Source organism: Pseudomonas sp. LBUM1678 (assembly GCF_059695575.1).
In genome coordinates this window covers 4,293,497-4,407,820 of record NZ_CP166775.1, presented here as the reverse complement: position 1 = coordinate 4,407,820, position 114,324 = coordinate 4,293,497, and the positions used below count along the sequence as shown (strand labels likewise).

Genomic DNA, 114,324 nt, shown 5'->3' with positions numbered 1-114,324 from the left:
TGTGGCGAAGACCAGCGCCTGATGCCGGAACCGAAGCTGCGTTATCACCTCAAGCAATTCCCGATTGAAAGCCTCGCACAATGGTTGCCGAAAGATTTCGCCTGGAAGGGCAAACTCAACGCCGACCTGCAACTGGACCTGCCGGCCAGTGGTCCGAACGGCCAGGTCAGCGTCGATGCCAGCGGCGGCACGTTGCGCATGAAGGAAAAGGATCAGTGGCTGGACTTCCCGTACCAGACCCTGAAACTCACCAGCAAACTCACGCCCAAGCGCATCGACACCGACCTTAACTTCGTCGGCGGCAAGCTCGGCGAACTGATGGTGCAGGCGCAGATCAATCCGCTGCCGAAAAACAAACCGCTCACCGGGTCGTTCCGTCTCAGTGGCCTGGATTTGTCGGTGGCGCGGCCGTTTGTGCCGATGGTCGAGAAACTCAACGGGCGTTTGAACGGCAGTGGCACGCTCTCCGGCGATCTGCTGGCGCCGCAGGTGAACGGCAATTTGCTGCTCAGCGATGGCGAAGTGTCCGGACCTGAATTGCCGATGGAGTTGCAGGGCTTGCAGCTTCAAGCGCTGATCGCCGGCGAAACAGTGCAATTGAACGGTGGCTGGAAAAGCGGCAAGAGCGGGCAGGGCAGTCTCAACGGCAGCATCGCCTGGGGTCAGGCGCTGGTGGTGGACCTGACGCTCAAGGGCTCACAGTTGCCCGTCACCGTCGAGCCGTATGCCAAGCTCGAAGTGGCACCGGACCTGAAGATCTCGATGAAGGACGACAAACTGGCGATCACCGGCAAAGTATTGGTGCCCAAGGGCGAGATCACCGTTCGCGAGTTGCCGCCGTCGACGGTCAAGGTTTCCGATGACACGGTGATCGTCGGCCAGCAGACCGAAGAGGGCAAGTCGCCGCTGGCCATGAAGATGGACATCGACGTGGTGGTGGGTGAGAACAAACTCAGTTTTGCCGGGTTTGGCCTGACCGCCAATCTGCAAGGTCATGTGCACATCGGCGACAACATGGACACCCGGGGTGAGCTCTGGCTGAACGATGGGCGTTATCGGGCGTACGGTCAGCGGCTGACGGTGCGCCGTGCGCGGCTGTTGTTTGCCGGTCCGATTGACCAACCGTATCTGGACATCGAGGCCATTCGCCAGACTGACGACGTGATCGCCGGCATTCGCCTCAGCGGCAGCGCCGAACAGCCGACTACGCAGATTTTCTCCGAGCCGGCGATGAGCCAGGAGCAGGCCTTGTCTTATCTGGTGCTGGGGCGTCCGCTGAGCACCAACGGTGAAGACAACAACATGCTGGCCCAGGCAGCACTCGGGTTGGGCTTGATGGGCAGTTCGGGGGTGACCGGCAAACTGGCCAACGACCTGGGGATTCAGGATTTCCAGCTCGACACCCAAGGCAGCGGCAATACCACCAGCGTCGTGGCCAGCGGCAATATCTCCGAGAAGCTCAGTCTGCGTTATGGCGTTGGCGTGTTCGAGCCGGCCAACACCATTGCCTTGCGCTACAAACTAAGCAAAAAGGTCTACCTCGAAGCCGCCGGCGGCGTGGCCAGTTCGCTGGACATCTTCTACAAGCGGGATTTCTAAACCCACCTGTCCGGGCACGGTCCCCTGTGGCGAGGGGGCTTGCCCCCGTTGGGCCGCGCAGCGGCCCCAAAACCTGCAACATCATTCCTACTGAAACTCTGAAACTCTGAAACTCTGAATATCGAGAAGCGTCGACTGCTGCGCAGCCGAACGGGGGCAAGCCCCCTCGCCACAGGGGATTTGTGGGGTGCCATTTATCACCCGAATAGGAAGCAGCCTAACTATTACGTTGACATTCTCTGCCTAGGCAGTAACATCTCGTCATACATTCACTGCCTAGGCAGCTAATTGGTGGTCAGATGAAACATTTCACCCCAGACGCATTCCACACTTGCCATCTCGGCCTTCTGCTCGGGCGCGCTGCGCTGCTCAAGGACCGGATCATCGACACGCACATGGAACCCCACGGCATCACTGCCGCGCAGTTCAAAGTGCTGATCATCATGGCCCAGTTCGGCGTCGATACCCCGGCCGAGCTGTGCCGTCACCTGTCGCTGGACAGCGGTTCGATGACCCGCATGCTCGATCGCCTGGAACAGAAAGGTTTCCTCGCCCGCCAGCGTTCCGAGGCGGATCGCCGTCAGGTTCAACTGGTACTGACTGAACAAGGCCAGCAACTGACTGACCGTCTCCCGGAGATCGGCGCCGATGCGATGAATGAACTGGCCGGCGCAATCACCCCGGATGAGCTGAAAACCCTGGAACAGATCCTCAAGAAAATCCTGGTAGCAGCCGGTGACTCGATCACCTTGCTGCGGGTAGGTGACCAATGAGCAGTAAAACCCTGCGGGCCGGCCTGAGCCTGGTGCTGGCGGCCATGACCCTGGCCGGCTGCGCCAGTTACAGCGGCCTGACCACCGAAGGCGTCAGCCTCGAAGCGAAAAACCTCAAGGCCGGGCAATCCCTCAGCGGTGTGACCCTGTCGCCAGCGGCCTGGCCGAAAAGTGATTGGTGGAAAAGCCTCGGCGACCCGCAACTCGACGGCCTGATCCGCGAAGCCCTGCACGACAGCCCCGACATGCAAATCGCCGACGCTCGCGCCCACCAGGCCAGCGCCGCCGCGTCTGCCGCCGACGCCGCACGCATGCCGACCCTCGATGCCAGCGCCGGTGTCAGCCGTTCGCGTCTGGCCCGTGATCAGGACCCGAGCGGGCAGGGCGGCACGTATTCCACCGTGCGTAACATCGGCGCCAGTTTCAATTACAACTTCGACCTCTGGGGCGGTCAGCGTGACGCCTGGGAAGCCGCGTTGGGCGAGGCCCGTGCTGCCGAAGTCGATCAGCAGGCTGCGCAACTGACCTTGTCCGCCGACGTCGCCCGCGCGTACAGCGACCTGGGTCAGGCGCACATCGTCTATGACTTGGCCAATGAAGACCTCAAACGCACCAGGCAGATGCTCGACCTGAGCCAGCGCCGCTTGAGCTCGGGGATCGACAGCCAGTATCAGTTCCAGCAAACCGAAAGCCTGGAAGCCAGCTCCGAAGCGAGCCTGATCGACGCCGAAAAACGTCTGCAAAGCGCGAAAATCGCGTTGGCCGTGCTGCTCGGCAAAGGCCCGGATCGCGGCAACGAAATAGCCCGGCCGAAAATCCTGCAAGCCAGCGCCGTGGCGTTGCCATCGGTATTGCCGGCGGAGTTGCTCGGTCGTCGTCCAGACCTGGTGGCTGCACGCTGGCGGGTCGAAGCCGCGAGCAAGAACATCGCCGCCGGCAAAACCCATTTCTACCCCAACCTAAACCTGAGCGCCGCGGCCGGTGCCGAGTCGTTGCTAGGTGACGCGATGTTTGGTTCGGCCAGCCGTTTCTTTAACGTTGCGCCGACCATCTCTGTGCCGATTTTCGACGGTGGCCGCCTGCGTGCCGACCTCGATTCCCGCGATGCCGATTACGACCTCGCGGTGGCGCAGTACAACAAAAGCCTGGTGAAAGCGCTGGGTGATGTCAGCGACACCATCAATCAGTTGCGCGACATCGGCCGGCAAATCGGGGCGCAGCAACACGCCACCGACATTGCCCAGGATTCTTACAACACCGTGGTCCAGCGGTACGGTTCCGGCATCGGTAACTACCTGGACGTGCTCAGCATCGAGCAGCAATTGCTCCAGGCCCAGCGTCAACTGGCCAACCTGAATGCCGAGCAGATCGACCTGTCGATCCAACTAATGCAGGCGCTGGGCGGCGGCTTCCAGGGCGAAACCCTGACCGCAGCCAACGCACTCCCAGCCACGCAGCACAACTAATTCAAGGTATTTGTCATGGCCACTGCCGGAACGACAACACAAACCCCTGACAACGCTCCAGACACCAGCAACCCGCGCAAACGCAAAATCATGCTGGTCGCGCTCGCGATCGTGGTGATCCTCGCCGGTATCGGCGTCTGGGGTTATCACGAGCTCTACGGTCGCTGGAATGAAAGCACCGACGACGCCTATGTGAACGGTAACGTGGTGGAAATCACTCCGCTGGTCACCGGCACCGTGGTCAGCATCGGCGCCGACGATGGCGACCTGGTCCATGAAGGCCAGGTGCTGATCAACTTCGACCCGAATGACGCCCAGGTCGGTCTGCAAAGTGCCCAGGCCAACCTGGCCCGCACCGTGCGTCAGGTGCGCGGTTTGTACAGCAACGTCGACGGCATGAAAGCCCAGGTCAACGCCCAGCAAGCTGAAGTACAAAAGGCTCAGGACAACTTCAATCGCCGGAAGAACCTCGCCGCTGGCGGGGCAATTTCCCAGGAAGAACTGTCCCACGCCCGCGACGACTTGACCTCGGCGCAAAACGCCCTGGCCAACGCCAAACAGCAACTGAAAACCACCAGCGCCTTGGTGGATGACACCGTGGTCTCGTCGCATCCGGACGTGATGTCGGCGGCCGCGCAATTGCGTCAGGCCTACTTGAACAACTCCCGCAGCACCTTGATCGCGCCGGTCACCGGTTATGTCGCCAAACGTTCCGTGCAATTGGGCCAGCGTGTCCAGCCGGGCACAGCGCTGATGGCGGTGATTCCGCTGGATCAGCTGTGGATCGACGCCAACTTCAAGGAAACCCAGCTGCGTGACATGCGCATCGGTCAGCCGGTGGACATCGAGGCCGACCTCTACGGCAGCGACGTGAAATTCAGCGGCACCATCGACAGCCTCGGCGCCGGTACCGGCAGCGCGTTTGCCCTGCTGCCGGCGCAGAACGCCACCGGCAACTGGATCAAGATCGTGCAGCGGGTACCGGTGCGGATTCACATCAATGCCGAAGAACTGGCCAAACACCCGTTGCGCGTAGGCCTGTCGACTCAGGTCGACGTGAACCTGCACGACCAGAGCGGCCCGGTGCTGGCGCAACAGCCGCCGCAAAAGGCCTCGTTCAGCACCAACGTCTACGACCGGCAGTTGGCTGAAGCTGACGCGATGATTACTCAGTTGATCCACGACAACAGCGCTGCGGTCAGCAAAACCGCTCAGCGCTGATTTGCCATCACACCGACCCTCTGGGAGCGAGCCTTTGTGGCGAGGGAGCTTGCTCCCGCTGGGTCGCGAAGCGACCCCAAAAGCTCTGCGACTGCTTCGCAGCCGAGCGGGAGCAAGCTCCCTCGCCACAAAAGCGCCCTCACCACAAAGGCTCACTCCTACAAGGTCAGCTGCGTCTGTAACAGGCGCCGCTCCAATCAGGTTTCAAAGGATTTGCGATGAGCGATAACGCTTCTTTCACGCCGCCCAGCCTGCGGCTCAGCACCATCGGCCTGTCGCTGGCGACCTTCATGCAAGTGCTCGACACCACCATCGCCAACGTCGCACTGCCGACGATTTCCGGCAACCTGGGCGTGAGTTCGGAGCAGGGCACTTGGGTGATCACTTCGTTCGCGGTGAGCAATGCGATTGCGCTGCCGCTGACCGGCTGGCTCAGCCGGCGCTTTGGTGAAGTGAAGCTGTTTCTCTGGGCGACCGTTCTGTTTGTACTGGCCTCGTTTCTCTGCGGCATCTCGACCTCGATGCCCGAGCTGATTGGCTTCCGGGTGCTGCAAGGCCTGGTGGCGGGTCCGTTGTACCCGATGACCCAAACGCTGCTGATTGCGGTCTATCCGCCGGCCAGGCGCGGCATGGCCCTGGCGTTGCTGGCGATGGTCACGGTGGTCGCGCCGATTGCCGGCCCGATCCTCGGCGGCTGGATTACCGACAGTTATAGCTGGCCGTGGATCTTCTTTATCAACGTGCCGATCGGCGTCTTCGCGGTGATGGTGGTGCGCCAGCAACTCAAGGCGCGTCCGGTGGAAACCAGCCGTCAGCCGATGGATTACGTGGGCTTGATCACGCTGATCATTGGTGTCGGCGCGTTGCAGGTCATTCTCGACAAGGGCAATGACCTTGACTGGTTCGAATCGAACTTCATCCTCATTGGCGCGGCGATTTCAGTGATCGCGCTGGCGGTGTTCGTGATTTGGGAAATGACCGACGAGCATCCGGTGGTCAACCTGCGGCTGTTCGCTTACCGCAACTTCCGCATCGGCACCATTGTGCTGGTGTTGGGTTACGCCGGTTTCTTCGGCATCAACCTTATCCTGCCGCAATGGCTGCAAACCCAGATGGGTTATACGGCGACATGGGCGGGGCTGGCGGTCGCGCCGATCGGGATTCTGCCGGTGCTGATGTCGCCGTTTGTCGGCAAGTACGCGCACAAATTCGACCTGCGGTTGCTGGCCGGGCTGGCGTTCCTGGCGATTGGCCTGAGCTGCTTCATGCGCGCCGGGTTCACCAACGAAGTGGACTTTCAGCACATCGCGTTGGTGCAACTGTTCATGGGCATTGGCGTGGCGCTGTTCTTCATGCCGACCCTGAGCATTCTGATGTCGGACCTGCCACCGAGCCAGATTGCCGACGGCGCAGGCCTGGCGACGTTCCTGCGGACCTTGGGCGGTAGTTTTGCGGCGTCGTTGACCACGTGGATCTGGATCCGCCGCGCGGATCAGCACCACGCCTATATGAGCGAAAGCATCAGCACGTATGAACCCGCGACCCGCGAGGCACTGAATGCGCTGGGCGGTGCGAGCAACCCGGCGTATGCGCAGCTGGATCATGTGCTGACTAGCCAGGCGTACATGCTCTCTACCGTGGATTACTTCACGCTGCTGGGGTGGGCGTTCATCGGCTTGATCGTGATTGTGTGGCTGGCGAAACCGCCGTTTGCCGCAAAGGCCGGGCCTGCTGCCTCCGGGCATTAAGCGCAACACAGTGGATAGGTGTTTGACTTAAATCTTGAAACAATCACAGAACCCCTGTGGGAGCGAGCCTGCTCGCGATGGCGGTGGGTCAGTCGACATTGATGTTGGATGACCCACCGCCATCGCGAGCAGGCTCGCTCCCACAATGGGATTTGTGGTTGGCTGTCAGTTCGTGGGGGCAGCCAGTTGCGGCGGCGGGGCGAAGTCGAAGGGAGCCAGCGCAAACCCATTCTCATCCACCTGCAACGCCCACCCCTGACGATCCCAATCCCCCAGCACTATCCGCTTTGCGGCCTGTTCGCCAATCTGCAACTTGTGAATGGCCGGGCGATGGGTGTGGCCATGGATCAAGGTTTTCACGCCATAGGCCTGCATGACCCGCGGCACTTCTTCCGGCGTGACATCGACAATGTCATTGGCCTTCATCCGCGTTTGCGCCCGGCTTTCGCTGCGCAGCTTGCGCGCCAGTTTATGGCGAGTTCGCAAGGGCAGGTGCCGGAGGATGAACAGGGTGATCGGGTTTCGCAGGTAGCGACGCAGCTTCATATAAGCCTCGTCGCGGGTGCAGAGGCTGTCGCCGTGCATCAATAGCACCGGCTCGCCGTTGAACTGCACGACACTCGGATCCTTCAACAACGTGCAGCCGGCCTGTTTGCAAAAGGCCTGGCCGAGCATGAAGTCGCGATTGCCGTGCATCAGAAAAATCGCCGTGCCGCTGTCGCTAAGGGTGCGCAGGGCCTGGCAGATGGAACGCTGGAACGGCGTCATGGCATCGTCGCCAATCCACGCCTCGAAAAAGTCGCCCAGGATGTACAGCGCACTCGCCGAGCGGGCGCGTCCGGCGAGCAAATCCAGAAACGCCCGGGTAATGTCCGGGCGCTCCTCTTCCAGATGCAAGTCTGAAATCAGCAGTATCACGCTTCGATGATCTCGGCTTTCTCGATGATCACGTCTTCTGCTGGTACGTCCTGGTGGCCGGACTTCATGGTGGTGGAAACACCTTTGATCTTGTCGACGACTTCAGTGCCGGCAACGACTTTGGCGAATACGGCGTAGCCCCAGCCCTGAGTGGTCTTGGCGCTGTGGTTCAGAAAGCTGTTGTCAGCGACGTTGATGAAGAACTGGGCGGAAGCCGAATGCGGTTCCATGGTGCGAGCCATGGCCACGGTGTACTTCTCGTTCGGCAGGCCGTTGTCGGCTTCGTTCTGGATGCTTGGGCGCTTGTCTTTCTTTTCTTTCATGCCTGGCTCGAAACCGCCGCCCTGGATCATGAAGTTACCGATGACGCGGTGGAAAACAGTGTTTTCGTAGTGACCGGCGTTGACGTATTCGATGAAGTTGGCAACGGTCAGCGGTGCCTTTTCAGCGTTCAGTTCCAGGACGATGTCGCCATGGTTGGTGGTCAGTTTGACTTGGGTCATGATCGGTACTCTTTATATGAATTCGTGGGTTTCAGGGCGTTACAGCCCCCAACCGGTCTGGCCAGCAACAGCCAAGGTGCGCAGTTTAGCGTGCCGGGCGTGAATTTCGAGGCTGTTTTTCATTTGCATCCGATTAAATGCAGCCGTTTTCGGGCCTGTACTGTCAGCGACTTGACGGCATCGGCTATGATAAGCCCCTTTGTTTTAACAGCCGCTTTGATTTGGCCAACTGGCCGCGCACTTGTACGTTCAAGGATCCTATGAGCAAGCCCACTGTCGACCCTACCTCGAATTCCAAGACCGGCCCTGCCGTGCCGGTCAATTTCCTGCGCCCGATCATCCAGGCGGACCTGGACTCGGGTAAGCACACGCAGATCGTCACCCGTTTCCCGCCTGAGCCCAACGGCTACCTGCACATCGGTCACGCCAAGTCGATTTGCGTGAACTTCGGCCTGGCCCAGGAATTTGGCGGCGTCACGCACCTGCGTTTCGACGACACCAACCCGGCCAAGGAAGACCAGGAATACATCGACGCGATCGAAAGCGACGTCAAATGGCTGGGCTTCGAATGGTCCGGTGAAGTGCGCTACGCCTCGCAGTATTTCGACCAGTTGCACGACTGGGCCGTCGAGCTGATCAAGGCCGGCAAGGCCTACGTCGACGACCTGAGCCCTGAACAGGCCAAGGAATACCGTGGCAGCCTCACCGAGCCGGGCAAGAACAGCCCGTTCCGTGATCGTTCCGTGGAAGAAAACCTCGATTGGTTCGCCCGCATGCGTGCCGGCGAATTCCCGGACGGCGCACGCGTGCTGCGGGCCAAGATCGATATGGCCTCGCCGAACATGAACCTGCGCGACCCGATCATGTACCGCATCCGTCACGCCCACCACCACCAGACCGGTGACAAGTGGTGCATCTACCCGAACTACGACTTCACCCACGGTCAGTCTGACGCCATCGAAGGCATCACCCACTCGATCTGCACCCTGGAGTTCGAAAGCCACCGTCCGCTGTACGAGTGGTTCCTCGAGAACCTTCCCGTGCCGGCGCAACCGCGTCAGTACGAGTTCAGCCGTCTGAACCTGAACTACACCATCACCAGCAAGCGCAAGCTCAAGCAACTGGTCGATGAAAAGCACGTTTTCGGCTGGGACGATCCGCGCATGTCCACGCTGTCGGGCTTCCGCCGCCGTGGCTACACGCCGAAATCGATCCGCAACTTCTGCGACATGGTCGGCACCAACCGTTCCGACGGCGTGGTCGACTTCGGCATGCTGGAATTCAGCATCCGCGACGACCTCGACCACAGCGCCCCGCGTGCCATGTGCGTGCTGCGTCCGCTGAAAGTCGTGATCACCAACTACCCGGAAGGCCAGGTCGAGAACCTCGAATTGGCGTGCCACCCGAAAGAAGACATGGGCGTGCGTATTCTGCCGTTCGCCCGTGAGCTTTACATCGACCGTGAAGACTTCATGGAAGAGCCGCCAAAAGGCTACAAGCGGCTTGAGCCTGCTGGCGAAGTGCGTCTGCGCGGCAGCTACGTGATCCGCGCCGACGAAGCGATCAAGGACGCCGATGGCAACATCGTCGAACTGCGTTGCTCCTACGACCCGGAAACCCTGGGCAAGAACCCTGAAGGCCGCAAGGTCAAAGGCGTGGTGCACTGGGTACCGGCCGCGGCCAGCGTCGAGTGTGAAGTGCGTCTGTACGATCGCCTGTTCCGCTCGCCGAACCCTGAGAAGGCCGAAGACAGCGCCAGTTTCCTGGACAACATCAACCCTGACTCGCTGCAAGTACTCACTGGTTGTCGTGCCGAGCCTTCGCTGGGCAATGCACAGCCGGAAGACCGTTTCCAGTTCGAGCGCGAAGGTTACTTCTGCGCGGATATCAAGGACTCGAAACCAGGTGCTCCGGTGTTCAACCGTACCGTGACCTTGCGTGATTCGTGGGGCCAGTGATTACAGGCCTGACCGGCTTTGATGAATAGGCAAACTAAAGTGCTTACGATCTACAACACGCTCACCAAGAGCAAAGAAGTGTTCAAGCCGCTGGATGGCAACAATGTGCGCATGTACGTCTGCGGGATGACCGTGTACGACTACTGCCACATTGGCCACGGCCGCAGCATGGTCGCGTTTGACCTGGTGACCCGCTGGTTGCGGTTCAGCGGTTACAACCTGACCTACGTGCGCAACATCACCGACATTGAAGACAAGATCATCAATCGGGCCAAGGAGAACGGCGAGCCGTTCGACGTGCTGACCGAGCGCATGATCACCGCGATGCACGAGGATGAGGCGCGCCTCAATATCCTCAAGCCGGACATGGAACCGCGGGCCACCGATCACATCGCTGGCATGCAGACCATGATCCAGACGCTGATCGACAAGGGTTATGCCTACGCCCCGGGCAATGGCGACGTGTACTACCGCGTCGCCAAGTTCATGGGCTACGGCAAGCTGTCGCGCAAGAAGATCGAAGACCTGCGCATCGGCGCCCGCATCGAAGTCGACGAGTCGAAACAGGACCCGCTGGACTTCGTATTGTGGAAAGGCGCCAAGCCGGGCGAGCCGAGCTGGGCTTCGCCATGGGGCGACGGTCGTCCGGGCTGGCACATCGAGTGCTCGGTAATGTCGACCTGCTGCCTGGGCGAGACCTTCGATATTCATGGCGGCGGCAGCGACCTCGAGTTCCCGCACCACGAAAACGAAATCGCCCAGAGCGAAGCGGCCACCGGCAAGACCTACGCCAACGCGTGGATGCATTGCGGCATGATTCGCATCAATGGCGAGAAGATGTCCAAGTCCTTGAACAACTTCTTCACCATTCGCGACGTGCTGGAAAAGTACCACCCGGAAGTCGTGCGTTACCTGCTGGTGTCGAGCCACTACCGCAGCGCGATCAACTATTCGGAAGACAACCTCAAGGACGCCAAAGGCGCACTCGAGCGTTTCTACCACGCGTTGAAAGGCCTGCCGAACGTGGCGCCGGCTGGCGGCGAAGCCTTTGTCGAGCGTTTCACTCAGGTGATGAACGACGACTTCGGCACGCCGGAAGCCTGCGCGGTGCTGTTCGAGATGGTTCGCGAGATCAACCGTTTGCGTGAGAGCGATCTCGATGCAGCGGCGGGTCTGGCGGCGCGCTTGAAGGAATTGGCGAGTGTGCTGGGCGTGTTGCAGCTTGAGGCGGATGACTTCCTGCAGGCCGGCGCCGAAGGGCGAGTGGATGCGGCTGAGGTTGATGCGCTGATTGCTGCGCGTCTGGCAGCTCGTGCTGGTAAGGACTGGGCTGAGTCCGACCGTATCCGCGACCAGTTGACCGCGATGGGCGTGGTGCTGGAAGACGGGAAGGGTGGTACGACCTGGCGATTGGCTGACTGATTGCTGCACGTTTGATGCAAAACAGAACCCGCCTTGTGCGGGTTTTTGTTTTTGGGGAGGGCTTAAATGCAGCGGTGCCTCGGCTGACGCTTTCGCGGGCAAGCCTCGCTCCTACAGGGACCGCGTCGTTCACGGTTTGGCGAACGGCGCGGTCCCTGTAGGAGCGAGGCTTGCCCGCGAATGGTCTCAAGCCGAACACCGCCACTGCGGTTTAATCATCACTCAGCCTGGCGCAACCGCTTGTAAAGGGTATTGCGGCTAACCCCGAGCCGTCGGGCCAAATGGGAGATATTCCCCCCAGCCGCCTGCAACTGCCGATTCAAATCCTCCACATCATTCAAATCCACCGCCATCGGCTCCGGTGAATCCACCGGTTCCATCTCCAGATCGACAAAAAAATCATCCGGCAAATGCTCCGGCCGCACCGGTTGTTCCTCGGCCATGGCCAGTGCCACCTGCATCACGCTGCTGACCTGCCTTAAATTCCCCGGCCACGGATGCCGACCGAACAACTCCATCACCTCCCGGCTCAACCCCGCCCATTGCGATGGCTCGCGATGCTGCTCCCACAAGCGCTTGAACAGCGCCTGCTTGTCGCTGCGTTCCCTGAGTGGCGGCAATTCCAGGGTCAAACCGCCGATCCGGTAATAAAGATCCTCGCGAAACCGCCCGAGCTGCACCTGCTCGCGCAACGAGCGGTTGGTGGCGGAAATGATGCGAATGTCCACCGGGAACAACTCGCTGCTGCCCACCGGCTGCACGCAACGCTCCTGCAAAACCCTTAAAAGTCGGGCCTGGGTCGGCAACGGCATGTCACCGATTTCATCAAGGAACAGGGTGCCTTTGTCCGCCTTGCGGATCAGCCCGATGCTGCCTTTCTGATTGGCGCCGGTGAACGCGCCTTTTTCGTAGCCAAACAGCTCGGATTCCACCAGTTCGGCGGGGATCGCTGCACAGTTGACGGCGATGAACGACTGTTTGCTCCGGGAGCTGGCCTGATGCAAGGCTTTGACGAAGACTTCCTTGCCGACCCCGGTTTCCCCGTGGATCAACAGCGGAATGTCTTTTTCCAGCAAACGTTCGGCCTGGCGCACGGCTTTTTCCACGCGACTGTCGCCGAAATGCAAGGTGTTGAGGCTGATTGCAGCGGGCACGGCAACAGCAGGTTCTACGAAGACGCGAGCCTGAATCGGCACCTGTTTCGGCCGTTTCAACAGGCATTGAAAGCGGTTGCGCCCGGAGGCTTGCAGCGCAAAGGGCAGGTCATCGGGCTGATTCAGCAGTTCCAGCAACGACACCTTGAACAGGCTCTCGACGCTGACCCGCGACAGGCTGATGCCCAACAGATTGTCGGCCCGCCGGTTAGCCGACAGCACCTGACCGGTTTCATCGAAGATCAGCAAACCGGCCCATTGGCTGTCGAGGTTGTTCAGTCCGGTGTTGAAGGTCAGTTGGAAATGCTGTCCGTGAAAGAGGTTGAGGATCAGCCGGTTTTCCACCGTTTGACTCATCATCTTGACCATGCCGAGGGTATGAGACGGCGGCAGGTAGCTGTCGCTGGACACGTCCAACACCGCGATCACCTTGCGCTCGGCATCGAAAATCGGCGCGGCGGAACCGGTCATGAAGCGGTTGGCCTTGAGGAAATGTTCATCGTGCTCGATGTGCACCGCCTGCTCGCAGGCCAGCGCGGTACCGATCGCATTGGTGCCGCTGCAACGCTCCATCCAGCTGGCGCCGGCGCTGAAACCGCGGGTCAGGCCCGGCTCGATAAAACGCTGGGTGCCCCAGGACGTCAGCACCTGGCCCTGATTGTCGGCGAGCATGATCAGGCAGTTGGAATTGCTCAGGATGTTCTCGTAGTACGGCAGAACTTCTTGATGCGTGGTCTGCACCAAAGAATGCTGGCTCTCCAGCAACTGGGCGATGCCCTCGGCCGGCAACTGGTCGAACGCCGGTGCGCTTTGATGATTGAGGCCGAACGCACGGCATCGGGACCAGGAGTCCTGGATGATGGCGTCGTGGGAGAGCGGCGAGGCAGGTACGGCCATGGCAGTCGATCTCTGAGCATTATTATTTTTGTTATGAGTAAACGCGTTGTTTGTTTTTACCTGACGCCAGTGTCTGACGCGATCTTTGTAGCAGCTGGCGAAGCCTGCGTTCGGCGACGCAGTCGTCGTGAAATCAGGCTCCGCGGTGTATCAGGATCACCGCGTATACAGGTTTTACGACGACTGCGTCGCCGAACGCAGGCTGCGCCAGCTGCTACACGACCGCGGGGGATCAGAATAATCGTGTCGCAAAACCCTCCGTAGAGTGTTGTTCACTATTGTTCATTGTCAACGGGTGGATTGTTCAATTGTTCAGTCGCGGTTGTTCATTTCTGTTCAGCAACGAACGCGGTTTTTCCTCCGATTGAAGGATTTTCAAACCAGATCAACAGCTTGCAATTTCTGGCATGAAGCTCGCTCTACTGCTCCGGTCGCTTGACTCCAAATAATAAAAAGGCCGAGCCATGTCATTAACCCTGGAGCACGTCAGCCGTACCGTCGAGGGCCAGACCTGGATCGACGATGCGTGCCTTAGTTTTGAACCCGGATCCTTCAACGTTTTGCTCGGGCGCACGCTGTCCGGCAAAACCAGTCTCATGCGCCTGATGGCCGGCCTGGACAAGCCCGACAGCGGCCGCATCCTGATGAACGGCGTCGATGTCACGCAACGCCCGGTGCGCTTGCGCAATGTGTCGATGGTCTATCAGCAGTTCATCAATTACCCGACCATGACCGTGTTCGAGAACATCGCCTCGCCCTTGCGCCAGGGCGGTGTCTCCAATGAGCTGATCCAGAGCAAAGTGCTGGAAACCGCCAAAATGCTGCGCATCGAGAAATTCCTCCAGCGTTATCCGCTGGAACTCTCCGGCGGCCAGCAACAGCGCACCGCGATGGCCCGGGCGTTGGTCAAGGATGCCGAGCTGATCCTGTTCGACGAGCCGCTGGTCAACCTCGACTACAAGTTGCGCGAAGAACTGCGTCAGGAAATGCGTGAGCTGTTCAAGGCTCGGCACACCATTGCCATCTACGCCACCACCGAACCCAACGAAGCCTTGGCCCTGGGCGGCACCACCACCATTCTTCACGAAGGCCGGGTGATCCAGAGCGGCAAATCCTCCGAGGTCTATCACCAGCCACAAACGGTGCTGGCCGCCGAATTGTTTTCCGAACCGCCGATCAACCTGATGCCGGGCCGCATCGCCGGCAACGAAGTGAGCTTCGCCAATTTCGTGCACTTTCCGTTGAACGTTGATTTGCGCCCGGTCGGCGAGGGCGAGTTCCGCTTTGGCGTGCGTCCGAGCCATATCTCGCTGGTGCCGAGCAACGACGATGACCTCGAACTCGCGGTGACCGTCGAGGTGGCCGAGATCAGCGGTTCGGAAACCTTCCTGCACGTGCGCAACGAGCATTTCCTGTTGGTGCTGCACCTGCCCGGCGTCCACGAATACGACGTCGATGCGCCGATCCGGATCTATATCCCGACCCATAAATTGTTTGTGTTCGATGCGCAGGGGCGGCTTGTCCAGGCGCCCGGTCGCCGCATCGCGAGGGTTGCCTGATGGCCGAAATCCGTTTGCAGAACCTCGCCCACAGCTACACCAGCACGCCGGCCGGTCCCGAGGATTACGCGATCCGCGAGATGGACCACGTCTGGGAGCAGGGCGGGGCTTATGCCTTGCTCGGGCCTTCGGGCTGTGGCAAGTCGACGTTGCTCAACATCATTTCCGGGTTGCTCAGTCCGTCCCAGGGCCAGGTGCTGTTCGACAGCAAAGTGGTCAACGACCTGACCCCCGAGAAGCGCAACATCGCCCAGGTTTTCCAGTTTCCGGTGGTCTACGACACCATGACGGTGTTCGACAACCTGGCCTTCCCGCTGCGTAATCAGGGCATGGCCGAGGCGAAAATTCACAGCAAGGTGCAGGAAATCGCCGAAGTCCTCGACCTTCAGGCGTTGCTGAGCAAAAAGGCGCGCAACCTCACCGCCGATGAAAAACAGAAAGTCTCCATGGGTCGAGGGCTGGTACGCGACGATGTCTCGGCGATCCTGTTTGATGAACCTCTGACCGTGATCGACCCACACCTGAAGTGGAAGCTGCGACGCAAGCTCAAGCAGATCCACGAGCAGTTCAACATCACCATGGTCTACGTCACCCACGATCAGCTGGAGGCTTCGACTTTCGCCGACAAGATTGCGGTGATGTACGGCGGGCAGATCGTGCAATTCGGCACCCCGCGCGAGTTGTTCGAGCGGCCGAGCCACACGTTTGTCGGCTATTTCATCGGCAGTCCGGGGATGAACCTGATCGAGGTGCAGCCGCAACCGGGCGGAGTCGGGTTTGCGTCGACGCATCTGCCGTTGTCCGACGCGCAACAGAAACGCATCGCCGAGTCGGAATGGAAAAACCTGAAGGTCGGCATCCGTCCCGAGTTCGTCCATGTGTGGGACGAGCCGTTCGATGACGCGATGCAGGCAAAGGTCATACACGTCGAAGACCTCGGCACCTACAAGATCATGACGCTGAACCTCGACGGCGCGCCGTTGAAAGTGCGACTGGCCGAAGACAAACCGGTGCCGGAAGGCACGGCCTGGATCAGCTTCCCGGCACAGTGGTTGATGGTCTATGCCGACGATTATCTGCTGGAAGCGCAAGCCAATAATGGGGTGCAGCCATGAACAAGGTGCAGAACAACAAGGCCTGGTGGCTGGTCCTGCCGGTGTTTCTGCTGGTGGCGTTCAGTGCGGTGATCCCGATGATGACCGTGGTCAACTACTCGGTGCAGGACATCTTTGACCAGTCCAGCCGCTACTTCGTCGGCGCCGACTGGTACAAGCAGGTTCTGCTTGATCCACGCCTGCACGACTCGCTGCTGCGGCAATTCATCTATTCCGCCTGCGTATTGCTGATCGAAATCCCGCTGGGCATCGGCATCGCCCTGACCATGCCGACCAAGGGCCGCTGGTCGTCGCTGGTGCTGATTATCCTGGCGATTCCGCTGCTGATCCCGTGGAACGTGGTCGGGACGATCTGGCAGATTTTCGGTCGGGCCGACATCGGTCTGCTCGGTGCCAGCCTCAAGGCCATGGGCATCAACTACAACTACGCGGCCAACACCATGGACGCCTGGGTCACGGTGTTGGTAATGGATGTCTGGCACTGGACGTCGCTGGTGGCGCTGTTGTGCTTCTCCGGGTTGCGGGCGATTCCGGACGTGTACTACCAGGCAGCGCGGATTGATCGGGCATCGGCCTGGGCGGTTTTCCGACATATCCAGCTGCCCAAGCTCAAGAGCGTGCTGCTGATCGCGGTGATGCTGCGGTTCATGGACAGTTTCATGATCTACACCGAGCCGTTCGTACTCACGGGCGGTGGACCGGGGAATGCCACGACTTTCCTCAGCCAGACCCTGACGCAAATGGCCATCGGGCAGTTCGACCTCGGCCCCGCGGCGGCTTTCTCGCTGGTGTACTTCCTGATCATCCTGTTGGTGTCCTGGCTGTTCTACACCGCCATGACTCACTCTGACGCCAACCGCTGAGGCCCATCATGAGCAAGAGAAAGCTGATTCCACTGCTGATCTACATCCTGTTCCTGCTGGTGCCGATCTACTGGCTGCTGAACATGTCCTTCAAAAGTAACACCGAAATCCTCAGCGGCCTGACGTTGTTCCCGCAAGATTTCACCTTCGCCAATTACAAAGTGATCTTCACCGATCCGGCCTGGTACACCGGTTACCTCAACTCGCTGTACTACGTGAGCCTGAACACGATCATTTCCCTGAGCGTGGCGTTGCCGGCGGCGTACGCGTTTTCGCGCTACCGCTTTCTCGGTGACAAGCACCTGTTTTTCTGGCTGCTGACCAACCGCATGGCGCCGCCGGCGGTGTTCCTGCTGCCGTTCTTCCAGCTGTACTCCTCGATCGGTCTGTTCGACACGCACATCGCCGTGGCCCTGGCCCATTGCCTGTTTAACGTGCCGCTGGCGGTTTGGATTCTGGAAGGCTTCATGTCTGGGGTTCCGAAGGAAATCGACGAAACCGCCTACATTGACGGCTACAGTTTCCCCAAGTTCTTCGTGAAGATTTTTGTCCCGCTGATCGGCTCCGGGATCGGCGTCACGGCGTTCTTCTGCTTCATGTTTTCCTGGGTCGAGCTGCTACTGGCGCGAACGTTGACGTCGGTAAACGCCAAACCGATTGCGGCAGTGATGACGCGCACGGTCTCGGCGTCGGGCATCGACTGGGGTGTGCTGGCGGCGGCGGGGGTGTTGACCATCCTGCCCGGCATGCTGGTGATCTGGTTTGTTCGCAACCACGTGGCCAAGGGCTTTGCCCTGGGCCGGGTCTGAGGAGCTGATGATGGAATGGATGAGCTGGACTGTCCCCACTGCGGCGTTCTTCATCGCCATTGGCCTGATCCTGGCGGGCATGACGACTTGGGAATTACGTTCGCCGAGTGTCCCTCGGCGTGGTTTTCTGCCGATTGCCACCACCCGTGGCGATCGGTTGTTTATCGGTCTTCTCGGCAGCGCCTACCTGCATTTGCTGGTAATCGGCGTCACCGACTGGAGCATCTGGGTTGCGTTCGCGTTGTCCCTGGTGTGGCTGTTGGCTGTGATGCGTTGGGGCTAGTCGAAATCGATCGGCAATGTTGCTCCGAAACTCAAACAGGAGGTCTCTATGTTCGACAAAAACAATAAGCTGCGACATAGCATTTCATTGGCAGCCATGCTGGCACTCAGCGGTCTGAGCGCTTCGGCCTGGGCCGATGCCTATGAAGACGCTGCCAAGAAATGGATTGGCAGCGAGTTCAAACCGTCCACCCTCACGCCAGAGCAGCAGCTTGAGGAGTTGAAGTGGTTCATCAAGGCCGCCGAGCCGTTTCGCGGGATGAGCATCAAGGTGGTTTCGGAAACCATTGCGACCCACGAATATGAATCCAAAACGCTGGCCAAGGCTTTCACCGAGATCACCGGGATCAAGCTGACCCACGACCTGCTGCAGGAAGGCGACGTGGTGGAAAAGCTGCAGACTCAAATGCAGTCGGACAAAAACATCTATGACGGCTGGGTCAACGACTCGGACCTGATCGGTACGCACTTTCGCTACGGCAAGACCGAATCGATCACCGACCTGATGGCCAACGAAGGCAAGAACTTCACCTCGCCGACCCTGGACCTCAAGGACTTTATCGGCATCTCGTTCACCACTGCGCCGGACGGCAAGATCTATCAATTGCCTGACCAGCAGTTCGCCAACCTGTACTGGTTCCGCGCCGACTGGTTCGAACGGCCAGAGCTCAAAGCCAAGTTCAAGGAAAAATACGGCTACGAATTGGGCGTGCCGGTGAACTGGTCGGCCTATGAAGACATCGCCAAGTTCTTCAGCGAAGACGTCAAGGAAATCGACGGCAAGCGTGTCTACGGGCACATGGACTACGGCAAAAAAGACCCGTCACTCGGCTGGCGCTTTACCGATGCCTGGTTCTCCATGGCCGGTGCCGGCGACAAAGGCATCCCCAATGGTTTGCCGGTGGACGAGTGGGGCATTCGTGTCGAGAATTGCCACCCGGTCGGTTCCAGCGTGACCCGTGGCGGCGACACCAACGGCCCGGCGGCGGTCTATGCGACGCAGAAATACGTGGACTGGCTCAAAGCCTACGCACCACCGGAAGCGGCGGGCATGACCTTCTCCGAATCCGGCCCGGTGCCGTCCCAGGGCAACATCGCCCAGCAGATTTTTTGGTACACCGCATTCACCGCCGACATGACCAAACCGGGCCTGCCGGTAATGAACGCCGACGGCACGCCGAAATGGCGCATGGCGCCATCACCCCGCGGACCGTATTGGGAGGAGGGCATGAAGCTGGGGTATCAGGACGTGGGTTCCTGGACGTTCATGAAATCCACGCCTGAGAAGCAGAAACTGGCGGCTTGGCTCTATGCGCAATTCGTGACGTCGAAAACCGTCTCGCTGAAGAAAACCATCGTCGGCCTGACGCCGATTCGTGAGTCGGACATCAACTCGCAAGCCATGACCGACCTGGCGCCGAAACTCGGTGGTCTGGTCGAGTTCTATCGCAGCCCGGCCCGCGTGCAATGGACCCCGACCGGGACCAACGTGCCGGACTATCCACGGTTGGCACAACTGTGGTGGAGCCACATCGCGGAAGCGGCCAGCGGCGAGAAGACTCCGCAACAGGCGCTGGATGGCCTGGCCAAGGATCAGGACGCGATCATGGCGCGTCTGGAACGCTCGAAGGCGCAAGCCACCTGTGCACCGAAAATGAACCCGGAGCGCGATGCTCAGTACTGGTTTGATCAGCCGGGTGCACCGAAGCCGAAACTGGCGAACGAGAAGCCCAAGGGTGAAACCGTGAACTACAACGAGCTGTTGAAGTCGTGGGCGGACGCACGCAAGTAAGCTTCTGTACCGAGAAAGGCGAACGGCACCGAAAGGTGCCGTTTTTGTTTGTGCCGGATAGTCCGTCATCGCGGGCAAGTCGGATCGCGATGGGGCATTCCAGGTATCAAATTTATCCAGCCGAACCAGCATCGTTGGAACCTCGACGGTTCAGGTCAAGGCTGCGAGTTGTTCAATCGTCTGCGGAAAACGCTCAACCAGACGGATCAGTGTCGTGGCCTGGGCATTGGGTATTGCCCGTCCCTGTTCCCAGTTCTCGAGGGTTCGGGTGTTGGTGCGCAGATACATCGCAAATACTGACCGGGAGAGGTTGAGCTGTTGGCGGATGGCTACCACTTCCTCGGCAGTGATGGGCACCAGTTTTGGCAACTGAACCTTGTGGGTTCGCAAAGTGATTTTGCCTTGGCGCTCATCCGCCAGGGCTTCGAGGCCATCCATCAGTTCGGAAAAAATGTCACGTTTCATCGCTCGTTCTCGCTTTGATTTCTCGATAAAGCATTTCTTTAAGCAGTTTTTTCTGTTGTGTCGTCAGATTGTCCTGCTCGTGTTTGCCGTACAGGGTAAAAAGCCAGAACTGGTCGAAGCCGGACCACCAGTAATAAATCACCCTCAGTCCGCCGGGCTTGCCTTTGTTTCGCCGCTCATCCACCACTCGAATCTTGCGCAGACCTCCGGTGCCTTCGACGACATCCCCCGCTTCCGGGTTTTGCAGCAGCTCCTGTTGGAACCGGTGAAACAGTTCATCTTCCAGGTAGTCGCTTCGATGTTTTTGAAATACGGGTAATTCGATAAAAAGAGCGTCCATATTCTGTACGTTACCTGCGTATATTTCTATCACAAGAGTCGAATAGGTCAAGGCTTTCAGTGCCTGCCAATTCGGTCAAGTCATTACGTTAAAGTCGAAGGCAGGATCGGGATGTAGGACGCGGCTGATTCAACCGCGAGGCAATTCTGGATATCGGGGAGGAGAGGGGAGAGACGGGAGGGTTAAACCAGAATTGCCAGGTCTGTGTACTTGGCAACCAATGGGTCTGCGGTAAGTAGCTTCATCGGTTCCGTCATGGCGATTGCAACGATAAGACGGTCGAATGGGTCGCGGTGGTGATGTTCGAGGTCTTTCCTCATTCCATAGAGGCTTCAAAACTATCGAATATATCGTCAGGCAGAGGCTCGTCGAACTCTTCTGGGACAACCAATTTGGCTTTCATCACGCCAATACGGTCTCGGAAAGGCTTCCCCACATGAACAAATCGCGTAGAGGTTCGACTTTGTTTGGCAACATCACTGCCCGGATCCGATGCTTCTCTCTTCATTGTTTGCTCCTGATTAACTCTCCCCACGCTAACGTTCAGCAGCGGCAACCGGATGTCAGCCGATGCCGATGTGTTTGAAGTCCCTTTCCGAGAAAGGGGAGAGCAATCCCCCAAAACGCAAAAACGGCACCCGAAGGTGCCGTTTCTGTTTTCTACCGAGTATCGCTACGCGATCAGCCCGTCAGACCTGCCTGCTGAACCAGAGTCAGCAGCGGTTGTGGGTACACGCCGAGGAAGAATGCCACCAGCGCGATGGCCAGCAGCATCACGCCGCCTGCCTTTTGTTCCCAGTGCAGTTGCGCATCGTGGCGACGCAGGTTCGGCTCGATCAGGTACAGGGTGACCATAACGCGCAGGTAGTAGAAGACGCCGATGGCGCTGCCCAGTACCAGGGAACCGACCAGCCACCATTGGTGCGACTCGACACCGGTGGCGATGATGTAGAACTTGCCGATGAAGCCCGCGGTCAGCGGGATACCGGCCAGGGACAGCATCATCACAGTCAGGACGGCGGTCAGGTACGGACGGCGCCAGAACAGGCCGCGGTATTCGTACAGGGCGTCCGCGTCACGGCCGTTGTACGGCGAGGACATCAGCGTGATCACGCCGAACGCGCCGAGGCTGGTGATCACGTAGGTGACCAGGTACACGCCGATGGCTTCCACGGCCAGACCCTTGCTCGCCACCAGGGCGATCAGCAGGTAACCGAAGTGAGCGATGGACGAGTAACCCAGCAGACGCTTGAGGTTGCTCTGGGTCAGGGCCAGCAGGTTACCGAACAGGATCGACGCGATGGCGATGATGGTCAGCACGTCGCTCAGCACACCGCTGCTCGCCGCTGGCGAGATCTGGAACAGACGCACCATCACTGCAAACACAGCCACTTTCGAAGCGGTGGCCAGGAACGCGGCCACCGGTGCCGGAGCACCTTCGTAAACGTCCGGGGTCCAGAGGTGGAACGGTACCAGCGACAGCTTGAACGCCAGACCGATCAGCATCATGCCCAGGCCCAGTTGCGCCAGGGAGCTTGGCAGACCCGTAGCCGCCAGTGCCTGGCCGATACCGACGAAGCTCAGGCTGCCGGAGTCAGCGTACAGCAGGGCCATACCGAACAGCAGGAACGCGGAACCGGCGGCCGACAGCACCATGTACTTGATACCGGCTTCCAGCGAGCGCTTGTTGAAGAAGGCGTAAGCCACCAGACCGTAGACCGGTACCGAGAGCAGTTCCAGACCGATGAACAACCCGGCCAGGTGCTGCGCGCTGACCAGCACGAGGCCACCGGCGGCGGCCATCAGGATCAGCAGGTAAAGTTCTTCACGGTTGCCCGGGTAACCCGAACCGCCATCGCCGAGGTAGGCGTGGGCGAGGGTGACACAAGCGAGGGTGGCGACCAGGATCAGCGCCATGTACAGGCAGGCGAAGGTGTCGATCTGCAGCAACGGGGTCACGGCCAGAGGCGCGACCTTCAAGGCTGGCAGGATCGACAGCAACGCCAGGTTCAGACCCGCCACGGAAATCAGGAAGGTCTGCGAGTGGTTGCGGCGCCAGGCAATCGCCAGCATCACCACGATGATCGTGGCGCTGGTGATCAACAACGGCGCAAGCGCGATAAAGTGTTGAGTCGTGAATTCCATAGCGCTCTTACCGGGCCGAAGCGAGTTGAGTGAAGGCGGTGCCGAGCCATTGCTGCACGCCATGCATCGTCGCAGCAGAGGTATCGAGGAACGGTTGCGGGTACACGCCGATGTAAATCAGCAATGCCGCCAGACCGACCACCATGATCAGTTCGCGACCATCCATGCCATGCAACACCGCGTCCGATTTGGCCGGACCGAAGTACGCACGGTGGATCATGATCAGCGAGTAGACCGAACCGAACACCAGGCCGGACGTCGCGATGATGGTGATCCATGGGGCACCAGGGAACGAGCCGATCAGGATCAGGAACTCACCGACGAAGTTACCGGTACCCGGCAAGCCCAGGGACGCGGCTGCGAAGAACAGGCTGATGGCCGGCAGGTAAGCAATCTTCGACCACAGGCCACCCATTTCACGCATGTCGCGGGTGTGGGTGCGCTCGTACAGCTGACCGCTGAGGATAAAGAGTGCCGCCGCCGACAGACCGTGCGCCAGCATCTGCATCACCGCACCCTGCAGCGCCAGTTGGCTGCCGGAGTAGATGCCGATCAACACGAAGCCCATGTGGGAAACGGAAGAGTAGGCAATCAGACGCTTGATGTCGGTTTGTGCAAAGGCCAGGAACGCACCGTAGAAGATCCCGATCAGACCGAGGGTCATGGCGATCGGCGCAAACTCGGCCGAGGCATTCGGGAACAGCGGCAGGGCGAAACGCAGCAGACCGTAAGCAGCCGTCTTCAACAAGATACCGGCCAGGTCGACCGAACCTGCTGTTGGCGCCTGGGCGTGAGCGTCAGGCAACCAGGAGTGGAACGGTACGACCGGCAGCTTCACCGCGAAGGCGATGAAGAAGCCGAGCATCAGGATGTACTCGGTAGTGAGCGACATCTTGGTTTTCAACAGGTCGGCGTAGTTGAACGTGATCACGCCCGTGCTGTTGAAGTTGACCAGTACCAGACCCAGGATCGCCACCAGCATGATCAGGCCGGAAGCCTGAGTGAAGATGAAGAACTTGGTCGCCGCGTAGATCCGGGTTTTCTTGCCGTCCGAAGAACTGTGACCCCAGAGCGCGATGAGGAAGTACATCGGCACCAGCATCATTTCCCAGAAGAAGAAGAACATGAACAGGTCGAGGGCGAGGAACACGCCGACGACACCGCCCAGGATCCACATCAGGTTCAAGTGGAAGAAACCAACGTGACGCTGGATCTCTTTCCACGAGCAGAGTACCGAGAGGATACCCAGCAGACCGGTCAGCAGGATCATCAGCAGCGACAGGCCGTCGAGGGCCAGGTGCACGCTGATGCCGAAGCGCTCGATCCAGATGTGCTTGAACTCAAGCGCCCAGGTCGGATCGGCGCCAGGCGCCGGAGCAAATGAATAGTCACCGTGGGCCCACAGCCAGAGGCCGAGCGCGAGTTCCAGGGTCATGGTCAACAGCGCAATCCAGCGGGGGAGGGTAGCGCCGAAGCGCTCACCCATCCAGCACAGCATGCCGCCGATGAAGGGGATCAGGATTAGCCAAGGCAGAATCATGACGGGCTCAATTCCTTTCGCAAGTTCGCAAGGTTCATATTCAGACCGCTACCAGCACGATGGCGCCGATGACCAGCACGGAGCCGGCTGCCATCGATGCCGCGTACCAACGCAGTTGACCGGTTTCGGTACGGCTCAGGGCGGTGTGGCCGCCTTTTGCCATACGCGGGATCAGACCGATGGTCTGGTCGAGCGGGTCTCTGCGCAGTGCGTGGCTGATCGCAAGGTATGGCTTGACGAACAGTTTGTCGTAGATCCAGTCGAAGCCCCAGGCAGCGAACCACCAGGCCGAAAGGAAGCGGCCGATGCCGCTGTTGGCGATTGCAGTGACGAAACGACGCTTGCCGAGGAACAGCAGCGCGGCCAGCAGGATACCGGCCAGGGCGATGGCGCCCGAAGCGATTTCCAGACTGTGCTTGGCTTCGCCGCCGGCATGGCCGACGCTTTGTGGCAGTACACCGTGCAGCGGTGGAACGATCATTGCGCCGACGAAGGTCGACAGCACGATCAGCACCGACAGTGGCAACCAGTGAGCGATGCCGTGACCGGCGTGTGCTTCGGTCTTCGCTTCACCATGGAACGCGATGAAGATCAGGCGGAAGGTGTACAGCGAAGTCATGAACGCGCCGACCAGACCTGCGTAAAGCAGACCGTGGTTGCCGCTGGCAAACGCTTCCCAGAGGATTTCGTCCTTGGAGTAGAAGCCTGCTGTCACCAGTGGCAGGGCAGACAAGGCCGCGCCGCCGACGATGAAGCTGGCGTAGGCCAGTGGCAGTTTCTTCCACAGGCCGCCCATCTTGAAGATGTTCTGCTCGTGGTGGCAGGCAACGATAACCGCACCGGACGCAAGGAACAGCAGCGCCTTGAAGAAGGCGTGGGTCATCAGGTGGAAGATCGCGCCATCCCATGCGCCAACGCCCAGCGCCAGGAACATGTAGCCGATCTGGCTCATGGTCGAGTAGGCGAGGATACGTTTGATGTCGGTCTGTACCAGTGCGGCAAAACCTGCGAGCACCAGGGTCACGCCGCCAACGATGCCGACGAGGTGCAGGATGTCCGGCGCCAACGCAAACAGGCCGTGGGTACGGGCGATCAGGTAGACACCGGCGGTTACCATGGTCGCGGCGTGGATCAGTGCCGAAACCGGAGTAGGACCGGCCATCGCATCCGCCAGCCACGTTTGCAGCGGCAGTTGCGCGGATTTACCGACAGCGCCGCCCAGCAGCATCAGGGTGGCCATGACCATCCAGAAGTCGCCGGCCTGGAATTTCTGCGGTGCCAGCACCAGCAGTTCCTGGATATTCAGCGTGCCCAGTTGTGCAAACAGGATGAACAGGCCGATGGCCATGAACACGTCGCCGATACGGGTCACAATGAAGGCTTTGAGTGCGGCGTTACCGTTGTTGCGGTTGCTGTAGTAGAAACCGATCAACAGGTACGAGCACAGGCCCACGCCTTCCCAGCCGAAGTACAGGAATAACAGGTTATCGCCCAGGACCAGGAACAGCATGCTGGCGATAAACAGGTTGGTATAGGCGAAGAAGCGCGAGTAACCGGCTTCACCGCGCATGTACCACGACGCGAACAGGTGGATCAGGAAGCCGACGCCAACCACTACACCGAGCATGGTCAGGGACAGACCATCCAGGTACAGCGCGAAGTTCGGCGCGAAGCCTTCCACCGCCATCCACTGCCACAGCACCTGGGTGTAGTGACCGCCTTCAGGTGGCGCGACGTTGAATTGCCAGATCACATAAGCCGTGACGATGGCAGACAAGCCGATGGAACCGACGCCAATCAGCGCCGACAGGTTTTCCGAAAAGCGGCCGCGTGAGAACGACAGCAGCAGGAAACCTATAAGAGGGAATACGAAAGTCAGATAGAGAAGATTCATCCGCGCATCTCGCTGGCAGCGTCGATATCGAGAGTGTGGAAGCGGCGATACAGCTGCAACAGAATCGCCAGGCCAATACTGGCCTCGGCGGCTGCCAGGCTGATCACCAGGATGAACATGATCTGTCCATCCGGCTGACCCCAGCGGCTACCGGCGACGATGAAGGCCAAAGCGGAGGCATTCATCATGATCTCCAGGCTCATCAGCACGAAGAGAATGTTGCGGCGGACCATCAGGCCGACCAGACCGAGGCAGAACAGGATGCCGGCGACCGCCAGACCATGCTCCAAAGGGATAGCAGGCATCGTCATTGCTCCTTGGCTTCGTTACGGCCCAAGTGGAACGCCGTGACGGCCGCGGCAAGCAGCAGCATCGAGGCGAGTTCGACCACCAGCAGATAAGGACCGAACAGGCTGATGCCTACGGCCTTTGCGTCTACGGTGGTGTGGCCGATGGCCTGACCGCTGGAGTGGCTGAACAGCACGTACAGCAGTTCAACCAGCAGCAGGGCGCCGAGGGCGACCGGGCCGAGCCAGATGCCGGGCTTGAGCCAGACGCGCTCTTGCTGAACCGAGGCGGGGCCAAGGTTGAGCATCATCACCACGAACACGAACAGCACCATGATGGCGCCAGCGTAGGCGATCACTTCCAGAACACCGGCAAACGGTGCGCCGAGGGCGAAGAACGTCATGGCCACGGCGATCAGCGAAATGATCAGGTAGAGCAGGGCGTGCACAGGGTTGGTGTTGGTGATCACGCGAAGCGTGGACACAACAGCGATACCCGATGCGAAATAGAAAGCGAATTCCATCTTTCTTCCTTAAGGCAGCAAGCTCTTCACGTTGATCGGCTGGGCTTCATTCTGCGCGGAGCCTTTCGGCTTCCCGGCAATCGCCATACCTGCAACACGATAGAAGTTGTAATCAGGGTTTTTGCCGGGGCCGGAGATCAGCAGATCTTCTTTCTCGTAAACCAGGTCCTGACGTTTGAACTCGGCCATCTCGAAATCCGGTGTCAGCTGGATCGCGGTGGTCGGGCAGGCTTCCTCGCAGAGGCCGCAGAAAATGCAGCGCGAGAAGTTGATGCGGAAGAAGTCCGGGTACCAGCGACCGTCTTCGGTTTCAGCTTTCTGCAGCGAGATGCAGCCGACCGGGCACGCCACGGCGCACAGGTTGCAGGCTACACAACGCTCTTCGCCATCAGGGTCGCGGGTCAGGACGATACGCCCACGAAAGCGCGGCGGCAGGTACACGGCTTCTTCCGGGTACTGCAGCGTGTCGCGCTTGCGGAAGGCATGGCCGAAGATCATCACCAGGCTGCGAAGCTGGGTGAAGAAGCCATGCACGATGTCAAAAATGTACTTCATGATTCTCTATCCTCACTGAGCCGCGACGGCGGGCGTGTTGAGCAACACGATCGCAGCGGTCACCAGCATGTTGACGAGGGTCAGCGGCAGGCAGAACTTCCAGCTGAAATCCATCACTTGGTCATACCGTGGGCGCGGGATCGAGGCGCGCAGCAGGATGAAGAACATGATGAAGAACGCGGTCTTCAGCGCGAACCAGATGAACGGGATCTGCGGCAGAATGCCGAACGGGCCGTGCCAGCCACCGAAGAACAAGGTCACCAGCAGCGCCGAAATCAACACGATGCCGATGTACTCGCCGACGAAGAACATGCCCCATTTCATGCCGGCGTATTCAATGTGGTAACCGTCGGCCAGTTCCTGCTCCGCTTCCGGCTGGTCGAACGGGTGACGGTGAGTCACGGCGACGCCGGCAATGAAGAAGGTCAGGAAACCGAAGATCTGCGGAATCACGAACCACAGGTTCTGCGCTTGGTATTCAACGATGTCGCGCATGTTGAACGAGCCGACCTGGATCACGATGCCCATCAGCGACAGGCCCATGAACACTTCGTACGACACGGTTTGCGCCGAGGCCCGCAAGCTGCCCAGCAGGGCGAACTTGTTGTTACTCGACCAGCCGGCGAACAGCACCGCGTAGACCGACAGGCCGGCCATGGCGAAGAAGAACAGGATGCCGATGTTGATGTCCGCCACACCCCAGGTCGGGGTGATCGGGATGATCGCGAAGGCAATCAGCAATGCGCTCATGGCCACGACCGGTGCCAGGGTGAAGATCACCTTGTCGGCAAACGGCGGGGTCCAGTCTTCCTTGAAGAACATCTTGATCATGTCGGCCGCGATCTGGAACGCGCCGAACGGGCCGACGCGGTTCGGACCGTAACGGTCCTGCCAGAGGGCGAGCAGACGACGCTCGACCCAGCTCAGCAGCGCGCCGCACACCACCACGGCGAGCAGAATCACGATGGCCTTGAGGACCGCGATGATCACGTCAATCACTTCAGGCGTGAACCAGGTCATTGAGCTGCCTCCTGCAGACCGTCAACGGATTTGCCAAAGATCGCCGGCGGAATGCCAGCAATACCGGCCGGCAATGCGACCAGACCGGCACCCAGCTCTTCGTTGATGCGCAGCGGCAGACGCAAGGTCTGGCCAGCGACGTTCAAGCTGAGCAGGGCACCTTCATTGACACCCAGGCGATCGGCTTCGGATTTGGCCAAAGCGACGTAAGCGGCCGGGATGCGTTCCTGAACCGGTGCGGCTTTGGAAGAGTTCTCTTCGCTGCCGAACAGGTGGAAGAACGGCACAACCTGCCAGGTGCCCGGAGCCGGGTTGAACGCGCGAGGAACACTGGCGAACCAGTTCAGCGAGTCACCGGTGCTTTCGATCAGGCGGGTGCCCGGGTCGCCAGCGCGGATGTGACCACCGACTTCGTCCTGGAACTTGTTCCAGGCTTGCGGCGAGTTCCAGCCCGGAGACCAGGCGAATGGCACTTGCTGACGCGGTTCGACGGAGCCCGAGTAACCTTCCATGGAGAACGAGAACGCCGTGTCGTTATCCTGGGAAGTACGCGGTTCGTGCACGCTGATGTCGGCGCGCATGGCGGTGCGACCGGAGTAACGCAGCGGTTCGCGCGCCAGTTTCAGGCCTTTGATACGGAACGCGGCGGACGGTGCGGCGCTGACGATGCCGGCCAGCTGCTCAGTGCTTGCAGCACAGGCAGCGGTGACGTGGTCCAGTTGGGTCCAGTCGATCGGCTGGTTCAACAGGGTTGCGCGCAGGGCATGCAGCCAGCGCCAGCCTTCGTGAACCAGGATGCTCGCGTCGAGGTAAGTCGGATCGAAGACCTGGAAGAAACGCTGGGCGCGGCCTTCCTGGCTGACCAAGGTACCGTCGCCTTCAGCGAAGCTGGCGGCTGGCAGAACCAGGTGCGCGCGATCGCTAGTGGCGGTTTTCTGATGGTCCGCCACGATCACCACTTTCGCGGCGTTCAGGGCAGCATCGACACGGGCTTTGTCGGTACGGGTGTACAGATCGTTTTCCAGCACGACGATGGCATCGGCCTTGCCGTCGATCACGGCTTGCAGCGCGGCGTCGACCGAGTCACCACCGAGCATGGCCAGGCCAAGGCTGTTGGCCTCTGGCACGATCAGGCTGATGGAACCGTTCTTCTCGCGCAGCTTCAAGGCTTTGGCGATGTTGGCGGCGGCTTCGATCAGGGCTTTGGAACCCAACGAGGTACCGGCAATGATCAACGGACGTTTGGCGGCGAGCAGGGCGTCGGCAATGCGCTTGGCCAGCTCCAGCGCTTCAGCGTCCAGGCCTTCAACGGCAGGCGCGCTGGCGTCGAGGGCGTGAGCCACGGCGAAACCGATGCGCGCCAGATCGTCTGGAGCGGCGTGAACGCATTCTTCAGCGATGTCGTCGAGCTTGGTTTCAGCCAGGCTGGCGATGAACAGTGGGTTCAGAGCGTCCTGACCGATGTTCTTCACTGCAGCGTCAAGCCAAGGCTGAACGCGCATGGCGTCGGCCATGTCTTCGGCCTTGCCCTTGACCGATTGACGCAGGGACAGTGCCATACGGGCGGCGGTCTGGGTTAGGTCTTCGCCGAGGACGAAGATCGCATCGTGGTCTTCGATGTCGCGCATGTTCGGGATCGGTAGCGGGCTGTCTTTCAGCACCTGCATGACCAGACGAATGCGTTCCAGCTCAGCGGCTTCGATACCGGAGTAGAAGTGCTCGGCGCCGACCAGTTCGCGCAACGCGTAGTTGCTTTCGAGGCTGGCGCGGGGCGAACCGATACCGACGATGTTGCGACCGCGCAGCAGGTCAGCCGCTTTATCCAGTGCTTCGTCGAGGGTCAGCTTGGCGCCGTTGGCCAGCTTTGGCTGACGCGGGCGGTCTTCGCGGTTGACATAGCCGTAGCCGAAACGGCCACGGTCGCACAGGAAGTACTGGTTTACCGAACCGTTGAAGCGGTTTTCGATACGACGCAGTTCACCGTAGCGTTCGCCCGGGGAGATGTTGCAACCGCTGGAGCAGCCATGGCAGATGCTCGGCGAGAACTGCATGTCCCACTTGCGGTTGTAGCGCTCGGAGTGAGTCTTGTCGGTGAACACACCGGTCGGGCAGACCTCGGTGAGGTTGCCGGAGAACTCGCTTTCCAGGGTGCCGTCTTCAACGCGACCGAAGTACACGTTGTCGTGGGCGCCGAATACACCGAGGTCGGTGCCGCCGGCGTAGTCCTTATAGAAGCGCACGCAGCGGTAGCAAGCGATGCAGCGGTTCATTTCGTGGGAAATGAACGGGCCCAGTTGCTGGTTCTGGTGAGTGCGCTTGGTGAAGCGATAACGGCGCTCGTTGTGGCCGGTCATCACCGTCATGTCTTGCAGGTGGCAGTGACCGCCTTCTTCACAGACCGGGCAGTCGTGAGGGTGATTGGTCATCAGCCATTCAACGACGCTGGCGCGAAACACTTTCGCTTCTTCGTCCTCGATGGAGATCCAGCTGCCGTCGGTGGCAGGGGTCATGCAGGACATGACGATCCGACCACGGGTGTCGTTGGCGTCGGTGTACTGCTTGACCGCGCACTGGCGGCAAGCGCCAACGCTGCCCAGGGCTGGGTGCCAGCAGAAATAAGGGATATCGAGGCCTAGCGACAGACATGCCTGTAACAGGTTGTCTGCCCCATCGACTTCGAGCTCTTTGCCGTCTACGTGGATAGTGGCCATGGTTCAAAGTTCTTCGTTGGCCCGGTGTCAGCGGGCGTGGCTAATGGAATCTTGTATTCGTGCGAATCAAAACAGCCCATGAAGGGCGTCATCGAACGGGAAGGCGAAGGGCACGGACCCTTCGCCTTTTTAAGCGTTTACGCGCCGACTACGATCGGCCTTGCCAGAGGCGGGACGGCGGCGCTGGTGGGCGCGATGCCGGCTTCGAACTCTGGACGGAAGTATTTGATTGCGCTGCCCAACGGCTCCACGGCGCCCGGTGCGTGAGCACAGAAGGTCTTGCCCGGGCCGAGGAAACCGACCAGACCCAGCAGGGTCTCGATATCGCCGGCTTGCCCTTCACCGTTCTCGATCGCACGCAGAAGCTTGACGCTCCACGGCAAACCATCACGGCACGGGGTGCAGAAACCGCACGACTCACGGGAGAAGAACTCTTCCATGTTGCGCAGCAGGGAAACCATGTTGACGCTGTCGTCCACCGCCATGGCCAGGCCGGTACCCATACGGGTGCCCACTTTGGCGATGCCGCCGGCGTACATTTGTGCGTCGAGGTGTTCCGGCAACAGGAAACCGGTACCGGCGCCGCCTGGCTGCCAGCACTTGAGCGTGTAACCGTCGCGCATGCCGCCGGCGTAGTCTTCGAACAACTCGCGACCGGTGACGCCGAACGGCAGTTCCCACAGGCCCGGGTTCTTGACCTTGCCGGAGAAGCCCATGAGCTTGGTGCCCATGTCTTCACTGCCTTCGCGCGCCAACGATTTGTACCAGTCCACGCCGTCGGCAATGATTGCCGGCACGTTGCACAGGGTTTCAACGTTGTTCACGCACGTCGGCTTGCCCCACACGCCAACGGCGGCAGGGAAGGGCGGCTTGGAGCGCGGGTTGGCGCGGCGGCCTTCGAGGGAGTTGATCAGTGCGGTCTCTTCACCGCAGATGTAACGCCCGGCGCCGGTGTGGACGAACAGCTCGAAATCGAAGCCGCTGCCCAGGATGTTTTTACCCAGCAGGCCTGCTGCCTTGGCTTCTTCCACGGCACGGTTGAGGTGCTTGGCGGCGGTGGTGTATTCGCCACGCAGGAAGATGTAGCCACGGTAGGTTTTCAGCGCGCGAGCACTGATCAGCATGCCTTCGATCAGCAGATGGGGCAGTTGCTCCATCAGCATGCGGTCTTTCCAGGTGTTCGGTTCCATCTCGTCCGCGTTGCACAGCAGGTAGCGGATGTTGATAGATTCGTCTTTGGGCATCAGGCCCCACTTAACGCCCGTGGGGAAGCCTGCACCGCCGCGACCTTTAAGGCCAGCGTCTTTCACGGTCTGGACGATGTCGTCTTGCGCCATGTCGGCGAAGGCTTTGCGCGCTGCGGCGTAACCGTTCTTGGCCTGGTACTCGTCGAGCCACACGGCTTCGCCGTCGTCACGCAGACGCCAGGTGAGCGGGTGAGTCTCAGCCGACCGCTTGATGCGGTTGGCAGGACCGAAGGAGGTCAGGGTCATACGTAGCCCTCGAGCAATTTGGCAACGCCGGCAGGCTGCACATCACCGAAAGTGTCGTCGTCGATCATCAACGCCGGCGCCTTGTCACAGTTGCCGAGGCAGCAGACCGGCAGCAGGGTGAAACGACCGTCGGCGGTGGTCTGACCCAGGCCGATGCCCAGATTGCTCTGGATTTCGCTGACAACGGATTCGTGGCCGCCGATGTAGCAGACCATGCTGTCGCAGACGCGAATGATGTGGCGACCGACTGGCTGACGGAAGATCTGGCTATAAAACGTCGCCACGCCTTCAACGTCACTGGCCGGGATGCCGAGGATCTCGCCGATGGCGTAGAGCGCGCCGTCAGGCACCCAGCCACGTTCCTTCTGAACGATTTTCAGGGCTTCGATCGACGCCGCGCGCGGGTCTTCGTAGTGATGCAGCTCGTGCTCGATGGCCGAGCGCTCGGTTTCACTCAAGGTGAAACGGTCTGTCTGGATAAGCGTGCTGTTCATGCTTAGCGGTCCACGTCGGCCATAACGAAATCGATACTACCCAGGTACGCGATCAAGTCCGCGACCATGCTGCCTTTGATCACCGAAGGGATCTGCTGCAGGTGCGGGAAGCTTGGGGTGCGAATCCGGGTGCGGTAGCTCATGGTGCCGCCATCGCTCGTCAGGTAATAACTGTTGATGCCCTTGGTCGCTTCGATCATCTGGAAGGATTCGTTGGCCGGCATGACCGGGCCCCACGAAACTTGCAGGAAGTGCGTGATCAGGGTCTCGATGTGTTGCAGCGTGCGTTCTTTCGGTGGCGGCGTGGTCAGCGGGTGATCCGCCTTGTACGGGCCTTCCGGCATGTTGCGCATGCACTGCTCGATGATCTTGATGCTCTGGCGCATTTCTTCGACGCGCACGATGCAACGATCGTAGGCATCGCCATTGACGGCCAGCGGCACTTCGAACTCGAAGTTTTCGTAACCGGAGTACGGTCGCGCTTTACGCAGGTCGAAGTCGCAACCGGTCGAACGCAGGCCTGCACCGGTGACGCCCCATTCGAAGGCTTCTTTGGTGTTGTAGGCGGCGACGCCGATGGTCCGGCCTTTGAGAATGCTGTTGTCCAGAGCGGCTTTCTGGTATTCGTCCAGACGCTTTGGCATCCACTCGACGAAGTCTTTCACCAGTTTTTCCCAGCCGCGTGGCAGGTCGTGGGCGACGCCACCGATGCGGTACCAGGCCGGGTGCAGACGGAAACCGGTAATGGCTTCGATTACCGTGTACGCCTTCTGACGGTCGGTGAACGTGAAGAACACCGGGGTCATGGCGCCGACGTCCTGGATGTATGTCCCCAGGAACAGCAGGTGGCTGGTGATCCGGAAGAACTCGGCCATCATGATGCGGATGACGTCGACCTTCTCGGGCACCTTGATGCCGGCCAGTTTCTCGACCGAGAGCACGTACGGCAGGTTGTTCATCACGCCGCCGAGGTAGTCGATACGGTCGGTGTACGGAATGAAACTGTGCCAGGACTGACGCTCGGCCATCTTCTCGGCACCACGGTGGTGGTAACCGACGTCAGGTACGCAATCAACGATCTCTTCACCGTCCAGCTGCAGGATGATGCGGAACGCACCGTGCGCGGAAGGGTGGTTAGGGCCGAGGTTGAGGAACATGTAGTCCTCGTTCGCACCGGAACGCTTCATGCCCCAGTCTTCAGGCTTGAAGCGCGCGGCTTCTTCCTCAAGCTGTTGCTTGGCCAGCGTCAGGCTGAACGGATCGAACTCGGTGGCACGGGCCGGGAAGTCCTTGCGCAGCGGGTGACCTTCCCAGGTCGGCGGCATCATGATGCGGGTCAGGTGCGGGTGGCCGGCAAAGTTGATGCCGTACATGTCCCACACTTCACGCTCGTACCAGTTGGCGTTCGGCCAGATACCGGTCACGGTCGGCACGTTCAGGTCGCTCTCGGACAAGGCGACCTTGATCATTACGTCACTATTACGTTCGATCGACATCAAGTGATAGAACACAGTGAAGTCGGCGCCGCTTGGCAGCCCTTGACGCTTGGTGCGCAGACGCTCGTCCACGCCGTGCAGGTCATAAAGCATGACGTACGGCTTGGGCAGGTTGCGCAGGAAAGTCAGGACTTCGACGAGTTTGGCACGCGCAACCCAAAGCACCGGCATGCCGGTGCGGGTAGGCTGGGCGGTGAACGCCTCGGGGCCAAAACGGTTGTTCAGTTCGACGACCACATCCTGGTCGTCTGCCTTATAAGGCGGGATGTACAGAGCACTGCCTGTAGTCATGGTTATTTATCGCTTTCGGTCAACGTAAAGAATGAAGCCAGTGTCTCGTTCTATAAAAGAAGCAGATCTGGATCAGACTTCGTCGGGGCTGCGCAGGTTGGTGACTGCGATTCGCTGTTCGCGGCGCTGTTCCTTTTGCGAAGGCATCTCGGCGCGGTACACGCCTTGATCGCCGACGACCCAGGAAAGCGGACGACGCTCCTGTCCAATCGACTCTTGCAAGAGCATCAAGCCTTGCAGAAAAGCTTCAGGACGGGGCGGGCAGCCAGGCACGTAGACGTCCACGGGCAGGAACTTGTCCACCCCTTGAACGACGGAGTAGATGTCGTACATGCCACCGGAGTTGGCGCACGAACCCATGGAGATAACCCATTTAGGTTCGAGCATTTGCTCGTAGAGACGCTGAATGATCGGCGCCATCTTGATGAAGCAGGTACCGGCGATAACCATGAAATCCGCCTGGCGCGGCGATGCCCGGATAACCTCGGCGCCAAAGCGCGCGATGTCGTGGGGCGCCGTGAAGGCGGTGGTCATTTCCACGTAGCAGCACGAAAGACCGAAGTTATACGGCCACAGGGAGTTCTTGCGCCCCCAGTTGACGGTGCCGTTAAGCACGTCTTCGAGCTTGCCCATGAAAATGTTTTTGTGAACTTGATCTTCTAACGGATCGGAAACGGTTTCCCGCTCGCCAATCGGATACTGCTCGTTAGGAGCATCGGGGTCGATCCTGGTGAGATTGTATTGCATTGCCAAAGCCTCATTGTTTCAGCTTCGCCTGCCGCTTGCGACGAGCTTCCGGAGCCCAGTCAAGGGCGCCCACTCGGAACAGGTAGACAAGACCTGCCAACAGAATTGCTATGAAAACGAGAGCTTCGACGAATCCGGTCCAGCCGCTTTCGCGGACGGACACAGACCAGGCAAAGAGAAAAAGGGCTTCGATATCGAAGATCACGAAGAGCATCGCGACCAGATAGAATTTGGCTGAGAGCCGCAAGCGGGCGCCACCTGTAGGTAGCATGCCGGACTCGAACGGTTCGTTTTTGCTGCGGCCCCAGGCTTTTGACCCGAGGAGGCTGGAGACGCCGAGCATGAAGGCGCAAAGGCCGACGACGCCCAGAAGGAAAATGGCAAAGCCCCAGTTGTGGGCCATGAGTCCTGTCGCTTCGGGCATGCTGGAAATCCTTAACAGAGAGCAAAGGTCTCTGAGCTTGAAAAAGAAACAACGCAGTGACGATATGTCGCAGCAATCAATCCCGCTGATTTTATGGCACAACACGGTGCAAGTAAAATTCAGATAGCGAAATTATTTAATGGAATAAGGACATAGCGTGCCTCCAAAGCCCCGCGGCCCATGCGTTGCGGGCATTAGCCGGGTTTTCATCAATATTGTTTTGTAGGGAATGTAACGAACATTGTTGTGGCTAAATGATAATCAATATTGTTTGAGGTTGTTTTTAAACTGTTTAACGGGTGGGTGAGTGGGAAGTTGTCTTATATAGCTGTTATTGCAAGTAGCGGCGACGCACGTTTTACCGCTTTTTTCTGATCGTGATGCCGCTCTGGATCAATGTTTTTTGAGTGCGCAGCCCACCCCGTAGGAGCGAGGCTTGCCCGCGAAGAACGATGACGCGGTATCCCTGTGGCACCGCGGCGCATTCTTCGCGGGCAAGCCTCGCTCCTACGGGGTAGTGGTGGGCGTTAAATCGCGGGCAAAAAAACGCCCCGAACCAGTCGGGGCGTCAGATTTGCGGCGTTGCGGTTAGCTTTTTATTCGGTCCGCAACGGCCGTTAGCTCAGGCGAAGCAGATCAGTGGAACTGTTCTTCTTCAGTCGAACCGGTCAGTGCGGTTACCGATGACGAGCCACCTTGAATCACAGTGGTCATGTCGTCGAAGTAGCCGGTGCCCACTTCCTGCTGGTGAGCCACGAAGGTGTAACCCTTGGCAGCGTCAGCGAACTCTTGCTCTTGCAGCTTCACGTATGCAGTCATGTCGTTACGGGCGTAGTCGTGCGCCAGGTTGAACATGCTGTGCCACATGTTGTGAATGCCGGCCAGGGTGATGAACTGGTGCTTGTAACCCATGGCGGACAGTTCGCGCTGGAACTTGGCGATGGTCGCGTCGTCCAGGTTTTTCTTCCAGTTGAAGGAAGGCGAGCAGTTGTACGACAGCAGTTGGTCCGGGTATTCCTTTTTGATCGCTTCGGCGAAGCGACGAGCCTCGTCCAGATCCGGCTTGGCGGTTTCGCACCAGATCAGGTCGGCGTACGGCGCGTAGGCCAGGCCGCGGGAGATGGCCTGGTCGAGACCAGCGCGCACTTTGTAGAAACCTTCCTGAGTACGTTCGCCAGTCACGAACTCTTTGTCGTACGGGTCGCAATCGGAAGTCAGCAGGTCAGCCGCGTTAGCATCGGTACGCGCCAGAATGATGGTCGGCGTACCGGCAACGTCAGCCGCCAGGCGAGCAGCGGTCAGCTTCTGTACCGCTTCCTGGGTAGGAACCAGTACCTTGCCGCCCATGTGGCCGCATTTTTTCACGGAAGCCAGTTGGTCTTCGAAGTGAACGCCGGCGGCGCCTGCTTCGATCATGCTCTTCATCAGCTCGTAAGCGTTCAGTACGCCGCCGAAACCGGCTTCAGCGTCAGCCACGATCGGAGCGAAATAGTCGATGTAACCTTCGTCGCCCGGGCCTTTGCCGGCTTTCCACTGGATCTGGTCAGCACGACGGAACGAGTTGTTGATGCGCTTGACCACGGTTGGAACCGAGTCCACCGGGTACAGCGACTGGTCCGGGTACATCGATTCGGCGGAGTTGTTGTCCGCAGCAACCTGCCAGCCCGACAGGTAGATCGCCTGGATACCGGCTTTGACTTGTTGCACAGCCTGGCCGCCGGTCAGGGCGCCCATGCAGTTGACGAAATCTTTATCAGGACGGAAGGATGGCTTGGCGCCCTGGGTGACCAGGTTCCACAGCTTCTCGGCGCCCAGTTTTGCAAAGGTGTGCTCAGGTTGAACCGAGCCGCGCAGGCGGACGACGTCAGCAGCGGAGTAAGCGCGTGTCACGCCTTTCCAGCGTGGGTTTTCAGCCCAATCTTTTTCGAGGGCTGCAATTTGCTGTTCGCGTGTCAGTGCCATGGAGATAAACCTCGTCGCGTCTTTAATCGAAAGTGGTTCCGGGTGGACAATTCCTGCGTGCCAGATACGCGTAAAGGGGCGTAAAAGGCTGCTCGCTGACCAGAAGCTTAGGTGGTCAAGTCGGATTCGGCGGGGGTGGCGACGGGATGAACGATGGGCTCGAGGGGAAGTGAGCAGGTAAGGGCGAACTGGCGAGCGGATTCGGGCGTCGTGGGCCTTTATACGAACTTCAGTGTGGAGCCGGGTTACCTAATTACGCTTCCGTCCCTCGGGACAACTTCGTTCCAGTCGGCAACCTCGTCAAACACACCTTGTGGGCGGTACAGACACGAAACGGTTCGCGGGGTAGATGCGAGCAGCGTCTCGAAGGCCCTTGCCAGGGCCCCTGATTAGCGGGAGCGAGGCCATCATGCCTTTGCTTTTTTATATCGTCAAACGTTTTGTAGTGCTTTTTTTTAGGCACTACATCTTTGGTCTAACAAGACTAATCAGTCAGTTTTCGGTGGTTTAGTCCAAAGTATCGACTTTCACCCGCAGGGTCATGTCATCCCGGCCCTGAGTCGAGTAGCTGCGGGTCAGGCCCTGTTTGTCGGCCTGAGTCTGGCGGTTTACGCCGGCCAGAGTGATCCACTCGCCCAGCCGTCCCGTGACAGTTGTGTCGGTACTTTGCACATTCACTACATCGGGACGTTCCTGGCTCACCCGGTCACGGTTGGTACTGATCGACAGGTGAACGATGTCGCCGGTGACGCTGGCGGTGACGTAGAAGCCTTGGGTGACATTGCGGTATTCCGTCTGGCTGCGCAGATCGCCGTAGGAGTCGGTCTGGCTGCTGGTGAGCGGCACGCTTTGGCCGACCTGAATCAGTGCCGGTGCTCCCTCGCTGGCCTGAATCTGCTGGATGCCGCCATCGCGGCTGTCGGTGCTGCGATTGATGATGCGTGTCTGGCTCGGCTTGGCGCCGTTCACCGAATAACCCTGGTCGCCCTGGAAGTTGTTTTCGTTGGTATCGACGGTGATCAGCAGGCGCTTGGCGGCAACATCGAGTTGCGTAACAAGGGCCTTAAGTTCGTCGATCTTGCGCTGATCGGCATTGACGATCAGCTGATTGCCGTAGGCGCTGACCTGGCCGTCCTTGCCGATGAAATCCTGTGCCATCGGCAGCATATCGGCGCTGGTGCGGTAGTTCAGGGGCACGATCTCGGTGGCTGCGATGACTGAAAAACTGCAGGTCAGCAGCAGCGTGGTGAGCAGGGTGCGTAGGGACATATCCGTTATCTCCGACATCTTGAAGTGTTGATATTGCCAGTTTGTCGGCCCGGCGTGGGGCAAGTTGAATCGCAGACAGCAAAACGCCCCGGCATCCTGCGATGGCGGGGCGTTTTGTTGTGTTCTTCCGGGCCTTGTGGCGAGGGGGCTTGCCCCCGTTGGGTCGCGCAGCGGCCCCAAGATTTTAGGGCAGCTACGCAGCCCAACGGGGGCGAGCCCCCTCGCCACAGGGTATCAAGCGGAGTGCCGCACCATGTCCACATGCGGAATCCCGGCTTCCAGGAATTCCTCACTGACCAGGCTGAAACCCAGGCGCTCATAGAACGCCGTGGCCTGGACCTGTGCGCTCAGCATCTGCTGCTTCAGCCCGCGCGTCTCGGCTTCACCGATCACCGCGTCCATCAGCGCATCCCCAACCTTCAAGCCGCGCCAGTCTTTCAGTACCGACACCCGACCGATGTGACCATCGGGCAGCAAGCGAGCGGTGCCAATCGGAAAGTCGCCCTCAAAGGCCAGGAAATGCACCGCCGTAGCGTCATCGGCATCCCATTCCAGCTCGGGTGGAACGCATTGCTCGGCAATGAACACCGTCTCACGAATGCGCCGGATCTCGGCGATGTCCTTCTGCCAGTCTGCGACACGTACGTGAATTTTATTCATCGGCAAACCCCAGGCTGCCTTGCTTGATCAGTTCGCACAGCAGGCCGCGACCGTCTTCATCGCTCAGCCAGTCGCCCAGATTGTCGGTGTGCAGCGAGTCTGCAGCGCAGATCAGTTTCAGCAGCTCACGCAGCTTGCCCGGCAGGTAACGGCTCTGGCCGCTGGCGAACAGCAGCAGGTCGTCATCGACTTCGGACCACGCCAGGCGAGCACTCGGGTTGCGGATCAGTATCGCGCCTTGTTCCAGGCTGGCGAGCAAGTCGTCTTCTTCGATCTCTTCCGGGCCCGCCACCAGTTCCGGGTAGCGCGGTTCAGTCATGTACTGGCCGAACCAGGTCAGCAACAGGCGCTCGTCGCTCATGTGCTCGGCCAGCAGGCTTTTCAAGCGATCAAGGGCGTCGTGCTGGATCTGATGCGGATCGACCGCCGGCAGCGCGTCGGCGTCGGTGTAGCGCTCTTCGTCGGTCAGGAACTGGCTGAGGAAGTCGGTGAAGTGGGTCAGCACTTCAGCGGCGCTCGGTGCGCGGAAACCGACCGAGTACGTCAGGCAGTCATCGACGGCGACACCGCAGTGGGCCAGGCGCGGCGGCAGGTAAAGCATGTCGCCCGGTTCCAGTACCCACTCATCGGTAGCTTCGAAATCAGCGAGAATGCGCAGGTCGGCATGTGGCAGCAGCGGGCTCTCGGAGTCGCACATCTGGCCGATTTTCCAGTTGCGCTTGCCATGGCCCTGCAGCAGGAACACGTCGTAGTTGTCGAAGTGCGGACCGACGCTGCCGCCCGGGGCGGCAAAGCTGATCATCACGTCGTCGACGCGCCAGCTCGGCAGAAAGCGGAAGTTCTCCAGCAGTTCAGCGACTTCCGGTACGAACTGGTCAACGGCTTGAACCAGCAGGGTCCAGTCGCGTTCCGGCAGTTTGCTGAATTCGTCTTCGGCGAACGGGCCGCGGCGCAATTCCCAAGGACGCTCGCCGTTCTCGATCACCAGGCGCGACTCGACTTCTTCTTCCAGCGCCAGGCCGGCCAGTTCGTCGGCGTCGATCGGGCTTTCGAATTCAGGAATCGCCTGACGGATCAGCAGGGGTTTTTTCTGCCAGTAGTCGCGCAGGAACTCGCGCGCCGTGATGCCGCCCAGAAGTTGAAGAGGAATGTCAGGATTCATGTGTAACCTATTGAAAAAATGCACTTTTCAGACGGGAATAAAAACGCCCGGCGCTGCCGGGCGTCTCAAACGGGTAAAGCGGTCGATCAGATGCGTTTGGCTTGTGCCACGGCATTGCCGATGTAGTTCGCCGGGGTGAGCAATTTCAGCTCGGCCTTGGCGGCGGCTGGCATGTCCAGGCCGTCGATGAAAGTTTGCAGTGCTTCAGGGCTGATGCCCTTGCCACGGGTCAACTCTTTCAGCTTTTCGTACGGGTTTTCGATGTTGTAGCGACGCATCACGGTCTGGATCGGCTCGGCCAATACTTCCCAGCACGCGTCCAGGTCAGCAGCGATCTTCTGAGCATTGAGCTCCAGTTTGCTGATGCCTTTGAGGCTGGCTTCGTACGCGATCACGCTGTGGGCGAAGCCGACACCGAGGTTGCGCAACACGGTGGAGTCGGTCAGGTCGCGCTGCCAGCGGGAGATTGGCAGCTTGCTCGCCAAATGCTGGAACAGTGCGTTGGCGATACCCAGGTTGCCTTCGGAGTTTTCGAAGTCGATCGGGTTGACCTTGTGCGGCATGGTCGACGAGCCGATTTCACCAGCGATGGTGCGCTGCTTGAAATAACCCAGGGAGATGTAGCCCCAGATGTCGCGGTCGAAGTCGATCAGGATGGTGTTGAAACGTGCAATCGCGTCGAACAGCTCGGCAATGTAGTCGTGCGGTTCGATCTGCGTGGTGTACGGGTTGAAGCCAAGACCCAGCTCGTCTTCGATGAAGGCGCGGGCGTTTTCTTCCCAATCGATCTCAGGGTAGGCCGACAGGTGAGCGTTGTAGTTGCCGACAGCGCCGTTGATTTTGCCCAGCAGCGGAACAGCGGCGACCTGAGCGATTTGACGCTCCAGACGGTAAACCACGTTCGCCAGTTCTTTGCCCAGGGTGGTCGGCGAGGCCGGTTGACCGTGGGTGCGCGACAGCATTGGCACGTCAGCGAAACGGATGGCCAGTTCGCGGATGGCTTCGGCAGTCTGGCGCATCAGCGGCAGCATCACGTCATCACGGCCTTCGCGCAGCATCAGGGCGTGGGACAGGTTGTTGATGTCCTCGCTGGTGCAGGCAAAGTGGATGAATTCGCTGACCTTGGCCAGTTCCGGCAGCTTGGCTGCTTGCTCTTTGAGCAGGTATTCGATGGCTTTTACGTCGTGGTTGGTGGTGCGCTCGATCTCTTTGACACGCTCGGCGTGCTCCAGAGCGAAATTGTCCGCCAGGGTGTTCAGCACCGCGTTGGCTTCGGCGGAGAACGCCGGCACTTCGCTGATGCCAGGGTGAGCGGCCAAGCGCTGGAGCCAGCGCACTTCAACCAGTACGCGAGCACGGATCAGGCCGTATTCGCTGAAAATTGGGCGCAGGGCCTGGGTTTTGCCGGCGTAGCGGCCGTCAACAGGGGAAACCGCAGTGAGCGAAGAAAGCTGCATGGGGTGTTCTCGGACAGTCGGGCAACGAAATGGGGCGCGTATCATACATGAAAAAATCCGCCGGTCCGTTGCCAACTGACCAGCGTATTACGCGTTACTGACTACAAAGCGGTGTGGCGGGCGCGGTTCAGCTGCTGCGCATCAGCGGGTAAAGCTCTTTCAATAACTTGCGACGACTGATCACCAGCTGCCAGCGATGACCGCCCAACTGCCGCCACAGGCGCGCGGAACGAATCCCGGCCAGCAACAGGGCACGGATTTTCGACGCGTTGCTCGGTTGCTGCAGATTGCGCATGTCGCCGTGGACCTGAATCCGTTGGCGCAAGGTGCTCAGGGTGTCCTGATACAAGGCACCGCAGGCCGCAATCACGTTTTCGTGGGCCGGGCCGAAGTGTTCGACCTGGGATTGAATCTGCGGCAGGCGCTTGCCGATCTCGTCCAGCATGTCGTTGCGCTTGGCCAGTTGACGCTCGAGACCGAGCATCGCCAGCGCATAGCGCAGCGGTTCGCGCTGCAGGGTGCTCGGGTCGCGCTCCAGGGCGCCGATCAATGCGCGATAGCCTTCGCGCAGATTGATGTCGTCGCCGCCGTACACTTCCAGGGTGTCCTTGGGGTCGCGGATCAGCAAACTGCCGAGCATGCAGGTCAGGCCGGCTTCGGTGGTCTGGCCGGTCTTGGCAATCTTGTCGACGAGGACGGCGGCAAGAAACACGCCGCCCAGCGCCGTCAGTTGCTCCTGAGTGGGGTTCATGCCTTGCTGCTCCATGGCTCTGCGACTTCAATCACGCCGCCGCCCAGGCAGATTTCACCGTCATAGAACACTACGGACTGGCCCGGGGTGACCGCGCGCTGCGGGTCATCGAAGGTCGCTCGATAGCCGGTGGCGGTTTTTTCCAGCGTGCACGGTTGATCGCTTTGGCGATAACGGACTTTGGCGGTCAACTTGCGTGGCTCGGTCAGATCGATCGGGTTGACCCAATAAATGTCCGAAGCGAGCAGGGCGCGGGAGAACAGGTAGGGGTGGTCATTGCCCTGGCCGACGATCAGTTCGTTGTGCTCCAGGTCCTTGATCAGCACGTACCACGGCTCGTCACCGGCGTCTTTCAAGCCGCCGATGCCCAGGCCCTGACGCTGACCGATGGTGTGGTACATCAGGCCGTGGTGGCGGCCGATGACTTCACCTTCGGTAGTCTTGATCTCGCCCGGCTGGGCCGGCAGGTACTGCTTGAGGAAATCGCTGAAGCGGCGTTCGCCGATAAAGCAGATCCCCGTGGAATCCTTTTTCTTCGCGGTGGCCAGATCGTGTTTCTCGGCAATCGCGCGTACTTCGGGTTTTTCCAGCTCACCGACCGGGAACAGAGTCTTGGCGATCTGTTCGCCGCCGACGGCGTGCAGGAAGTAGCTCTGGTCCTTGTTCGGGTCCAGGCCCTTGAGCAGTTCGGTGCGGCCATCGATGTCGCGGCGGCGCACGTAGTGACCGGTGGCGATCAGGTCGGCGCCGAGCATCATGGCGTAGTCGAGGAACGCCTTGAACTTGATCTCGCGGTTGCACAGGATGTCCGGGTTCGGCGTGCGACCGGCCTTGTATTCGGCCAGGAAGTGCTCGAACACGTTGTCCCAGTACTCGGCGGCGAAGTTGGCGGTGTGCAGCTTGATGCCAATCTTGTCGCACACAGCCTGAGCATCCGCCAGGTCGTCCATGGCGGTGCAGTATTCCGTTCCATCGTCTTCTTCCCAGTTCTTCATGAACAGGCCTTCCACCTCATAACCCTGCTCGATCAGCAGGAGAGCGGAAACGGAAGAGTCCACGCCGCCGGACATGCCGACAATGACGCGCTTCTTTTGTGTGTCAGAAGGGGCTGGATCACGCATAGGGATTCAATGAGTGTCTTGAAAAAGGACGCGATTCTAACAGGCCGGAGCCCGCAAGGCTAAAGAGAAGGGCGGATCAGTTCGAGACCGAAGTGAAAGCCTGCCAGATAATCATCGATACAGCGGATGATCAGCTCACTGCGCCAGTTTGCGCGCTGTGCCAGCAGTTCGTCACGGGTTAGCCATTTGGCGCCGACAATGCCGTCGTCCAGTTGATAATCCGGGTGATGCTTGATTGCTTTGGCGATGAAACAAACCCTTTGGTAAGTCACGCCATTGCTCGGGGCGGTATAGAGATAGATGCCCACGACGCCGGTCGGCTCGACGTCCCAGCCGGTTTCCTCGAGGGTTTCGCGCACGGCGGCGTCGATCAGGGTTTCGTCCGGGTCGAGGTGGCCGGCGGGCTGGTTGAGCACCGTTCGTCCGTGCTTGGTTTCTTCGACCATCAGGAAGCGGCCGTTGTCTTCGACGATGGTGGCGACGGTGATGTGGGGTAGCCAATCCATAAAGAGTCCTCGATTTCAGGTGCGCACAAATTCCATTGTGGGAACCGGCCCCTGTGGGAGTGAGCCTGCTCGCGATAGCGGTGGGTCAGGCAAAATCAATGTTGAATGATATACCGCTATCGCGAGCAGGCTCGCTCCCACAGGGTTTTGGGTTCGGCAGGTAGATTTGTGTAGGTGCCACAAACAAAAACCCCGGCACTGGGCCGGGGCTTCTTTGCATCCTTACAACCTTAAACCAGCGCAGCGATCGCGGCGTTGAAGGTGTTGCTCGGGCGCATGGCCTTGCTGATCAGCTCGGCATTGGCGTGGTAGTAACCGCCGATGTCCACTGGCTTGCCCTGAACGGCGTTGAGCTCGGCAACGATGGTTGCTTCGTTCTCGGTCAGGGTCTTGGCCAGCTGGCCGAACTGCGCTTGCAGTGCAGCGTCTTCGGTCTGGGCCGCCAGGGCTTGCGCCCAGTACAGCGCCAGGTAGAAGTGGCTGCCGCGGTTGTCGATGTTGCCGACCTTGCGCGATGGCGACTTGTTGTTGTCCAGGAACTGGCCGGTGGCCTGGTCCAGGGTCTTGGCCAAAACCAGCGCTTTAGGGTTGTTATAAGTAACACCCAGATGCTCAAGGGAAGCGGCCAGGGCCAGGAACTCGCCCAGGGAATCCCAGCGCAGGAAGTTTTCTTCCAGCAACTGCTGAACGTGCTTCGGTGCCGAACCGCCAGCGCCGGTTTCGAACAGGCCACCGCCATTCATCAGCGGCACGATCGACAGCATCTTGGCGCTGGTGCCCAGTTCCATGATCGGGAACAGGTCGGTCAGGTAGTCGCGCAGTACGTTGCCGGTCACCGAAATGGTGTCCTTGCCTTCGCGAGTGCGGTCCAGGGTGAACTTCATCGCGTCGACAGGCGCCATGATCTGGATGTCCAGACCGGCAGTGTCGTGGTCCTTCAGGTAAGCCTGAACTTTCTCGATCACTACGCCGTCGTGGGCGCGCATCGGGTCCAGCCAGAAAATCGCTGGAGTGGCGCTTGCGCGAGCACGGTTGACGGCGAGTTTGACCCAGTCCTGGATCGGTGCGTCTTTGGTCTGGCACATGCGGAAGATGTCGCCGGCTTCAACCGGTTGCTCCAGCAGCAGGCTGCCTTTGCTGTCGGTAACGCGAACAACGCCGTTGGCCTTGATCTGGAAAGTCTTGTCGTGCGAGCCGTACTCTTCGGCCTTCTTCGCCATCAAGCCAACGTTTGGCACGCTGCCCATGGTGGTCGGATCGAAAGCGCCGTGCAGCTTGCAGTCTTCGATCACCGCCTGGTAGATGGTGGCGTAGCAGCGATCCGGGATCACAGCCTTGGTGTCGTGCAACTGACCGTCAGTGCCCCACATTTTGCCGGAGTCACGGATCATCGCCGGCATCGAGGCGTCGACGATAACGTCGCTTGGCACGTGCAGGTTGGTGATGCCTTTGTCGGAGTTGACCATGGCCAACGACGGACGAACGGCGTAGACCGCCTGGAGGTCCGCTTCGATCTGCGCTTGTTGCTCGGCCGGCAAGGCCTTGATGCGAGCGTACAGGTCGCCGATGCCGTTGTTCAGGTTGAAGCCGATCTGAGCCAGCACGTCAGCGTGCTTGGCCAGTGCGTCTTTGTAGAACTCGGCAACGATCTGGCCGAACATGATCGGGTCGGAGACCTTCATCATGGTGGCTTTGAGGTGAACCGACAGCAGCACGCCTTTTTGCTTGGCGTCTTCGATCTCGGCAGCGATGAAGCTGCGCAGAGCGGTTTTGCTCATGACCGCGCAATCGAGGATCTCACCGGCTTGCACGGTGGTTTTTTCTTTCAGGACGGTGGTGGTGCCGTCTTGAGCGATCAGTTCGATTTTGACGGCATCAGCGGCGTCGATCAGGGCAGCTTTTTCGCTGCCGTAGAAATCGCCGGTGCTCATGTGCGCGACGTGGGACTTGGAGTCCGCAGCCCAGGCGCCCATTTTGTGCGGGTGCTTGCGTGCGTAGTTCTTGACCGACAGCGGTGCACGACGATCCGAGTTGCCTTCGCGCAGAACCGGGTTCACGGCGCTGCCCTTGATCTTGTCGTAGCGCGACTTGGCGAGCTTGTCGGCGTCGCTGGTCACGGTTTCCGGGTAGTCCGGCAGAGCGAAGCCCTGGGCTTGCAGCTCTTTGATCGCGGCTTGCAGCTGCGGAACCGAGGCGCTGATGTTCGGCAGCTTGATGATGTTGGCTTCAGGCGTAACGGCCAGGTCGCCCAGTTCGGCGAGGTGGTCGGCTACGGCTTTGTCACCCAATTGCTCGGGGAAGCTGGCCAGGATGCGCCCTGCAAGAGAGATATCGCGGGTTTCCACGGCGATATCAGCGGAGGCGGTGAAAGCCTCTACGATAGGCAACAGTGAATAGGTGGCGAGGGCGGGAGCTTCGTCGGTGAAGGTATAGATGATCTTCGAGCGGGTGGGCATATTCGGATTAACTCTCTCTTCTTTGCTAAAGCGTGCGCAGAAACTCGAGGGGCGCCGGGTAAGCGCGTTCGTTCAAAGTCATCCATGAGCCGAATGTCGAGATTTGTGCGCGGTGATGTTGGGTGCATCAGTCGAGCGTCAAGCGGGTGAACTGCGGTAACAGTCCTGCTTTTTCGGGCTGGAGTCTCGTAATAGAGAGGTCGGCCGTCGTGACTCTGTGGTCAGCGGGCGGCATTATACATAGGTAGCTGGCAATCTGCCGATGGTTCATAAGCAACGAATATCGTCCATTGGTCTAAAGGTCGCAGGGGCGAGCGGGGCGTAGAGTCTTGCACCGTGCTTGAGTTTGGCGCTTTTCCCTTTGCTTTCAGGCTTGTAGGCCGCGAACTGTACAGCTTTGCGGCAGATGGATGGAACATAGGGTTTGCGTGCCGATTTAACTGGGGTACGCTCGAACGAAGCCAGATGTTCAATCCAAACAATGGAGTTCAGCATGGGATACAAGAAGATTCAGGTTCCAGCAGTCGGCGACAAAATCACCGTCAACGCGGACCATTCTCTCAATGTTCCTAACAACCCGATCATCCCCTTCATCGAAGGTGATGGTATTGGCGTTGATATCAGCCCGGTCATGATCAAGGTTGTCGATGCTGCTGTTAAGAAGGCTTACGGCGGCGAGCGCAAAATTTCCTGGATGGAAGTCTACGCCGGGGAGAAAGCGACTCAGGTTTACGATCAGGACACCTGGCTACCTCAGGAAACCCTGGACGCGGTCAAGGATTACGTGGTTTCCATCAAGGGCCCTCTGACCACTCCGGTCGGTGGCGGCATCCGTTCCCTGAACGTGGCCCTGCGTCAGCAACTCGACCTTTATGTGTGCCTGCGCCCGGTGCGCTGGTTCGAAGGCGTGCCTAGCCCGGTCAAGAAGCCAGGCGATGTTGACATGACGATCTTCCGCGAGAACTCGGAAGACATCTACGCCGGTATCGAATGGAAAGCCGGTTCGCCGGAAGCGACCAAGGTCATCAAGTTCCTCAAAGAAGAAATGGGCGTTACCAAGATCCGTTTCGACGAAAACTGCGGTATCGGCGTCAAGCCGGTTTCGTTGCAGGGCACCAAGCGCCTGGCGCGCAAGGCGTTGCAGTATGTGGTCGACAACGACCGCGACTCGCTGACCATCGTGCACAAAGGCAACATCATGAAGTTCACCGAAGGTGCCTTCAAGGAATGGGCCTACGAAGTGGCCGCTGAAGAATTCGGCGCGACCCTGCTCGACGGCGGTCCTTGGATGCAGTTCAAAAACCCGAAAACCGGCAAGAACGTCATCGTCAAGGACGCCATCGCAGACGCCATGCTCCAGCAGATCCTGCTGCGCCCGGCCGAATACGATGTGATCGCGACCCTGAACCTGAACGGCGACTATCTCTCAGACGCCCTGGCGGCGGAAGTGGGCGGTATCGGTATCGCGCCAGGTGCCAACCTGTCCGACACCATTGCCATGTTTGAAGCGACCCACGGCACTGCGCCAAAGTACGCCGGCAAGGACCAGGTCAACCCGGGTTCGCTGATCCTGTCCGCAGAGATGATGCTGCGCCACATGGGCTGGACCGAAGCGGCGGATCTGATCATCAAGGGCACCAATGGCGCGATTTCGGCCAAGACCGTGACCTATGACTTCCACCGTCTGATGGAAGGCGCGAAATTGCTGTCTTCTTCGGCGTTTGGTGATGCGCTGATTTCGCATATGTAAGCGAGTCGGCATAAAAAAAACCGCCTTCGGGCGGTTTTTTTATGACTGGATGATCGGTCGCGTCAGTTCGATACCTTTTCATGATGGTCATGATGGTCATGATGGGAGGGCTTGGCGTGATCATGCTCAACAGGCGCTGCGGTGATCTTCACTGCGTGCAACCCTTTGGGACCCTGAACGATATCGAAGCTTACGAGTTGCCCGGCCTTGAGGGTCTTGTATCCGTCCATATCAATGGCGGAATAGTGGGCAAAGAAATCAATAAGATGACCGTCTTCGTCGCGACCTTCTCTGGCGTCGGTGTTAATGAAACCGAATCCCTTGGCATTGTTGAACCATTTCACCTTACCGACTGACATACCCATATCCCTCTGCAACTGACTCCATCACTGGAGTATCATCCAGTACATCCGCAGTCAGATCTTTAAATAAGATTGACTCCGCGGACCTTTTTTACCCACTGTGGGCTCTATTGGTTGTAACACCGTTTTCCCGATAGTCAAGGTGACCGGGCGGTCGGAGTTGAAATCGTCCATAGCCGCCCCCACCACTGTATTTGCACAACTGACGAACCTTTCTTTCCATGCATGCAATCAGCCAGATTCGACTAACATTCAATCAGGATCGCCCGGTTCTCCAGAAAGATCACCCGGGGACTCAAGACGACGATTCCGCAGGCATTGCTGTTCAGGAGGCAAAGCCTGCATTACAGGCGCCGCCGATGTACAAGGTGGTTTTGTTCAATGATGACTACACACCGATGGATTTCGTCGTCGAAGTGCTCGAGGTGTTTTTTAACCTGAATCGGGAGCTGGCGACCAAGGTCATGCTGGCCGTCCACACAGAAGGACGGGCAGTATGTGGAGTGTTTACCCGCGACATCGCCGAGACTAAGGCCATGCAGGTCAACCAGTACGCCAGGGAAAGCCAGCATCCGCTACTCTGTGAAATCGAGAAGGACGGTTAATCGCCGACCACTTGGGTATGAGGTGAAGCTATGTTAAACCGCGAGCTCGAAGTCACCCTCAATCTTGCCTTCAAGGAGGCTCGTTCGAAGCGTCATGAATTCATGACCGTCGAACACCTCCTGCTGGCCCTATTGGATAATGAGGCTGCCGCCACCGTTTTGCGTGCATGCGGCGCAAACCTCGAAAAACTCAAGCACGATCTGCAGGAGTTCATCGACTCCACCACGCCATTGATCCCCGTTCATGACGAGGATCGCGAAACCCAGCCAACCCTGGGCTTCCAGCGTGTACTGCAACGTGCTGTGTTCCACGTACAGAGCTCGGGCAAACGCGAAGTGACTGGCGCCAACGTGCTGGTCGCAATCTTCAGTGAGCAAGAGAGTCAGGCAGTGTTCCTGCTGAAACAGCAGAGCGTTGCGCGCATTGATGTCGTCAACTACATCGCCCATGGCATTTCCAAAGTGCCGGGGCATGGCGATCACTCTGAAGGTGAGCAAGATATGCAGGACGACGAGGGCGGTGAGTCTTCTTCTTCAGGCAATCCTCTGGATGCTTATGCCAGCAACCTCAACGAACTCGCGCGCCAGGGTCGTATCGATCCGTTGGTAGGCCGTGAGCTGGAAGTCGAGCGTGTCGCGCAGATCCTGGCGCGTCGTCGCAAAAACAATCCGCTGCTGGTGGGCGAGGCGGGCGTGGGTAAAACCGCGATTGCCGAAGGCCTGGCCAAACGTATTGTCGACAACCAGGTGCCGGATTTGCTGGCCAACAGCGTGGTCTATTCCCTCGATCTGGGCGCCTTGCTGGCCGGGACCAAATACCGTGGCGATTTCGAGAAGCGCTTCAAGGCGCTGCTCAATGAGCTGAAAAAACGTCCGCAGGCGATCCTGTTCATCGACGAAATCCACACCATTATTGGTGCGGGTGCCGCATCCGGTGGCGTCATGGATGCCTCGAACCTGCTCAAACCGCTGCTGTCGTCGGGCGATATCCGTTGCATCGGATCGACCACGTTCCAGGAATTCCGCGGGATCTTCGAGAAGGACCGTGCCTTGGCCCGGCGCTTCCAGAAGGTCGATGTGTCGGAGCCTTCGGTGGAAGACACCATCGGCATCCTGCGCGGCCTCAAAGGTCGGTTCGAAGCGCACCACAACATCGAATACAGCGATGAAGCGTTGCGTGCGGCCGCCGAACTGGCTTCACGCTACATCAATGACCGGCACATGCCGGACAAAGCCATCGACGTCATCGACGAGGCCGGCGCTTATCAGCGTCTGCAGCCGATCGAGAAACGCGTGAAGCGCATCGAAGTGCCTCAGGTCGAGGACATCGTCGCGAAAATCGCGCGGATTCCGCCTAAACACGTCACCAGCTCCGACAAAGAGCTGCTGCGTAACCTTGAGCGTGACCTGAAGCTGACAGTATTTGGCCAGGATGCCGCCATCGACTCGCTGTCGACCGCGATCAAACTGTCCCGTGCCGGCCTCAAGTCGCCTGACAAGCCTGTCGGCTCGTTCCTGTTCGCAGGGCCGACCGGTGTCGGTAAAACCGAAGCGGCGCGTCAGCTGGCCAAGGCGTTGGGTATCGAGCTGGTTCGTTTCGACATGTCCGAGTACATGGAGCGTCACACCGTATCGCGTCTGATCGGTGCACCTCCAGGCTATGTCGGGTTCGATCAGGGCGGTCTGCTGACCGAAGCCATCACCAAGCAGCCTCACTGCGTGCTGTTGCTCGATGAGATCGAGAAAGCGCATCCGGAAGTCTTCAACCTGCTGCTGCAGGTCATGGACCACGGTACGCTGACCGATAACAACGGGCGCAAGGCGGATTTCCGTAACGTGATTGTCATCATGACGACCAACGCCGGTGCCGAAACAGCGGCGCGTGCTTCGATCGGTTTCACTCATCAGGACCACTCGTCCGATGCGATGGAAGTGATCAAGAAGAGCTTCACGCCGGAGTTCCGCAACCGTCTGGACACCATTATCCAGTTTGGTCGCCTCAGTCATGAGGTCATCAAAAGCGTGGTGGACAAGTTCCTTACCGAGCTTCAGGCGCAGCTGGAAGACAAGCGCGTGCAGCTGGAAGTGACCGACGCTGCGCGCAGCTGGCTGGCGGCGGGTGGCTACGACTCGGCGATGGGTGCTCGACCAATGGCGCGTTTGATCCAGGACAAGATCAAACGTCCGCTGGCGGAAGAGATCCTGTTCGGAGAACTGGCCGACCATGGTGGCGTGGTGCACATCGATCTCAAGGACGGCGAGCTGACCTTCGAGTTCGAAACCACGGCCGAAATGGCCTGACGTTAACCGCGACAAAGCAAAAGGCGCCGAAAGGCGCCTTTTTGCTGTGTGCCGGATGTACACCGATCTCCTTGTGGGAGCGGGCTTGCTCGCGAATGCGGTGGGTCAGCTGTGATCGTTCCCACGCTCCGCGTCCCTTCTAAAGCCGAACGCAGAGCGTCCGTTGAGGCATTCCCACGCAGAGCGTGGGAACGATCGACAAACAAAAACGCCCGGTATAAACCGGGCGTTTTGTATTGACTTGATTAGCGAGCGCGGTAAGTGATGCGCCCTTTGCTCAAGTCATAGGGCGTCAGCTCGACGCGCACTTTGTCACCGGTAAGAATACGGATGTAGTTCTTGCGCATCTTGCCGGAGATATGCGCGGTTACGACGTGCCCATTTTCCAACTCCACACGAAACATGGTGTTGGGCAGGGTGTCGACGACAGTGCCTTCCATTTCGAAGCTGTCTTCTTTCGACATGCAGTAAAGCCCTCGGTGTCCAATGAATGGCCCGGTGCAACTGCGCCAGGCAAAAGCGGCGTGCATTGTGCCCGAAAAATGGGGTTTAAGCCAAGGGGTTCTAGTTCAGGATGACCCAGCGCTGATTAATCAGCAGTTCGATAGGGCGATATTGCGTCTTGTAGCTCATCTTTTTGCAGTTTTTGATCCAGTAGCCGAGGTAGACCGCTTCCAGCCCAAGACGTCGGGCTTCGCCGATTTGCCAGAGGATCGCGTAGCGACCCAGGCTGCGGCGTTCTTCATCGGGCTCGTAGAAGGTGTAGACCGCCGATAGACCGTTCGGCAGCAAATCGGTCACGGCGACCGCCAACAGCCGACCTTCGAGACGAAATTCGTAAAACCGTGAGAACGGCAAGTCTCGCACCAGGAACGTCGCAAACTGGTCGCGACTCGGCGGGTACATGTCGCCATCGGCGTGACGCTGTTCAATATAACGCTGATAGAGATCGAAATACTCTTCGCTGAACTGCGGCCTGGCCGGGCGCACTTGCAGGTCGGTGTTGCGCTTGAAGATGCGTTTCTGCTGGCGGTTGGGGGTAAATTGCGCCACGGGGATGCGTGCCGGGACGCACGCATTGCAATTCTGGCAATGAGGCCGGTAGAGATGATCGCCGCTGCGACGAAAACCCATTTCAGACAGGTCTGCGTAGACATGCACATCCATGGGCTGACTAGGGTCGAGGAACAGCGTCGTGGCCTGCTCCTCGGGCAGATAACTGCAAGAGTGGGGCTGAGTGGCATAAAACTTCAAACGCGCCAACTCGGTCATGATCGACCCTCGGGATAAGCTTTGGATTAAGTGTAAGCCACGCGCGCAAAAGTCGCTCAGCAAACCCACGTGGCGCGGCTGGGTTGATCCAAGTGCTGCGCGAGGAAATTGGCGAAGTCGCGCCGAGGAATCGCTCGGGCGCCGAGGCTGTGCAGGTGGTCGGTCGGCATCTGGCAGTCGATCAGCACGAAACCTGAGTCTTTCAGATGTTGCACCAGCGTGGCAAAGCCATATTTCGAGGCGTTGTCGGCGCGGCTGAACATCGACTCGCCGAAAAACAGCTGACCCATCGCAAGGCCGTACAGTCCGCCCACCAGCACGCCATCGTCCCAGACCTCGACGGAATGCGCGTAGCCACGCTTGTGCAATTCGAGGTAAGCGGTCTGCATCGCGTCAGTGATCCAGGTCCCGTCGGCATACTCCCGGGGGGCGGCGCAGGCGGCGATTACCGAGGCGAAATCCTGATCGAAGGTCACTTGATAGCGTTGTTGGCGCAACAATTTACTCAGGCTGCGTGAGACATGCAGTTCGTCGGGAAATAGGACGGTGCGCGGATCCGGCGACCACCAAAGAATTGGCTGGCCCTCCGAGAACCATGGAAAGCAGCCGTGGCGATAAGCCTGAATCAGACGATCGGCAGACAGATCACCGCCCGCGGCCAACAGTCCGTTGGGGTCGCGCATGGCTTTTTCCAGCGGCGGGAACGTCAGGGTATTACGTTGTAACCAAGTCAGCATGGCATCCGGGCTTGCAGAAGGGGAGGGCGGTGGCGGGCTGGTGAGCCCGCCGTAAAGTGTGCCGTCAAACGGTGGGAATGTCGTCGAGGTATTTCTCGGCATCCAGCGCGGCCATGCAGCCAGCACCAGCGGAGGTCACGGCCTGGCGGTAAACGTGATCGGCCACATCGCCGGCGGCGAACACGCCCGGGATCTCGGTGGCCGTGGCGTCGCCTTCGCTGCCGCCCCTGACCAAAAGATAGCCGTCACGCATTTTCAGCTGGCCCTCAAACAGGTCGGTATTGGGCTTGTGGCCGATGGCGATGAACACGCCGGCCAGCGTCAATTCACGGGTTTCGCCCGTGTGGCTGTCGCGCAGGCGGGCACCGGTCACGCCGCTGGCATCACCCAACACTTCATCGAGATTCTGGTTCCAGTGCAGGCGGATATTGCCGTTGGCAGCTTTTTCGAAGAGCTTGTCCTGGAGAATCTTCTCCGAGCGCAATTTGTCGCGCCGGTGGATCAGGTGGACTTCCTTGGCGATGTTCGACAGGTACAGGGCTTCTTCCACGGCGGTGTTGCCGCCGCCGACGACGGCGACCACTTGATTGCGATAAAAGAATCCGTCGCAGGTGGCGCAGGCTGAAACTCCTCGGCCGGCAAAGGCTTCTTCCGAAGGCAGCCCCAGGTACTGCGCGGAAGCGCCGGTGGCGATAATCAGCGCGTCGCAGGTGTAAGTGTCGCCATCGCCGATCAACTCGAACGGGCGCTGTTGCAACTTGGCGGTGTGGATATGGTCGTAAACAATCTCTGTGGCGAAGCGCTCGGCGTGTTTTTGCATGCGTTCCATCAGCACCGGGCCGGTGAGGCCTTCGACGTCGCCGGGCCAGTTATCGACTTCGACGGTGGTGGTCAGCTGGCCACCTGCCTGTATGCCGGTGATGACGACGGGTTTGAGGTTGGCGCGTGCGGCATAAACGGCTGCGCTGTATCCGGCAGGGCCGGAACCCAGAATGATCAGGCGGGAATGCTTCGGTTCGCTCATAAAAACACCTCATAAGCCTTTGTCACAAAAGAGAATGCATGCTCAAATTGAACCGCGCGTAGTGCGTTTGGCTATGCTACACCGAAGGGCTTCAAGCATGGCATCGGGCGAACAAACCCGTACAATGCCGTCTGTAACAGTGGTTGTAACAAAATTAGCTGTGCGTGCCGTGTTTATAAAAACCGGGGTGCAGTGTTAAAAGTAGTCCCAGTTACGCGTGTTAACTTTTTTACCTGCCTGGATTGGGCAGTTTTTTATAGTCATTCAACAGATGGACGCGCCTAGGGCGCAGGAAAAGAAGCGTTTTGAAGAAATCCACCGCAGCACCCAAAACAGTCGTCGTTCCGCTCTGGCGCCAACACTTGCACTACCGGCTCAAGGAAGGTGCATTGATCGCCATCGGCGGCCTGTGCCTGTTCCTGATGATGGCCTTGTTGACCTATGGCAAGGACGATCCGGGCTGGAGCCATAACAGCAAGATCGACGACGTGCAGAACTTCGGCGGGCCGGTCGGCTCCTACAGCGCCGACATCCTGTTCATGGTGCTGGGTTACTTCGCCTACATCTTCCCGTTGTTGCTGGCGATCAAGGCGTACCAGATCTTCCGTCAACGCCACGAGCAGTGGCAGTGGAGCGGCTGGCTGTTCTCCTGGCGCCTGATCGGCCTGGTGTTTCTGGTGCTGTCGGGCGCGGCCCTGGCACACATCCATTTCCATGCGGCCACCGGTCTGCCGGCCGGTGCCGGCGGCGCGCTGGGCGAAAGCCTTGGCGACCTGGCCAGGAACGCGCTGAACATCCAGGGCAGCACGCTGTTGTTCATCGCGCTGTTCCTGTTCGGCCTGACGGTGTTCACCGACCTGTCGTGGTTCAAGGTGATGGACCTCACCGGCAAGATCACCCTCGACCTGTTCGAACTGTTCCAGGGCGCGGCCAATCGCTGGTGGGCCGCCCGTGTCGAGCGCAAACAGCTGGTTGCGCAGTTGCGTGAAGTCGACGATCGCGTGCATGACGTGGTCGCTCCGACAGTGACCGACAAGCGCGAGCAAGCCAAGGTCAAGGAACGCCTGATCGAGCGAGAGCAGGCCCTGAGCAAGCACATGTCGGACCGCGAGAAGCAGGTGCCGCCCGTCATCGCGCCAGCACCGCCCAAGCCGGCGGCGCCGAGCAAACGCGTGGAGAAAGAGAAACAGGCGCCGTTGTTCGTCGACAGCGCCGTCGAAGGCACCTTGCCGCCGATCTCGATTCTCGACCCGGCCGAAAAGAAACAACTCAATTATTCCCCGGAGTCGCTGGCAGCCGTCGGCCACTTGCTGGAAATCAAGCTCAAGGAATTCGGCGTCGAAGTCTCGGTGGATTCGATCCACCCGGGCCCGGTCATTACCCGTTACGAAATCCAGCCGGCCGCCGGCGTCAAAGTCAGTCGCATTTCCAACCTGGCGAAAGACCTCGCGCGCTCCCTGGCCGTGACCAGCGTTCGGGTGGTGGAAGTGATTCCGGGCAAGACCACCGTCGGTATCGAGATTCCCAACGAGGACCGCCAGATCGTGCGGTTCTCCGAAGTGCTGTCGACGCCTGAGTACGACAACTTCAAGTCGCCGGTCACCCTGGCCCTGGGCCACGACATCGGCGGCAAGCCGGTCATCACTGACCTGGCGAAAATGCCTCACTTGCTGGTGGCCGGTACGACCGGTTCCGGTAAGTCGGTGGGTGTGAACGCGATGATCCTGTCGATCCTGTTCAAGTCCGGCCCGGAAGACGCCAAGCTGATCATGATCGACCCGAAAATGCTTGAGCTGTCGATCTACGAAGGCATTCCGCACTTGCTGTGCCCGGTCGTGACCGACATGAAGGACGCGGCCAACGCCCTGCGCTGGAGCGTGGCGGAGATGGAGCGTCGCTACAAACTGATGGCGAAGATGGGCGTTCGAAACCTGTCGGGCTTTAACGCCAAGGTCAAGGAAGCCCAGGATGCCGGTACGCCCCTGACCGACCCGTTGTACAAGCGCGAAAGCATTCACGACGAAGCGCCGCTGCTGACCAAGCTGCCGACCATCGTCGTGGTCGTCGACGAATTCGCCGACATGATGATGATCGTCGGCAAGAAGGTCGAAGAACTGATCGCCCGTATCGCCCAGAAGGCCCGTGCCGCCGGTATCCACTTGATTCTCGCGACCCAGCGTCCGTCGGTTGACGTGATCACCGGTCTGATCAAGGCCAACATTCCGACGCGTATGGCGTTCCAGGTGTCGAGCAAGATCGACTCCCGGACGATCATCGACCAGGGCGGCGCCGAACAACTGCTGGGCCACGGTGACATGCTCTACATGCCGCCGGGCACCAGCCTGCCGATCCGGGTCCATGGTGCGTTCGTGTCCGATGACGAGGTTCACCGGGTGGTTGAAGCCTGGAAACTGCGCGGTGCACCGGAATACAACGACGATATCCTGGCCGGTGTTGAAGAGGCTGGTAGCGGTTTCGACGGCGGCAGTGGCGGTGGCGACGAAGACAGTGAATCCGATGCGCTCTACGACGAAGCGGTGCAGTTCGTTCTGGAGAGCCGTCGGGCGTCCATCTCTGCGGTTCAGCGCAAGCTGAAAATCGGCTACAACCGCGCCGCCCGCATGATCGAAGCCATGGAAATGGCCGGGGTCGTGACGTCCATGAATACCAACGGTTCGCGTGAAGTCCTGGCGCCTGGCCCGGTACGCGACTGATTTGATTTTGAAAGGATGGCGCAGTGATGCGCCGCCCGAACTCCCACGAATGTTATGAGGACTCCCATGCGTCTTATCCGCATGCTGTTGCTGCCGGTACTGGCTTTGACCACGCTCTCGGCCCACGCCGATGACAAGGACGTGGCGCGTCTGACCCAACTGCTGGAAAAATCCCAGACCCTGACTGCACGCTTCTCTCAGCTGACGCTGGATGGCAGCGGCACTCAATTGCAGGAAACCGCCGGGCAAATGTCCCTGCAGCGTCCTGGCCTGTTCTATTGGCACACCGACGCACCACAAGAGCAATTGATGGTCTCCGATGGCAAGAAGGTGTCCCTGTGGGACCCGGACCTGGAGCAGGTCACCATCAAGACCCTCGACCAGCGCCTGACCCAGACCCCGGCGCTGCTGCTGTCTGGTGATGTGTCGAAGATCAGCCAGAGCTTCGACATCAGCGCCAAGGAAGCCGGCGGCGTGATCGACTTCACCTTGAAGCCAAAAACCAAGGACACCCTGTTCGACAGCCTGCGTCTGTCGTTCCGCAATGGCCTGGTCAATGACATGCAACTGATCGACAGCGTCGGCCAGCGCACCAACATCCTGTTCACCGGCGTGAAGGCCAACGAGCCGATCCCGGCGTCCAAGTTCAAGTTCGACATCCCCAAGGGTGCCGACGTGATCCAGGAATAATACGCAAACCTGTGGGAACGGGCTTGTGTGGCGAGGGAGCTTGCTCCCGCTGGGGCGCGAAGCACCCCCAAAAATGGGACTGCTGCGCAGTCCAGCGGGAGCAAGCTCCCTCGCCACAGGATTTCGCCAGACTTGAGAGCTGCGTAATAAAGCGAGGTTTCAACCGCACGTGATGGACCTGTTTCGCAGTGCCCCGATCGCTCAACCCTTGGCCGCACGCCTGCGCGCAGCCAATCTGGATGAGTACGTCGGTCAGGAACACCTGCTCGCTCGCGGCAAGCCTTTGCGCGAAGCCCTGGAGCAGGGTGCCCTGCACTCGATGATCTTCTGGGGGCCGCCGGGCGTGGGCAAAACCACCCTGGCGCGGTTGCTGGCGGAAGTCTCGGATGCGCACTTCGAAACGGTCTCGGCGGTATTGGCCGGCGTGAAGGAAATCCGTCAGGCGGTGGAAATCGCCAAGCAGCAGGCCGGGCAGTACGGCAAACGCACCATTCTGTTCGTCGATGAAGTGCACCGTTTCAACAAGTCGCAGCAGGATGCATTCCTGCCCTACGTTGAAGACGGCACGCTGATTTTCATCGGCGCGACCACGGAAAACCCCTCGTTCGAACTCAACAACGCCTTGCTCTCCCGGGCGCGCGTCTACGTGCTCAAAAGCCTCGACGAAGCGGCGTTGCGCAAACTGGTGCATCGCGCGCTGACCGAAGAACGTGGTTTGGGCAAGCGGCAACTGACCCTCAGCGATGAAGGCTTCCAGATGCTGTTGTCCGCCGCCGATGGCGATGGCCGCCGTCTGCTCAACCTGTTGGAAAACGCCTCGGACCTGGCTGAAGACAACAGCGAGATCGGCATCGATCTGCTGCAAAGTCTGCTCGGCGATACCCGTCGGCGTTTCGACAAGGGTGGCGAAGCGTTCTACGACCAGATTTCCGCGCTGCATAAATCGGTGCGCGGCTCCAATCCAGACGGCGCGCTGTACTGGTTCGCGCGAATGATCGACGGCGGTTGCGATCCGCTGTACCTGGCACGGCGCGTGGTGCGCATGGCCAGCGAAGACATCGGCAACGCCGACCCTCGTGCCCTCAGTCTGTGCCTCGCGGCGTGGGAAGTGCAGGAGCGTCTCGGCAGTCCCGAAGGCGAATTGGCGGTGGCCCAAGCCATCACCTACCTGGCCTGCGCGCCGAAAAGCAATGCGGTGTATATGGGTTTCAAAGCCGCCCTGCGCAGCGCCACCGAACATGGTTCGCTAGAGGTGCCGCTGCACCTGCGCAATGCGCCGACCAAGCTGATGAAGCAATTGGGTTACGGCGATGAATACCGTTACGCCCACGATGAGCCGGACGCTTACGCCGCTGGCGAAGACTACTTCCCCGAAGAACTTGAGCCACAACCGTTCTACCAGCCAGTGCCTCGCGGCCTTGAGCTGAAGATCGGCGAAAAACTCAATCACCTCGCACAACTTGACCGTCTAAGCCCCCGGCAGCGGAGAAAATAGTGATTCCTTTGGTCATTGCGGTCTCCGTCGGCGGTGTCGCCGGAACACTGTTGCGCTTTGCTACCGGTAACTGGGTCAACGCTAATTGGCCGCGGCACTTCTATACCGCGACGCTGGCCGTTAATATCGTCGGCTGTTTGCTGATCGGCGTTTTGTACGGTCTGTTTTTGATCCGCCCGGAGGTGCCGATCGAGGTGCGCGCCGGGTTGATGGTCGGCTTCCTAGGGGGGCTGACGACTTTTTCATCCTTTTCACTGGATACGGTGCGCCTGCTCGAAACCGGGCAAATGCCGCTAGCCCTGGGCTATGCTGCCATCAGCGTATTCGGAGGGCTGCTCGCGACCTGGGCTGGCCTGTCCTTGACCAAACTTTGATAACGAGAGACCGACATGCTCGATTCCAAACTGTTACGTAGCAACCTTCAGGACGTAGCGGACCGCCTGGCATCCCGTGGCTACACGCTGGATGTTGCGCGCATCGAAGCGCTGGAAGAACAGCGCAAGGAAGTCCAGACCGAAACTGAAAAGCTACAGGCTGATCGTAACGCGATCTCCAAAAGCATTGGTCAGGCCAAGCAGCGCGGCGAAGATATTGCTCCGCTGATGGCTAATGTCGAGAACATGGGCAGCCAACTGAACAACGGAAAGATCGCTCTCGAAAAAATCCAGACCGATCTGGATTCGATCCTGCTCGGCATCCCGAACCTGCCGCACGAATCCGTGCCACTCGGTGATGACGAAGACGGCAACGTCGAAGTGCGCCGCTGGGGCACCCCGACCGCTTTCGATTTCCCGGTTCAGGACCACGTGGCCCTGGGCGAGAAGTTCGGCTGGCTGGACTTCGAAACCGCCGCCAAGCTGTCCGGCGCCCGCTTTGCCCTGTTGCGCGGCCCGATCGCTCGCATGCACCGCGCCCTGGCGCAGTTCATGATCAACCTGCACACCAGCGAACACGGTTACGAAGAGGCCTACACGCCTTATCTGGTTCAAGCGCCGGCGCTGCAAGGCACGGGTCAGCTGCCGAAGTTCGAAGAAGACCTGTTCAAGATCAGCCGCGAAGGCGAAGCCGATCTGTACTTGATCCCGACCGCTGAAGTGTCGCTGACCAACATTGTTGCCGGCGAAATCGTCGATTCGAAACTGCTGCCGATCAAGTTCGTTGCCCACACCCCGTGCTTCCGCAGTGAAGCCGGTGCTTCGGGCCGTGACACCCGCGGCATGATCCGTCAGCACCAGTTCGACAAAGTCGAGATGGTCCAGATCGTTGAGCCGTCGACCTCGATGGACGCGTTGGAAGGCCTGACCGCCAACGCCGAAAAAGTCCTGCAACTGCTGGAATTGCCTTATCGCACGATTGCGCTGTGCACCGGCGACATGGGCTTCAGCGCGGTCAAGACCTACGACCTGGAAGTGTGGATTCCGAGCCAGGACAAGTACCGCGAGATTTCGTCGTGCTCCAACTGCGGCGACTTCCAGGCCCGTCGTATGCAAGCGCGTTTCCGCAACCCGGAAACCGGCAAGCCTGAACTGGTTCACACCCTGAACGGTTCCGGCCTGGCGGTCGGTCGGACGCTGGTGGCGGTGCTGGAAAACTACCAGCAGGCCGACGGTTCGATCCGCGTGCCTGAAGTGCTGAAACCGTACATGGGTGGCCTTGAGGTCATCGGCTAAATGGACTATCTGCCGCTGTTTCATAATCTTCGCGGCAGTCGTGTGTTGGTCGTCGGCGGCGGGGAAATTGCCTTGCGCAAATCCCGCCTGCTGGCCGAAGCCGGTGCGCTGCTGCGGGTGGTTGCACCTGAAATCGAACCGCAGTTGCGCGAACTGGTTGCCGGCAGCGGTGGCGAGTGCCTGTTACGGGGCTACGTCGCAGCGGACCTGGACGGTTGCGGGCTGATCATTGCCGCCACCGACGACGAACCGCTGAACGCGCAAGTCTCCGCCGATGCCCATCGGCGTTGCGTGCCGGTCAACGTGGTGGACGCGCCAGCCTTGTGCAGCGTGATCTTCCCGGCGATCGTCGACCGATCGCCCTTGATTATTGCGGTGTCCAGCGGCGGCGATGCGCCGGTACTGGCGCGGTTGATCCGCGCCAAGCTGGAAACCTGGATTCCTTCCACCTATGGTCAGCTGGCCGGTCTGGCGGCGCGTTTTCGCAGCCAGGTCAAACGCCTGTTTCCGGATGTGCAGCAGCGCCGGGCGTTCTGGGAAGATGTATTCCAGGGCCCGATTGCCGACCGGCAACTGGCCGGGCAGGGCGCCGAAGCCGAACGCTTGATGCTGGCGAAGATCAATGGCGAAGCGCCGGTTGCTACCGGGGAAGTGTATTTGGTCGGCGCAGGTCCTGGTGATCCGGACTTGCTGACCTTCCGTGCCTTGCGCCTGATGCAGCAAGCCGATGTGGTGCTGTATGACCGTTTGGTCGCCCCCGCGATTCTCGATTTGTGCCGTCGCGATGCCGAGCGGGTTTACGTCGGCAAGCGGCGCGCCGATCACGCCGTGCCTCAGGATCAGATCAACCAGCAATTGGTGGATCTGGCCAAGCAAGGCAAGCGGGTCGTGCGATTGAAGGGCGGTGATCCGTTCATCTTCGGTCGCGGCGGTGAAGAGATTGAAGAACTGGCGGCCCAGGGCATCCCGTTCCAGGTGGTGCCGGGTATCACGGCCGCCAGCGGTTGCGCGGCGTACGCCGGGATTCCGCTGACTCACCGCGATTACGCGCAGTCGGTGCGATTTGTCACCGGGCACTTGAAGGACGGTTCCACCGATTTACCGTGGGCCGACCTGGTCGCGCCGGCGCAAACCCTGGTGTTTTACATGGGGCTGGTGGGCTTGCCGATCATCTGCGAGCAGTTGATCAAGCATGGTCGCGGGGCGGATACCCCGGCGGCATTGATTCAGCAGGGCACCACGGTCAATCAGCGGGTGTTTACCGGCACGCTGGCCGACCTTCCTCGACTGGTGGCGGAGCATGAAGTGCATGCACCGACGCTGGTGATCGTTGGGGAAGTGGTGCAATTGCGCGAGAAACTGGCGTGGTTCGAGGGCGCTCAGGCGCAGGTCTGAGGACCGAGTCGCCCCAATCGCTAGCAGGCTAGCTCCCACAGGGGATTTGTGAACGACACAAATCCCCCGTGGGAGCTAGCCTGCTAGCGATTGGGGTCCTCAAAAACGGTACAAACCTCAGGCCCGGCGCCAAACCCCTTTCCCACTCAACCGCGCCCGATCATGGGTTGCTGTGAAATCCTGCGCCGGCCCTTTCGGCACAACCCCCGTCGGGTTGATGGTCTTGTGGCTGCCGTAGTAGTGATTTTTGATGTGCTGGAAATCCACCGTCTCGGCAATCCCCGGCCACTGGTAAATCTCCCGCAGCCAGTTAGACAGGTTCGGATAATCGGCGATCCGCCGCAGGTTGCACTTGAAGTGGCCGTGATACACCGCGTCAAAACGAATCAGCGTGGTGAACAGCCGAATATCAGCTTCGGTCAGGTATTCGCCAGCCAGGTAACGATTGGCGCCTAACAGCTCTTCCAATCGATCCAGTTCCGCAATCAATCCATCGAACGCTTCTTCATAAGCCGCCTGCGAGGTGGCAAACCCGGCGCGATAAACACCGTTGTTCACCGCCGGATAAATCCGCTCATTCAGCGCATCGATCTCACCGCGCAACGGCGCCGGATAGAAATCCAGGTCGTTGCCGGTCAGGTCATCGAAAGCGCCATTGAACATGCGGATAATCTCCGCCGATTCATTGTTGACGATGCGATTCTGCTGTTTGTCCCAGAGCACCGGCACGGTGACGCGGCCGGTGTAGTTGGCGGTATCGGCGGTGTAGCGCTGGTGCATGAAATCGAAATGACCGAGCTTGTCGCCGGTCGAGCCCAGGTTCTGGTCGAAGGTCCAGCCGTTTTCCAGCATCAGCCAGCTGACCACCGAGACGTCGATCAGGTTGTCGAGGCCTTTGAGTTTGCGCAGGATCAGCGTGCGATGGGCCCACGGACAGGCGAGGGATACGTAGAGATGATAACGACCGGCTTCTGCAGCAAAGCCGCCGACACCCGTCGGGCCGGGCTTGCCGTCGGCGGTCAGCCAGTTACGACGTTGCGCCTGTTCACGCTGGAACGCGCCGTCCTTGCTGCTTTCGTACCACTGGTCATGCCAGCGACCTTCAACTAACAAACCCATGTTCAAGACTCCTCAACCGATAAGCGTTGGAGAGGAGTCTATTCGCATAGGTTCGATAAAAAAGCGCAAAGGTTGGAGGGTTATGATCGGTTAAATCGATCTGTCCCGAGCGTCCCAATACTGCTGGGCGGTTTCGAAGGCGTGTTCGCGCGTGTGACCGAGGCCGCGCAACGCGAGGGCCATGGTCGAGATCAGGGCCATTTGCGGGTAGCTGTCGACCACATCACCGCGCCAGACGGCTTTCAAATGCTCAGGATCGAGCGAGGCGGGTTTGACGTGGCGCTGGGTCGACATCTGCGGCCATTCCTCGTCCCAGCTTTCGCCGCCGGTGGTGCCGTACAGGTGGCTGTCGGCGTCCGGGTTGATCTCTATTTCGCCACCATCGCCCTTGATCACAATCGCGGTGTCGCCGAGCAAGCCGCTGGCATCGCGATGCACCGCCTGATAGCCAGGGTGGAAAATGCTTTGCAGGCCGCAGCGAGCGCCCAGCGGATTGAGGATACGGGTGAGGGAATGGATCGGTGAACGCAGCCCTAAGGTATTGCGCAGGTCGATCATGCGCTGAAGTTGCGGCGCCCAATCCACCAGCGGCATAAACGCCAAGCCACCGTTTTCGAGTGCCGATCCGACCTGCTGCCAGTCGCGGCACAGCGGAATGTTCAACGCGTCCAGCAGTTGCTCGCTGTACAGCCGACCGGCCGTGTGGGCGCCAGCGCCGTGCATGAAGATGCGCACACCGTTCTGCGCCAGGCATTTGGCCGCCAACAGATACCACGGCAGGTGACGCTTCTTGCCGGCATACGTCGGCCAGTCCAGATCCACCGCCAGCGCTGGCGGGTTCAGCCGTTCACGCAGGGCTTCGGTGAAGCCAGCCATTTCCTCGGCGCTTTCTTCCTTGTGCCGCAACAGCATCAGGAACGCGCCGAGCTGGGTGTCCTCGACCTTGTCATCGAGCACCATGCCCATGGCTTCCCGCGCTTCGACCCGGGTCAGGTCGCGGGCGCCACGCTTGCCTTTGCCGAGGATCCGTACGAACTGGGCGAACGGGTGTTCGGCGGGCGTTTCGAGGGTCAGCGCTGGATAGTCGGTCATAAGCAATTCGTCGGTTTGGGCAGGCCCGCCAGTTTTGCGGCGAGTTTGGCAGGGGTGCCTTTGAAAAGTCGGTTCAGGTGCAGGCTGTTGCCTTTTTCCGGGCCAAGTTTCAGCGCGGTGTACTTGATCAGCGGGCGAGTGGCCGGGGACAGCTGGAATTCGGCGTAGAAACTGCGCAGCAATTCGAGGATTTCCCAGTGCTCCGGGCTCAACTCGATGTCTTCGGCAGCGGCGAGGGCGCTGGCCACTTCATTGGACCAGTCGCTGAGTTCGACCAGGAATCCGTCCTTGTCCAACTCGATGGCGCGTGGGCCGACGGTCAGGGAATTCATAGCCAGCTGTTGACCTTGTCGTAGTGAATCGACAGCTCGACGAAGGCCGGGTAATCGATGGCCTTGGCCGCGTCAGGAATCTCAAGCGCGCGAGCCTGGGCGTCTTCGGCCAGTACGAACAGTGTCAGTTGGCGGGCGTTCAGCGCGTTGAACGGCGCGGTGCCCGGCTGCAGCGCATAAACCGCGTCACCGGTCAGCAACAACGCGTCGTTCGTGCCGATCACACGCAGGCAACTGGACAGGCGATCATCGCCGAACGGGGAATGAGACAACACATGCAAAGTCGACATCAGAAGGTGATCACCTGGTCGTAACGGTCAATAAGTGCAGTGATTTCGTGGGCGGCCAGCACCTGGGCTTCTTCAAGCGACCGACCGCTGAGGTCCAGACCCCGTTCGGCAGCGCTGTCGCCACAGACAAACAGGTCTTCAACACCGAACATCGGCAACGCTTGCAGGTTGGCGCTCAGGTCTTTCTGTTGCAGGGCCTTGGCGTTCTGTTTCGCGGCGAGTTGGAGCACGCCGTCATCGAGAAACAGCAGGCCGATCGGCAGGTCGAACGCGCCGCCGGCCAGCACGATGTCCAGCGCTTCCCGGGCGCTCGGCCCGGACCATGGGGCCTGTCGGCTGATGATCAGCAAGGATTTAGGCATCTCAAGCGCCTCCGAAACAGATCAGGCGGTCAGCGTCTTGCACCGCGTCATGCAACTGGCCGAGGCCGGACAATTCCCACGGCGCGCTCACGGAAGCGGCGTCACGCTGATAGCGCCCGGCTTCCTCTTCGTTCAACACGCCACGGCGCAGGGCGGCGGCGATACACACCACGCCGTCCAATTGATGCTCGCTGACAAAAGCGCGCCATTGCTTGGGCAGGTCCAGCTCATCCTGCGGCGTGACCACGCTGCCGGAGGCGTTGTAGACGCCGTCCTGATAGAAAAACAGCCGGACAATCTCATGCCCGCCGGCCAGCGCAGCCTGGGCAAACAGCAAGGCACGGCGCGAGGAGGGCGCATGGGCGGCGGAAAACAGCGCGATGGCGAACTTCATGACGGACTCGATCAGCAAAACTGTGGCCATGATAAAGCTTTATCGCCGGGGCGGCGAAGGGGGTTTACTCGTAGACCGAGTCGCGGCCATCGCGAGCAGGCTCGCTCCTACAAGGGGCTTGTGTCGTGCACAACATTGAAATCCACCACAAAACCCCTGTGGGAGTGAGCCTGCTCGCGATGGCTGCCTGACAGGCACCGCTCAACGCGGCATATACCCCAACTGCCACCGCCGCGGAATCTTCAGCGACAGCAACCCGATCACCCCCGCCAGCAACCCGCTGACAAACAACGCCTTGAGTCCAAGGTGATGTTCCAGCACCGCACCAATCACTGCACCGGCAAACATGCCCGTCCAGGGAACCAACTGAACCCGCCAGCCATTGCGCCGCTCACCGAGCATCCACCGCCCCAGCCCGCGGCCGAAGCGCGACAGGGCGCCGGTGACGTAAGTGAGGCCGACCGGCAGGCCGTTCACTTCTTCCACCGCCGCATTGAGCATGCCCATGGCGATGATGGCTGCCAGCAGCGCCGGCAGTTGTTCGTCGTACGGCCAGGCTGCGGCGCCGCAGAGCAGCATCGCAATGCACAGCAGCAAGGGCAGCGCCCGGCGGCCACCGAGACGGCTGACGACAATGCCCAAGGCGTTGCCGACGATGAAGGTCGCCACGAGAATCGACAGGCGCAAGGTCAGGCCGAAATCACCATCGCTGATGGCCACGGCGAGGCGGGTGGTGTTGCCGCTCATGAAAGAGACAAAATCGCCACTGGCCATGAAGCCGATGGCGTCGGTCATGCCGGCGAGGACCGAGAGCGCGGCCACCAGTGCCATGCCGATGCGTCCGCGCCATTTCTGGATATGCAGATGGCCGGGACTCGCGCGAGAAGTTGAGAGGGATGGCAACATCGGCGCAAGTCGTCCTCAGGCAGCGACCGTGACGGTCACTTGGTCAATCCATATAACTCGCAATACTCCAGCCAGTCCATACCGGCCATCTCGGCCACTTCCTTGTGCACTTCCATGCGTTGGGCCTGATAGTCCTCGGCCGTCGCGGCGGTCAGCTGTAATGTCAGCTCCCAGGCAAACAAACCCAGGCGCTCGGCTTCGGCTTCGAAGGCCTCATGCAAGCGCTCGTCGCGGTACTGCGCCGCGGTCTCGCCCTTGGCCTGAGCCAACAGCGGGTTGAGGTTGTCGAGTTCGACGCGCAGCTCGGGGCGCGCATCGAGAAACGTCTTCAGCGCCTGCTCGTGTTGCTGTTCGGTTGCCGCCATGGTCGCTCCTTGAGGCTGGGGTTACGAAGATTGCTTCTTGGCCTTGGCCGCAGCGGCCAGGCACTCGAGCGCAAACTGCTCGGGGTAGGTCATCTGGATCGGCGTGGTTTCGCCTTTGACGGTGCGTTCGCCGTCGAGGATGTAACGGATTCGTTTGTCGGTGACGCCAATTCGCTTGGCGATCCAGGACGGCGTCTGACCGATCTGGCTGATCAGCTTGTCAGCGTATTCGGCGGTCGGTTTGTAAAACTCGGCGTTGGGGGTCATGACCTTTCCAGAAAAATGGGCCCGGCAAAATGGGCGATGCGACGTTAATGGCGCGACAGGGTGCGCGAATCGTCACTCGGTGTCGCGGTATAAATGAAGTAAAGCAGAACGATACGCCGTGCCACGGTGATACAGTCCGCTTTTTCTTGATGAGCGAACACAATGCGAATTCTGATGGTGGCGCTGGCCGCAACGTTGCTGGCGGGATGCGCCGGCTCGGTGATGAACGATGCCCGCACCAAAGCCCCTTACAAAACCCTGAAATCGGACAAACCGGAAAAAGTCGTCGCCCAGTGCGTGCAGTTTTCCTGGCAGGACGAGGCGGTGTTCGGTGTTGATGCCGGTGCGTATTTGCAGCCGGGTGAGAAGAGTGGGTCCACCGTGTACACGCGTTCGGCTGAGTCCTTTGTCGACGTGACCACCGATGCGTCAGGCACCGTGTTGAGTTACTACGCGCAGCAGGACGACTTTGTGGCCAAGCGCCGCCTCGCGGCGCTCGCGACCTGCCTCTGAATTGAGGCATGACCCACACCGTCCACTGTGGGAGCTAGCCTGCTGGCGATAGCGGTTTGCGATTCAACAGAGATTTCGCCTGACCCAACGCTATCGCCAGCAGGCTAGCTCCCACAGTTGGAGGGTGTGAATCCCATGAGCAGGTTATACGTCGTTGATCAGGCGCTTCTGGAAAAAGAAGCGCTTATGCCCCGGCGGATAGTCGACAATCTGGCCTACCTCGCTGTAGCCCAGCTTCTTGTAGAACCCCGGCGCCTGGAAGTCGAAGGTGTCGAGCCAGACCCCGATGCATGCCTTCTCCCGTGCCAGGTCTTCGGCCATTTGCATCAACCGAGTGCCTAGGCCCTGTCCTCGGCCCTGTTCCGGTACCGACAGCAACTCGATGTACAACCATTGATAAAAAACCCGGCCATGCAGGCCGCCGAGAATCTCGTTGTGTTCGTCGCGGATCAGAAGGGCAATGGGCTCCTGCTTCGAGACCCCGGCCTTTGACGCGTTATACGCGCGCAACGGCAGCAGAATCGCCTGCTCTTCGGCTTCGGTGGGTTTTTGCGACTGTTCGATTCGCAGTTCCATCAGCTCAATCCTTATGGCCATGAGGGGACAACATCCGCAAGCCTAACGTGTACCCCGACGGTAGTTCCAGCCCCTTGAGTGGAACCCTCGCTCGCGCCCGGATGTCTAGCCTAAACAGCGTCATTCCAGAACGCGGCCAATGAGGATCACCCGTGAATATTTTTGAAGCCCTGCGTGAAAGTCACGACCGCCAACGCACCTACGCCAAAGCGCTGATCAAGACCAGCGGCGACACCCCGGAACGGGTCGAGGCATACAAACAGCTCAAGTCCGAACTCCAGGCCCACGAAACCGCCGAGGAGCGCCATTTCTACATCCCGCTGATGGAGTTCGACAACGGTGTCGACCTTAGCCGCCATGCCATCTCCGAGCACCACGAGATGGACGAGATGATGGAAGAGCTGGATGAGACGGAGATGTCCAGCCCGGCCTGGCTGGCGACCGCCAAGAAGCTGTCCGATAAGGTTCATCACCACTTGAAAGAGGAAGAGCAGAAGTTCTTCCAGATGGCCGGCAAACTGCTCGACGAGAAGCAGAAAGAGACCCTGGCCGGCCAGTACGAGAAGGAATACAAGGCACAGCTTTCCTAAGCTGCACGAAGTCCCCGATTGCTGCCTTGCGTTGTAATCCTTTTGCTACACAGGGCGTAGGACTTGGATTAGGATACTGGTTATATATCCAGTATTCGCGGATGGTCTGCCACGGCAGACTCATCCGGGCAAAAAATGGGTCGATGGACAAAAAAAACAGCTCCGTTAGGTTGAAGGCCTCTCCTCAGGAAGGAGAGTTCTTAAATCAACGGAGTGAAAAACATGAACCAGCCACAGACTCAAACACAACTTCGACACGGTCGTGTCACTTCCCCCTCCAGCCGCGGTGCGGTCGCCGTCGAGCTGGGGCTGCTGGGCAACTGGCAAGTCAACGAAATGGAAGGCGGCAAGAACTTCCCGTCGCTGACGGCGGGGCCATTCCCGACGCCGTATCAAACCGACAGCGACAGTGTCACGCCACCCGCTGATGGCAATATCCTCAGCGGTGGCAAGACGGATGCCCGTGACTGCATCAACTTCACCAACGAAGAAATGAGCCTCAAACTCGGCCGCCCGTTCACCTGGCCTTTGCTGAATGTCGATCCGGGCCAGACCTTCAAGGTCACCTGGGAATACACCGCGCCCCACGTCACCCGCGGCTACCGCTGGTTCGTCACCAAGGATGGCTGGAACCCGAAAAAGCGCATCAGCCGGGCGCAACTGGAGCCGACATCGTTCTCCGACGACTTCTACACCCTGGTCCCGTACTACAGCCATTCCACCGAGATGAAGGCCAGGGTCAACCACGAAGTGAAATTGCCGGGCAACAAGAAAGGCCCTCACGTCATCGTGCTGATGTGGATCGTGGCCAACACAGGCAACGCCTTTTACCAAGCGTTCGACGTGGACTTCAAATAAGCCTGCGGTGTTCAAACCCCACACGTTCAAGGAATAGAACATGTCAACGTTCGACTTTACGTTACTGAAATCGCCACTCGCCGATGCGGCGTCGTTGATGCCGAGCATTGCCGGCAAAAAGATCCTCATGGGCTTCTGGCACAACTGGCCCGCCGGCCCGAGCGACGGTTACCAGCGGGGCCAGTTCGGCGACATCGCGCTGCAGGATGTGCCCAAGGAATACAACGTGGTGGCCGTGGCCTTCATGAAGGGCAACGGCATCCCGACCTTCAAGCCGTACAACCTGTCCGACGCCGAGTTCCGTCGCCAGGTCGGCGTGCTGAACAGTCAGGGCAGGGCGGTGCTGATTTCCCTCGGTGGCGCCGACGCGCACATCGAACTGCACAAAGGCAACGAACAGCCGCTGGCCAATGAAATCATCCGTCTGGTGGAAACCTACGGCTTCGATGGGCTGGACATCGATCTTGAACAGAGTGCGATTGATTTCGCCGACAACAAGACCGTCCTGCCTGCCGCGCTGAAACAGGTCAAGGACCATTACGCCGGTGAAGGCAAACACTTCATCATCAGCATGGCCCCGGAGTTTCCGTACCTGACCACCGCCGGCAAATACGTCGGCTACCTCCAGGCCCTGGAAGGCTATTACGACTTCATCGCCCCGCAATATTACAACCAGGGCGGTGACGGCATCTGGGTGCCGGAAACCAACAACGGCAATGGCGCGTGGATTGCCCAGAACAACGACGCGCTGAAAGAGGACTTCCTGTTTTACCTGACCGAAAGCCTGGTGAGTGGCACTCGCGGGTTCACCAGAATTCCTGCGGACAAGTTCGTGATCGGCCTTCCCGCCAACGTCGACGCTGCAGCCACCGGTTACGTGATCAACCCGTCGGCCGTGGTGAATGCCTTCAAGCGTCTCGACGCCAAGGGGCTTTCGATCAAGGGCCTGATGACCTGGTCGGTGAACTGGGACAATGGGATCAATAGGGACCGCGTGCCTTACAACTGGGAGTTCAGCCGTCGTTACGGGCCGTTGATCAATGGCAAGCAGTTCTCTTCCCATGAAGACAGCGCGCTGCCTGAAGTTGCCAGCCAGCCGTAAAAAGAAGCCCGGCAGAGATGCCGGGCTTTTTCGTTTTCGCCTACCATGGGGATCTTCTGACGAAAAAAGGATGCGTTGTGATGGCGAACACAGCCGAACGGGTCAACATCATTGAGTCCCAGGTGTTGTCCCACGACTGGTACCTGCTGAAGAAAATCACTTTCGACTATCTGCGTAACAACGGCGACTGGCAGCGCCAGACCCGCGAGGTGTACGACCGTGGCAATGGCGTGGCGATTCTGCTGTTCAACCGCGAGAAAAGAACTGTCGTGCTGACACGTCAATTTCGGCTTCCGGTGTTCGTCAATGGCCACGATGGTTTGCTGATCGAAGTGGCGGCGGGGCTGCTCGAAGGCGCGGCACCTGAAGAACGCATCCGCGCCGAAGCCGAAGAAGAAACCGGCTATCGCGTTCACCACGTACAAAAGGTGTTCGAGGCCTATATGAGCCCAGGCTCGGTCACCGAAAAACTGCACTTCTTCATCGCAGAATATGACGCCGCGTCGAAGGTCAGCGAGGGCGGTGGGCTGGAAGAAGAGACCGAAGAACTGGAAGTACTGGAGTGGACATTCGACGAGGCGCTCGAGGCGTTTTATCGCGGGGAGATCTGCGATGCCAAGACGATTATGTTGTTGCAGTATGCGGCGATGAAAAATATCTTCATCTGAACGACGCTTGTCCTGTAGCAGCTGTCGAGCTCCGCGAGGCAGCGTTCGGCGGCGAAGCCGTCGTAAAACCTGCGCATGAGGTTTTCCTGAAACAACGCGTTGCCGGATCTCACGACGGCTTCGCCGCCGAACGCTGCCTCGCGGAGCTCGACAGCTGCTACAGGTGTTTTGGACAGTCAGAACAATTCGCCTGTTCGGCTGGCCCCCGACCACTCGCAACCCTCCAGCATCAACAACCGCTCCTTCGCCTCAAGCCCACCCGCAAACCCCGTTAACTTCCCCGATGCCCCAATCACCCGATGACACGGCGCAACAATCGAGATCGGGTTCTTGCCATTCGCCGCGCCCACCGCCCGGACCGCGCTCGGATTGCCAATCTGCTCGGCAATCTCGCTGTAACTGCGCGTCTCGCCAAACGGAATGGTCAACAGCGCCTGCCACACCTTCTTCTGAAAGTCCGTCCCGGCAAAATCCAGTTCCAGCTCGAAGCGATTTCGGGTGCCGGCAAAGTATTCCTGCAGCTGCTGAACGGCGCGCATGAGGATCGGGTTATCCGGTGCCTCGCTCATCGGGCCAAGCCGTACGCGGTTCGGTTTGTCGTTTTCCCAGAGGATGGCAGCCAGTCTTGAATCTTTCGCGACCAGCTTCAGCTCGCCGACCGGAGACGCCAGGGTGGTGAAGGTGTAGGTCATGCCGGCGAACTCCGCAGAAGGGCTGAACAGAGGCCAAGCATACTGCCTCGACGGGGAGGCGCAATACGCAATCCCAGCCATACTGCGTACTGCTATTGAAACGTTTTCTCCGTTTTTAAACAGAGCCTAAAAACAAAAAGAGACCGACTCATGAAGTTCGAACCTTTTGCCAAATCGCTGATTGCGACCTCCTTGGCGCTCAGCTGCCTCAGTGCATACGCAGCCTCCGTGGCCCCGGTCGCGGCCGAAAACGGCATGGTCGTCACGGCCCAGCACCTGGCCTCTCATGTGGGCGTCGATGTGCTCAAGAACGGTGGCAACGCCGTCGATGCCGCCGTCGCGGTAGGTTATGCGCTGGCGGTGGTCTATCCCGCCGCGGGTAACCTGGGTGGCGGTGGTTTCATGACCGTTCAGCTGGCGGACGGGCGCAAGACCTTCCTCGATTTCCGCGAAAAAGCTCCCCTGGCCGCCACCGCAAACATGTACCTCGACAAAGAGGGCAATGTCGTCCCGGACCTGAGTACTCGCGGTCACCTGGCCGTTGGCGTGCCCGGTACTGTGTCCGGCATGGAACTGGCCCTGAAGAAATACGGGACAAAACCCCGCAAGGAAGTGATTGCCCCGGCGATCAAACTCGCCGAAGACGGCTTTGTGTTGGAGCAGGGCGATGTCGATTTGCTGGACTACGCCACCGACGTGTTCAAAAAGGACATCAAGGATTCCGGCGCGATCTTCCTGAGCAACGGCGAGCCGATGCAGGTCGGGCAAAAACTGGTGCAGAAGGATCTGGCGAAAACCCTGCGGGAAATTTCCGAGAAGGGCGAAGACGGTTTCTACAAAGGCTGGGTGGCCGACGCCATCGTCACCTCCAGCCAGGCCAACAAGGGCATCATCACCCAGGCCGACCTCGATAAATACAAGACCCGTGAACTGGCGCCAATCGAGTGCGACTACCGGGGTTATCACGTGGTCTCGGCACCGCCGCCAAGCTCCGGTGGTGTGGTGATCTGCGAGATCATGAACATCCTCGACGGCTACCCGATGAAAGACCTGGGCTACCGCTCTGCCCAAGGCATGCATTACCAGATCGAAGCGATGCGCCACGCGTATGTGGACCGCAACAGCTACCTAGGCGACCCGGATTTCGTGAAAAACCCGATCGCCCACCTGCTGGACAAAAACTACGCGACTAAAATCCGCGCCGCGATTGATCCGAAAAAGGCCGCCGTATCGAGCGAACTCAAACCCGGCGTAGCGCCCCATGAAGGCAGCAACACCACGCATTACTCCATCGTCGATAAATGGGGCAACGCGGTGTCGGTGACCTACACCCTCAACGACTGGTTCGGCGCCGGTGTGATGGCCAGCAAAACCGGAGTCATCCTCAACGACGAAATGGACGACTTCACCTCGAAAATCGGCGTGCCCAACATGTACGGCCTGGTGCAAGGCGAAGCCAATGCCATCGCGCCCGGCAAGGCACCGCTGTCGTCCATGAGCCCGACCATCGTCACCAAGGACGGCAAAGTGGTCATGGTCGTCGGCACCCCTGGCGGCAGTCGCATCATCACTGCCACCTTGCTGACCATCCTCAACGTGATCGACTACGGCATGAACATCCAGGAAGCGGTCGATGCCCCCCGTTTCCACCAGCAATGGCTGCCGGAAGAAACCAACCTGGAGACCTTCACCACCAGTCCGGACACGGTGAAGATGCTCGAAAGCTGGGGGCACAAGTTTGCCGGACCGCAGGATGCCAACCATGTGGCGGCGATCCTGGTGGGCGCGCCTTCGCTGGAAGGCAAACCGGTGGGCAAGAACCGTTTCTACGGGGCGAACGACCCACGTCGTAACACCGGGTTGTCGCTCGGTTATTAAGGGTTGTTTTTCAAAGGGGACAGATCTATTTTCTGTCCCCTGATCCACCGACCTCTCAAGGAAGGACCATGACCACTGCACTGCTGATCATCGACGTACAGCACGCCTTGTGCGCTGGCGAGTACGAATGCTTTGAGATCAAACGCGTCATCGAGAACATCAACGGCCTCAGTGCCAGAGCCCGCGATGCCGGCATACCGGTCATCCTGATTCAACACGAAGAAAAGGGCGACCTGCTGCAACAGGGTTCTGAAGGCTGGCAACTGGCCGAAAGCTTGAAGACTTCACCGGAAGACCTTCGCGTGCGAAAAACCACGAGAGACTCGTTCTACAAAACCCACTTACAAGCCCTACTGCAAGATTTTGGCTCGGACCGCCTGATCATCTGCGGGCTGCAGACCGACTATTGCGTCAACGCCACAGTCCGCCAGGCCCTGAACCTGGGCTATGACGTAGTGCTCGCCGCCGACGCGCATTCCACCGTCGACAACGGCAACCTCGCCGCCGAAGACATCATCGCCGAGCACAATGCAGACCTGGCGCACTTGACGGGGCCCGTGGCACGCATCGACGTCATCCCGACCAGCGAAATACGCGTCTAAGTACTGAAAATATCGATCAGCTCGTTGAGGAACGCACTCACCAAATCACGCTGACGTGCCGAATGCCGAACCGCTGCATGAAAGCCGACCTCATAGCGCAGCAACTCGGGATTCAACGGATGCAGCTGTCCCAGTTCTTCATGCTTGGCCGCATAGTGCTGCGGCAGAAAGCCCAGGTGCTGGCCCGACAGAATGAGCAGCGCCGCACCGTCCATGCTGTCGGTAAGCACGGTCAGGCGTTCGATCGAGGTGGGCGCAGGCATTTCCGGCAAAGGATGGCTGGGCCATACCCAATCGAAATCGCTGACGTCCTCCCGGGTCAGCTCGCCCACTTGCTCAAACAGCGGATGAGCAGGGGCGCAATAGGCGATCTGGGTTTCCTGGAACAAGGGGAAGTAATCGATGTTGGGCAAGCGATGCCAGAAGTAACCGATCGCCAGATCGATATGACTATTGATGATTTTCTCTTCCAGCAGTGACGACGACAGTTCCGTGAAGTGGAAATACAACCCTTCATGGCGAGAACGCAAACGCGCGATGGCCAGGGCGATTTTCTTGTTGGCAACGGGGTCGATCTGACCGAGCAAACCGATGTTGATGTTGCCCGACACCTTGCGATTGATGTGCTGGACTTCAACCCGAAAACCTTCGGCCGCCGCCAGCAATCGCCGGGCCGCCTCGACAAACTGACCGCCCTTGGGCGTCATCGAAAACCCGCCGCGCCCTCGCTCGCACAGACGAAATCCCACCCTCGCTTCCAGCGTCGCCAGTTGCGCACTGATGGTGGGCTGCGTGGTGTTGAGCGCAGTTTGCGCGGCCGAGATGCCGCCTGCCTCAACGACAGTCAGAAAGACCCGGATCAAGCGCAGATCCAGCTCCGATACAGTGCCCAGCATGGGTGTCCCTCAATGTTCACTCACATAGACGCCGATCTATGTAAACAGTGTGCCTGCGATATTTTACAGCCCTGACCCAGGCCCTACATTGCAATGAAACCGGCGCTTTGCCCATAAAAACAACAGTCAACTGCATAGGAACAATCGTATGTCAGGGTCTCCTCATTCTGCGCACGCCCTCGAGGCGAGTGGCGGGTTGGCCATTGAAGGCCACTCGATCGATTACATTCCGGAAAACGAACGTCACGCCAAGCTCAGCAGCCAGGGCCCTTTCTGGTTTTTGGGCAACTTCCACTTCTTCACCATCTCCATCGGCTTTGTCGGCCCGAGCCTCGGATTATCGGCGCTGTGGACGATGGTGGCCGGTGCACTCGGGATCATGTTCGGCACTATCTTCATGGCCTTCCATGGCTCGCAAGGTCCCGAAATGGGGCTTCCGCAAATGATCCAGTCCCGTGCTCAGTTCGGGTATCGCGGCGTGATCCTGGCCTTGATGGCGACGATGTTTGTGTTCGTCGGCTTCAATGTGGTGAACATCTCGCTGATCATGAACGGCCTGGAACATGTCTTCGGTATCGACCCGACCATTGTCGCCATCGCCGTGGTACTGATTGGCGCGCTGCTGTCGATCTACGGCCACGACCTGATGCACAAAGCCTTCAAGTGGGCACTGCTGGCGACATTACCGCTGTATGCGCTGGTCACCATCGCCTTAATGTTCGGCGCCGGCCAGGAGGGCGTCGCACCGGCGACCGATCTGGGGTTCAGCTGGGTGGCGTTCGCTACGCTGTTTGCCATTGGCGCGAGCTACAACATTTCCTATGCGCCGTATGTCTCGGACTATTCCCGATACCTGCCGAAAAACACCAGTCGACCGAAACTGATCGCCGCCGTATTCATCGGCGCATCGTTGTCGGGCGGCTGGATGATAGGCCTCGGCGCCTGGCTCGCGCAGCAGTTGAAAGCGGCGGACGCGCTGGTGGCGCTGAACCAGGTCGGATCGTCGATGATTCCGGGCCTGGGCAATGTGTTGGTCATCGTCTCGGTCGCGGGTTTCCTGCCGATCATCGCGCTCAACACCTACAGCGCCATGCTGACGTTGTTGACCGGCGTCGACTCGATCAAAAAAATCACTCCGACACCTCGCGCCCGGGTGCTGTCCATTTCCGCGATCAGCATCATCCTGTTGTCCTGCGTGCTGTCGATCAAAGGCGACGGCATCGCGCTGTTGAACACCTTCCTCGTGCTGCTGTTGTACTTCCTCGTGCCCTGGACCGCGGTCAATCTGGTCGACTACTTCTTCGTGCGCAAAGGCCGCTACGCGATCCCGCACTTCTTCACACCGAAGGGCATTTATGGCGCCTGGCAATTTCGCGGGATCGTCTCGTACCTGATCGGCTTTGCCGCGATGGTGCCGTTCTTCTACATCTTCGATGCCGCTGCCGGCAAAGAGGTGTTCGTCGGGCCGCTGGCGCGCATGCTCGAAGGGGTGGACATCGCCTGGCTGGTGGGCCTGGTGGTTTCGGGCCTGACGTATTACCTGCTCAGCCGTTCGATCGACCTTGAATCCGAACGCCGGATCATCGACTCAATCACCGAGAGCGACATTGTTTCCATGGCGCATCAACCTGTGGAGGAGGGGCGTTGAACAGCGTGAAAAATACCGTGGTTGCCTGCTGCCAGGTGGCACCGAAAATTGGCGATCTTGCTTACAACCGGACGTTGACTGAGCGTGCGATTCGCTCGGCGGCGTTGCAGGGTGCGCAAGTGGTGGTGCTGCCCGAACTGGTGCAGAGCGGTTATGTGTTCAACGACCGCAGCGAAGCATTGTCCTTGTCAGAAACGGTCGAAGGACCGACCTTGAACCTGTGGGCGGCACTCGCCCGCGAGCTGAATATTGTGGTGATCGGCGGTTTTTGCGAACGGCTGGAGGGCGATGAGCTGGCCAACAGCGCAGCGATGATCGATGCCCAGGGCCTGCGCGCCGTGTATCGCAAGGCTCACCTTTGGGATGCCGAAAGCGAAATATTCATCCCCGGCGACGATGCGCCGCCAGTCGTCGAAACGGTCCATGGACGAATCGGCATGCTGATTTGCTACGACCTGGAGTTTCCCGAATGGGTGCGTCTGCCTGCACTGGCCGGCGCTGACCTTCTTTGCGCGCCGGTCAACTGGCCCGATGGACCACGACCACCGACCGAACGTCCAGCGGAAGTGGTGCGTGTTCAGGCCAATGCGTCGGTGAACCGGATGTTCATCGCCGCGTGTGATCGGCATGGTCACGAACGCGGGGTTGGTTGGGTGCAAGGTTCGGTGATCGTTGATGCTGACGGTTATCCGTTGGCGGGGCCGGCGGAGCAGGGGGGCGAGCAGATTTTGCTGGCGACACTCAACCTCGCCGAGGCGCGGAATAAACGCATCAGTGCGCGCAATGATTTGCATCGGGATCGGCGGCAGGGGTTGTATGGATGCGTCGAGGAGTGACCCGGTAGGGTGGACTGCTTTGTGCAGGCGCGCGGAAATAGCTGGGGTCAACTGATCTTCAAGGACTTGGTCAAGTTCGACTGATGAAAAAACCCGTACAACAGATAACAACGCTAGCCAGGCAGCCGCCCATCTGAGTGATGGACGGCGGAAGGGCCAAGCCAGCCCTTTACTTATTTCAGTACCAGCATCCGGTACACCCCAGCTTCGCTTTCGATCCCATGGGTGTCATGGGTGAAACCGGGGAAGGATCTGTCGAAGCTTTCCAGCGCCTTGAGATAGGCCAGCAACGGCCCGTCCGCCGGTCCCGCGTTCTCGCCCGGCATCAGCAGCGGAATACCCGGTGGATACGGCACGATACCGGTCGCAGCGATGCGTCCGGGCGCTTCTTCCAGAGTAACGAGCTCGATGTCGTTGCGAACCAGTTTTTCGTAGGCCTCAACCGGGCTGAATTCGGCCTGCGGCAGCGTGCCGAATGCCTGGGCCATGTTGGCGGTGGTTTTGTGTTTCTTCATGGCCGCGAAGATTTCGTCGGCCAGGTCTTTGAGTCCCATGCCGGCGTAACGCTCCTGGTTGGCGGCTAGCAGATCCGGTAGGCACAGCTCCAGCTCGACGTTGTCGTCATAGTCGCGCTTGAAGTCGAGCAGTGCGTTGACCAGTGTGCCCCACTTTCCTTTGGTGATACCGATGGAGAACAGGAACAGAATGGTAAAGTCGGTGGTTTTCTCGACGACGATGCCGAGACGCCCCAGGTACGCGGTTAGCACGCAAGCCGGGATACCCGAAGCGAGCAGGTCGCCGTCATCGCCCATGCCGGGGGTGAGCACCGAGACCTTGATTGGGTCCAGCATGCAGTAGCCTTCCTCGATGTCACCAAAACCGTGCCACACCTCATTGGGGTGAAGAACCCAGCAATTGGGCTCGATTTTCAACAGCGCCGGATCCACTTCATGGAATGGCACCGAGGCATTACCGACTTGCACGGTCGGTGGCTGCCAGCAGGTGAAAAACCAGTCGTTCTTGCTTGCCATCTCGTTGTGCATGCGCGAGATGACCTGGCGGAAGGCGATGGCTTCTTCGATGGATTCGCTGGTGAGGATCTGGCCGCTCGGCGCCTCCATCATCGCTGCGCTGACGTCGCAGGAGGCCATGATCGCGTAGTTGGGTGAGGTCGAGGCATGCATCATGAACGACTCGTTGAAGCGTCCGTGATGTATCGGATTGCGGCCATTGCGCACGTGAATCATCGAGGCCTGCGACAGGGCCGCCAGTAACTTGTGGGTCGACTGCGTGGCGAACACCGTTGGCTTGGAATCATCGTGATCGTCCGGGCTGCCATGCATGGCGTGGCGCTCGCGGTACAGCGGGTTGAAACGGGCGTAGCCGTACCAGGCCTCATCGAAATGCAGCCGGTCGACGCTCTGGCCCAGCAGCTCTTCGACACGGGTGACATTGTAGGTCAGGCCGTCGTAGGTAGAGTTGGTGACGATGGCGTGCACAGGCGTCGGGTCGATGCCGGATTTTACCAGTGGGTTGTTGGCGATGGCCGCTTTCACACCTTCGCTGCTCAGTGTTTGCGGCAGGATCGGACCGATGATGCCGTAGCGGTTTCGCGTCGGCACCAGGTAGGTCGGGATGGCCCCGGAAAGGGTCATCGCGTGTTCGGCGGATTTGTGGCAGTTGCGGTCGCACAGGGCAATCTGATTTCGCGTAACGCTGGCCATGAGGATGACGCGGTTAGACATCGAAGAACCGTTGGTCACGTAATAGGTGCGGTGGGCGCCGAAGACCTTGGCGGCATAACGTTCGCCTTGGCCGATGGGGCCGCTGTGGTCGAGCAGCGAGCCGAGTTCGCCGACGGAAATCGACAGGTCGGAGCGCAGCAGGTTTTCACCGAAGAATTCGTAGAACGCGCGCCCTGCGGTGCTCTTCAAAAACGCCGTGCCACCGGCATGCCCTGGGGTGTGCCACGAGTATTCATAGTTGCGGGAGAACTTGACCAGCGCGCCGAACATCGGCGGCAGCGCGGCCTGACGATAGCGCTCGATGGCCGCCAGGATTCGCCCGCTGAGGAAGCGACTGGTGTCTTCAGGCAGCCAGACAAAGTCGTCGGCGTGCTGCATGACCACCAAGGGAATGCTCGAAGCGGTGCTGCGGTCGCTGATCAGGAACACCGGCACCCGTGTGTTGCGCTCGCGCAGGCTGACCAACAGTTTGATGCATTCTTCGTGGCCTTCGCTGTCGTCCATTTCCCAGCTGAGCAGCACGCATTGAACGGCCGGGTCCGAGCGCAGGATTGACGTGGCGTCGCTCAAGGTTTCCGAGGCCAGTACGTGGACCGAGCGTTCCTCCACGTCGTTGATCAGCTGAGTCAGGGCGCGACCGAAGACCGTGCGCTTGTCTGGCGGGCTGCTGACCAGCAGCGTGAGCATATCCAGTGACTGTCTATATTCCGTCATGATTGGACCTCCAGAGCGGCTGATTGCAAGTTGTTGACCGGCACCGGCTGAGCGGTGATGTGCTGAGCGCTGACAGTTTGTGTCGGTACGCTGTTGTTGAGCGCTTCGAGGCGGATCAGGCGGTTATTGACGAAGCCGAAAAGCGTGTAGCCGAGGATGGTTGCCACGCCACCGAGCATCAGCGCTTGCTCGCCGGAACTGTACAGCGCCAGGTAGCTGTAAGCCGCAGCCACCCAAGCAACGATGTTGGTGATCAGCGCCTTGCCTTCGGGCACGTTGGAGACCTTCTGCATGGTCATCAAGGCAGCCATGGAGAGAATGTATGGCACCAGGTTGGTGACCACCGCGAGGTTGACGAGGGTGTCGAACTGTTTGCTGAGGTCAGGGCTGATAGTGAGAAGTGCCAACGCCGTCTGCGCAGCCAGCAATACCAGCATGCCGACAATCGGTGTTCCGGCCTGGTTGGACTTGGCGAAGATGGACAGGAAATAACCCGTATCCGCCGAGCTTTTGTACACCTGGGCAATGGTGAACTGCCAACCCAGCAGCGAACCGATGCAGGCAAGTACCATCGCCGCCATCACGATGTCACCGATCAGCGGTGTGAACATCTTGGCGAAGACCAGACCGAACGGCGCGGTGGAAGCGGCCAGTTCCGGGTTATCAACAATGCCGGCGATGACGTTGGTCGACACGATGTAGATGACAGCCGCGCCGAGGGTGCCACCCAACACCGCAATCGGCACGTTCTTCTCAGGGTTTTCTACGGCATCGGTGTTGGCGCACGCCGACTCCAGACCGAGGAAAGCCCACAAGGTGATAGCCACTGACGCGCCGGCCGCTTCCATCCAACCCATATTGTGCGGGTTCCAGCCAGCGGCGTAGACGCTGCTGTCGAACCAGAACCAGCCAACGGTGGACACCAGCACCACCGGCGCAATCACACCCCAGACCGTGATCGCACCGATCCGGCCGGTAATACGCGCGCCGCCGAAATTGGCAAACGTGGTGACCCACAACAGGGCAATCGTCGCCATACCCACTTGCAACGAATCAAGCTTTATGTGGAACAACTCCTGTATATAGCCGACCGCCGTGATACTGATCGCCACGTTGGCAATCAACAGAGAAAGACCATAGGTGTAGTTCGTGATGTAGTTGCCGGATTTGCCGAAAGTGTATTCGGCATAACCGCCCATGCCCCCGGTCTTGCGACTGAGCATCCCACACCGCGCAAAGGCGTAAGCCAGGGCCAGAGAGCCGGTGGCGGTGATCAGCCAGGAAAGAATGGAAATACCGCCGACTTCAGCGAGCTTGGTCGGCAACAGCACAATGCCTGAGCCCAACATGTTGACGGCTGTCAACATCGTGAGTTGCCCGACCGTCATTTTCTTCGCAACTGACATTCTGGTGCCTCATTCATTGGCGGAGAGAATGTTAGCTATAGCAAAAGTTCGAAATGTCGCAAGAAAGCCCGATCGGTAGGTGGTTGTCAGACTCCAGGCAGCAATGGCTCTAGTTTTACAGTTTCTGTACTTTGCGGGGGATCGCTTTGGTCCAGGTTGTGTGTGCTAAAAAAGGGGACGGATTTATTTTCCCGAAATAAATTTGTCCCCTTTTCGTTCGGAAATAAATCCGCCCCCTTTTCGTTACGTCCCTCCCTCCCAAACTCAGCAGCCACCTGCGAGCATTGCTGCGTCCAGTAATCGCCCTGATGATGCCCGCCGCTCGACAGAAGTCGCCATTCAATCCCGAGCAATCTTGTCATTTGCCAAGGCTTAGGGCAGGGTCGATACCACTGACATCTCTGCCAAAGGAGTCACCCATGTCAAAGCTATATCCCAGTGTCGATCCCGAGGGGTTGGTCGAGTACTCGGTGGTCTACACCGACCGTTCGCTCAACCACATGTCGCAGTCATTTCAAGGCGTGATGAAGAACATTTCCAGAACCCTGAAACAGGTCTACAACGCCCAGGCTGTTGCGGTGGTCCCGGGCAGCGGCACATTTGGCATGGAAGCGGTGGCGCGACAGTTTGCCACCGACCAGCAATGCCTGGTTATACGCAACGGCTGGTTCAGTTATCGCTGGAGCCAGATCCTTGAGATGGGCAACATCCCGGCGGCCACCACGGTGCTGAAAGCCCGACCGGTCGACACGGGTCGCCAGGCTGCCTACGCCCCAGCCCCTCTGGACGAAGTGCTGGCAGCCATTCAGGCGCAGAAGCCGCAGATTGTCTTCGCCCCCCACGTTGAAACCTCATCAGGAATTATCCTGCCCGACGACTACCTGCGGGCCGTCGGCGACGCCGTGCATGCGGTGGGTGGCCTGTTCGTGCTGGACTGCATCGCCTCAGGCACGCTTTGGGTTGATATGCAGAAATGCGCGGTCGACCTGCTGATCAGCGCACCGCAGAAAGGCTGGAGCGCCTCCCCTTGTTGCGCCCTGGTCATGTTCAGTTCTTTGGCCCTCGAGCGCATCGAACAGACGCAAAGCAGCAGCTTCGCCTGCGACCTGAAAAAGTGGCTTCAGATCATGCAGGCCTACGAACAGGGCGGACATGCCTACCATGCGACCATGCCCAGCGATTCCCTCGCGCGATTTAACGAAGTGATGAAAGAGACGCAAGCCTACGGTTTCGACAAGGTCCGCGGCGAACAACAGGCTCTGGGCGATCGGGTGCGCGCAATGTTGACCGGCAAAGGCATCAAAAGCGTGGCCGCAGCCGGCTTTCAGGCCCCTGGCGTAGTGGTGAGCTACACCGATGATGCCGACATCAAAAGCGGTAAGAAATTTGCCAACCACGGCCTGCAGATCGCCGCCGGAGTACCGTTGCAATGCGACGAGCCAGCCGACTTCCAGACCTTCCGTATCGGTCTGTTCGGACTCGAAAAGCTGCACAATATCGAGCGCACGGTCAGCACCCTCGAGCAGGCACTGGACGAGGTGATGGTTAACTAAGCGCTCATCTCGGCGTCATCACTGTCGCATTTAAACGCGATGGTGATGGCGCCAGTCAGGCTTATCAGTTGGAGGCGCAATGACAACAATCGATGTGAAATCCCGATTCGAAGCAAAGCTTCTTCGTCCGGCAAAGCCCGGTAATGATACGTCGTGGGCGTTCGCCGTACTGCCAAGAGACGCGAGTGAACCGCTTCCGAGGCGAGGAAGGACGACAGTTGAAGGCACAATCAATGGGCACCCTTTCCAGGCAACCCTTGAGCCCGATGGTCAACTGAGCCATTGGCTGAAGGTCAGTAGCGAGTTGCTCGACGCCGCAGGTGTGGCCGTTGGGGATGTCGTTTCACTCGAGCTAACCCCTGTGAAGAAGGAACCCGAGCCTGACCTCCCGGCAGATTTTGAGGCAGCACTGGCAGCCAATCCTGAGGCTCGTAAAGTTTGGAATAATACAACGACCCTCGCACGAGTAGACTGGATCCACTGGTTGACTTCAGCCAAGCAACTCAAGACGCGCGAAAAGCGAATTGGTGATGCCTGCGATATGCTTGCAACCGGCAAGAAGCAGGTGTGTTGTTTCGACCAGTCCGGCTATTACAGCAAGGCCTTCCGTGCGCCCGAGGCAGACAATTTTTAAATGGAACATTCCGTTGAATACGCCTGACAACGCGTTCCCTTCGTTACCCGGGACCGGCTAACGAAAAAAGGGACGCCCATTAGCCGGTCTCGAGTCAAGGTTAAAAGCCACCGCGCCGCCGGTGGTCGAAACGGTCCATGGACGGATCGACATGTTGATTTGCTACGATCTGGAGTTTTTCTGAATGGGTGCGACTGCCGGCACTGGCCGGCGCTGACCTTCTTTGCGCGCCGGTCAACTGGCCCGATGGAGCACGGCCACCGACCGAACGTCCGGCGGAATTGGTTCGGGTTCAGGCCAGTGCGTCGGTGAACCGGATGTTCATTGCCGCGTGTGATCGGCATGGGCATGAGCGCGGGTTTGGTTGGGTGCAGGGGGCGGTGATTGTTGATCCGGATGGTTACCCGTTGGCCGGGCCGGCGGAGCAGGGGGGTGAGCAGATTTTGTTGGCGACACTTAACCTTGCTGAGGCGCGGAATAAGCGGATTAGTGCGCGTAATGATTTGCACCGGGATCGGCGGCAGGGGTTGTATGGATGCGTTGAGGAGTGAAGCGGTGGGCTGATTCTTTTTTGGTTGCCAGGTGGCGTGGTACGGAAGGGGTGGCTTCTACTTTTTTGTGTGAGCCATGAGAAGACAAATCTGGTGTCCGCTCGGAGGGGGCAGGCGCTACCTAACTCTACCGGATAGTTTTTGGCAGATTGCTGTCGATTACGAAGGGCGACAATCGGCAAAAAGCGGCCCGTCAGGACGGTCTGTTTTAGAACCATAGTTGCCTATTGCGATGGTTTTTTGAAAGACGTCCCTACTCGCCCGCCCACGCAGTGGGCAAGTGAAATCAGGGGGCTGCTGCCGCATCGGTGGTAACCGGATTAGTTACACAAAACGGAATGCCCAGACGCTTACCATCGACAAACTTATCCTTACCTGACAATCTGACGAGTATCAGCATGAGTGGGCTTGAGCTAAGCAGGCTGAGGGGCATGTCCCACAGGCATATCAGAAATGCTTTTATATTGAGCTCAATAGACTGAGTCAATTGCAGGTTTTTCCTCTCGTTTTTTTGGTGCCTTGTTATTATTTTCTGGAGCATGGATGCATCAGTCCTCTACCTTTAAATCTTCAATCCGTCTCTATGGCTTGACCAGAAAAAACAGAGATGGTCAGTACCAAGAGGTGAGCTGTACAACGACATCCAATGGCATCTCTGTAGTTCGGGTTTTTGTCTCGCGACTTGACGCAGAGCTCGCAGCACAAAATTCTAATCTTGAAGCTCACCCCCTCTCCAATTTTTTTTGCCCTGGCCTTTTGGCGGAGCAGCAAGGCGGTTTAAACCTTCATATTTGCCTTGGTTTTGCCGCAAAAAGCCGTCGGCTTTTAGTTCAAAACAAACAGCTCGTGCCCATGGGGTGGTTTACCCGCATCGATGTGCGTGGTTGGGGCGAGGGGTACTATTTAAATTGGGGTGATGAACTTCCGCGTAAATTGGGAGGGATCTATAACCTATTACAACTTGCCGACTACAACTCATTCCTCAACCTCCTGGATATTACTCGCCCAAAGGAGATGCATTGGCACACGAGTGAAGCCATAGGTGTAATGTCAACCCATGAAGACGAAACAAGCAGTTGGGATCAAGTAGCATTATTCGACCCAGTCGATTGCCGTTGGTGCTTTGGAAGCACGGCCGGCTCTTATCAAAACCACGTCAATTAAGGAGCTTCATATGAGTGGTAAACCTGCAGCGCGGGTGTCTGACCCTACAGCTTGCCCACTACCGGGTCATGGCACGAACCCTATTACCAGCGGTTCGCCAGACGTATTTTTTGATGGCTTGAGCGCAGCCAGACAAACAGACCCCACAGCCTGTGGAAGCCAGATCGCGAACAACGTCATTACCAGCGTACTGATCAACGGCTTGCCGGCGGTTGTTGTTGGAAGTCTTGGTAATCATGGCAACGCAGTAACGGGCGGATCTGGAACCGTCATCATTGGCAACAGCGGTGGTGGTGCGACATTTACGCCGATTGTCCCGATTTCAATTGGATTCGATGAGCAATTCACCTTGCTCGATACAGAAGGTGAACCTGTGGCCGATTTTGCCTACAAGGTAACCACCGCTTCGGGAAAAGTTTTCAGAGGCTTGACGAACGAATTAGGAAAAACTCAGCGCATACCAACCTCGATCATTGAAGAACTGCATCTGGAACCGGATGACCTCGCTTGACGCCAAACTTCTAAATGGACACTGAAGAATGCCAGTACTCACGAATAATCGAACAAGCTCAAATAATCAGCAAGGAAGCAGCCACCAAGTCACTGTCGTTACTAAATACTCGAGGCGACCTGATGATAACGGCTGGTTGAGAATTCGGCTTGAACCAAGTGGCGACGATGCCTATCTCTGTGAATTCACAAAAGTAACTCTGCTTAGAGAAAAAGGCGGCCGCACTTACTTCAAAGTGGCTGACGGCAATAGCTCGCATGTGGGAGAAGAGGCCAGCATGGGCACCCAAAACGCTGAGAAATATCTGTCAAGTGTTGCTCCAAAAGCGCCTGCTGTCGTGAAGGTCAAATACAGTGGAAGTCCTGTGTCGGTGCGTTCCGAAATCAGAGGCGATACGAACAAACAACAATGGGCCATCGCAAGTTTCGATGGTAAAACTGCCAGAGTGACACTAAATAGTGTTTGGGGAGGCCAATATACACCGCTCCCGCCAGGCACTCATCGGATCATGGCTCCCGATCAGTCTCATGCCAATATTTCTACAGCTGGTTACAAGGCCGCCCACCCTGGAAAAGTTCGCTGTAATGACGTCTGGTTCCCTATTGAAGTCGAAGGCACAACCGGCAACAGCAGTCGGTACGTCCACATCGGCCATTTATCTGAAGGCTGCGTTACCTTTTACGAGCTACTGAAGTGGAATGATATTTACGACTACTTGATTGATAAGCGTATGAAAGAAGGTAAAGGAAAGTATATTGGCATCTTGGTCGTGGAGAAGTGAATGAAAAGGCTAATCCTTGGGCTTTTCTTCGTAGTGTTGCCTGTCTTGGCCGGCTGCGCGAAGGCGGAACCGCGCTGCGAGGATTTCCTCGCGAAACTCAGCGATAAGCCTGAGTTTGTAGAGCTTCTAGAATGCATTCAAGACAAAGACACACAGGGAAAACCTTTCGTTGCTCGTTATCGCGTAAAAGGCACAGATGCACTCGAAGCTGAACAGTACATGAGTGAAAGCTTCGGCCTACCAAAACTTCAGCACATCTGTTGCGGCTGGGATTCAACACCTTATTTTTATCGTGATAAAAATACACACCTAGGGTACATGCTGGGTATGGGGTCCGAGGAAACGCCCGTAGATAAACGGGATTCGTGGTCAGAGATAAAGTTCTTCTACATCAATGTCTCCTTCTTTACTGAAGATCCTTGAGTCCGATTTAGAAAAAAGGGGACGTAGAACACCAAAAAACGGGACGGATTTATTTTTCCGGAGATAAATTGCCCCCTTTTCGCTTGTATGGATGCGATCAGGGAGTAAGCGGTAACCCAAACCTGTTTTTGCCTGTTGCATCGACCGGTTGAATCCACAGCCAAAATCGGCCGTTCAGCCTTCTCATTAAAGACCGCGAATAGCGCTAACGATGAAAGTTATGCGCGGCGGTTCGAATATGGACTTTAATGTCCGTGCGTACATGCAGCCACATTAGCTTCGACTCCCTACGAAGAAGGATGCGCCTGACGGCGCGTTCAGTTGCCATGCACTTGTCTAATCAAGGAAGAAACGACATTGAAAATAGCTTTCTGCGCGCTGTTGTTGAGCTGGCTGACGACCATCGCACTCGCTGACGAGAACCCTGTCGGCTTCCAATCGTCCACACTGCCTGACTCGCAGAATGACCGCTCACTGGAGATGGTCGTCTGGTACCCAAGCGCAACTACCGCAGCCACGCAAATGATTGGCGATGATGTGGTGTTCGTCGGGGCGTCTGCCGTTCGTGACGCGCCGCCCGCTGCTGGCAAACATCCATTGTTGGTGCTCTCCCACGGGTACAGGGGTAACTGGAGCAACCAGATCTGGCTTGCCAGTGCTCTGGCTCAAAGGGGTTATATCGTCGCCGCAATCAATCACCTTGGCACCACCACTCATGACCGTAGCCCTCAAGCTGCGGCGCAGTTATGGCAGCGACCCGTTGATGTGCGCCGAGCCATTGATAGCGTCACGACTCAACCCGAAAAATTCGGCTTGGTCGCCAATGGCCGAATTGCCGTGGTAGGCCATTCACTCGGCGGCTGGACCGCCCTGGAAATCGGCGGTGCTCGCTTCGATCCAGACCGCTTCGCCCAAGACTGCAAAGCGCACCCGCAGTTATCAAGTTGCACCGTCTATGCAAAGATAAACCCCGCAAGCACCTCGGAATCAAAGGCCGCGTTGACCGCCGACTTGCGCGATAAACGCGTGACTGCCGTGGTTACATTAGACTTGGGCCTTTCACGGGGCATGACCGATGAAAGCCTGGCCGCGCTTACTGTACCGACGCTGGTGATCGCTGCCGGTGTGCCGTCGCGCGAGCTTCCTGCTGAATTGGAGTCTGCCAACCTGGCCAAACGCCTGCCTCCGGCGACAAGCCGTTACGTCGAAATCAGCGACGCAAGCCATTTCAGCTTCTTGTCGGTGTGCAAACCTGGCGCAGAAGTACTGCTTGAAGAAGACGTACCAGGAGATGGCATCATTTGCCGGGATGGCGACAGCGCCCGCCCGCGTGGGGTGATTCAGCAGCAGGTTGCGTCGCTGATAGCGGAGTTTATTCAGTCGTCTAGCTACAAAGAAGGTCGTTTGTAGAATCGTGGTGGGAGAAGTGCGGCAGCTCAACAAAAAAACTGCTGGAGCAGTTTCAGTGCCCGCGCAATTTGGCAGAACGGTTGGCCAGGGGGAGCGCTCTGGGGTGGAAGCGGTGGGTTGCGAACAGATGCTTTCGGCCAGAAGGAGTCACTGGACACCTCTGCTGTCAGTCGCTAGCCTCAGCCGTCACTGACATTCAGGTGTCTCAAAAACTCTTCACATACAGCCAAAAGTCAGGAGCTAGCACACCTATGGCCTACGAAATTCATATTGTCAGACCGATGGAAATAGCTCTTGAAGAATGGCAATCACTTTGCGCAAGTGATCCATCAATGAAGCTAGTAAACGAGTTTGCTCGAAGAAATCCCGTCACCGGTGAAACCATTGTTTCCAGCGGGAAAAATTCAGCAACTTGGACGTCTCCACTAACACAGCAACAGTATCTCTTTGATTATCGCAGGGGGATGATTTCCTTCGTCTACAGCGATGCGGCAATCATAAAGGCCAAGGAAATTGCGAAAGCACTCGCAGCCAGTGTTGAAGGCGATGAAGGTGAGGCATATTGAAAATAGCTTGATGACGGATGCTCTCTAGCTTCCGATCAGCGGATTTCACCTGCTACCTGCTGACAGGCCGCTATGGGTCCAGGCTGTGTGAAAACGTCAGCATCGATAGGGACGGGGCGACTCTACGTGAAGTCCGTAGATATTCGGAATCATCTTCACTACTCTGGAAGTCAGTTCTTACGACATTGGTTAAAGGATTTCTAGAGTTCATCGGTATCATTACTCTCGCCCCTCTCAAATCAGGTCATGCCATGAACCATAACCCTATGGAATCCTGCCCCCGCTGTGGATCAGTCCAACACGTCAGACCAAAGGGAATTTTGATAGGGGCAGCAAGCCCAAAAAAACGCTTCAATGGGGAAGAAAAAGCAGGCTATCAACGCTTGGATCAGCTAGCAGTTGATGAATGCAAGACTGCCCTTCTGAAAGCAGCGCCACTGGAGCAGCTGGTTGATGGGTTTTATTGCGATCATTGCGGGGTGGGTTTTGTAACAAGCGAGATTGTACAAGGTGTCGACCGATCATCGCTCTAGAGACGATGACGGGGGTTGTTTAGATCGAAACGGCTTTTCATGACAGCCAGCAGTCGACCAGACCCGGTGAAAACTCCCGCAATTGTCTAATCTTCTGATCGTCGAGATCGTAGCGGGGGCGATCATGAAGCGATTTATTGAAGGTGAGGCTCGGACGCAAGTCACCTTGCTGCCGGAGTGTCTGGACGATTACGTAGCCGAAGAAAATCCAGTGCGCGTGGTCGATGTTTTCGTCGATGAACTCGACCTGGGTCCACTTGGGTTTGAAGGTGTTCATCCTGCTGCAACGGGTCGTCCGGCCTATCACCCAGCGGTGTTGCTGAAGATCTATATCTACGGCTATCTCAATCGGATTCAATCCAGCCGCCGACTTGAGCGAGAGGCCGAGCGCAACGTCGAGTTGATGTGGCTAACGGGGCGTTTGGCTCCGGACTTCAAAACCATTGCCGACTTTCGCAAAGACAACGGCAAAGCCATTCGCAGCGTATGCCGCCAGTTCGTAGTTCTTTGTCGCAACCTCAATCTCTTCTCCCAATCGATCATCGCCATCGACGGCAGCAAATTCAAAGCCGTCAATAATCGCGACCGCAACTTCACTCAGGGCAAGGTGAAGGCACGCATGCAGCAGATCGAGCAGAGCATTGATCGATATCTGGCGGCGATGGATTCGGCGGATCGGGCAACGCCCGAAGTGGCCGAGGCAAAAGCAGAGCGGCTTAAAGAAAAGATAGAAACACTGAAAAAGCAGATGCAGAAACTCAAGGACATCGAGGCGCAGCTCCACGAAAGTCCAGACCAGCAAATCTCTCTTACCGATCCAGATGCACGCTCAATGGCCACGAGCGGCCGAGGCACCGGAACGGTTGGCTACAACGTACAAACAGCTGTCGACGACAAACACCATCTGATCATTGCCCATGAGGTGACCAACGTCGGTAATGATCGTGGGCAACTGAGCAATATGGCGAACCAAGCGCGTGAAGAAATGGAGGCTGAATCGCTAACGGTGGTTGCCGACCGAGGCTATTACAAAGGTCTGGAAATCCTTGCTTGCGAGCAAGCCGGCATCACTACTTTCGTACCGAAACCCCTCACATCTGGCAGCAAAGCCGAAGGCAGATTCGGCAAACAGGATTTCATCTATCTTATTGCGTCGGACGAGTATCGATGCCCTGCGGGGCAGTTACTCACCAGGCGGCATTCGTCGATGGAAGACGGCATGTTATTGCATTGTTACTACTTCTCGGGCTGCCAGTCCTGCTCAATGCAAAAGCAATGTACGACGGGTAAGGAGCGCCGTGTGAAGCGCTGGGAACATGAGTCAGTAATCGACGCGATGCAGGTTCGGCTAGAACATGATCCAGCGATGATGAGGGTTCGTCGACAGACCGTTGAACATCCTTTTGGAACGCTCAAGTACTGGATGGGAAGTACCCACTTCCTGACCAAAACCCTGCCGAGGGTGAGCACTGAGATGAGCCTTCATGTACTCGCCTACAACCTCAAACGAATGATGAGCATCTTCGGCATCGCAGGACTGCTTGAGGCGATCAGGGCGTGAATCCAGCCGTTTGGCTCGCCAGTTAGTAGCCGTTTGGGCCGCTGACGCGGCCCAAACGGCATTACGAACTTCTATGTCACTGACTAAGCTAATTCGCGCTTCCGCCAGCTGATTCCATAGGCAACCCTCGCGACTCTCACTTTTCGAGGTATTTAGCGCGTTTTCACACAGCCTGGGTCGGTTGCTGCCCTTCACGAAAGGCAGTAATCGGCCAGAAGCAGTCATGGAGCAGACTCGGAGGGTAAGGTAGAGGTGGGCCCCGCAAAGTGTGGAGACTTTCCGAAATACTCGATCAGGAGTTCGGTAAGAACACGGATCTTTCGCGCGGGATGCTGACCAGGAGGACGGACTAAATATGCTCCAGCGGGAGGCGGTGGATAACTCGTCATAATTGGCACCAGTGCCCCCGAGGCAAGGCTGTCATGGGTGAGGCTGTCAGGCAAGTAAGCGACCCCCAGCCCTGCTACGGCGGCGGCAACTAGCGCGACGCCGTTGTCGGCCTTGAATCGCCCCTGAGGGCGAACCGAAATAACCTTGCCGCCATCCATAAACTGCCAGGCTTCCGTGCTCTGCATCAGGGCTTGATGGGAGGACATTTCCTCCGGCCGTTGTGGTGAGCCATAGGCCTTTATATAGCCAGGACTCGCGACCAGTTGGACTACGATCGGGCCCACACGTCTGCCGATAAGGTTGGAGTCAGGAAGGTATCCAACCCGTATGCCACAGTCGTATCCCTCGGCAATGAGATCTACAAAGCGATCGCTATAGCAGGTCTGGATATTCAGCTGTGGGTGTCGCCGCGCCATCTCTGCCACCACCGGGGCGAAATGCGTCGGTCCGAAAGACAGCGGTGCGGCAACGCGCAGGCGACCACGCAGGGGGCCCGCGGGCAGAATCGCTTCCCGCGCTAACTCAATCTCGGCACACACCTTGGCGGCGTGTTCGCGGAATGTAGCACCGGCTTCTGTCAGCGCCGCGCCACGGGTGGACCGTGTCAGCAGCTGTACTCCAAGCTCCGTTTCCAGGCGCGCCAGCCTGCGGCTGACGATCGACTTGGATACTCCAAGCCGAAGCGCAGCAGGCGAAACGCCACCGGCATCGGCAACCTCTACAAATGTCCGTAGCTCTTCGATATCCAATTCGGCGTTCCCCTTATCGCGACACAGCTAGTCGAGCAATGCTACTACCGGTGCGCTTGAGGGAACAGCAATATGCTGCTCACAGGCAACGACGCCGCTGACGCAAGGCTTGTTAACGGCCCGCCCCTTACTCGCAGCAGTGTCAGGTTCGTGATTGTCGCCTGAGCGCGTGCGATATCCAGCCCAATTGCACGCGTGGATCACATCCATAAAGAGGACCACTTATGACAAGCGAAACGATCCGCAACCCCCACACCGACCAACTCCTGACGCCCGATAACTCGGCTTTTATCATCATCGACTACCAGCCGGTCCAGGTGTCCTCGATCCGCTCGATGTCGCGCGAGGAACTGGTGTTCAACATCACAAACGTCGCCAAGGCGGCGGTTAACTTCAATCTCCCCATCATCCACTCGACCGTCAACGTCGGCACCGGTCGCAACAAGCCGCCTATTCAGCAACTGCAAGACGTGCTTGGCCACTTGCCTACCTACGACCGCACCTCGATCAATAGCTGGGAGGACAGCGAATTCAAGCAGGCAGTCAAAGCGCTGGGCCGCCGCAAGCTGATCATGACCGCGCTCTGGACCGAGGCCTGCCTAACGTTCCCTGCCTTGGACGCGATCCGGGAAGGCTACGAAGTATACGTACCGGTCGATGCGGTCGGCGGCACATCAGTTGCCGCGCACGAGGCAGCGCTGCGCCGCATGGAGCAGGCTGGCGTGAAACTCATTAGCCGTGTGCAAATGTACTGCGAGCTTCAGCGCGACTGGGCACGCGAGACAACTGTCCCTGGGTTCATGGGTGTCTTCGACAACTTCGACGGCTTCAATCCCGAAAAAGTCAATGACCAAGCCGAAAAGTAACTGTCCAGCTATCGTCTGATCATGTCGGCGGTAGCCAGTACTTCCGCCGCAACTCTGAAGGAAAAGATAAGAATGAGTGAATTATTTGTCGTTGTCGGACTTAAAGCCAAGCCAGATAAGGAAGACCAGTTGCGCCGTGATCTTTCAGTTCTTGTGGAGCCCTCGCGAAATGAAGATGGCAATATCAGTTATGAACTTTTTGAAGATCAGAATGAGCCCGGACTGTTTGTCTTTGTCGAGGAGTGGTCGTCAACTGAGGCACGCAAAAAACATCATGAGTACAGTCCACATATTCAGAATTTTCATGCGGGTGGTGTGAGCAACGTCGATACAACCAAGTTCGCGCATATACTCAAGCGTGTAGCGTCGACAGGAACGAGCAGCTAGAAATTGTCATGTTTTGAAGCTGCGTGGGCTCACGCGAAGGGCTATAAATGACACGAGGTGGACAAGCTATCGCACAAGCGGCTTGTCTAAACCGAATTGAATTGCGACTCCCTGCGGCGGGCCACCTTCAAGGCGCCAATTCACGTATTGACATATCGGTAAATCTCGATATTATCCACTCATGGACCTACTCGAAATATTCAAAGCACTCTCAAATCCTGTGCGCCTTCAAATCTTGAAAGGTCTGAAGGATCCCGCAAAGAACTTCCCTCCTCAGGATGAAGGTGACGTTCTCACGGTGGGCGTCTGCGTCAGTAGTATTCAAGAAGGCATCGGACTGTCGCAGTCAACGGTGTCTGGCTACCTTGCGACTCTGCATCGAGTGGGCCTGGTTGAAGTCAGGCGCATCGGTCAGTGGACCTACTACAAGCGCAATGAAGCAACCATCAGTGCGCTGGCGGAGATCATAGGGAAAGATCTCTAAATTTTTTACCACATGATATCGATATTTCTCGATATCCCATTTTGTCGATACGAGGATTTATAATGAAAGCGATGATACTTAAATCATTTGGCGGCCCGGAATCGTTCGAGCTCCGCGACGTGCCCAAGCCAGTACCGGCCACGGGACAAGTCCTGGTCCGGGTACACGCTACCTCCATCAATCCTTTGGATTATCAGGTCCGACGCGGCGACTACTCCGACCTGGTGCCACTTCCGGCGATCACCGGTCACGACGTATCTGGCGTTGTCGAGGAAGTCGGCCCGGGTGTGACGGCTTTCGCTCCCGGCGACGAAGTCTGGTACACCCCGCAAATATTTGACGGCCCGGGAAGTTATGCCGAGTACCACGTTGCAGCCCAAAGCATTGTCGGGAAGAAGCCTGCCGCGCTGAGCCATCTGGAGGCCGCAAGCCTGAGCCTCGTCGGCGGAACGGCGTGGGAAGCACTGACCGTGCGAGCGGCGCTCAAAGTGGGCGAAAGCATTCTGATACACGGCGGCGCGGGAGGCGTAGGTCATGTAGCAATCCAGTTGGCAAAAGCCATTGGAGCGCGGGTCTTCACGACCGTGCGCGAAGCAAACGTTGAGTTCGCACGAAGCATGGGTGCCGATGTGATCATCGACTACGAAAAGGAGGATTACGTCGACGCCATCAATCGGGAAACAGATGGCCGCGGAGTCGATGTGGTGTTCGACACCGTCGGCGGCAACACGTTGTCGCGCAGCCCCGACGTGCTCGCCCAACTAGGCCGGGTGGTCTCGATCGTGGACATTGCCCAGCCACAGAACCTCGTTCAGGCCTGGGGCAAGAACGCGAGTTATCACTTCGTTTTCACCCGACAAAACCGCGGCAAGCTGGATGAGTTGCGCACGTTGGTAGAGCGCGGTCAGCTGCGCCCGCACGTTGGCGCCGTCTATTCACTGGCCGACCTTGCGCTCGCCCATGCGCGGCTGGAAAGCCCCAACAACGGTCTTCGGGGAAAAATCGCGATTGCTGTCGAGCCGTCGCTCATCCCGTAAGTGCGGACTTTTTAACTATTCAAGTCATTGTCGAGGAACAACCATGATTTACGAAATCGCTCAGCTCCCGGTTCACAACGAACGCATTGAAATGTTCAAACGTGCATTTGCCGAGGTCGCTCCGTTGCTCACGCGCGCAAAAGGTTACGGCGGCCACATGCTGGCCCAAGGGATCGAAACCCCGGAGCAATTCAACCTGATCGTGCGCTGGGCTTCACTTGAGGATCACACGCCGGGCTTCGAAGAGAGTGAAGACCATCGGATGTTCATGCTGGGCCTGGAGGAATATTTCTCGGAAGAACCGAAGGTCTACCATATTGAAGGGGCCGCTTTTTAAGTGGGTCGATTTTCAGTAAAAGCGTTCTGTGTGAGATGAAAAATTTATTCGAGGGCGAGTTCTTGGTTGGTTCGCCACATTTTTTGTTTTTTGAATGACCGCTTCTGGCCGAGGCTGTGTAAAAACGTTTTTGAGCGCGACAGGTGCTCAAAACCGGACTGAAAATCGCGCTTCTACGCGAAATCCACATCTGCTGACGTGCCGATAAATTTCAGATTTAACGTAGACGCGCACACTTCAATTTTGGCGCAGCTTTTTTACACACTCTGGGCCGGTAGCTGCCTGTGGCGAAGGGCAGCTACCGACCCATAGCACCCTAATGCGATTGGCAGCCTGCTGGTTGCTACGCGGCGATGAGCCGAAAGTTGACCGTTGTGTTCTGCGGCATCAACAATCGTAACTTCATACTGAATGCGTGAGACTTATGCATTACGACGAACAAGCCTGTCTGACCGAAATTTACCTCGAAGATAGCTACGTGCTCGCGATCGAAGAGGGAGAGTCAACCTTGGTATTTGCAATGGATTTGGTGCTTCTTGAGTCGCACCCGTTTTATAAAAAACCAAGCGCAGGTGAACGCTACTGCTATCGAAGGGCCGAAATTCTGTTCCGTGAAACGGAGTGCGTGAGCTGGCAGAAGAGAAGCGATCTTGTTTCAGTAGATGCAGACGGCGAGGTTGATTTGGGGAACATAGACACGTTCGTGGCGGACGGCCGCAACTACTTGCTTTCCGGAGATTGGGGGACTGTATCGGTGACGTGCGACGCGCTCATGGTGAAATTCCACCATGATTGATGCTTAAGGCTGCTGTCACCAAGGTGAATGAGTGCTTGCGACCCTTAGTCGTCAACCAGTTGCGGACTGACGAGCACTAGTGCTTCGATGCCTGAATGGCTTCTTCGCGCAAAGGTCCCGTAATTCGTCGACCGTTGTAATCATCGACAAAGTAATTGATTCGGTTAGCCAGGTGCTGAATGGACAGCCATCCCAAGCCATGGTAGTCACGCAGTTCCTCGTCGTTGAGCTTGATCAGGCATTCGTAACTCACAAAAGACGCTTCACACTCGACGAGAACATATATTGAGCCATCCTCTGCTTTTAGAAGGTGCCAGTAGCTGTCCGTTGTGTGGTATGCCGCAGGTGCGAGCCGAACCAAATCCATGTTTGATTTCCATGCTTTACTTTTCGATTTCTGACCATAACACGGCTGCGAGCGCACGATTTTCGAATGTCTGCTTCTGGCCCAGAGTGTGTAAAAACGCTTCGTCAAAATTGAAGTTTGCGAGTCTATGCGAAATCTGAAAATTATCGGCTGCTCAGCCGATCTGGATTTTGCGTAGAAACGCGATTTTCAGTCCAACACTGGGCTCCAATCGCGCTGAAAAACGTTTTTACACAGCCTAGGCCGATTGCTGCCTGTCATGAAGGGCTGCAATCGCCCCATTGCGGTTAGTCGCTGAATCGGGTGGACAAAAAATACATTGCCCACCAATCCCATCCAGGCCACCTCGCTAAGGCGCATAGAGTTTCAAGCGCTCACTGACGTGCACTCGATCCAATCCGAGTATCCAGGGCCGTCAATACTTCATGGGCGGCTTTCACCTTCGCAGGGAGGGGATAGTTCTTGTTCGCCAGCGTCACGATGCCCATGCCCTTGGCTGGAACAAAGGCCACGTAAGCGCCGAAACCGTCCGTCATGCCTGGCTTGTTAATGAGCACGTTACCCTGCGGTGGCAGCGGAGGGTTGAGCCGGGTAATTTCATGGGCCTCAAGGATCATTGGGTACGAGTTGCCCGCGAGCAAGCGGTCGAGCTCTATTGGATATGGGTAAAACTCCCATCCCAAGCCTTGCGTCATATCTGCGACCCTGTAGTAGCCTGTATGCGTTGCAGTGATCGCACGTTGCAGTGGCTCATCCAGATCCACCTCCTGCATGTTTGCCTCGACGAAATGAATCATGTCCGCCGAGCTGGATGTCACGCCATAACCCTCGGCATACAGAACACCTGGGACCATCCTGGACGGTACGCCCTCTTTGCTATAGCCGTACGCGTAATGACTCATCTGCGCTTGAGGGACCCTGACGTAACTTTGCTTCAGGCCGAGCATCGGAAACAGCCTCTTTTCCAGTAGATCTTCGAAAGGCTCCCCCATGCTCTCGGCGGTCAGAAAGCCGAGCAGACCGATGCTCGGGTTCGAGTAGAGCCTCATTGTTCCGGCGGCATAGTTCGGTTGCCAGTTTTTGAAATAACCGATCATTGTTTCGCGACTGTCCACATCGCCCGGAAACCGCAGCGGCAGACCGCCGGCCGTGTAGGTTCCAAGATCGAGCAGGCTGATGTTGTCGAGACTGCTGCCACGCAGCGAAGGCAGGTATTGGCTTGCGGGATCAGACAGGGAAAGCTTTCCGATTTCCTGCACGTAGGATGCGAGGGTCGCCGTGAAGATTTTACTAATCGAGCCGATCTCGAAAATTGTCTCCTCGGTGACCTTCGGCCTACCTTCCTCCATGGAGATAACGCCGTAGTTAAAGTAATACTGCTTCCCATGGAGTGTTACGGCCACCGCCATGCCAGGAATGCCATACTCTTGCATAACCGGTCGGATAGCCGCGTCCACGACAGCCCTGAGCCTGTTTTCTACATCATCTCCAGCGACGCAGCTGCCTGCGCTGAGGAAAAATGCGATAACGGAAAAGCCACCCAGCCTGGCCAGAGTCTTTCCGTACATGATTGAAAGATCCTCCATGACTATTGAACACAGTGGAAATTACTTGATCTTCATGATCGACAAAAAACTCTACCAAATATTCTTTTTTGGTGAAGATAAACATACGGAGGCATTAATTACGTCCGCATCAGCGCTCGCATCCAATATATTCATAAAAATATTAGAATCCATTGCCAGCCTCGTCAGCCTACCAACAACGGCTTTGCCTGGAACGATTAATACTTATTTGGGTCGCACTACCATAATGTCTACCGATAAATCAATATCACACGAATATATTCAAATCTTATTTGCTCGTTGGGTTGATATTAGTCCACCAATATCGATACATTAGAATCAATGGAACTATTTGCTATAGTTAATGGCCGTAAGCCAATAAATAGGCGCAAATTTCACGCTGTGCAGGGCCCGAGGCGGTCTATGGATGCCCTGAATTTGCCATAAACCTTCTCATCCTCAGCAGAGCTAACGTCGATCGCACTGGTAGCTTTCCGTAGCCGACGCCTCCCGCTCATAGGGCTATACAAATCGCACGACTGACTGATTTCGGCCGAGGCTGTGTGAAAACGTTTTTGAGCGCCGGCAGTATCTTAAATCGGGCATTATCCGATTGAGTGATGGTTGCATGGTTCTTCCCTGAGTATTGTCGAGAGACCGCTTCTTGCCGATTTCTGCCCGTCGCGATGGGCAGTAATCGACCCTAAGCGGTCATCTCCGCGTTCCAGTATTATTATGCCGATGCTCGGACTGTTTATAGGTAGGTTGATCCATGGCCAGAAGCGTTAGGCTTCAAAAAAAACTTCATACACGGCATCTGATGGAGACAGCTGAGGAGGTGATACTTGATGATAGCCTTGTTGGAAAGCTATGGGCGCTCAAGCAAGGTGACAGATTTGAGTTGAATTCAGCCTCCTTCAGATCTGTAGCTGTTCAAAAGTACCGCTTGGAATACGTGATAACGAGAGGCCCTGTTCCTGGGCATTGGCTGTACAAAAAATTTGACCCAGAGGAACTTGAATTATTTTTTATGGCAAAAGACTTTGACGGCATTTGCCATGGCTGGCTTCTGTTTGACGAGTGACAATCTCAGTTTTAGCTCTCTGAGAGACAGCTTTGGGTCGATTGCCTGTCGCGAAGGGCCGCAATCGACTGTGGATCCAACCGGTCGATGCAACAGAAATGCTACCCGCCACTCCTAAAATCGTGATCGTGGCTCTTTCTGGCCTTGATATGCGAAAAGACCTGGTCTGGGTCTGCCTGGCACCAATATCTGAACAGAAGGCTAGGTACGGTATTTCCGAAATATTGACCTACGATGCTTTCGGGGGGCACGGTTAGTTTAGGTTCTGGCCATTGCTGCGCTAAAATGCCTATTGGTTTGTCAGATGAACAAATAATCCAAGTAGCCTTGCCTCCATTTATATCAGGTAGGTAGCGCATACCTTGTATCACTTCGATTAAGGCACGCAGCGTTGCTGATGGATCGAGTTTGATCGATGTCGCATGGCTTTCCAGATCATCTCCCGCATGAACGCTATCTCGATCAATGGCAACTTCCAAAATCACTGCTCCTTTTAGCGCTGTGCTGTCACTAGATCGACCAGCGTAGAGACATCAGCGGCTACGTGTCTACAGTCTGCTTTTGGCCGATAGCAGGCTGATTCAAGAGACCATGCGGCTGACACAGTTGCGATTCTCATTCTCGTAATCACGTCAGTGGCGTCCTGTATTTTTCGAAGCTTTCAGCCGCTGTAGGAAGTGCGTTTCAGCGTTTTCAACAACCCTTGAGGACGCATGTTTAAACCCCCCTCAAGGTTACGTCCTGAAAGCTACAAAACCTTGCGCCGTTGCCTACGACTGCACCAGAATCCGCCGGCTTGTGCGCTTTGGGGTCGCTCGGTAACTTGATTCGTGTCACTGCCCTTCAGTGATCGGGTTTAGCAGCCCGTCGTGACGAAGCGTATCTGCATCCAGACAGTCGGGTCATTTCATGCCTGCACTTTATGGTAGCTGTGCGCAGGGCGCCCTCGGGCGCGCCGGATTTCGTCTCCGCCGGTCTGCTAACCTGCACACAGCTGCCACCCTACGTTTAGCAGCGTTCGGTGACGGCTCCATATGTTGGAGACAGAAATATGTTTAAGGCCACACCGAATCCACCAGACACTGATCCAGTTTCCCCATACGAACCCGATTCAAAAAAACTCAACGACGCCGCCGAACGCGCCCTCGATTTCCACTTCCCATCAAACGCCGATATCAAAGCCACCCCGCGTACATCCAGCAAGCTGTTTTCCGTGGACCCAGAAGCCACGGCCGAAACCCTGGCGGTTTTTTTGGTCGAGACGCTAGCGTCGGTGGATGTGATGGTCCATCAGTTGGTGGATCATTTGGAGGGAGAGTCGCGTTATGCCTTGTTAGGCATTTCGAACAGCATCATGGTGGCGGAGGTTGCGGCGAATCGGGTGTTGGATAAGGTTGAGCCGTCTAAGTAGTTGCTGTTATGTGGCGAGGAGGTTTGCTATTCACTGGATAGTGGAGCGGGCCTATCAGATGGGCCTGCTGCGCAGGCCAGCGGGAGCAAGCTCCCTCGCCACAGGTTATTTATCGTTTGGTCTATCTGTTTTCATACAAACGGGGCGCTTTGCGCCTAATTCTGATTAGTAAGCAATTTCTGCGGTGACGCAATTTTGTAGCAGCTGGCGGAGCCTGCGTTCGGCTGCGAAGCAGTCGTGAAACCTGAGTTTGCGGTCTTCCTGAAACACCGCATCGTCTGATTTTACGACTGCTGCGCAGCCGAACGCAGGCTTCGCCAGCTGCTACATAGAACCGCGTTACGGCAGAAATTGCTCGGTGGTATCAACCGCCCGCGCGTTTGTTTAGCGCCTCTTCCGCCGCAGCGATTTCAGCCTGGCGCTTGACGATCAAATCCCCCATCGGCGGGCCCTGGAAGCGGCGGGCTTCGAAGCCGAACCAGACGATGGCCGTCAGCACCAGGAAGCCGATGGTGATGTACAGCGCCCAATCGTTCGGTGGCTGGATGCCGATGATGAAGATGATCACCATCGAGAGGATTGAGAGGAGGGCGAACACGGTGTACCAGAAGCGGCCCATGTTCCACGGTCCCATGGTCGGCCACTTCGACGTCCCGTAGGCAAACAGGCCGAGCACGATGGGGATGACGAAGGAGAAGAACAGGAAGATCACCGTGCAGGACACGACGATGGTGTAGACCGGTGTTTCGCCGATCGAGATCACCGACGAGCCCCACACGAATAACACTGCGAGGGTGGCGCCGGTCCAGATCGCCGCCACCGGGCTGCGCAGGGTTGGCGAGACTGAGGCCAGTGCTTTGGAGAAGGGCAGGCCGCCGTCGCGGGAGAACGCGAAGATCATGCGTGAGACCGAGGTCACGGTCGCCAGCCCGCAGAGGAATTGCGAGATGAAAATGGCCACGTACAGCGCCGTTTTTACCGTCGGGTTCACTTGCGTGTCCATCGCCCAGAAAAACACGGTCCAGCCGTGTTTCGCGGCCTCGTCCATGCTCGGCAGCATCAGCACAAAGGAGCTGAGCATGACCCAGCCGAACAGCAACGACCAGACCACCGACATGACCATGCCCCGTGGCACGGACATGGCGGCGTTTCGGGTCTCTTCCGAAGTGTGCGCGGAGGCGTCATAACCGGTGATGGTGTAGATCGGCAAGAGCAGGCCGAGCATGAAGATCCAGCCGTTCGAGACCTGTGGCCAGACGCTGCCGCCCGCTTCGCCGGAATAGTTGCCGAAGGTCCATAACCGGGCGAACTCATAGCTGGGTGCCGAGATCAGGCAGACGATGGTCAGCGCGAGGGCCGTGGCGAAGATCAGGTATCCCGAGAAGTCGGTGAGCTTCGCGGTCAGGCCAATCCCCAGGTGGTTACACAAGGCTTGCAGGCCGGTCAGGATCGCCAGAAAGATCATCCGTGTCGTGATGGTGTCTTCCATCCCCAGTCCGGGTCCGAAGGCGCCGAAAAAGAAGTAGTAAGTGCCGACGTTGATTGCGCCGAGCACGGTCACCAGCCCCAACAGGTTGAACCAGGCCGTCAGCCAGCCGGTGAAGCGGTTACCGAGAATCGAGCCCCAGTGATAGAGGCCGCCAGCGGTGGGGTAGGCTGAGGAGATCTGCGCCATGGCCATGGCAAAGACCCCGGAGATCAGGCATCCGATCGGCCAGCCGATGCCGATGGCCGCGCCGCCTGCGCCGGAGGTGCCCTGGGCGAGTGAGTTGATGCCACCCGAGAGGATGCAGATGATCGAAAAGGAAATGGCAAAGTTGGAGAAAACGCCCATGCGTCGCGAGAGCTGCTGGGCGTAGCCCATGCTGTGCAACACCTTGACGTCATCGTCTTGCGGCGCGCTCGTGCCGGGCTGACTTGCTGGATTCATGTTGTGTGCCCCTTCAGGTTTTGATACGCACCCACCCGGGTCCCGGATGGTCTGGCTTTCAACCCCTTGTCGTACTGCTCCTTTTCCAACCGATACAACCTGTCCATGCTTGGACAGACAACAGCTCTAAATACGGCCGTGATACGCCGCGTCGAAAATGCTTGCCGCGCCGGCCCGGGTCAATGGCAGCGGATTGCCGCCGGCAGAAGGATCGACAATCGCCATGTCCGCGATCAAGTCTGCCTGCCGATCATCCACGCCCAGCTCAACCAGCGTATGCGGTACGCCGATGTCTTTGCGTAGCTTCAGAATGAAAGCCAGAAAACTGTCGAACCCGGGCGAGGGCAGGCGTAGATAAGCCGCCAGCCGCGTGATGCGCTCTTCGATGGCCGGGCGATTGAATTGCAAGACGTAGGGCATGAAGGTGGCGTTGGTCATGCCGTGGTGGGTGTCGTACAGCGCGCCGACCGGATGCGAGAGGGCGTGCATGCCGCCCAGGCCTTTCTGAAATGCTGTAGCGCCCATCGCGGCCGCCGCGAGCATTTGCGCGCGAGCGTCAAGGTCGGACGGGGTATGGACGGCCCGCACCAAGGCGCTGGCCACCAGGCGCATGCCTTCCACCGCGATGCCATCGGCCAGCGGGTGAAAACCCGGCGCGCAGTAGGCTTCCAGGCAATGCGCCAACGCATCCATGCCCGTGCCTGCAGTGATTTTTGCCGGCATGCCGACGGTCAGGACCGGGTCGCTGATGACGACGCGCGGCATCATTTTCGGGTGGAAGATGATGCGTTTGGTGTGGGTGCGCTCGTCGATGATCACCGCCGCGCGGCCGACTTCCGAACCCGTGCCTGCGGTCGTCGGTACAGCGATGACCGGGGCGATTTGGCTTTCGTCAGCGCGTGTCCAGTAGTCGCCGATGTCTTCGAAATCCCAGACCGGCCGGGTCTGGCCGCTCATGAAGGCGATGAGTTTGCCCATGTCCAGGCCGCTGCCACCCCCGAAGGCGACCACGCCATCGTGCTTGCCGGCACGCCAGGCATCGAGCCCGCCCGCGAGGTTGGCTTCGACCGGATTGGGCTTGAGGTCGCAAAACAGCGCGACGCCAAGGCCGGCGGCGCGCAGGGCGTCAACCGCTGCCGTGGTGATTGGCGCACGTGCCAAACCGCTGTCGGTGACCAGCAACGGTCGCTGGATACCCTGGCTGCGACAGACCTCGGCCAGCTCGCTGATGCGGCCGACACCGAAGCGAATGCTCGTGGGGTAGTTCCAGTTCCCGGTCAGGCTCATGGCTCAGATCTCGTGGCGCAAATGGAAGGATTTGGCTCGGGTCAGGTGTTCGTAACCCAGGCGCGACAGCGTCACGCCGCGGCCGCTGTTCTTGACGCCGGTCCAGGCCAAAGCTGGGTCGAGGTAATCGCAGCGGTTCATGAACACGGTGCCGGTGTCGATCTCGTTGCCCAGGCGTTCGGCGGCGGCGAGGTCTTGCGTCCAGATGGAAGCGCTGAGCCCGAACTCGCTGTCGTTCATCAAGGCAATGGCTTCGTCATCGCCGGCCACCGGCATGATGCCGACCACCGGGCCAAAGCTTTCCTCGCGCATCACCGACATTTGATGAGTGACGTCGACCAATACCTGCGGCGCGAGGTAAGCACTGCCCGGTGCATCGAAGGGAAAGGTCTTCGGATCAATCAGTGCCTTGGCGCCTTTTGCCAGCGCATCGGCGATCTGTCCACGGACGAATTCAGCCGCGCCGGGATTCACCAGCGGACCGAGTGTGGTGGCTTCGTCCAATGGATTGCCCAGCACGTATTGATTCGTTAGTCCGACGAATCGCTCGACAAACGCCGGATAGATTTTTGCATCGACATAGATCCGTTCGATGGCGCAGCAGCTTTGCCCGGAGTTGAAGAAGCTGCCGTCCACCAGGTTTTCCACCGCGTGTTCGAGGTTGGCGTCTGCGCGGACGTAGGCCGGGTCTTTGCCGCCGAGTTCCAGGCCGAGGCCGAGGAAGCGGCCCGTGGCGGCGGTTTCCATGGCCTTGCCGGCGTCAACCGACCCGGTGAAATTCACTTGGCTCACGCGGCCGGAGGCGATGATCTCGCCAGTCTGACGATGATCGAGCAGCAGGTTCTGGAACAGGCCTTCGGGCAGATTCGCGCGGCGAAACGCTTCGGCGAACCGTTCACCTACGAGCAGCGTTTGTGAGGCGTGTTTGAGGAGGACGCTGTCGCCGGCCATCAGTGCCGGAATGATCGTGTTCACTGCCGTCAGATAAGGGTAGTTCCAAGGCGCGACGACCAGCACCGTACCGAGCGGTTCACGTTTGATATGTCGTCGAAAACCGGCGACAGGCGTGGGTTCAACCGCTGCCAACGCTTCAGGCGCAATGGCGATCATATGCCGGGCGCGCTCTTCGAAACCGCGCAGTTCGCCCGCGCCAAAGCGCACTGGGCGGCCCATCTGCCAGGCCAGTTCCGGGACAATCTCGTCCTTCATGGCCAGCATCGCGTCCACCGCGGCATTGCAAAAAGCGGCGCGTTCGCTCAGTGGTCGGCGCTTCCATTGGGCCTGGGCCGCAGCGGCCGCCACCAGCGCCTGCTCGATCTGCGCAGCATCGGCACAGCGACGTTCGACATAGATCCGGCCATCGACCGGTGAGATGAGTTGAATCGTTGCAGTCATGGTGGCGGTCTCAATAGCGCTCAAAACCGCGCTGCAATTCCCAGTCGGTGATCCGCCGGTCGTACTCTTTCTGCTCCCATTCGGCGGTGTGCACGTAGTGGTCGATCACTTCATCACCGAACGCTTCGCGCAACATCGAAGAGCTCTGGAGTGCGGCGGTGGCTTCGCGCAGGGTCTTCGACACTTCAGGTAAGTGTTCGTCGACGTAGGCATCGCCTTCAAAGGGCGGCACGAGGGTGAGCTTCTCGTCGATACCGGCCAGCCCTGCGGCGATCAACGCAGCGAAGGCCAGATAAGGGTTGAGGTCGGCGCCGCCGATGCGACATTCGATACGGATGGATTTGCTGCTTTCTGCGCACAGACGAAAGCCTGCGGTGCGATTGTCGCGACTCCAGACTGCTCGGGTCGGCGCAAACGTACCGGCCTGAAAACGCTTGTAGGAATTGATATAGGGCGCGAGAAAGCAGGTGATGTCGTTGGCATATTTCAGCTGCCCGGCCACCCAGGCGCGCATCAGTTTCGACATGCCAAACTCGGCCTTGGCGTCGAAGAACAGCGGCTTCTTGGCGTTCTTGTCCCACAGCGAATTGTGGATATGGCTGCTGGACCCGGCGGCGTCGTAACGCCACTTGGCCATGAAGGTGATCGCCTTGCCCTGCAACTGCGCGATCTCTTTGCAGGCGTGCTTGATGATGACGTGGTGGTCAGCCATGGTCAGCGCGTCGGCGTAACGGATGTTGATCTCTTCCTGGCCTGGGCCCCATTCACCCTTGGAGTTTTCCACGGGAATGCCGGACGCTTGCAGATGCTTGCGAATCGCCCGCAGCACCGGCTCCTCGCGGGTGGTCTGCAGGATGTTGTAATCCTCGATGTAGTGGCCGGCGGTCTTTGGCTTGTGGTAGTTGCGCTCGTGGATCGCCTCGTAGCTCTCGTCGAACAGATAGAACTCAAGTTCCGACGCGAACATGCCGGTGTAGCCGCGTTCGCGCAGTCGCTCGATCTGCTTTTTCAGGATCGCCCGCGGGCTGTGCGGCAAGTCGCGCCGATGGTGGTGATCAAGCACGTCACACAGCACCAGCGCCGTGCACTCAAGCCAGGGCACTCGGCGCAACGTCGACATGTCGGGTTTGAGCACAAAGTCGCCATAGCCCTTGCTCCAACTGGCAGCGGCGTAACCCGGCACGGGTTCCATGTCGATGTCGTCGGCCAGCAGGTAGTTGCAGCAGTGGGTTTCTTCATGGCCGCTGTCGATGAAAAACTCGACCTGGAATCGCTTGCCGACCAGTCGGCCTTGCATGTCGACCATGCACACCAGAACGGTATCGATCTCGCCGGAGGCGGCAGCACGCTTGAGTTGATCAAAACTGAGGAGGGGCTCGGTCATCACGTAGTCCTGCGTGAAATGGTTGGGCCGGTCTGAAATAGCTGTTGCAGACGCTCTCCAGAAAAACCCAAAACCTGCAGACGCGAGCATCGTGTGCAATAAGCTGCTCTTAGCTTAGCTTAAGGCCGCTAAACGCAAGTTTCGGTGATCGAAACCTGATGAATCAGTTCGGGCATTGCCGAAGCGGTAAATCAGGTAAACCTACTTTTGTGGCGAGGGAGCTTGCTCCCGCTTGAGTGCGTAGCACTCACAAAAATCGGCATTGTTGTCACATTACTGGGGCCGCTACGCAGCCCAGCGGGACGGTGCGGCGTTCCGACAAGCTCCCTCGCCACAGGTTTCTCTAATTCACTGCATTCCATAGTTGCCGGTACGCGCCAACCAGTTGATCGAGCGTGAACGCGAGATTTCGCCCACTTGGATTGGGCAGGACCCAGACCCGGGCATTGCCGAAGGTCTTTGATTGAAGCCCCAGGCAATTTCTCGCTGGCCGGATAACGCGCCATACGCCGCTTTACCGAGGACCGCGACATAGCAGGGCGCATGGCGAGTAAAAGCCATTGGCGCTACGGCTGCGCCTATGGCATCGTCGAAAAAAATACGTCGTACAGCGAACAGGATCAGAACGATGGAGGAGGGTGATGAGGTCGGCGCGACGCCGTCGATGGCAACGCTCAAAGCGTTCAATCGTTGCGTGCTGCACCTGGGGCGACTGGCTCGGGAGCGCGGCGCCTCGCAGTTCATCGCCGAGGGCCTGCAAGCGTTCCGCCAGTTGGTGCCCTTCGCGTCGGCGTGGTGGGGCGAGATGTCCGCGTCAGCCGGCAACGCGCCGCCGAAAAGCTGGATGCACGGGCGAATCAATCTGCCCGAATCGTTTGCCGCCGAATGGCACAAGAGTGCGGGCCGCGACAAATTCTCCCATGACACCTTGAGCCAACCCGGTGCGGTCGTGCGCGACAGCGGGTTCACCGACCCCGATGAAGCGGTGGACGCCTTCGCTCGGCGCCACGATCTCTACCATCCGATGTGCATCACTTTCGAGTTGCCCGAAAGCGGCTTGATGTTCTTCGTGTGTCTCTACCGCGGCATTGATGCTCCCGCGTTCAACGACAGCGAGGCCGCGTTGTTTTCGGCGTTCTGCGACCACCTGTTGCAGCTGTGGCGGTTTCAGGTGCAAGACATGATCCGCATCGACACGGGCAACGGCGCGACCGACTTCGGGGTGGCGCGCATGGACGGCAGCTTGCTGTACGTGGGCGCCAGCCTGTGTGCCGCCATACAGCGCGAATTGCCCGGCTGGAGCGGTTCGATGCTGCCGGCGGAGGTGATCGCGCAACTGCCGAAGGCGCCGTGCGTGATGAGACTGGGCCGTTGTGCACTGACCCTGAGTCCGAACGCGGAGCATGTGATTCTGTCGCTTGAAGCGCAGTCGCGCGCGACAGTCCTTGCACCACGGGAGCGGACGGCGGCGATGCTCTTCGCCGCTGGGCATTCCTACAAAGAGATTGCCAAGATCCTGACCCTAAGCCCGGCGACGGTGCGCACCTACCTGCGCAACTGCTACTTGCAGCTTGGCGTGAAAAGCAAGGTGGAACTGGGTTCCGTCCTGCGAGACGCAACGCGCCGCGATTAACTCCGCAAATTTCACCCACTTAAATGCAAATCCCCCTTGTGGATATTGCTGATCAGTTAAGCAATTTCGCGTCGACGCAACTCTTGTAGCAGCTGGCGAAGCCTGCGTTCGGCTGCGCAGCAGTCGTGACATCAGGCGATGCGGTGTTTCAAAGAGACCGCAAACACAGGTTTCACGACTGCTGCGTCCGATCGCGGCCCGAGCCGAACGCAGGCTTCGCCAGCTGCTACGGGTCGCGTTACGGCTTAACTGATCGGCATTCTCCCTTGTTGGGCTATTTGTCCCGCCCCTCCTCATTTGTGGAGGTCCCGCAGGCCGCGCCGCTCTATAGGGTATGCCCTGCATATCAGGGGCTTGCGCGGCAATCTGTCCGGGCCACTTCCAAAACTATAAGAACAGAGGTGAGGCAGTTGAAATTTTCCAGGCTGTTTATCGCGGTTGCGGCCACTACGGCATTTTCTTCCATGGCGCTCGTGGGGTGTCAGACACAGGGCTCGACGCCCGCCGAGATGGTGATGCGCAACGGCTACGTCTACACCGTCGATGGCCAGAATTCCGTGCAGCAGGCGATTGCCGTGACGGGCGGGAAGATCGTCTATGTCGGCAGCGATGAAGGGGTTTCCTCGTACATCGGCAAGCAAACCCAGCTGATCGATCTGGCCGGGCGCATGTTGATGCCGGGCTTCATCGATGCGCACATGCACCCGGGGGACGGCGGCCGCGCCATGACCTTGTGCGATTTGAAGTACCAGACGATGACGCGCAAGGTTTTCCAGGAAACCATTCAAGCGTGCCTGGACGCCGACAAGGACAAGGGCCCTGATGTCTGGCTCGAAGTGGGCAGCTGGGATCGCATGGGCATGAACGGACTCGACGGCGACCCGGACAAATCGACGCTGGACGCGCTCAAAACCCAGCGTCCGATCCAGGTTCGTTCCACCGACTTCCATACCGTGCTGACCAACTCCCGCGGCCTGGCAGTGGCCGGTATCAACAAGCACACCGCCAATCCGGGCGATGGCAAATACGTGCGCGACAGCGCCGGCAACCCGACCGGCATCTGCGAGGACGGCGCTGCCGACGCCATGGCCGCCGTGGTGCCGCCCGCCACCGACGCCGAGAAACTCAACCAGACCCGCGCCGCGCTCGACGCGATGCGCGAGCAGGGCATCACCAGTTTCTTCGATGCAATGTCGGGGCCCGAAATGGGCAAAGCGTTCACCCGCCTGCAGCAGTCGGGCGAGCTGACGGCCCGGGCCTTGCTGGCGATCAAACTGGACCCGGCCGCCGCCGCGGCCGACCCGACAAAAACCATCGCCGACGCCAAGGCATTGGCCACCACCTACGATCAGGGCGAAGCCAAACCCGCGCCGGGCGTGAGCATGCGCCACGTCAAATTGTTCATGGACGGCATCATTAATGCGCCGGCGGACACCGGGGCAATGCTCACGCCGTACCTGCGCAATGCCGGAACCGGTAAGGCGCCGAAGTGGGCACCTGGGAAAAACGTCGGTGAGCTGTACTTCCCGCCGCAAGTGCTCAAGCCGCTGTTGTTGCAAGCCGTGCAGGCCGGCCTCGACCCGCACCTTCACGCCACCGGAGACCGCGCGGTGCGCGACTCATTGAACGGCATCGAATACGTGCGCCAGCAACTGCCCGGCAATGGTTTCCGCCCGGCCATTACGCACAACGAGTCCGTCGACCCTGCCGACTATCCACGCTTCAAGGCACTCGACGTCACCGCCAACATGTCCTTCCAGTGGGCCCAGCAGGCGCCGTCCACAATCGACGGCACCAGCGATCACCTGGGCGCCCAGCGTTTTGCCCGCATGGAGCCGTCGGGCAGCATCGCCCAGGCCGGCGGCCGCGTGGCGTATGGCAGCGACTGGCCTGTCGATCCGCTCGACGAATTCCTTGCGTTGAAGATCGGCGTCACCCGCTCCGGCGACCCGCTGAACCCCCACAGCTACGGCCCCAAGTACGCCGGCAGGCTGAATGCCGACCCGGCGCTGTCGCGCACGGAGGTGCTGCGCACCATCACCATCAACGCTGCCGAGCAGCTGAAACTGGACGCAGTGGTCGGCTCGGTTGAAGTGGGCAAGTTCGCCGACCTGATCGTCCTGGACAAGAACTTCATGCAGGTGCCTGAGGATGAATTGGCTCGCAATAACGTGCTGTTGACCATGGTGGGTGGCAAGGTTGTGTGGGCGAAGGCGCCGTTCGTGGATCTTCAACAGCGCCCGGCTCAAGTTGCTGCGCTGAATACCGAACTACAAAAATAAAAACACCGTCAGCCCCAATGCCAACCAGCTAAGCCGTAACGCAACCTGTAGCAGCTGGCGAAGCCTGCGTTCGGCTGCGAAGCAGTCGTAAATCCTGAATACGCGGTTTTCCTGATACACCGCGTCGTCTGATTTCACGACTGCTGCGCAGCCGAACGCAGGCTGCGCCAGCTGCTACAAAGAGTGTGTCGTTGCACAAATGCCCAGCGAGTTGGCATTGGCGTCTACCAACAAGAGAACACCGCAATGACCCAACAACGAAGCCCCCTGATCGAGACCCGTTCGATCGATTACATCCCCGAGGCCGAGCGCCATGGCAGCCTCTACAGCCAGTTCACCCTGTGGCTCGGCGCCAACCTGCAAATCACCGCCATCGTCACCGGCGCACTGGCCGTAGTGCTGGGCGGAGACGTGTTCTGGTCGCTCATCGGCTTGCTGATCGGCCAGGTGCTCGGCGGCGCGGTCGTTGCCCTGCACGCCGCCCAGGGTCCGAAGCTCGGGCTGCCGCAGATGATCTCCAGTCGTGTGCAGTTCGGGGTGTATGGGGCGGCGATCCCGATTGTGCTGGTGTGCCTGATGTACCTCGGTTTCAGCGCCACTGGCGCGGTACTGTCGGGGCAGGCCATTGCGCAGTTGATCCATGTCAGCGACAGCGCCGGCATCCTGATTTTCGCCGCTTGCATCGCGTTCCTGACGATCTTCGGCTATCGGGTCATTCACCTGGTAGGACGGGTGGCCAGCGTGCTGGGCATCATTGCCTTTGCCTACCTGTTTACCCGATTGATGACGCTCAACGATATCGGCCTGTTGCTGGAAAACCGTCACTTCGGCTGGAGCACCTTCCTGCTGGCCGTGTCGTTGTCCGCGTCCTGGCAAATCGCCTTTGGCCCTTACGTGGCTGACTACTCACGCTACTTGCCGAGTAAAACCTCGTCCTGGAAGACCTTCACTGCCGTCGGCCTTGGGACCGTGCTCGGCGCCCAGGCATCCATGGTGCTGGGCGTGTTCGCTGCAGCATTGGCCGGCGTGAATTTTCGCGGTCATGAAGTGGCAACCATCGTCGGCCTGGGCAGCACCGGGGTGATGGCCTCGCTGCTGTACTTAAGCGTGGTGTTCGGCAAGGTCACGGTGTCGACGCTCAACGCTTATGGCAGCTTCATGTGCGTGGCCACCATTATCAGTGGCTTTCGCAGCCGTCTCGAAATCACCGCCCGCCAGCGTATGGTGTTTGTGCTGCTGATTGTCGCGGCGTCCACCACGTTGGCGCTGCTCGGGCAGTACTCGTTCCTCAACTCGTTCAAGTACTTCATCCTGTTTCTGCTGACCTTTTTCACGCCGTGGAGCGCGATCAACCTGGTGGATTACTACTTCATCAACAAAGAGCGCTACGACATTCCGGCGCTGTCCGATCCGGCAGGTCGTTATGGTCGCTGGAACGTGCGCGGGATCAGCGTGTATGTCGTGGGTGTGTTGATCCAGTTGCCTTTCGTTGACACGCATTTCTACTCCGGACCGATGGTCGCGCAGCTCGGAGGAGT

At 58.7% G+C, this 114,324-nt stretch carries 105 protein-coding genes and 4 pseudogenes (2 of these 109 only partly in view); 52 read left to right on the top strand and 57 right to left on the bottom strand.

All coding sequences use genetic code 11. The features are described 5' to 3' along the window. The 5 genes from ACA070_RS20080 to ACA070_RS20060 form a co-directional block, all read left to right on the top strand. Positions 1-1,599: the end of a translocation/assembly module TamB domain-containing protein gene (locus ACA070_RS20080; protein ID WP_497448043.1), read on the top strand. Its footprint begins 2,070 nt before the window's first position; 1,599 of the gene's 3,669 nt are visible here — the last part of the coding sequence; its start codon lies off the left edge, out of view; the stop codon is at positions 1,597-1,599. A 299-nt stretch (positions 1,600-1,898) separates the two neighbouring features. Next, positions 1,899-2,372 (top strand): MarR family winged helix-turn-helix transcriptional regulator, encoded by a 474-nt coding sequence (locus tag ACA070_RS20075; protein ID WP_497448042.1) that lies wholly within the window; start codon positions 1,899-1,901, stop codon positions 2,370-2,372. Further along, positions 2,369-3,838 carry an efflux transporter outer membrane subunit gene (locus ACA070_RS20070; RefSeq protein WP_497448041.1) on the top strand — a complete coding sequence of 490 codons (1,470 nt, stop codon included), beginning with the start codon at positions 2,369-2,371 and terminating at the stop codon, positions 3,836-3,838. Before ACA070_RS20075 ends, ACA070_RS20070 begins: the two co-directional genes overlap by 4 nt. A gap of 15 nt (positions 3,839-3,853) precedes the next feature. Continuing rightward, complete coding sequence (locus ACA070_RS20065; RefSeq protein WP_497448040.1) at positions 3,854-5,059, top strand: HlyD family secretion protein; 1,206 nt, start codon at positions 3,854-3,856, stop codon at positions 5,057-5,059. Between the two features lie 218 nt (positions 5,060-5,277). Then, positions 5,278-6,807 carry a DHA2 family efflux MFS transporter permease subunit gene (locus ACA070_RS20060; protein ID WP_497448039.1) on the top strand — a complete coding sequence of 510 codons (1,530 nt, stop codon included), beginning with the start codon at positions 5,278-5,280 and terminating at the stop codon, positions 6,805-6,807. Positions 6,808-6,972: 165 nt separating this feature from the next. On the opposite strand, the gene lpxH is transcribed toward ACA070_RS20060, so the two are convergent. Continuing rightward, on the bottom strand, positions 6,973-7,725 hold the full coding sequence (lpxH, locus tag ACA070_RS20055; RefSeq protein ID WP_497448038.1) for a UDP-2,3-diacylglucosamine diphosphatase: 753 nt from the start codon (positions 7,723-7,725) through the stop codon (positions 6,973-6,975). After that, positions 7,722-8,228: a peptidylprolyl isomerase gene (locus ACA070_RS20050; RefSeq protein ID WP_497448037.1), complete on the bottom strand. Its 507-nt coding sequence runs from the start codon at positions 8,226-8,228 to the stop codon at positions 7,722-7,724. Before ACA070_RS20050 ends, lpxH begins: the two co-directional genes overlap by 4 nt. Positions 8,229-8,488: 260 nt before the next feature. On the opposite strand from ACA070_RS20050, the gene ACA070_RS20045 reads away from it, so the two are divergent. Further along, complete coding sequence (locus ACA070_RS20045; protein WP_497448036.1) at positions 8,489-10,186, top strand: glutamine--tRNA ligase/YqeY domain fusion protein; 1,698 nt, start codon at positions 8,489-8,491, stop codon at positions 10,184-10,186. 39 nt (positions 10,187-10,225) lie between these two features. Further along, the gene (cysS, locus tag ACA070_RS20040; RefSeq protein WP_497451994.1) at positions 10,226-11,608 is read left to right on the top strand and encodes a cysteine--tRNA ligase; all 1,383 of its coding nucleotides are present in this window, start codon (positions 10,226-10,228) and stop codon (positions 11,606-11,608) included. Between the two features lie 218 nt (positions 11,609-11,826). On the opposite strand, the gene ACA070_RS20035 is transcribed toward cysS, so the two are convergent. Further along, a complete protein-coding gene (locus ACA070_RS20035; RefSeq protein WP_497448035.1) occupies positions 11,827-13,659 on the bottom strand; it encodes a sigma-54-dependent Fis family transcriptional regulator in 1,833 nt (610 codons plus the stop codon). A gap of 464 nt (positions 13,660-14,123) precedes the next feature. On the opposite strand from ACA070_RS20035, the gene ACA070_RS20030 reads away from it, so the two are divergent. Genes ACA070_RS20030 through ACA070_RS20005 form a run of 6 tightly spaced genes read left to right on the top strand, consistent with a single transcriptional unit; the run spans position 14,124 to position 20,079 of the window. Beyond that, positions 14,124-15,218, top strand: coding sequence for an ABC transporter ATP-binding protein (locus ACA070_RS20030; RefSeq protein WP_497294767.1), 1,095 nt, complete (start codon positions 14,124-14,126; stop codon positions 15,216-15,218). Then, positions 15,218-16,333, top strand: coding sequence for an ABC transporter ATP-binding protein (locus ACA070_RS20025; RefSeq protein WP_497448034.1), 1,116 nt, complete (start codon positions 15,218-15,220; stop codon positions 16,331-16,333). Before ACA070_RS20030 ends, ACA070_RS20025 begins: the two co-directional genes overlap by 1 nt. Beyond that, complete coding sequence (locus ACA070_RS20020; protein ID WP_497448033.1) at positions 16,330-17,196, top strand: carbohydrate ABC transporter permease; 867 nt, start codon at positions 16,330-16,332, stop codon at positions 17,194-17,196. Before ACA070_RS20025 ends, ACA070_RS20020 begins: the two co-directional genes overlap by 4 nt. Positions 17,197-17,204: 8 nt before the next feature. Beyond that, on the top strand, positions 17,205-18,005 hold the full coding sequence (locus tag ACA070_RS20015; protein WP_131062347.1) for a carbohydrate ABC transporter permease: 801 nt from the start codon (positions 17,205-17,207) through the stop codon (positions 18,003-18,005). A gap of 10 nt (positions 18,006-18,015) precedes the next feature. Continuing rightward, on the top strand, positions 18,016-18,288 hold the full coding sequence (locus ACA070_RS20010; protein WP_109629387.1) for a DUF2160 domain-containing protein: 273 nt from the start codon (positions 18,016-18,018) through the stop codon (positions 18,286-18,288). Positions 18,289-18,336: 48 nt separating this feature from the next. After that, positions 18,337-20,079, top strand: coding sequence for an ABC transporter substrate-binding protein (locus ACA070_RS20005; RefSeq protein ID WP_497448032.1), 1,743 nt, complete (start codon positions 18,337-18,339; stop codon positions 20,077-20,079). A 150-nt stretch (positions 20,080-20,229) separates the two neighbouring features. On the opposite strand, the gene ACA070_RS20000 is transcribed toward ACA070_RS20005, so the two are convergent. The 26 genes and pseudogenes from ACA070_RS20000 to ACA070_RS19875 form a co-directional block, all read right to left on the bottom strand. Further along, positions 20,230-20,544 (bottom strand): helix-turn-helix domain-containing protein, encoded by a 315-nt coding sequence (locus tag ACA070_RS20000; protein WP_094468064.1) that lies wholly within the window; start codon positions 20,542-20,544, stop codon positions 20,230-20,232. Further along, a complete protein-coding gene (locus tag ACA070_RS19995; RefSeq protein ID WP_497448031.1) occupies positions 20,534-20,884 on the bottom strand; it encodes a toxin in 351 nt (116 codons plus the stop codon). The genes ACA070_RS20000 and ACA070_RS19995 overlap by 11 nt, the downstream gene beginning before the upstream one ends. A gap of 182 nt (positions 20,885-21,066) precedes the next feature. Beyond that, a pseudogene (locus tag ACA070_RS19990) lies at positions 21,067-21,198 on the bottom strand (PIN domain nuclease); the annotation flags it as partial. Positions 21,199-21,200: 2 nt separating this feature from the next. Then, on the bottom strand, positions 21,201-21,392 hold the full coding sequence (locus ACA070_RS19985) for a hypothetical protein (protein WP_497448030.1): 192 nt from the start codon (positions 21,390-21,392) through the stop codon (positions 21,201-21,203). Positions 21,393-21,565: 173 nt separating this feature from the next. Continuing rightward, positions 21,566-23,029 carry an NADH-quinone oxidoreductase subunit NuoN gene (gene nuoN, locus ACA070_RS19980; RefSeq protein WP_497448029.1) on the bottom strand — a complete coding sequence of 488 codons (1,464 nt, stop codon included), beginning with the start codon at positions 23,027-23,029 and terminating at the stop codon, positions 21,566-21,568. A gap of 7 nt (positions 23,030-23,036) precedes the next feature. Beyond that, positions 23,037-24,569: an NADH-quinone oxidoreductase subunit M gene (gene nuoM, locus ACA070_RS19975; protein ID WP_497448028.1), complete on the bottom strand. Its 1,533-nt coding sequence runs from the start codon at positions 24,567-24,569 to the stop codon at positions 23,037-23,039. A gap of 40 nt (positions 24,570-24,609) precedes the next feature. Next, the gene (gene nuoL / locus ACA070_RS19970; RefSeq protein WP_497448027.1) at positions 24,610-26,463 is read right to left on the bottom strand and encodes an NADH-quinone oxidoreductase subunit L; all 1,854 of its coding nucleotides are present in this window, start codon (positions 26,461-26,463) and stop codon (positions 24,610-24,612) included. After that, on the bottom strand, positions 26,460-26,768 hold the full coding sequence (gene nuoK / locus ACA070_RS19965; protein ID WP_010458852.1) for an NADH-quinone oxidoreductase subunit NuoK: 309 nt from the start codon (positions 26,766-26,768) through the stop codon (positions 26,460-26,462). The genes nuoL and nuoK overlap by 4 nt, the downstream gene beginning before the upstream one ends. A gap of 2 nt (positions 26,769-26,770) precedes the next feature. After that, entirely contained in the window at positions 26,771-27,274 is a 504-nt protein-coding gene (gene nuoJ / locus ACA070_RS19960) for an NADH-quinone oxidoreductase subunit J (protein WP_348058466.1), read from the bottom strand. A gap of 9 nt (positions 27,275-27,283) precedes the next feature. Beyond that, positions 27,284-27,829, bottom strand: coding sequence for an NADH-quinone oxidoreductase subunit NuoI (gene nuoI, locus ACA070_RS19955; RefSeq protein ID WP_007905075.1), 546 nt, complete (start codon positions 27,827-27,829; stop codon positions 27,284-27,286). Between the two features lie 12 nt (positions 27,830-27,841). Next, positions 27,842-28,849, bottom strand: a complete 1,008-nt coding sequence (gene nuoH / locus ACA070_RS19950) for an NADH-quinone oxidoreductase subunit NuoH (protein ID WP_008146046.1) — start codon at positions 28,847-28,849, stop codon at positions 27,842-27,844. After that, complete coding sequence (nuoG, locus tag ACA070_RS19945) at positions 28,846-31,560, bottom strand: NADH-quinone oxidoreductase subunit NuoG (RefSeq protein WP_497448026.1); 2,715 nt, start codon at positions 31,558-31,560, stop codon at positions 28,846-28,848. The genes nuoH and nuoG overlap by 4 nt, the downstream gene beginning before the upstream one ends. A gap of 137 nt (positions 31,561-31,697) precedes the next feature. Then, on the bottom strand, positions 31,698-33,053 hold the full coding sequence (nuoF, locus tag ACA070_RS19940; protein WP_497448025.1) for an NADH-quinone oxidoreductase subunit NuoF: 1,356 nt from the start codon (positions 33,051-33,053) through the stop codon (positions 31,698-31,700). Further along, positions 33,050-33,547 (bottom strand): NADH-quinone oxidoreductase subunit NuoE, encoded by a 498-nt coding sequence (gene nuoE / locus ACA070_RS19935; protein WP_007946422.1) that lies wholly within the window; start codon positions 33,545-33,547, stop codon positions 33,050-33,052. The genes nuoF and nuoE overlap by 4 nt, the downstream gene beginning before the upstream one ends. A 2-nt stretch (positions 33,548-33,549) precedes the next feature. Beyond that, positions 33,550-35,334 carry an NADH-quinone oxidoreductase subunit C/D gene (nuoC, locus tag ACA070_RS19930; protein WP_463852410.1) on the bottom strand — a complete coding sequence of 595 codons (1,785 nt, stop codon included), beginning with the start codon at positions 35,332-35,334 and terminating at the stop codon, positions 33,550-33,552. A 72-nt stretch (positions 35,335-35,406) separates the two neighbouring features. Then, positions 35,407-36,081: a NuoB/complex I 20 kDa subunit family protein gene (locus ACA070_RS19925; protein WP_010458867.1), complete on the bottom strand. Its 675-nt coding sequence runs from the start codon at positions 36,079-36,081 to the stop codon at positions 35,407-35,409. 10 nt (positions 36,082-36,091) lie between these two features. Next, positions 36,092-36,505: an NADH-quinone oxidoreductase subunit A gene (locus ACA070_RS19920; RefSeq protein ID WP_003223812.1), complete on the bottom strand. Its 414-nt coding sequence runs from the start codon at positions 36,503-36,505 to the stop codon at positions 36,092-36,094. A 636-nt stretch (positions 36,506-37,141) separates the two neighbouring features. Beyond that, complete coding sequence (gene aceA / locus ACA070_RS19915) at positions 37,142-38,467, bottom strand: isocitrate lyase (RefSeq protein WP_131062363.1); 1,326 nt, start codon at positions 38,465-38,467, stop codon at positions 37,142-37,144. Positions 38,468-38,974: 507 nt separating this feature from the next. After that, positions 38,975-39,736, bottom strand: a complete 762-nt coding sequence (locus ACA070_RS19910) for a secretin N-terminal domain-containing protein (protein WP_497448024.1) — start codon at positions 39,734-39,736, stop codon at positions 38,975-38,977. A 234-nt stretch (positions 39,737-39,970) separates the two neighbouring features. Further along, the gene (locus tag ACA070_RS19905; RefSeq protein WP_497448023.1) at positions 39,971-40,396 is read right to left on the bottom strand and encodes a GNAT family N-acetyltransferase; all 426 of its coding nucleotides are present in this window, start codon (positions 40,394-40,396) and stop codon (positions 39,971-39,973) included. Next, entirely contained in the window at positions 40,389-41,558 is a 1,170-nt protein-coding gene (locus ACA070_RS19900) for a ribosomal protein uL16 3-hydroxylase (RefSeq protein ID WP_497448022.1), read from the bottom strand. Before ACA070_RS19900 ends, ACA070_RS19905 begins: the two co-directional genes overlap by 8 nt. 86 nt (positions 41,559-41,644) lie before the next feature. Further along, the gene (gene purB / locus ACA070_RS19895) at positions 41,645-43,015 is read right to left on the bottom strand and encodes an adenylosuccinate lyase (RefSeq protein ID WP_461974884.1); all 1,371 of its coding nucleotides are present in this window, start codon (positions 43,013-43,015) and stop codon (positions 41,645-41,647) included. Between the two features lie 127 nt (positions 43,016-43,142). Beyond that, positions 43,143-43,766: a high frequency lysogenization protein HflD gene (gene hflD / locus ACA070_RS19890; protein ID WP_309674959.1), complete on the bottom strand. Its 624-nt coding sequence runs from the start codon at positions 43,764-43,766 to the stop codon at positions 43,143-43,145. Beyond that, positions 43,763-44,887 (bottom strand): tRNA 2-thiouridine(34) synthase MnmA, encoded by a 1,125-nt coding sequence (mnmA, locus tag ACA070_RS19885; protein ID WP_497448021.1) that lies wholly within the window; start codon positions 44,885-44,887, stop codon positions 43,763-43,765. Before mnmA ends, hflD begins: the two co-directional genes overlap by 4 nt. A gap of 59 nt (positions 44,888-44,946) precedes the next feature. Continuing rightward, positions 44,947-45,393 (bottom strand): NUDIX hydrolase, encoded by a 447-nt coding sequence (locus tag ACA070_RS19880; protein WP_497448020.1) that lies wholly within the window; start codon positions 45,391-45,393, stop codon positions 44,947-44,949. Positions 45,394-45,623: 230 nt separating this feature from the next. Continuing rightward, on the bottom strand, positions 45,624-47,849 hold the full coding sequence (locus tag ACA070_RS19875; RefSeq protein ID WP_497448019.1) for an NADP-dependent isocitrate dehydrogenase: 2,226 nt from the start codon (positions 47,847-47,849) through the stop codon (positions 45,624-45,626). Between the two features lie 493 nt (positions 47,850-48,342). Here ACA070_RS19875 and icd point away from each other — a divergent pair, with 493 nt between their 5' ends. Beyond that, the gene (gene icd / locus ACA070_RS19870; protein WP_461954776.1) at positions 48,343-49,599 is read left to right on the top strand and encodes an NADP-dependent isocitrate dehydrogenase; all 1,257 of its coding nucleotides are present in this window, start codon (positions 48,343-48,345) and stop codon (positions 49,597-49,599) included. Between the two features lie 62 nt (positions 49,600-49,661). Here the strand turns inward: icd and ACA070_RS19865 are convergent, their stop codons facing one another. Beyond that, positions 49,662-49,958 carry a cold shock domain-containing protein gene (locus ACA070_RS19865; protein WP_497448018.1) on the bottom strand — a complete coding sequence of 99 codons (297 nt, stop codon included), beginning with the start codon at positions 49,956-49,958 and terminating at the stop codon, positions 49,662-49,664. Positions 49,959-50,182: 224 nt separating this feature from the next. Between ACA070_RS19865 and clpS the strand changes: the two genes are divergently transcribed. Together clpS and clpA are read left to right on the top strand one after the other, a co-directional pair. After that, positions 50,183-50,566, top strand: a complete 384-nt coding sequence (clpS, locus tag ACA070_RS19860; protein WP_461974874.1) for an ATP-dependent Clp protease adapter ClpS — start codon at positions 50,183-50,185, stop codon at positions 50,564-50,566. A gap of 30 nt (positions 50,567-50,596) precedes the next feature. After that, entirely contained in the window at positions 50,597-52,867 is a 2,271-nt protein-coding gene (gene clpA, locus ACA070_RS19855; protein ID WP_497448017.1) for an ATP-dependent Clp protease ATP-binding subunit ClpA, read from the top strand. 245 nt (positions 52,868-53,112) lie between these two features. Here the strand turns inward: clpA and infA are convergent, their stop codons facing one another. The 4 genes from infA to trxB form a co-directional block, all read right to left on the bottom strand. Beyond that, positions 53,113-53,331, bottom strand: a complete 219-nt coding sequence (infA, locus tag ACA070_RS19850; protein WP_002553999.1) for a translation initiation factor IF-1 — start codon at positions 53,329-53,331, stop codon at positions 53,113-53,115. 100 nt (positions 53,332-53,431) lie between these two features. Continuing rightward, a complete protein-coding gene (locus ACA070_RS19845; protein WP_497448016.1) occupies positions 53,432-54,139 on the bottom strand; it encodes an arginyltransferase in 708 nt (235 codons plus the stop codon). Between the two features lie 56 nt (positions 54,140-54,195). Further along, positions 54,196-54,876, bottom strand: coding sequence for a leucyl/phenylalanyl-tRNA--protein transferase (gene aat / locus ACA070_RS19840; RefSeq protein ID WP_497448015.1), 681 nt, complete (start codon positions 54,874-54,876; stop codon positions 54,196-54,198). 64 nt (positions 54,877-54,940) lie between these two features. Then, positions 54,941-55,900 carry a thioredoxin-disulfide reductase gene (gene trxB, locus ACA070_RS19835; protein WP_497448014.1) on the bottom strand — a complete coding sequence of 320 codons (960 nt, stop codon included), beginning with the start codon at positions 55,898-55,900 and terminating at the stop codon, positions 54,941-54,943. Positions 55,901-56,205: 305 nt separating this feature from the next. Here trxB and ACA070_RS19830 point away from each other — a divergent pair, with 305 nt between their 5' ends. The 6 genes from ACA070_RS19830 to cysG all read left to right on the top strand — a co-directional run bounded on the left by ACA070_RS19830 (position 56,206) and on the right by cysG (position 63,864). Then, complete coding sequence (locus ACA070_RS19830) at positions 56,206-58,614, top strand: DNA translocase FtsK (RefSeq protein ID WP_462027796.1); 2,409 nt, start codon at positions 56,206-56,208, stop codon at positions 58,612-58,614. Between the two features lie 66 nt (positions 58,615-58,680). Next, positions 58,681-59,304, top strand: coding sequence for an outer membrane lipoprotein periplasmic chaperone LolA (lolA, locus tag ACA070_RS19825; RefSeq protein ID WP_007904916.1), 624 nt, complete (start codon positions 58,681-58,683; stop codon positions 59,302-59,304). A gap of 172 nt (positions 59,305-59,476) precedes the next feature. After that, positions 59,477-60,799 carry a replication-associated recombination protein A gene (locus tag ACA070_RS19820; RefSeq protein WP_497451993.1) on the top strand — a complete coding sequence of 441 codons (1,323 nt, stop codon included), beginning with the start codon at positions 59,477-59,479 and terminating at the stop codon, positions 60,797-60,799. Continuing rightward, positions 60,799-61,173 (top strand): fluoride efflux transporter CrcB, encoded by a 375-nt coding sequence (crcB, locus tag ACA070_RS19815; protein ID WP_461954768.1) that lies wholly within the window; start codon positions 60,799-60,801, stop codon positions 61,171-61,173. Before ACA070_RS19820 ends, crcB begins: the two co-directional genes overlap by 1 nt. Positions 61,174-61,188: 15 nt before the next feature. After that, positions 61,189-62,469 (top strand): serine--tRNA ligase, encoded by a 1,281-nt coding sequence (gene serS / locus ACA070_RS19810; RefSeq protein WP_497448013.1) that lies wholly within the window; start codon positions 61,189-61,191, stop codon positions 62,467-62,469. Next, positions 62,470-63,864, top strand: a complete 1,395-nt coding sequence (cysG, locus tag ACA070_RS19805; RefSeq protein WP_497448012.1) for a siroheme synthase CysG — start codon at positions 62,470-62,472, stop codon at positions 63,862-63,864. 117 nt (positions 63,865-63,981) lie between these two features. On the opposite strand, the gene ACA070_RS19800 is transcribed toward cysG, so the two are convergent. The 9 genes from ACA070_RS19800 to ACA070_RS19760 form a co-directional block, all read right to left on the bottom strand. Continuing rightward, positions 63,982-64,983, bottom strand: a complete 1,002-nt coding sequence (locus tag ACA070_RS19800; RefSeq protein ID WP_497448011.1) for a glutathione S-transferase family protein — start codon at positions 64,981-64,983, stop codon at positions 63,982-63,984. Positions 64,984-65,073: 90 nt separating this feature from the next. Then, positions 65,074-66,075, bottom strand: coding sequence for a glycosyl transferase family protein (locus tag ACA070_RS19795; RefSeq protein WP_497448010.1), 1,002 nt, complete (start codon positions 66,073-66,075; stop codon positions 65,074-65,076). Beyond that, entirely contained in the window at positions 66,072-66,407 is a 336-nt protein-coding gene (locus ACA070_RS19790) for a TusE/DsrC/DsvC family sulfur relay protein (protein ID WP_497448009.1), read from the bottom strand. The genes ACA070_RS19795 and ACA070_RS19790 overlap by 4 nt, the downstream gene beginning before the upstream one ends. After that, entirely contained in the window at positions 66,404-66,697 is a 294-nt protein-coding gene (tusB, locus tag ACA070_RS19785) for a sulfurtransferase complex subunit TusB (protein WP_497448008.1), read from the bottom strand. The genes ACA070_RS19790 and tusB overlap by 4 nt, the downstream gene beginning before the upstream one ends. Continuing rightward, positions 66,697-67,059 (bottom strand): sulfurtransferase complex subunit TusC, encoded by a 363-nt coding sequence (gene tusC / locus ACA070_RS19780; protein ID WP_497448007.1) that lies wholly within the window; start codon positions 67,057-67,059, stop codon positions 66,697-66,699. Before tusC ends, tusB begins: the two co-directional genes overlap by 1 nt. 1 nt (position 67,060) lies before the next feature. Then, positions 67,061-67,453, bottom strand: a complete 393-nt coding sequence (tusD, locus tag ACA070_RS19775) for a sulfurtransferase complex subunit TusD (RefSeq protein ID WP_461959344.1) — start codon at positions 67,451-67,453, stop codon at positions 67,061-67,063. A 201-nt stretch (positions 67,454-67,654) separates the two neighbouring features. Continuing rightward, the gene (locus tag ACA070_RS19770) at positions 67,655-68,359 is read right to left on the bottom strand and encodes a YoaK family protein (protein WP_497448006.1); all 705 of its coding nucleotides are present in this window, start codon (positions 68,357-68,359) and stop codon (positions 67,655-67,657) included. Between the two features lie 35 nt (positions 68,360-68,394). Then, entirely contained in the window at positions 68,395-68,724 is a 330-nt protein-coding gene (locus ACA070_RS19765; RefSeq protein ID WP_497448005.1) for a DUF6388 family protein, read from the bottom strand. A 21-nt stretch (positions 68,725-68,745) separates the two neighbouring features. Then, positions 68,746-68,991 carry a hypothetical protein gene (locus ACA070_RS19760; RefSeq protein ID WP_054053620.1) on the bottom strand — a complete coding sequence of 82 codons (246 nt, stop codon included), beginning with the start codon at positions 68,989-68,991 and terminating at the stop codon, positions 68,746-68,748. 162 nt (positions 68,992-69,153) lie between these two features. Here ACA070_RS19760 and ACA070_RS19755 point away from each other — a divergent pair, with 162 nt between their 5' ends. Then, on the top strand, positions 69,154-69,504 hold the full coding sequence (locus ACA070_RS19755) for a hypothetical protein (protein ID WP_497448004.1): 351 nt from the start codon (positions 69,154-69,156) through the stop codon (positions 69,502-69,504). Positions 69,505-69,648: 144 nt separating this feature from the next. Here the strand turns inward: ACA070_RS19755 and ACA070_RS19750 are convergent, their stop codons facing one another. Beyond that, on the bottom strand, positions 69,649-70,080 hold the full coding sequence (locus ACA070_RS19750; protein ID WP_497448003.1) for a GNAT family N-acetyltransferase: 432 nt from the start codon (positions 70,078-70,080) through the stop codon (positions 69,649-69,651). A 152-nt stretch (positions 70,081-70,232) separates the two neighbouring features. Here ACA070_RS19750 and ACA070_RS19745 point away from each other — a divergent pair, with 152 nt between their 5' ends. From ACA070_RS19745 to ACA070_RS19730, 4 genes and pseudogenes are all read left to right on the top strand, one after another. Further along, the gene (locus ACA070_RS19745; RefSeq protein WP_497448002.1) at positions 70,233-70,670 is read left to right on the top strand and encodes a hemerythrin domain-containing protein; all 438 of its coding nucleotides are present in this window, start codon (positions 70,233-70,235) and stop codon (positions 70,668-70,670) included. 222 nt (positions 70,671-70,892) lie between these two features. After that, complete coding sequence (locus ACA070_RS19740) at positions 70,893-71,528, top strand: lytic polysaccharide monooxygenase auxiliary activity family 9 protein (RefSeq protein WP_497448001.1); 636 nt, start codon at positions 70,893-70,895, stop codon at positions 71,526-71,528. Between the two features lie 40 nt (positions 71,529-71,568). Next, positions 71,569-72,570, top strand: a pseudogene (locus tag ACA070_RS19735) (chitinase); the annotation flags it as partial. A gap of 140 nt (positions 72,571-72,710) precedes the next feature. Then, entirely contained in the window at positions 72,711-73,298 is a 588-nt protein-coding gene (locus ACA070_RS19730) for an NUDIX domain-containing protein (RefSeq protein WP_497317136.1), read from the top strand. Between the two features lie 176 nt (positions 73,299-73,474). Here ACA070_RS19730 and ACA070_RS19725 read toward each other — a convergent pair whose 3' ends face one another. Then, positions 73,475-73,990 (bottom strand): methylated-DNA--[protein]-cysteine S-methyltransferase, encoded by a 516-nt coding sequence (locus ACA070_RS19725; RefSeq protein ID WP_497448000.1) that lies wholly within the window; start codon positions 73,988-73,990, stop codon positions 73,475-73,477. Between the two features lie 150 nt (positions 73,991-74,140). Between ACA070_RS19725 and ggt the strand changes: the two genes are divergently transcribed. Both ggt and ACA070_RS19715 read left to right on the top strand, forming a co-directional pair. After that, positions 74,141-75,868: a gamma-glutamyltransferase gene (gene ggt, locus ACA070_RS19720; protein ID WP_462027778.1), complete on the top strand. Its 1,728-nt coding sequence runs from the start codon at positions 74,141-74,143 to the stop codon at positions 75,866-75,868. Positions 75,869-75,936: 68 nt separating this feature from the next. Then, positions 75,937-76,470 (top strand): cysteine hydrolase family protein, encoded by a 534-nt coding sequence (locus ACA070_RS19715; RefSeq protein ID WP_497447999.1) that lies wholly within the window; start codon positions 75,937-75,939, stop codon positions 76,468-76,470. On the opposite strand, the gene ACA070_RS19710 is transcribed toward ACA070_RS19715, so the two are convergent. Then, on the bottom strand, positions 76,467-77,366 hold the full coding sequence (locus ACA070_RS19710) for a LysR family transcriptional regulator (protein WP_497447998.1): 900 nt from the start codon (positions 77,364-77,366) through the stop codon (positions 76,467-76,469). The genes ACA070_RS19715 and ACA070_RS19710 overlap by 4 nt on opposite strands. 148 nt (positions 77,367-77,514) lie before the next feature. Here ACA070_RS19710 and ACA070_RS19705 point away from each other — a divergent pair, with 148 nt between their 5' ends. Continuing rightward, the gene (locus tag ACA070_RS19705; protein ID WP_497447997.1) at positions 77,515-79,014 is read left to right on the top strand and encodes a purine-cytosine permease family protein; all 1,500 of its coding nucleotides are present in this window, start codon (positions 77,515-77,517) and stop codon (positions 79,012-79,014) included. Further along, the gene (locus tag ACA070_RS19700; protein WP_497447996.1) at positions 79,011-79,850 is read left to right on the top strand and encodes a nitrilase family protein; all 840 of its coding nucleotides are present in this window, start codon (positions 79,011-79,013) and stop codon (positions 79,848-79,850) included. The genes ACA070_RS19705 and ACA070_RS19700 overlap by 4 nt, the downstream gene beginning before the upstream one ends. A 173-nt stretch (positions 79,851-80,023) precedes the next feature. Here ACA070_RS19700 and ACA070_RS19695 read toward each other — a convergent pair whose 3' ends face one another. Together ACA070_RS19695 and potE are read right to left on the bottom strand one after the other, a co-directional pair. Continuing rightward, positions 80,024-82,309, bottom strand: coding sequence for an Orn/Lys/Arg family decarboxylase (locus tag ACA070_RS19695; RefSeq protein WP_497447995.1), 2,286 nt, complete (start codon positions 82,307-82,309; stop codon positions 80,024-80,026). Next, positions 82,306-83,715: a putrescine-ornithine antiporter gene (potE, locus tag ACA070_RS19690; RefSeq protein ID WP_497447994.1), complete on the bottom strand. Its 1,410-nt coding sequence runs from the start codon at positions 83,713-83,715 to the stop codon at positions 82,306-82,308. Before potE ends, ACA070_RS19695 begins: the two co-directional genes overlap by 4 nt. A 419-nt stretch (positions 83,716-84,134) precedes the next feature. Between potE and ACA070_RS19685 the strand changes: the two genes are divergently transcribed. The 10 genes and pseudogenes from ACA070_RS19685 to ACA070_RS19640 all read left to right on the top strand — a co-directional run bounded on the left by ACA070_RS19685 (position 84,135) and on the right by ACA070_RS19640 (position 93,402). Beyond that, positions 84,135-85,268, top strand: a complete 1,134-nt coding sequence (locus ACA070_RS19685) for an aminotransferase class V-fold PLP-dependent enzyme (RefSeq protein WP_497447993.1) — start codon at positions 84,135-84,137, stop codon at positions 85,266-85,268. A 79-nt stretch (positions 85,269-85,347) separates the two neighbouring features. Continuing rightward, positions 85,348-85,902, top strand: a complete 555-nt coding sequence (locus ACA070_RS19680; protein ID WP_497447992.1) for a YdeI/OmpD-associated family protein — start codon at positions 85,348-85,350, stop codon at positions 85,900-85,902. Between the two features lie 112 nt (positions 85,903-86,014). Beyond that, positions 86,015-86,453, top strand: a pseudogene (locus ACA070_RS19675) (nitrilase-related carbon-nitrogen hydrolase); the annotation flags it as partial. Between the two features lie 543 nt (positions 86,454-86,996). Next, on the top strand, positions 86,997-87,617 hold the full coding sequence (locus ACA070_RS19670; RefSeq protein WP_497447991.1) for a hypothetical protein: 621 nt from the start codon (positions 86,997-86,999) through the stop codon (positions 87,615-87,617). 10 nt (positions 87,618-87,627) lie between these two features. Further along, positions 87,628-88,128, top strand: coding sequence for a PAAR domain-containing protein (locus tag ACA070_RS19665; RefSeq protein WP_497447990.1), 501 nt, complete (start codon positions 87,628-87,630; stop codon positions 88,126-88,128). Positions 88,129-88,156: 28 nt separating this feature from the next. Then, complete coding sequence (locus ACA070_RS19660; RefSeq protein WP_497447989.1) at positions 88,157-88,909, top strand: hypothetical protein; 753 nt, start codon at positions 88,157-88,159, stop codon at positions 88,907-88,909. Then, on the top strand, positions 88,910-89,332 hold the full coding sequence (locus tag ACA070_RS19655) for a DUF4952 domain-containing protein (RefSeq protein WP_497447988.1): 423 nt from the start codon (positions 88,910-88,912) through the stop codon (positions 89,330-89,332). A 357-nt stretch (positions 89,333-89,689) separates the two neighbouring features. Beyond that, positions 89,690-90,742: an alpha/beta hydrolase family protein gene (locus tag ACA070_RS19650; RefSeq protein WP_497447987.1), complete on the top strand. Its 1,053-nt coding sequence runs from the start codon at positions 89,690-89,692 to the stop codon at positions 90,740-90,742. A gap of 251 nt (positions 90,743-90,993) precedes the next feature. Beyond that, positions 90,994-91,308, top strand: coding sequence for a hypothetical protein (locus ACA070_RS19645; RefSeq protein ID WP_497447986.1), 315 nt, complete (start codon positions 90,994-90,996; stop codon positions 91,306-91,308). Positions 91,309-91,965: 657 nt separating this feature from the next. After that, the gene (locus ACA070_RS19640) at positions 91,966-93,402 is read left to right on the top strand and encodes an IS1182 family transposase (RefSeq protein WP_497447883.1); all 1,437 of its coding nucleotides are present in this window, start codon (positions 91,966-91,968) and stop codon (positions 93,400-93,402) included. Positions 93,403-93,623: 221 nt separating this feature from the next. Here the strand turns inward: ACA070_RS19640 and ACA070_RS19635 are convergent, their stop codons facing one another. Next, on the bottom strand, positions 93,624-94,541 hold the full coding sequence (locus ACA070_RS19635; protein WP_497447985.1) for a LysR family transcriptional regulator: 918 nt from the start codon (positions 94,539-94,541) through the stop codon (positions 93,624-93,626). A 224-nt stretch (positions 94,542-94,765) separates the two neighbouring features. Here ACA070_RS19635 and ACA070_RS19630 point away from each other — a divergent pair, with 224 nt between their 5' ends. From ACA070_RS19630 to ACA070_RS19605, 6 genes are all read left to right on the top strand, one after another. Further along, positions 94,766-95,407, top strand: coding sequence for a hydrolase (locus tag ACA070_RS19630; protein ID WP_497447984.1), 642 nt, complete (start codon positions 94,766-94,768; stop codon positions 95,405-95,407). Between the two features lie 72 nt (positions 95,408-95,479). Then, a complete protein-coding gene (locus tag ACA070_RS19625) occupies positions 95,480-95,794 on the top strand; it encodes a putative quinol monooxygenase (protein ID WP_497447983.1) in 315 nt (104 codons plus the stop codon). Between the two features lie 181 nt (positions 95,795-95,975). Beyond that, positions 95,976-96,278: an ArsR/SmtB family transcription factor gene (locus ACA070_RS19620; protein WP_497447982.1), complete on the top strand. Its 303-nt coding sequence runs from the start codon at positions 95,976-95,978 to the stop codon at positions 96,276-96,278. Between the two features lie 62 nt (positions 96,279-96,340). Then, positions 96,341-97,315, top strand: a complete 975-nt coding sequence (locus ACA070_RS19615; RefSeq protein WP_497447981.1) for a zinc-dependent alcohol dehydrogenase family protein — start codon at positions 96,341-96,343, stop codon at positions 97,313-97,315. A gap of 43 nt (positions 97,316-97,358) precedes the next feature. Then, entirely contained in the window at positions 97,359-97,652 is a 294-nt protein-coding gene (locus ACA070_RS19610; protein ID WP_497447980.1) for an antibiotic biosynthesis monooxygenase family protein, read from the top strand. A 424-nt stretch (positions 97,653-98,076) separates the two neighbouring features. Further along, positions 98,077-98,448, top strand: coding sequence for a hypothetical protein (locus ACA070_RS19605; RefSeq protein ID WP_497447979.1), 372 nt, complete (start codon positions 98,077-98,079; stop codon positions 98,446-98,448). Between the two features lie 76 nt (positions 98,449-98,524). On the opposite strand, the gene ACA070_RS19600 is transcribed toward ACA070_RS19605, so the two are convergent. Both ACA070_RS19600 and ampC read right to left on the bottom strand, forming a co-directional pair. Then, positions 98,525-98,701, bottom strand: coding sequence for a hypothetical protein (locus tag ACA070_RS19600; protein WP_497447978.1), 177 nt, complete (start codon positions 98,699-98,701; stop codon positions 98,525-98,527). A gap of 488 nt (positions 98,702-99,189) precedes the next feature. After that, positions 99,190-100,383 (bottom strand): class C beta-lactamase, encoded by a 1,194-nt coding sequence (gene ampC / locus ACA070_RS19595; RefSeq protein ID WP_497447977.1) that lies wholly within the window; start codon positions 100,381-100,383, stop codon positions 99,190-99,192. 769 nt (positions 100,384-101,152) lie between these two features. On the opposite strand from ampC, the gene ACA070_RS19590 reads away from it, so the two are divergent. Continuing rightward, positions 101,153-101,464, top strand: a complete 312-nt coding sequence (locus tag ACA070_RS19590; RefSeq protein WP_497447976.1) for a hypothetical protein — start codon at positions 101,153-101,155, stop codon at positions 101,462-101,464. 101 nt (positions 101,465-101,565) lie between these two features. Here the strand turns inward: ACA070_RS19590 and ACA070_RS19585 are convergent, their stop codons facing one another. Beyond that, positions 101,566-101,949 (bottom strand): hypothetical protein, encoded by a 384-nt coding sequence (locus ACA070_RS19585; protein WP_497447975.1) that lies wholly within the window; start codon positions 101,947-101,949, stop codon positions 101,566-101,568. 566 nt (positions 101,950-102,515) lie between these two features. Here ACA070_RS19585 and ACA070_RS19580 point away from each other — a divergent pair. Beyond that, on the top strand, positions 102,516-102,875 hold the full coding sequence (locus ACA070_RS19580; RefSeq protein ID WP_497447974.1) for a DUF6124 family protein: 360 nt from the start codon (positions 102,516-102,518) through the stop codon (positions 102,873-102,875). Between the two features lie 364 nt (positions 102,876-103,239). Here the strand turns inward: ACA070_RS19580 and ACA070_RS19575 are convergent, their stop codons facing one another. From ACA070_RS19575 to ACA070_RS19555, 5 genes and pseudogenes are all read right to left on the bottom strand, one after another. Further along, positions 103,240-104,805 (bottom strand): amino acid permease, encoded by a 1,566-nt coding sequence (locus tag ACA070_RS19575; RefSeq protein ID WP_497447973.1) that lies wholly within the window; start codon positions 104,803-104,805, stop codon positions 103,240-103,242. Between the two features lie 126 nt (positions 104,806-104,931). After that, the gene (locus ACA070_RS19570) at positions 104,932-106,092 is read right to left on the bottom strand and encodes an iron-containing alcohol dehydrogenase (protein ID WP_497447972.1); all 1,161 of its coding nucleotides are present in this window, start codon (positions 106,090-106,092) and stop codon (positions 104,932-104,934) included. Positions 106,093-106,095: 3 nt separating this feature from the next. Beyond that, complete coding sequence (locus ACA070_RS19565) at positions 106,096-107,487, bottom strand: aldehyde dehydrogenase family protein (protein WP_497447971.1); 1,392 nt, start codon at positions 107,485-107,487, stop codon at positions 106,096-106,098. A 10-nt stretch (positions 107,488-107,497) separates the two neighbouring features. Further along, the gene (locus ACA070_RS19560; protein WP_497447970.1) at positions 107,498-108,871 is read right to left on the bottom strand and encodes a glutamine synthetase family protein; all 1,374 of its coding nucleotides are present in this window, start codon (positions 108,869-108,871) and stop codon (positions 107,498-107,500) included. A gap of 343 nt (positions 108,872-109,214) precedes the next feature. Further along, a pseudogene (locus ACA070_RS19555) lies at positions 109,215-109,423 on the bottom strand (uracil-DNA glycosylase family protein); the annotation flags it as partial. A gap of 76 nt (positions 109,424-109,499) precedes the next feature. Between ACA070_RS19555 and ACA070_RS19550 the strand changes: the two are divergent. The 3 genes from ACA070_RS19550 to ACA070_RS19540 all read left to right on the top strand — a co-directional run. Beyond that, positions 109,500-110,504: a helix-turn-helix transcriptional regulator gene (locus tag ACA070_RS19550; RefSeq protein ID WP_497447969.1), complete on the top strand. Its 1,005-nt coding sequence runs from the start codon at positions 109,500-109,502 to the stop codon at positions 110,502-110,504. Positions 110,505-110,914: 410 nt separating this feature from the next. Beyond that, the gene (locus tag ACA070_RS19545) at positions 110,915-112,786 is read left to right on the top strand and encodes an amidohydrolase (RefSeq protein WP_497447968.1); all 1,872 of its coding nucleotides are present in this window, start codon (positions 110,915-110,917) and stop codon (positions 112,784-112,786) included. Positions 112,787-113,032: 246 nt separating this feature from the next. After that, on the top strand, positions 113,033-114,324 hold the 5' portion of the coding sequence (locus ACA070_RS19540; RefSeq protein ID WP_497447967.1) for a purine-cytosine permease family protein. The gene runs 106 nt beyond the window's last position; 1,292 of the gene's 1,398 nt are visible here — the first part of the coding sequence; the start codon lies at positions 113,033-113,035; its stop codon lies beyond the right edge, outside the window.

What these genes read in the sequence shown, in the direction of transcription:
- ACA070_RS20075 (WP_497448042.1), top strand. Translation starts at nt 1,899, where the DNA reads ATGAAACATTTCACCCCAGACGCATTCCACACTTGCCATCTCGGCCTT.
- ACA070_RS20070 (WP_497448041.1), top strand. Translation starts at nt 2,369, where the DNA reads ATGAGCAGTAAAACCCTGCGGGCCGGCCTGAGCCTGGTGCTGGCGGCC.
- ACA070_RS20065 (WP_497448040.1), top strand. Translation starts at nt 3,854, where the DNA reads ATGGCCACTGCCGGAACGACAACACAAACCCCTGACAACGCTCCAGAC.
- ACA070_RS20060 (WP_497448039.1), top strand. Translation starts at nt 5,278, where the DNA reads ATGAGCGATAACGCTTCTTTCACGCCGCCCAGCCTGCGGCTCAGCACC.
- ACA070_RS20050 (WP_497448037.1), bottom strand. Translation starts at nt 8,228, where the DNA reads ATGACCCAAGTCAAACTGACCACCAACCATGGCGACATCGTCCTGGAA.
- ACA070_RS20045 (WP_497448036.1), top strand. Translation starts at nt 8,489, where the DNA reads ATGAGCAAGCCCACTGTCGACCCTACCTCGAATTCCAAGACCGGCCCT.
- ACA070_RS20035 (WP_497448035.1), bottom strand. Translation starts at nt 13,659, where the DNA reads ATGGCCGTACCTGCCTCGCCGCTCTCCCACGACGCCATCATCCAGGAC.
- ACA070_RS20030 (WP_497294767.1), top strand. Translation starts at nt 14,124, where the DNA reads ATGTCATTAACCCTGGAGCACGTCAGCCGTACCGTCGAGGGCCAGACC.
- ACA070_RS20025 (WP_497448034.1), top strand. Translation starts at nt 15,218, where the DNA reads ATGGCCGAAATCCGTTTGCAGAACCTCGCCCACAGCTACACCAGCACG.
- ACA070_RS20020 (WP_497448033.1), top strand. Translation starts at nt 16,330, where the DNA reads ATGAACAAGGTGCAGAACAACAAGGCCTGGTGGCTGGTCCTGCCGGTG.
- ACA070_RS20015 (WP_131062347.1), top strand. Translation starts at nt 17,205, where the DNA reads ATGAGCAAGAGAAAGCTGATTCCACTGCTGATCTACATCCTGTTCCTG.
- ACA070_RS20010 (WP_109629387.1), top strand. Translation starts at nt 18,016, where the DNA reads ATGGAATGGATGAGCTGGACTGTCCCCACTGCGGCGTTCTTCATCGCC.
- ACA070_RS20005 (WP_497448032.1), top strand. Translation starts at nt 18,337, where the DNA reads ATGTTCGACAAAAACAATAAGCTGCGACATAGCATTTCATTGGCAGCC.
- ACA070_RS20000 (WP_094468064.1), bottom strand. Translation starts at nt 20,544, where the DNA reads ATGAAACGTGACATTTTTTCCGAACTGATGGATGGCCTCGAAGCCCTG.
- ACA070_RS19995 (WP_497448031.1), bottom strand. Translation starts at nt 20,884, where the DNA reads ATGGACGCTCTTTTTATCGAATTACCCGTATTTCAAAAACATCGAAGC.
- ACA070_RS19985 (WP_497448030.1), bottom strand. Translation starts at nt 21,392, where the DNA reads ATGAAGAGAGAAGCATCGGATCCGGGCAGTGATGTTGCCAAACAAAGT.
- nuoN (WP_497448029.1), bottom strand. Translation starts at nt 23,029, where the DNA reads ATGGAATTCACGACTCAACACTTTATCGCGCTTGCGCCGTTGTTGATC.
- nuoM (WP_497448028.1), bottom strand. Translation starts at nt 24,569, where the DNA reads ATGATTCTGCCTTGGCTAATCCTGATCCCCTTCATCGGCGGCATGCTG.
- nuoL (WP_497448027.1), bottom strand. Translation starts at nt 26,463, where the DNA reads ATGAATCTTCTCTATCTGACTTTCGTATTCCCTCTTATAGGTTTCCTG.
- nuoK (WP_010458852.1), bottom strand. Translation starts at nt 26,768, where the DNA reads ATGCCTGCTATCCCTTTGGAGCATGGTCTGGCGGTCGCCGGCATCCTG.
- nuoJ (WP_348058466.1), bottom strand. Translation starts at nt 27,274, where the DNA reads ATGGAATTCGCTTTCTATTTCGCATCGGGTATCGCTGTTGTGTCCACG.
- nuoI (WP_007905075.1), bottom strand. Translation starts at nt 27,829, where the DNA reads ATGAAGTACATTTTTGACATCGTGCATGGCTTCTTCACCCAGCTTCGC.
- nuoH (WP_008146046.1), bottom strand. Translation starts at nt 28,849, where the DNA reads ATGACCTGGTTCACGCCTGAAGTGATTGACGTGATCATCGCGGTCCTC.
- nuoG (WP_497448026.1), bottom strand. Translation starts at nt 31,560, where the DNA reads ATGGCCACTATCCACGTAGACGGCAAAGAGCTCGAAGTCGATGGGGCA.
- nuoF (WP_497448025.1), bottom strand. Translation starts at nt 33,053, where the DNA reads ATGACCCTGACCTCCTTCGGTCCTGCCAACCGCATCAAGCGGTCGGCT.
- nuoE (WP_007946422.1), bottom strand. Translation starts at nt 33,547, where the DNA reads ATGAACAGCACGCTTATCCAGACAGACCGTTTCACCTTGAGTGAAACC.
- nuoC (WP_463852410.1), bottom strand. Translation starts at nt 35,334, where the DNA reads ATGACTACAGGCAGTGCTCTGTACATCCCGCCTTATAAGGCAGACGAC.
- ACA070_RS19925 (WP_010458867.1), bottom strand. Translation starts at nt 36,081, where the DNA reads ATGCAATACAATCTCACCAGGATCGACCCCGATGCTCCTAACGAGCAG.
- ACA070_RS19920 (WP_003223812.1), bottom strand. Translation starts at nt 36,505, where the DNA reads ATGCCCGAAGCGACAGGACTCATGGCCCACAACTGGGGCTTTGCCATT.
- aceA (WP_131062363.1), bottom strand. Translation starts at nt 38,467, where the DNA reads ATGGCACTGACACGCGAACAGCAAATTGCAGCCCTCGAAAAAGATTGG.
- ACA070_RS19910 (WP_497448024.1), bottom strand. Translation starts at nt 39,736, where the DNA reads ATGTCCCTACGCACCCTGCTCACCACGCTGCTGCTGACCTGCAGTTTT.
- ACA070_RS19905 (WP_497448023.1), bottom strand. Translation starts at nt 40,396, where the DNA reads ATGAATAAAATTCACGTACGTGTCGCAGACTGGCAGAAGGACATCGCC.
- ACA070_RS19900 (WP_497448022.1), bottom strand. Translation starts at nt 41,558, where the DNA reads ATGAATCCTGACATTCCTCTTCAACTTCTGGGCGGCATCACGGCGCGC.
- purB (WP_461974884.1), bottom strand. Translation starts at nt 43,015, where the DNA reads ATGCAGCTTTCTTCGCTCACTGCGGTTTCCCCTGTTGACGGCCGCTAC.
- hflD (WP_309674959.1), bottom strand. Translation starts at nt 43,766, where the DNA reads ATGAACCCCACTCAGGAGCAACTGACGGCGCTGGGCGGCGTGTTTCTT.
- mnmA (WP_497448021.1), bottom strand. Translation starts at nt 44,887, where the DNA reads ATGCGTGATCCAGCCCCTTCTGACACACAAAAGAAGCGCGTCATTGTC.
- ACA070_RS19880 (WP_497448020.1), bottom strand. Translation starts at nt 45,393, where the DNA reads ATGGATTGGCTACCCCACATCACCGTCGCCACCATCGTCGAAGACAAC.
- ACA070_RS19875 (WP_497448019.1), bottom strand. Translation starts at nt 47,849, where the DNA reads ATGCCCACCCGCTCGAAGATCATCTATACCTTCACCGACGAAGCTCCC.
- icd (WP_461954776.1), top strand. Translation starts at nt 48,343, where the DNA reads ATGGGATACAAGAAGATTCAGGTTCCAGCAGTCGGCGACAAAATCACC.
- ACA070_RS19865 (WP_497448018.1), bottom strand. Translation starts at nt 49,958, where the DNA reads ATGTCAGTCGGTAAGGTGAAATGGTTCAACAATGCCAAGGGATTCGGT.
- clpS (WP_461974874.1), top strand. Translation starts at nt 50,183, where the DNA reads ATGCATGCAATCAGCCAGATTCGACTAACATTCAATCAGGATCGCCCG.
- clpA (WP_497448017.1), top strand. Translation starts at nt 50,597, where the DNA reads ATGTTAAACCGCGAGCTCGAAGTCACCCTCAATCTTGCCTTCAAGGAG.
- infA (WP_002553999.1), bottom strand. Translation starts at nt 53,331, where the DNA reads ATGTCGAAAGAAGACAGCTTCGAAATGGAAGGCACTGTCGTCGACACC.
- ACA070_RS19845 (WP_497448016.1), bottom strand. Translation starts at nt 54,139, where the DNA reads ATGACCGAGTTGGCGCGTTTGAAGTTTTATGCCACTCAGCCCCACTCT.
- aat (WP_497448015.1), bottom strand. Translation starts at nt 54,876, where the DNA reads ATGCTGACTTGGTTACAACGTAATACCCTGACGTTCCCGCCGCTGGAA.
- trxB (WP_497448014.1), bottom strand. Translation starts at nt 55,900, where the DNA reads ATGAGCGAACCGAAGCATTCCCGCCTGATCATTCTGGGTTCCGGCCCT.
- lolA (WP_007904916.1), top strand. Translation starts at nt 58,681, where the DNA reads ATGCGTCTTATCCGCATGCTGTTGCTGCCGGTACTGGCTTTGACCACG.
- ACA070_RS19820 (WP_497451993.1), top strand. Translation starts at nt 59,477, where the DNA reads ATGGACCTGTTTCGCAGTGCCCCGATCGCTCAACCCTTGGCCGCACGC.
- serS (WP_497448013.1), top strand. Translation starts at nt 61,189, where the DNA reads ATGCTCGATTCCAAACTGTTACGTAGCAACCTTCAGGACGTAGCGGAC.
- cysG (WP_497448012.1), top strand. Translation starts at nt 62,470, where the DNA reads ATGGACTATCTGCCGCTGTTTCATAATCTTCGCGGCAGTCGTGTGTTG.
- ACA070_RS19800 (WP_497448011.1), bottom strand. Translation starts at nt 64,983, where the DNA reads ATGGGTTTGTTAGTTGAAGGTCGCTGGCATGACCAGTGGTACGAAAGC.
- ACA070_RS19795 (WP_497448010.1), bottom strand. Translation starts at nt 66,075, where the DNA reads ATGACCGACTATCCAGCGCTGACCCTCGAAACGCCCGCCGAACACCCG.
- ACA070_RS19790 (WP_497448009.1), bottom strand. Translation starts at nt 66,407, where the DNA reads ATGAATTCCCTGACCGTCGGCCCACGCGCCATCGAGTTGGACAAGGAC.
- tusB (WP_497448008.1), bottom strand. Translation starts at nt 66,697, where the DNA reads ATGTCGACTTTGCATGTGTTGTCTCATTCCCCGTTCGGCGATGATCGC.
- tusC (WP_497448007.1), bottom strand. Translation starts at nt 67,059, where the DNA reads ATGCCTAAATCCTTGCTGATCATCAGCCGACAGGCCCCATGGTCCGGG.
- tusD (WP_461959344.1), bottom strand. Translation starts at nt 67,453, where the DNA reads ATGAAGTTCGCCATCGCGCTGTTTTCCGCCGCCCATGCGCCCTCCTCG.
- ACA070_RS19770 (WP_497448006.1), bottom strand. Translation starts at nt 68,359, where the DNA reads ATGTTGCCATCCCTCTCAACTTCTCGCGCGAGTCCCGGCCATCTGCAT.
- ACA070_RS19765 (WP_497448005.1), bottom strand. Translation starts at nt 68,724, where the DNA reads ATGGCGGCAACCGAACAGCAACACGAGCAGGCGCTGAAGACGTTTCTC.
- ACA070_RS19760 (WP_054053620.1), bottom strand. Translation starts at nt 68,991, where the DNA reads ATGACCCCCAACGCCGAGTTTTACAAACCGACCGCCGAATACGCTGAC.
- ACA070_RS19755 (WP_497448004.1), top strand. Translation starts at nt 69,154, where the DNA reads ATGCGAATTCTGATGGTGGCGCTGGCCGCAACGTTGCTGGCGGGATGC.
- ACA070_RS19750 (WP_497448003.1), bottom strand. Translation starts at nt 70,080, where the DNA reads ATGGAACTGCGAATCGAACAGTCGCAAAAACCCACCGAAGCCGAAGAG.
- ACA070_RS19740 (WP_497448001.1), top strand. Translation starts at nt 70,893, where the DNA reads ATGAACCAGCCACAGACTCAAACACAACTTCGACACGGTCGTGTCACT.
- ACA070_RS19730 (WP_497317136.1), top strand. Translation starts at nt 72,711, where the DNA reads ATGGCGAACACAGCCGAACGGGTCAACATCATTGAGTCCCAGGTGTTG.
- ACA070_RS19725 (WP_497448000.1), bottom strand. Translation starts at nt 73,990, where the DNA reads ATGACCTACACCTTCACCACCCTGGCGTCTCCGGTCGGCGAGCTGAAG.
- ggt (WP_462027778.1), top strand. Translation starts at nt 74,141, where the DNA reads ATGAAGTTCGAACCTTTTGCCAAATCGCTGATTGCGACCTCCTTGGCG.
- ACA070_RS19715 (WP_497447999.1), top strand. Translation starts at nt 75,937, where the DNA reads ATGACCACTGCACTGCTGATCATCGACGTACAGCACGCCTTGTGCGCT.
- ACA070_RS19710 (WP_497447998.1), bottom strand. Translation starts at nt 77,366, where the DNA reads ATGCTGGGCACTGTATCGGAGCTGGATCTGCGCTTGATCCGGGTCTTT.
- ACA070_RS19705 (WP_497447997.1), top strand. Translation starts at nt 77,515, where the DNA reads ATGTCAGGGTCTCCTCATTCTGCGCACGCCCTCGAGGCGAGTGGCGGG.
- ACA070_RS19695 (WP_497447995.1), bottom strand. Translation starts at nt 82,309, where the DNA reads ATGACGGAATATAGACAGTCACTGGATATGCTCACGCTGCTGGTCAGC.
- potE (WP_497447994.1), bottom strand. Translation starts at nt 83,715, where the DNA reads ATGTCAGTTGCGAAGAAAATGACGGTCGGGCAACTCACGATGTTGACA.
- ACA070_RS19685 (WP_497447993.1), top strand. Translation starts at nt 84,135, where the DNA reads ATGTCAAAGCTATATCCCAGTGTCGATCCCGAGGGGTTGGTCGAGTAC.
- ACA070_RS19680 (WP_497447992.1), top strand. Translation starts at nt 85,348, where the DNA reads ATGACAACAATCGATGTGAAATCCCGATTCGAAGCAAAGCTTCTTCGT.
- ACA070_RS19670 (WP_497447991.1), top strand. Translation starts at nt 86,997, where the DNA reads ATGCATCAGTCCTCTACCTTTAAATCTTCAATCCGTCTCTATGGCTTG.
- ACA070_RS19665 (WP_497447990.1), top strand. Translation starts at nt 87,628, where the DNA reads ATGAGTGGTAAACCTGCAGCGCGGGTGTCTGACCCTACAGCTTGCCCA.
- ACA070_RS19660 (WP_497447989.1), top strand. Translation starts at nt 88,157, where the DNA reads ATGCCAGTACTCACGAATAATCGAACAAGCTCAAATAATCAGCAAGGA.
- ACA070_RS19655 (WP_497447988.1), top strand. Translation starts at nt 88,910, where the DNA reads ATGAAAAGGCTAATCCTTGGGCTTTTCTTCGTAGTGTTGCCTGTCTTG.
- ACA070_RS19645 (WP_497447986.1), top strand. Translation starts at nt 90,994, where the DNA reads ATGGCCTACGAAATTCATATTGTCAGACCGATGGAAATAGCTCTTGAA.
- ACA070_RS19640 (WP_497447883.1), top strand. Translation starts at nt 91,966, where the DNA reads ATGAAGCGATTTATTGAAGGTGAGGCTCGGACGCAAGTCACCTTGCTG.
- ACA070_RS19630 (WP_497447984.1), top strand. Translation starts at nt 94,766, where the DNA reads ATGACAAGCGAAACGATCCGCAACCCCCACACCGACCAACTCCTGACG.
- ACA070_RS19625 (WP_497447983.1), top strand. Translation starts at nt 95,480, where the DNA reads ATGAGTGAATTATTTGTCGTTGTCGGACTTAAAGCCAAGCCAGATAAG.
- ACA070_RS19620 (WP_497447982.1), top strand. Translation starts at nt 95,976, where the DNA reads ATGGACCTACTCGAAATATTCAAAGCACTCTCAAATCCTGTGCGCCTT.
- ACA070_RS19615 (WP_497447981.1), top strand. Translation starts at nt 96,341, where the DNA reads ATGAAAGCGATGATACTTAAATCATTTGGCGGCCCGGAATCGTTCGAG.
- ACA070_RS19610 (WP_497447980.1), top strand. Translation starts at nt 97,359, where the DNA reads ATGATTTACGAAATCGCTCAGCTCCCGGTTCACAACGAACGCATTGAA.
- ACA070_RS19605 (WP_497447979.1), top strand. Translation starts at nt 98,077, where the DNA reads ATGCATTACGACGAACAAGCCTGTCTGACCGAAATTTACCTCGAAGAT.
- ampC (WP_497447977.1), bottom strand. Translation starts at nt 100,383, where the DNA reads ATGTACGGAAAGACTCTGGCCAGGCTGGGTGGCTTTTCCGTTATCGCA.
- ACA070_RS19590 (WP_497447976.1), top strand. Translation starts at nt 101,153, where the DNA reads ATGGCCAGAAGCGTTAGGCTTCAAAAAAAACTTCATACACGGCATCTG.
- ACA070_RS19580 (WP_497447974.1), top strand. Translation starts at nt 102,516, where the DNA reads ATGTTTAAGGCCACACCGAATCCACCAGACACTGATCCAGTTTCCCCA.
- ACA070_RS19575 (WP_497447973.1), bottom strand. Translation starts at nt 104,805, where the DNA reads ATGAATCCAGCAAGTCAGCCCGGCACGAGCGCGCCGCAAGACGATGAC.
- ACA070_RS19570 (WP_497447972.1), bottom strand. Translation starts at nt 106,092, where the DNA reads ATGAGCCTGACCGGGAACTGGAACTACCCCACGAGCATTCGCTTCGGT.
- ACA070_RS19565 (WP_497447971.1), bottom strand. Translation starts at nt 107,487, where the DNA reads ATGACTGCAACGATTCAACTCATCTCACCGGTCGATGGCCGGATCTAT.
- ACA070_RS19560 (WP_497447970.1), bottom strand. Translation starts at nt 108,871, where the DNA reads ATGACCGAGCCCCTCCTCAGTTTTGATCAACTCAAGCGTGCTGCCGCC.
- ACA070_RS19550 (WP_497447969.1), top strand. Translation starts at nt 109,500, where the DNA reads ATGGAGGAGGGTGATGAGGTCGGCGCGACGCCGTCGATGGCAACGCTC.